This window comes from Pseudomonas sp. B21-023, assembly GCF_024749165.1.
In the GTDB taxonomy this organism is placed as follows: domain Bacteria; phylum Pseudomonadota; class Gammaproteobacteria; order Pseudomonadales; family Pseudomonadaceae; genus Aquipseudomonas.
Map to the genome: position 1 here is coordinate 1957501 of NZ_CP087190.1, position 112640 is coordinate 2070140.

At 63.1% G+C, this 112640-nt stretch carries 105 protein-coding genes, 4 tRNA genes, 2 rRNA genes and 2 pseudogenes (1 of these 113 running past the window's edge); 66 read left to right on the plus strand and 47 right to left on the minus strand.

All coding sequences use genetic code 11. The features are described 5' to 3' along the window. Together LOY42_RS08890 and rrf are read left to right on the plus strand one after the other, a co-directional pair. Positions 1-1286 (plus strand): 23S ribosomal RNA (locus LOY42_RS08890); it begins 1608 nt to the left of the window's first position. 137 nt (positions 1287-1423) lie between these two features. After that, positions 1424-1539: ribosomal RNA gene (gene rrf / locus LOY42_RS08895) — 5S ribosomal RNA — on the plus strand. 136 nt (positions 1540-1675) lie between these two features. Here rrf and LOY42_RS08900 read toward each other — a convergent pair. After that, positions 1676-2971: a leucine-rich repeat-containing protein kinase family protein gene (locus tag LOY42_RS08900; RefSeq protein WP_139669846.1), complete on the minus strand. Its 1296-nt coding sequence runs from the start codon at positions 2969-2971 to the stop codon at positions 1676-1678. Positions 2972-3124: 153 nt separating this feature from the next. Between LOY42_RS08900 and LOY42_RS08905 the strand changes: the two genes are divergently transcribed. Beyond that, entirely contained in the window at positions 3125-5014 is a 1890-nt protein-coding gene (locus tag LOY42_RS08905; RefSeq protein WP_258600306.1) for a propionyl-CoA synthetase, read from the plus strand. A 96-nt stretch (positions 5015-5110) separates the two neighbouring features. On the opposite strand, the gene LOY42_RS08910 is transcribed toward LOY42_RS08905, so the two are convergent. Next, positions 5111-7051, minus strand: a complete 1941-nt coding sequence (locus LOY42_RS08910; RefSeq protein ID WP_102685356.1) for a methyl-accepting chemotaxis protein — start codon at positions 7049-7051, stop codon at positions 5111-5113. A gap of 502 nt (positions 7052-7553) precedes the next feature. Beyond that, positions 7554-8003: a GNAT family N-acetyltransferase gene (locus LOY42_RS08915; RefSeq protein ID WP_139669849.1), complete on the minus strand. Its 450-nt coding sequence runs from the start codon at positions 8001-8003 to the stop codon at positions 7554-7556. Between the two features lie 239 nt (positions 8004-8242). Between LOY42_RS08915 and LOY42_RS08920 the strand changes: the two genes are divergently transcribed. Then, positions 8243-8614, plus strand: a complete 372-nt coding sequence (locus LOY42_RS08920) for a hypothetical protein (protein WP_198753898.1) — start codon at positions 8243-8245, stop codon at positions 8612-8614. Between the two features lie 6 nt (positions 8615-8620). Here LOY42_RS08920 and LOY42_RS08925 read toward each other — a convergent pair whose 3' ends face one another. Beyond that, the gene (locus tag LOY42_RS08925; protein WP_139669851.1) at positions 8621-9193 is read right to left on the minus strand and encodes a biliverdin-producing heme oxygenase; all 573 of its coding nucleotides are present in this window, start codon (positions 9191-9193) and stop codon (positions 8621-8623) included. Between the two features lie 150 nt (positions 9194-9343). On the opposite strand from LOY42_RS08925, the gene LOY42_RS08930 reads away from it, so the two are divergent. Both LOY42_RS08930 and LOY42_RS08935 read left to right on the plus strand, forming a co-directional pair. Next, entirely contained in the window at positions 9344-10384 is a 1041-nt protein-coding gene (locus LOY42_RS08930; protein ID WP_139669853.1) for a DUF1176 domain-containing protein, read from the plus strand. Positions 10385-10388: 4 nt separating this feature from the next. Beyond that, entirely contained in the window at positions 10389-11618 is a 1230-nt protein-coding gene (locus tag LOY42_RS08935; RefSeq protein ID WP_258600310.1) for a DUF1176 domain-containing protein, read from the plus strand. Between the two features lie 8 nt (positions 11619-11626). Here LOY42_RS08935 and LOY42_RS08940 read toward each other — a convergent pair whose 3' ends face one another. Further along, the gene (locus LOY42_RS08940) at positions 11627-12412 is read right to left on the minus strand and encodes a sulfite exporter TauE/SafE family protein (RefSeq protein ID WP_110704593.1); all 786 of its coding nucleotides are present in this window, start codon (positions 12410-12412) and stop codon (positions 11627-11629) included. Between the two features lie 209 nt (positions 12413-12621). On the opposite strand from LOY42_RS08940, the gene LOY42_RS08945 reads away from it, so the two are divergent. After that, complete coding sequence (locus LOY42_RS08945; RefSeq protein ID WP_139669857.1) at positions 12622-12996, plus strand: RidA family protein; 375 nt, start codon at positions 12622-12624, stop codon at positions 12994-12996. A 98-nt stretch (positions 12997-13094) separates the two neighbouring features. On the opposite strand, the gene mcpA is transcribed toward LOY42_RS08945, so the two are convergent. Both mcpA and LOY42_RS08955 read right to left on the minus strand, forming a co-directional pair. Then, positions 13095-14981: a methyl-accepting chemotaxis protein McpA gene (gene mcpA, locus LOY42_RS08950; RefSeq protein ID WP_102685362.1), complete on the minus strand. Its 1887-nt coding sequence runs from the start codon at positions 14979-14981 to the stop codon at positions 13095-13097. Between the two features lie 150 nt (positions 14982-15131). Further along, the gene (locus LOY42_RS08955; protein WP_139669859.1) at positions 15132-16010 is read right to left on the minus strand and encodes a LysR family transcriptional regulator; all 879 of its coding nucleotides are present in this window, start codon (positions 16008-16010) and stop codon (positions 15132-15134) included. A gap of 100 nt (positions 16011-16110) precedes the next feature. Between LOY42_RS08955 and LOY42_RS08960 the strand changes: the two genes are divergently transcribed. Next, positions 16111-16539, plus strand: a complete 429-nt coding sequence (locus LOY42_RS08960) for a PACE efflux transporter (RefSeq protein WP_102685364.1) — start codon at positions 16111-16113, stop codon at positions 16537-16539. Positions 16540-16558: 19 nt separating this feature from the next. Here LOY42_RS08960 and LOY42_RS08965 read toward each other — a convergent pair whose 3' ends face one another. Then, complete coding sequence (locus tag LOY42_RS08965; RefSeq protein WP_046854870.1) at positions 16559-17563, minus strand: hypothetical protein; 1005 nt, start codon at positions 17561-17563, stop codon at positions 16559-16561. A 117-nt stretch (positions 17564-17680) separates the two neighbouring features. After that, on the minus strand, positions 17681-18124 hold the full coding sequence (locus tag LOY42_RS08970; RefSeq protein ID WP_139669861.1) for a GNAT family N-acetyltransferase: 444 nt from the start codon (positions 18122-18124) through the stop codon (positions 17681-17683). Positions 18125-18211: 87 nt separating this feature from the next. Between LOY42_RS08970 and LOY42_RS08975 the strand changes: the two genes are divergently transcribed. Continuing rightward, positions 18212-18763: an isochorismatase family protein gene (locus LOY42_RS08975; RefSeq protein WP_258600312.1), complete on the plus strand. Its 552-nt coding sequence runs from the start codon at positions 18212-18214 to the stop codon at positions 18761-18763. A gap of 1 nt (position 18764) precedes the next feature. Here the strand turns inward: LOY42_RS08975 and LOY42_RS08980 are convergent, their stop codons facing one another. The 4 genes from LOY42_RS08980 to LOY42_RS08995 all read right to left on the minus strand — a co-directional run bounded on the left by LOY42_RS08980 (position 18765) and on the right by LOY42_RS08995 (position 22080). Next, positions 18765-19454, minus strand: coding sequence for a GntR family transcriptional regulator (locus LOY42_RS08980; protein WP_094011277.1), 690 nt, complete (start codon positions 19452-19454; stop codon positions 18765-18767). Positions 19455-19473: 19 nt separating this feature from the next. Continuing rightward, positions 19474-20175 (minus strand): FadR/GntR family transcriptional regulator, encoded by a 702-nt coding sequence (locus tag LOY42_RS08985; RefSeq protein WP_139669865.1) that lies wholly within the window; start codon positions 20173-20175, stop codon positions 19474-19476. A gap of 70 nt (positions 20176-20245) precedes the next feature. Next, positions 20246-21556 carry a C4-dicarboxylate transporter DctA gene (locus tag LOY42_RS08990; protein WP_139669867.1) on the minus strand — a complete coding sequence of 437 codons (1311 nt, stop codon included), beginning with the start codon at positions 21554-21556 and terminating at the stop codon, positions 20246-20248. A gap of 209 nt (positions 21557-21765) precedes the next feature. Then, on the minus strand, positions 21766-22080 hold the full coding sequence (locus tag LOY42_RS08995) for a helix-turn-helix domain-containing protein (protein ID WP_102683225.1): 315 nt from the start codon (positions 22078-22080) through the stop codon (positions 21766-21768). A 276-nt stretch (positions 22081-22356) separates the two neighbouring features. Between LOY42_RS08995 and LOY42_RS26575 the strand changes: the two are divergent. The 3 genes and pseudogenes from LOY42_RS26575 to LOY42_RS09005 form a co-directional block, all read left to right on the plus strand. Then, positions 22357-22638: pseudogene (locus LOY42_RS26575) on the plus strand (PAS domain-containing protein); the annotation flags it as partial. A 174-nt stretch (positions 22639-22812) separates the two neighbouring features. Continuing rightward, complete coding sequence (locus tag LOY42_RS09000) at positions 22813-23922, plus strand: methyl-accepting chemotaxis protein (RefSeq protein ID WP_371926904.1); 1110 nt, start codon at positions 22813-22815, stop codon at positions 23920-23922. A gap of 12 nt (positions 23923-23934) precedes the next feature. After that, positions 23935-25617, plus strand: coding sequence for a bifunctional diguanylate cyclase/phosphodiesterase (locus tag LOY42_RS09005; RefSeq protein ID WP_139669872.1), 1683 nt, complete (start codon positions 23935-23937; stop codon positions 25615-25617). A 132-nt stretch (positions 25618-25749) separates the two neighbouring features. Here LOY42_RS09005 and rdrB read toward each other — a convergent pair whose 3' ends face one another. From rdrB to folD, 10 genes are all read right to left on the minus strand, one after another. After that, a complete protein-coding gene (rdrB, locus tag LOY42_RS09010) occupies positions 25750-28434 on the minus strand; it encodes an antiviral RADAR system adenosine deaminase RdrB (RefSeq protein WP_258600315.1) in 2685 nt (894 codons plus the stop codon). 19 nt (positions 28435-28453) lie between these two features. After that, positions 28454-31036 (minus strand): antiviral RADAR system adenosine triphosphatase RdrA, encoded by a 2583-nt coding sequence (gene rdrA / locus LOY42_RS09015; protein ID WP_258600317.1) that lies wholly within the window; start codon positions 31034-31036, stop codon positions 28454-28456. A gap of 114 nt (positions 31037-31150) precedes the next feature. Beyond that, the gene (locus LOY42_RS09020; RefSeq protein ID WP_139669879.1) at positions 31151-31642 is read right to left on the minus strand and encodes an Lrp/AsnC family transcriptional regulator; all 492 of its coding nucleotides are present in this window, start codon (positions 31640-31642) and stop codon (positions 31151-31153) included. Positions 31643-31655: 13 nt separating this feature from the next. Continuing rightward, complete coding sequence (locus LOY42_RS09025; RefSeq protein WP_250888364.1) at positions 31656-32474, minus strand: ABC transporter ATP-binding protein; 819 nt, start codon at positions 32472-32474, stop codon at positions 31656-31658. 4 nt (positions 32475-32478) lie between these two features. After that, entirely contained in the window at positions 32479-33192 is a 714-nt protein-coding gene (locus LOY42_RS09030) for an ABC transporter permease (protein ID WP_102683230.1), read from the minus strand. Further along, positions 33189-33896, minus strand: coding sequence for an ABC transporter permease (locus tag LOY42_RS09035; protein ID WP_139669881.1), 708 nt, complete (start codon positions 33894-33896; stop codon positions 33189-33191). Before LOY42_RS09035 ends, LOY42_RS09030 begins: the two co-directional genes overlap by 4 nt. A gap of 97 nt (positions 33897-33993) precedes the next feature. Then, positions 33994-34776, minus strand: a complete 783-nt coding sequence (locus LOY42_RS09040) for an ABC transporter substrate-binding protein (RefSeq protein ID WP_258600320.1) — start codon at positions 34774-34776, stop codon at positions 33994-33996. A 249-nt stretch (positions 34777-35025) separates the two neighbouring features. Further along, entirely contained in the window at positions 35026-36072 is a 1047-nt protein-coding gene (locus tag LOY42_RS09045) for an ornithine cyclodeaminase (RefSeq protein ID WP_139669883.1), read from the minus strand. 19 nt (positions 36073-36091) lie between these two features. Continuing rightward, a complete protein-coding gene (gene ctlX / locus LOY42_RS09050; protein WP_102683234.1) occupies positions 36092-37009 on the minus strand; it encodes a citrulline utilization hydrolase CtlX in 918 nt (305 codons plus the stop codon). A gap of 224 nt (positions 37010-37233) precedes the next feature. Next, positions 37234-38088 (minus strand): bifunctional methylenetetrahydrofolate dehydrogenase/methenyltetrahydrofolate cyclohydrolase FolD, encoded by an 855-nt coding sequence (gene folD / locus LOY42_RS09055; RefSeq protein WP_258600323.1) that lies wholly within the window; start codon positions 38086-38088, stop codon positions 37234-37236. Positions 38089-38342: 254 nt separating this feature from the next. On the opposite strand from folD, the gene LOY42_RS09060 reads away from it, so the two are divergent. The 11 genes from LOY42_RS09060 to LOY42_RS09110 all read left to right on the plus strand — a co-directional run bounded on the left by LOY42_RS09060 (position 38343) and on the right by LOY42_RS09110 (position 47938). Next, a tRNA-Arg gene (locus LOY42_RS09060) sits at positions 38343-38419 on the plus strand. A 35-nt stretch (positions 38420-38454) separates the two neighbouring features. Further along, positions 38455-38530: transfer RNA gene (locus tag LOY42_RS09065), tRNA-His, on the plus strand. A gap of 57 nt (positions 38531-38587) precedes the next feature. Next, a tRNA-Leu gene (locus LOY42_RS09070) sits at positions 38588-38672 on the plus strand. A gap of 36 nt (positions 38673-38708) precedes the next feature. Continuing rightward, positions 38709-38784 (plus strand) — tRNA-His (locus LOY42_RS09075). A 151-nt stretch (positions 38785-38935) separates the two neighbouring features. Continuing rightward, entirely contained in the window at positions 38936-39235 is a 300-nt protein-coding gene (locus LOY42_RS09080) for a DUF6388 family protein (protein WP_258600325.1), read from the plus strand. Positions 39236-39483: 248 nt separating this feature from the next. Further along, positions 39484-40797 (plus strand): trigger factor, encoded by a 1314-nt coding sequence (gene tig, locus LOY42_RS09085; RefSeq protein ID WP_139669887.1) that lies wholly within the window; start codon positions 39484-39486, stop codon positions 40795-40797. Positions 40798-40888: 91 nt separating this feature from the next. After that, on the plus strand, positions 40889-41530 hold the full coding sequence (gene clpP, locus LOY42_RS09090; protein WP_023629742.1) for an ATP-dependent Clp endopeptidase proteolytic subunit ClpP: 642 nt from the start codon (positions 40889-40891) through the stop codon (positions 41528-41530). Positions 41531-41638: 108 nt separating this feature from the next. Then, on the plus strand, positions 41639-42922 hold the full coding sequence (gene clpX, locus LOY42_RS09095; protein WP_031314790.1) for an ATP-dependent Clp protease ATP-binding subunit ClpX: 1284 nt from the start codon (positions 41639-41641) through the stop codon (positions 42920-42922). Positions 42923-43075: 153 nt separating this feature from the next. Then, positions 43076-45472: an endopeptidase La gene (gene lon, locus LOY42_RS09100; RefSeq protein WP_102683237.1), complete on the plus strand. Its 2397-nt coding sequence runs from the start codon at positions 43076-43078 to the stop codon at positions 45470-45472. Positions 45473-45625: 153 nt separating this feature from the next. After that, positions 45626-45898: an HU family DNA-binding protein gene (locus tag LOY42_RS09105; RefSeq protein WP_023629739.1), complete on the plus strand. Its 273-nt coding sequence runs from the start codon at positions 45626-45628 to the stop codon at positions 45896-45898. Between the two features lie 180 nt (positions 45899-46078). Further along, entirely contained in the window at positions 46079-47938 is a 1860-nt protein-coding gene (locus LOY42_RS09110; RefSeq protein WP_258600328.1) for a SurA N-terminal domain-containing protein, read from the plus strand. 119 nt (positions 47939-48057) lie between these two features. On the opposite strand, the gene LOY42_RS09115 is transcribed toward LOY42_RS09110, so the two are convergent. Continuing rightward, positions 48058-49101, minus strand: coding sequence for a patatin-like phospholipase family protein (locus LOY42_RS09115; protein ID WP_102683239.1), 1044 nt, complete (start codon positions 49099-49101; stop codon positions 48058-48060). A 156-nt stretch (positions 49102-49257) separates the two neighbouring features. On the opposite strand from LOY42_RS09115, the gene LOY42_RS09120 reads away from it, so the two are divergent. The 3 genes from LOY42_RS09120 to LOY42_RS09130 all read left to right on the plus strand — a co-directional run bounded on the left by LOY42_RS09120 (position 49258) and on the right by LOY42_RS09130 (position 51199). Continuing rightward, a complete protein-coding gene (locus LOY42_RS09120) occupies positions 49258-49536 on the plus strand; it encodes a hypothetical protein (protein WP_102683240.1) in 279 nt (92 codons plus the stop codon). Between the two features lie 14 nt (positions 49537-49550). Next, positions 49551-50318 (plus strand): CHAD domain-containing protein, encoded by a 768-nt coding sequence (locus LOY42_RS09125; protein ID WP_139669889.1) that lies wholly within the window; start codon positions 49551-49553, stop codon positions 50316-50318. Between the two features lie 83 nt (positions 50319-50401). Further along, positions 50402-51199, plus strand: a complete 798-nt coding sequence (locus LOY42_RS09130; protein ID WP_258600331.1) for an acyl-CoA thioesterase II — start codon at positions 50402-50404, stop codon at positions 51197-51199. A gap of 154 nt (positions 51200-51353) precedes the next feature. On the opposite strand, the gene LOY42_RS09135 is transcribed toward LOY42_RS09130, so the two are convergent. From LOY42_RS09135 to LOY42_RS09145, 3 genes are all read right to left on the minus strand, one after another. Further along, complete coding sequence (locus LOY42_RS09135) at positions 51354-51722, minus strand: Mpo1-like protein (RefSeq protein ID WP_139669893.1); 369 nt, start codon at positions 51720-51722, stop codon at positions 51354-51356. 91 nt (positions 51723-51813) lie between these two features. After that, positions 51814-53292, minus strand: a complete 1479-nt coding sequence (locus tag LOY42_RS09140; RefSeq protein WP_139669895.1) for a methyl-accepting chemotaxis protein — start codon at positions 53290-53292, stop codon at positions 51814-51816. Between the two features lie 86 nt (positions 53293-53378). Further along, entirely contained in the window at positions 53379-54185 is an 807-nt protein-coding gene (locus tag LOY42_RS09145; RefSeq protein WP_139669897.1) for a TatD family hydrolase, read from the minus strand. A gap of 158 nt (positions 54186-54343) precedes the next feature. Between LOY42_RS09145 and LOY42_RS09150 the strand changes: the two genes are divergently transcribed. The 10 genes from LOY42_RS09150 to LOY42_RS09195 all read left to right on the plus strand — a co-directional run bounded on the left by LOY42_RS09150 (position 54344) and on the right by LOY42_RS09195 (position 62221). Further along, positions 54344-55750 (plus strand): transglycosylase SLT domain-containing protein, encoded by a 1407-nt coding sequence (locus LOY42_RS09150; protein ID WP_139669899.1) that lies wholly within the window; start codon positions 54344-54346, stop codon positions 55748-55750. 112 nt (positions 55751-55862) lie between these two features. Continuing rightward, complete coding sequence (locus LOY42_RS09155) at positions 55863-56297, plus strand: DoxX family protein (RefSeq protein ID WP_102683246.1); 435 nt, start codon at positions 55863-55865, stop codon at positions 56295-56297. 227 nt (positions 56298-56524) lie between these two features. Further along, positions 56525-56833 (plus strand): hypothetical protein, encoded by a 309-nt coding sequence (locus tag LOY42_RS09160; RefSeq protein WP_046854898.1) that lies wholly within the window; start codon positions 56525-56527, stop codon positions 56831-56833. Between the two features lie 705 nt (positions 56834-57538). Continuing rightward, complete coding sequence (locus tag LOY42_RS09165; RefSeq protein WP_258600335.1) at positions 57539-57886, plus strand: hypothetical protein; 348 nt, start codon at positions 57539-57541, stop codon at positions 57884-57886. Positions 57887-57898: 12 nt separating this feature from the next. Further along, on the plus strand, positions 57899-58471 hold the full coding sequence (locus LOY42_RS09170; RefSeq protein ID WP_258601135.1) for a ThiF family adenylyltransferase: 573 nt from the start codon (positions 57899-57901) through the stop codon (positions 58469-58471). A 192-nt stretch (positions 58472-58663) separates the two neighbouring features. Next, complete coding sequence (locus LOY42_RS09175) at positions 58664-58885, plus strand: hypothetical protein (RefSeq protein WP_139669903.1); 222 nt, start codon at positions 58664-58666, stop codon at positions 58883-58885. Positions 58886-58998: 113 nt separating this feature from the next. Continuing rightward, the gene (locus tag LOY42_RS09180; RefSeq protein WP_258600338.1) at positions 58999-59784 is read left to right on the plus strand and encodes a class I SAM-dependent methyltransferase; all 786 of its coding nucleotides are present in this window, start codon (positions 58999-59001) and stop codon (positions 59782-59784) included. A 17-nt stretch (positions 59785-59801) separates the two neighbouring features. After that, entirely contained in the window at positions 59802-61160 is a 1359-nt protein-coding gene (locus LOY42_RS09185) for a hypothetical protein (protein WP_258600340.1), read from the plus strand. Next, the gene (locus tag LOY42_RS09190; RefSeq protein ID WP_258600342.1) at positions 61121-61537 is read left to right on the plus strand and encodes a GNAT family N-acetyltransferase; all 417 of its coding nucleotides are present in this window, start codon (positions 61121-61123) and stop codon (positions 61535-61537) included. The genes LOY42_RS09185 and LOY42_RS09190 overlap by 40 nt, the downstream gene beginning before the upstream one ends. A 246-nt stretch (positions 61538-61783) precedes the next feature. Beyond that, entirely contained in the window at positions 61784-62221 is a 438-nt protein-coding gene (locus LOY42_RS09195) for an NAD(P)-dependent oxidoreductase (RefSeq protein WP_139669907.1), read from the plus strand. On the opposite strand, the gene greB is transcribed toward LOY42_RS09195, so the two are convergent. Further along, on the minus strand, positions 62117-62602 hold the full coding sequence (greB, locus tag LOY42_RS09200) for a transcription elongation factor GreB (protein ID WP_139669909.1): 486 nt from the start codon (positions 62600-62602) through the stop codon (positions 62117-62119). The genes LOY42_RS09195 and greB overlap by 105 nt on opposite strands. 461 nt (positions 62603-63063) lie before the next feature. Here greB and LOY42_RS09205 point away from each other — a divergent pair. Next, positions 63064-63342 (plus strand): annotated as a pseudogene (locus LOY42_RS09205) (GreA/GreB family elongation factor); the annotation flags it as partial. Here LOY42_RS09205 and LOY42_RS09210 read toward each other — a convergent pair. Beyond that, the gene (locus tag LOY42_RS09210) at positions 63318-64778 is read right to left on the minus strand and encodes a PLP-dependent aminotransferase family protein (protein WP_139669911.1); all 1461 of its coding nucleotides are present in this window, start codon (positions 64776-64778) and stop codon (positions 63318-63320) included. The pseudogene LOY42_RS09205 and the gene LOY42_RS09210 sit on opposite strands and share 25 nt — an antisense overlap. A 233-nt stretch (positions 64779-65011) precedes the next feature. Between LOY42_RS09210 and LOY42_RS09215 the strand changes: the two genes are divergently transcribed. Further along, positions 65012-66214, plus strand: a complete 1203-nt coding sequence (locus tag LOY42_RS09215) for an MFS transporter (protein ID WP_139669912.1) — start codon at positions 65012-65014, stop codon at positions 66212-66214. Between the two features lie 19 nt (positions 66215-66233). On the opposite strand, the gene LOY42_RS09220 is transcribed toward LOY42_RS09215, so the two are convergent. Both LOY42_RS09220 and LOY42_RS09225 read right to left on the minus strand, forming a co-directional pair. Next, on the minus strand, positions 66234-68741 hold the full coding sequence (locus tag LOY42_RS09220) for an ABC transporter permease (RefSeq protein ID WP_139669914.1): 2508 nt from the start codon (positions 68739-68741) through the stop codon (positions 66234-66236). Beyond that, complete coding sequence (locus LOY42_RS09225; RefSeq protein ID WP_139669916.1) at positions 68741-69424, minus strand: ABC transporter ATP-binding protein; 684 nt, start codon at positions 69422-69424, stop codon at positions 68741-68743. The genes LOY42_RS09220 and LOY42_RS09225 overlap by 1 nt, the downstream gene beginning before the upstream one ends. A gap of 10 nt (positions 69425-69434) precedes the next feature. Here LOY42_RS09225 and LOY42_RS09230 point away from each other — a divergent pair, with 10 nt between their 5' ends. The 3 genes from LOY42_RS09230 (at position 69435) to LOY42_RS09240 (ending at position 71450) form a co-directional block, all read left to right on the plus strand. Beyond that, a complete protein-coding gene (locus tag LOY42_RS09230) occupies positions 69435-70040 on the plus strand; it encodes an arylesterase (RefSeq protein WP_173862436.1) in 606 nt (201 codons plus the stop codon). Positions 70041-70098: 58 nt separating this feature from the next. Next, positions 70099-70380: a hypothetical protein gene (locus LOY42_RS09235; protein ID WP_102683256.1), complete on the plus strand. Its 282-nt coding sequence runs from the start codon at positions 70099-70101 to the stop codon at positions 70378-70380. A gap of 95 nt (positions 70381-70475) precedes the next feature. Beyond that, the gene (locus LOY42_RS09240) at positions 70476-71450 is read left to right on the plus strand and encodes a L,D-transpeptidase family protein (RefSeq protein ID WP_198753923.1); all 975 of its coding nucleotides are present in this window, start codon (positions 70476-70478) and stop codon (positions 71448-71450) included. Between the two features lie 229 nt (positions 71451-71679). On the opposite strand, the gene oprI is transcribed toward LOY42_RS09240, so the two are convergent. Further along, a complete protein-coding gene (gene oprI, locus LOY42_RS09245; RefSeq protein ID WP_003259780.1) occupies positions 71680-71931 on the minus strand; it encodes an outer membrane lipoprotei OprI in 252 nt (83 codons plus the stop codon). A gap of 490 nt (positions 71932-72421) precedes the next feature. On the opposite strand from oprI, the gene LOY42_RS09250 reads away from it, so the two are divergent. After that, positions 72422-72703, plus strand: coding sequence for a GNAT family N-acetyltransferase (locus tag LOY42_RS09250; RefSeq protein ID WP_031315036.1), 282 nt, complete (start codon positions 72422-72424; stop codon positions 72701-72703). Between the two features lie 62 nt (positions 72704-72765). Here LOY42_RS09250 and LOY42_RS09255 read toward each other — a convergent pair whose 3' ends face one another. Beyond that, entirely contained in the window at positions 72766-73842 is a 1077-nt protein-coding gene (locus LOY42_RS09255) for a 3-deoxy-7-phosphoheptulonate synthase (RefSeq protein ID WP_011533136.1), read from the minus strand. 259 nt (positions 73843-74101) lie between these two features. On the opposite strand from LOY42_RS09255, the gene LOY42_RS09260 reads away from it, so the two are divergent. The 3 genes from LOY42_RS09260 to cysB all read left to right on the plus strand — a co-directional run bounded on the left by LOY42_RS09260 (position 74102) and on the right by cysB (position 76764). After that, the gene (locus LOY42_RS09260; protein ID WP_139669920.1) at positions 74102-75070 is read left to right on the plus strand and encodes a putative 2-dehydropantoate 2-reductase; all 969 of its coding nucleotides are present in this window, start codon (positions 74102-74104) and stop codon (positions 75068-75070) included. 95 nt (positions 75071-75165) lie between these two features. Beyond that, complete coding sequence (locus LOY42_RS09265; RefSeq protein ID WP_139669922.1) at positions 75166-75663, plus strand: universal stress protein; 498 nt, start codon at positions 75166-75168, stop codon at positions 75661-75663. A gap of 126 nt (positions 75664-75789) precedes the next feature. Further along, entirely contained in the window at positions 75790-76764 is a 975-nt protein-coding gene (cysB, locus tag LOY42_RS09270) for an HTH-type transcriptional regulator CysB (RefSeq protein ID WP_011533140.1), read from the plus strand. A gap of 37 nt (positions 76765-76801) precedes the next feature. Here the strand turns inward: cysB and LOY42_RS09275 are convergent, their stop codons facing one another. The 5 genes from LOY42_RS09275 to LOY42_RS09295 all read right to left on the minus strand — a co-directional run bounded on the left by LOY42_RS09275 (position 76802) and on the right by LOY42_RS09295 (position 82231). Next, positions 76802-77536, minus strand: coding sequence for a phosphoadenylyl-sulfate reductase (locus tag LOY42_RS09275; protein ID WP_139669924.1), 735 nt, complete (start codon positions 77534-77536; stop codon positions 76802-76804). 113 nt (positions 77537-77649) lie between these two features. Further along, a complete protein-coding gene (gene pabB, locus LOY42_RS09280; protein WP_258600352.1) occupies positions 77650-78993 on the minus strand; it encodes an aminodeoxychorismate synthase component I in 1344 nt (447 codons plus the stop codon). Positions 78994-79173: 180 nt separating this feature from the next. Continuing rightward, complete coding sequence (locus LOY42_RS09285; protein ID WP_102683261.1) at positions 79174-80154, minus strand: alpha-L-glutamate ligase-like protein; 981 nt, start codon at positions 80152-80154, stop codon at positions 79174-79176. Then, entirely contained in the window at positions 80154-81689 is a 1536-nt protein-coding gene (locus LOY42_RS09290) for an inactive transglutaminase family protein (RefSeq protein ID WP_139669928.1), read from the minus strand. Before LOY42_RS09290 ends, LOY42_RS09285 begins: the two co-directional genes overlap by 1 nt. 5 nt (positions 81690-81694) lie before the next feature. Then, the gene (locus tag LOY42_RS09295; RefSeq protein WP_102683263.1) at positions 81695-82231 is read right to left on the minus strand and encodes an ATP-dependent zinc protease; all 537 of its coding nucleotides are present in this window, start codon (positions 82229-82231) and stop codon (positions 81695-81697) included. A gap of 285 nt (positions 82232-82516) precedes the next feature. Here LOY42_RS09295 and LOY42_RS09300 point away from each other — a divergent pair, with 285 nt between their 5' ends. From LOY42_RS09300 to prpD, 6 genes are all read left to right on the plus strand, one after another. Further along, entirely contained in the window at positions 82517-83233 is a 717-nt protein-coding gene (locus tag LOY42_RS09300; RefSeq protein WP_139669930.1) for a GntR family transcriptional regulator, read from the plus strand. Then, entirely contained in the window at positions 83230-84120 is an 891-nt protein-coding gene (gene prpB, locus LOY42_RS09305; protein ID WP_038706441.1) for a methylisocitrate lyase, read from the plus strand. Before LOY42_RS09300 ends, prpB begins: the two co-directional genes overlap by 4 nt. 151 nt (positions 84121-84271) lie before the next feature. Continuing rightward, positions 84272-85399, plus strand: coding sequence for a 2-methylcitrate synthase (prpC, locus tag LOY42_RS09310; protein WP_139669931.1), 1128 nt, complete (start codon positions 84272-84274; stop codon positions 85397-85399). 156 nt (positions 85400-85555) lie between these two features. Then, entirely contained in the window at positions 85556-88144 is a 2589-nt protein-coding gene (acnD, locus tag LOY42_RS09315; RefSeq protein ID WP_258600355.1) for a Fe/S-dependent 2-methylisocitrate dehydratase AcnD, read from the plus strand. A gap of 164 nt (positions 88145-88308) precedes the next feature. After that, the gene (prpF, locus tag LOY42_RS09320; protein ID WP_258600356.1) at positions 88309-89499 is read left to right on the plus strand and encodes a 2-methylaconitate cis-trans isomerase PrpF; all 1191 of its coding nucleotides are present in this window, start codon (positions 88309-88311) and stop codon (positions 89497-89499) included. Between the two features lie 68 nt (positions 89500-89567). Beyond that, positions 89568-91052, plus strand: a complete 1485-nt coding sequence (prpD, locus tag LOY42_RS09325; protein ID WP_258600358.1) for a 2-methylcitrate dehydratase — start codon at positions 89568-89570, stop codon at positions 91050-91052. Positions 91053-91235: 183 nt separating this feature from the next. On the opposite strand, the gene acnB is transcribed toward prpD, so the two are convergent. After that, entirely contained in the window at positions 91236-93845 is a 2610-nt protein-coding gene (gene acnB, locus LOY42_RS09330) for a bifunctional aconitate hydratase 2/2-methylisocitrate dehydratase (RefSeq protein WP_110700910.1), read from the minus strand. A gap of 407 nt (positions 93846-94252) precedes the next feature. Between acnB and LOY42_RS09335 the strand changes: the two genes are divergently transcribed. Then, positions 94253-94732: a DUF1289 domain-containing protein gene (locus LOY42_RS09335; RefSeq protein WP_046854916.1), complete on the plus strand. Its 480-nt coding sequence runs from the start codon at positions 94253-94255 to the stop codon at positions 94730-94732. A 114-nt stretch (positions 94733-94846) separates the two neighbouring features. Here LOY42_RS09335 and queD read toward each other — a convergent pair whose 3' ends face one another. Together queD and LOY42_RS09345 are read right to left on the minus strand one after the other, a co-directional pair. After that, positions 94847-95203, minus strand: coding sequence for a 6-carboxytetrahydropterin synthase QueD (gene queD, locus LOY42_RS09340; protein WP_023630589.1), 357 nt, complete (start codon positions 95201-95203; stop codon positions 94847-94849). Between the two features lie 53 nt (positions 95204-95256). Further along, the gene (locus LOY42_RS09345; RefSeq protein ID WP_139669939.1) at positions 95257-96336 is read right to left on the minus strand and encodes a patatin-like phospholipase family protein; all 1080 of its coding nucleotides are present in this window, start codon (positions 96334-96336) and stop codon (positions 95257-95259) included. Between the two features lie 194 nt (positions 96337-96530). Between LOY42_RS09345 and LOY42_RS09350 the strand changes: the two genes are divergently transcribed. From LOY42_RS09350 to LOY42_RS09370, 5 genes are all read left to right on the plus strand, one after another. After that, the gene (locus tag LOY42_RS09350) at positions 96531-96839 is read left to right on the plus strand and encodes a PepSY domain-containing protein (protein WP_139669941.1); all 309 of its coding nucleotides are present in this window, start codon (positions 96531-96533) and stop codon (positions 96837-96839) included. After that, the gene (locus LOY42_RS09355) at positions 96839-97153 is read left to right on the plus strand and encodes a PepSY domain-containing protein (protein WP_023632694.1); all 315 of its coding nucleotides are present in this window, start codon (positions 96839-96841) and stop codon (positions 97151-97153) included. The genes LOY42_RS09350 and LOY42_RS09355 overlap by 1 nt, the downstream gene beginning before the upstream one ends. Next, complete coding sequence (locus LOY42_RS09360; RefSeq protein WP_102683274.1) at positions 97154-97822, plus strand: response regulator transcription factor; 669 nt, start codon at positions 97154-97156, stop codon at positions 97820-97822. It begins immediately after the preceding gene. Continuing rightward, positions 97819-99138: a sensor histidine kinase gene (locus LOY42_RS09365; RefSeq protein WP_139669943.1), complete on the plus strand. Its 1320-nt coding sequence runs from the start codon at positions 97819-97821 to the stop codon at positions 99136-99138. The genes LOY42_RS09360 and LOY42_RS09365 overlap by 4 nt, the downstream gene beginning before the upstream one ends. Before the next feature lie 240 nt (positions 99139-99378). Next, a complete protein-coding gene (locus LOY42_RS09370; protein WP_139669944.1) occupies positions 99379-100536 on the plus strand; it encodes an HPP family protein in 1158 nt (385 codons plus the stop codon). On the opposite strand, the gene LOY42_RS09375 is transcribed toward LOY42_RS09370, so the two are convergent. Together LOY42_RS09375 and LOY42_RS09380 are read right to left on the minus strand one after the other, a co-directional pair. Continuing rightward, positions 100510-101376 carry a LysR family transcriptional regulator gene (locus LOY42_RS09375; RefSeq protein WP_258600363.1) on the minus strand — a complete coding sequence of 289 codons (867 nt, stop codon included), beginning with the start codon at positions 101374-101376 and terminating at the stop codon, positions 100510-100512. The two genes, LOY42_RS09370 and LOY42_RS09375, sit on opposite strands and share 27 nt — an antisense overlap. 227 nt (positions 101377-101603) lie before the next feature. After that, complete coding sequence (locus LOY42_RS09380) at positions 101604-102467, minus strand: universal stress protein (protein WP_139669948.1); 864 nt, start codon at positions 102465-102467, stop codon at positions 101604-101606. 157 nt (positions 102468-102624) lie between these two features. Between LOY42_RS09380 and LOY42_RS09385 the strand changes: the two genes are divergently transcribed. Then, entirely contained in the window at positions 102625-103242 is a 618-nt protein-coding gene (locus tag LOY42_RS09385) for a tRNA-(ms[2]io[6]A)-hydroxylase (RefSeq protein WP_046854995.1), read from the plus strand. Position 103243: 1 nt separating this feature from the next. Here LOY42_RS09385 and LOY42_RS09390 read toward each other — a convergent pair whose 3' ends face one another. Continuing rightward, a complete protein-coding gene (locus LOY42_RS09390; RefSeq protein ID WP_031315252.1) occupies positions 103244-103564 on the minus strand; it encodes a YqjD family protein in 321 nt (106 codons plus the stop codon). 131 nt (positions 103565-103695) lie between these two features. Between LOY42_RS09390 and LOY42_RS09395 the strand changes: the two genes are divergently transcribed. Then, a complete protein-coding gene (locus tag LOY42_RS09395) occupies positions 103696-103959 on the plus strand; it encodes a hypothetical protein (RefSeq protein ID WP_023630897.1) in 264 nt (87 codons plus the stop codon). A 67-nt stretch (positions 103960-104026) separates the two neighbouring features. Next, positions 104027-104968, plus strand: coding sequence for a carbon-nitrogen hydrolase family protein (locus LOY42_RS09400; protein ID WP_258600364.1), 942 nt, complete (start codon positions 104027-104029; stop codon positions 104966-104968). Positions 104969-104993: 25 nt separating this feature from the next. Here LOY42_RS09400 and LOY42_RS09405 read toward each other — a convergent pair whose 3' ends face one another. Continuing rightward, positions 104994-105464: an LEA type 2 family protein gene (locus LOY42_RS09405; RefSeq protein WP_139669952.1), complete on the minus strand. Its 471-nt coding sequence runs from the start codon at positions 105462-105464 to the stop codon at positions 104994-104996. Between the two features lie 87 nt (positions 105465-105551). Then, complete coding sequence (locus tag LOY42_RS09410; RefSeq protein ID WP_110700892.1) at positions 105552-106448, minus strand: LysR family transcriptional regulator; 897 nt, start codon at positions 106446-106448, stop codon at positions 105552-105554. Positions 106449-106550: 102 nt separating this feature from the next. Between LOY42_RS09410 and LOY42_RS09415 the strand changes: the two genes are divergently transcribed. From LOY42_RS09415 to LOY42_RS09440, 6 genes are all read left to right on the plus strand, one after another. Continuing rightward, positions 106551-107630 carry an extracellular solute-binding protein gene (locus tag LOY42_RS09415; protein ID WP_102683281.1) on the plus strand — a complete coding sequence of 360 codons (1080 nt, stop codon included), beginning with the start codon at positions 106551-106553 and terminating at the stop codon, positions 107628-107630. Positions 107631-107653: 23 nt separating this feature from the next. After that, complete coding sequence (gene speB / locus LOY42_RS09420) at positions 107654-108619, plus strand: agmatinase (protein WP_139669953.1); 966 nt, start codon at positions 107654-107656, stop codon at positions 108617-108619. 231 nt (positions 108620-108850) lie between these two features. Further along, on the plus strand, positions 108851-109171 hold the full coding sequence (locus LOY42_RS09425) for a hypothetical protein (protein WP_139669955.1): 321 nt from the start codon (positions 108851-108853) through the stop codon (positions 109169-109171). Between the two features lie 21 nt (positions 109172-109192). Continuing rightward, positions 109193-110341, plus strand: coding sequence for a PQQ-dependent sugar dehydrogenase (locus LOY42_RS09430; RefSeq protein ID WP_139669957.1), 1149 nt, complete (start codon positions 109193-109195; stop codon positions 110339-110341). A gap of 65 nt (positions 110342-110406) precedes the next feature. Next, positions 110407-111507, plus strand: a complete 1101-nt coding sequence (zapE, locus tag LOY42_RS09435; protein ID WP_102684905.1) for a cell division protein ZapE — start codon at positions 110407-110409, stop codon at positions 111505-111507. A gap of 11 nt (positions 111508-111518) precedes the next feature. Next, positions 111519-112103 (plus strand): DinB family protein, encoded by a 585-nt coding sequence (locus tag LOY42_RS09440; RefSeq protein WP_102684865.1) that lies wholly within the window; start codon positions 111519-111521, stop codon positions 112101-112103. 7 nt (positions 112104-112110) lie between these two features. Here the strand turns inward: LOY42_RS09440 and LOY42_RS09445 are convergent, their stop codons facing one another. Further along, positions 112111-112479: a CesT family type III secretion system chaperone gene (locus tag LOY42_RS09445; protein WP_139669959.1), complete on the minus strand. Its 369-nt coding sequence runs from the start codon at positions 112477-112479 to the stop codon at positions 112111-112113. Between the last annotated feature and the right edge of the window lie 161 nt (positions 112480-112640).

A 112640-nucleotide genomic window follows, 5' to 3' on the forward strand; every position in this document is an offset into this window, starting at 1 on the left:
ACAGGTGGTTAGGTAGAGAATACCAAGGCGCTTGAGAGAACTCGGGTGAAGGAACTAGGCAAAATGGCACCGTAACTTCGGGAGAAGGTGCGCCGGTGAGGGTGAAGCACTTGCTGCGTAAGCCCACGCCGGTCGAAGATACCAGGCCGCTGCGACTGTTTATTAAAAACACAGCACTCTGCAAACACGAAAGTGGACGTATAGGGTGTGACGCCTGCCCGGTGCCGGAAGGTTAATTGATGGGGTTAGCGCAAGCGAAGCTCTTGATCGAAGCCCCGGTAAACGGCGGCCGTAACTATAACGGTCCTAAGGTAGCGAAATTCCTTGTCGGGTAAGTTCCGACCTGCACGAATGGCGTAACGATGGCGGCGCTGTCTCCACCCGAGACTCAGTGAAATTGAAATCGCTGTGAAGATGCAGTGTATCCGCGGCTAGACGGAAAGACCCCGTGAACCTTTACTATAGCTTTGCACTGGACTTTGAGCTTGCTTGTGTAGGATAGGTGGGAGGCTTTGAAGTGGGGACGCCAGTTCTCATGGAGCCATCCTTGAAATACCACCCTGGCAACCTTGAGGTTCTAACTCAGGTCCGTTATCCGGATCGAGGACAGTGTATGGTGGGTAGTTTGACTGGGGCGGTCTCCTCCCAAAGAGTAACGGAGGAGTACGAAGGTGCGCTCAGACCGGTCGGAAATCGGTCGTAGAGTATAAAGGCAAAAGCGCGCTTGACTGCGAGACACACACGTCGAGCAGGTACGAAAGTAGGTCTTAGTGATCCGGTGGTTCTGTATGGAAGGGCCATCGCTCAACGGATAAAAGGTACTCCGGGGATAACAGGCTGATACCGCCCAAGAGTTCATATCGACGGCGGTGTTTGGCACCTCGATGTCGGCTCATCACATCCTGGGGCTGAAGCCGGTCCCAAGGGTATGGCTGTTCGCCATTTAAAGTGGTACGCGAGCTGGGTTTAGAACGTCGTGAGACAGTTCGGTCCCTATCTGCCGTGGACGTTTGAGATTTGAGAGGGGCTGCTCCTAGTACGAGAGGACCGGAGTGGACGAACCTCTGGTGTTCCGGTTGTCACGCCAGTGGCATTGCCGGGTAGCTATGTTCGGAAGAGATAACCGCTGAAAGCATCTAAGCGGGAAACTTGCCTCAAGATGAGATCTCACTGGAGCCTTGAGCTCCCTGAAGGGCCGTCGAAGACTACGACGTTGATAGGTTGGGTGTGTAAGCGCTGTGAGGCGTTGAGCTAACCAATACTAATTGCCCGTGAGGCTTGACCATATAACACCCAAGCAATTTGCGCTGAGGCCAAATTGTGGTGGTGAAGACGAAACGAACCGAAAGTTCGCGACGAACCACAAATATCGCATATCCGAATTGGCTGGCATGTCTGCAAGGACGTACTGGCAACCGAATTTCTTGACGACCATAGAGCATTGGAACCACCTGATCCCATCCCGAACTCAGCAGTGAAACGATGCATCGCCGATGGTAGTGTGGGGTTTCCCCATGTGAGAGTAGGTCATCGTCAAGATTCATTTCGCAAAACCCCTATCTGCGCGAGCAGGTAGGGGTTTTGTCTTTTCTTCCGTGGTAAAGAAATCTGGCGTGGGAGCGGGCGTATCGGAACGCCGCTCCCACGAATGTTCAGGCCAGGCTTCATCACTGCGTCAGTGGCGCTCGCCAAGCAGCGCTACCAACTCATTGAAGGCAGGACGGGCCAATACGTCGGCCTGCTGGCAGCGCTCAGCAAGTTGCTTCAGTGATGTGTCCTGCTCGTCGCAACACGCCAGCAACTCCTCGACAAGAATGCCAAACGCCCTCGTTTCCAGTCGTTCGAGTGCCGATGCCGCAAGACTTTGCCCCTGAGGGTGGAACGAGGCGGCACCGAAGTCGCCCAGCAGGCACTGGCCATTATCGTCGAACAGGATGTTGTGGGCATACAGATCACCATGGCTCAAGCCACGCCCATGCAGGTGGGCACAGACCGAGGCAATACCGCTGACAAGGCGACGCAGAGCCGGCTTGGTCAACTGGCGGTCGGCTGGATAGCGGTCGCGGGTGCAGCTGCCGAGGCTAGGCGGGCCGCCCAGGTTCGACCAGTGCGCGTCGATCAGTTGCATCACCAAGGCGGGCAGTTGATCTGGGTGATCGTCAATGCGCCCAGCCAGGCGCACCAGCTGTGGATGGTGGCCGGCGGCGATACAGGCGCTCATCTCCGCCAGTGGCGAACCGTCGCTGGTGATCGCGCCCTTGTACAGCTTGACCGCAACCGGTGCTTCCTGGCCGCGCCAGTGGGCGCGGTGAATCACTCCTGAGGCACCACGGCCGAGCTCTTCTTCCAGTTGGATGTCGTGCCAGTGCAGGGCGGGGCAATGGCCATCGGTGGCAGGTGCAACAAAGCCATAGGGCAATGGATTGTCCGCATAGGCCAGCCAGGCCAGGCGTGGCATGAGCAGCAACCAGTCGGGTAGGGCGCCCAGGCGGTTGCTGGCGATGCGCAGCAGTTCCAGGCGGTGGCAGTGCGCCAGGCTTGCCGGCAGATCGGTGAGGCGATTGCCGGCAAGCATGAGCTTTTGCAGGTGTGCGCAGTCCCCCAGTGCCTCGGGCAGCTGCTCCAATACGTTGTCGGTGAGCACCAGTGAGCGTAGCGAAGGTGGCAGGGCCTGGGCATCGACCCGGCTGATGCGGTTGCTTCTGAAGCCTACGGTTTCCAGGGCCTGGCAGCTGCCAATGGCGTGGGGCAGGTGGGTGAACTGATTGTTGGAGCAGAACAGCACCTTGAGCCGGTTCAGGCGGTGCAGGTCCTCGGGCAGTTCGCTCAGCCTGTTGCCGCTCAGGTCGAGCACTTCGAGGCTGTCGCCAAGTGCGAAGATCTCCCTGGGAAAATGGGTCAGGTTCTGGCAGAGATTCAGGCGTGTGATGCCGTGCAGGCGACCGGCACGCAGGTCTTCGAGGGTGTGCATGGGACTGTTCGCTAGACGTGGCTGGCCATTGTAGGCGCTCGGGTGCGGCAAATCTGCATATGGGTTGCGACTTAAGTCCGATGGCGGGCCGCCGCCCTCGGTCCATACTCAGGGTTCGCCCTTCAATAACAACAAGTACCGGGTTGCGAACCAATGACCTATCAGCACAGTTACGCCCATTCCATCTCCGACCCCGCCAGCTTCTGGCAGGCCCAGGCCGAGCAGCTCGCCTGGCAGCGCAAGCCGACCGTAACCTTGCAGCAGAACGCCGATGGTACCCACCGTTGGTTCGCCGATGGCCGCCTCAACAGTTGCTACCTGGCCCTTGACCATCAGATCGAGCAGGGGCGCGGTGAACAACTGGCGCTGATCTACGACTCGCCAGTGACTGGCGTGCAACAGGCATTCACCTATCACCAGCTGCGTGATGAAGTGGCTTGCTTGGCGGGTCTGTTGCGTTCGTTGGGGGTGCGCAAGGGCGATGGCGTGATCATCTACATGCCGATGGTGCCCCAGGCCGCCATGGCCATGCTCGCCTGCGCCCGCATTGGTGCGGTGCATTCCGTAGTATTCGGCGGCTTCGCCGCGAACGAGCTGGCCCTGCGCATCGACGATGCCCGGCCGGCCCTGCTGCTGACGGCTTCCTGCGGCCTGGAGTTCGACCGCGTGATCGAGTACAAGCCGCTGGTCGATCGCGCCCTGCAGCTGGCTCGCCACCAACCGCGGCATGTGCTGGTGTTGCAGCGCCCGCAGGCGAGCGCCGAACTGCAGCCCGGGCGTGATCTGGACTGGCAGCAGGCCTTGCTCGGGGCCGCGCCGGTCGCCCCCGTTGAGCTGGACACCGGCGATCCGCTGTACATCATGTACACCTCCGGCACCACCGGCAAACCCAAGGGTATCGTCCGCGAAAATGGCGGCAACGCAGTGGCGTTGTGTTATGCCATGCGTCATGTCTACGGCATGCGGGCTGGAGACGTATGGTGGGGGATCTCGGACGTCGGCTGGGTGGTGGGCCATTCGCTGATCGTGTACGGGCCACTGATGAGCGGGTGCACCACGGTGTTCTACGAGGGCAAGCCGATCCGCACGCCGGACGCCTCGGCCTACTGGCGGGTGGTGGAACAATATCAGGTCAATGGCTTGTTCTGCGCGCCCACCGCCATGCGCGCCATCCGCAAGGAAGATCCGGAAGGCGCGCTGATCCGCCGTCACAATCTCGATTCGTTGCGCCAGCTGTTCCTGGCCGGGGAGAAACTCGACTCCAGTACCCATGAATGGCTCGAGCGGGTCAGCGGCAAGCCGGTGCACGACCATTGGTGGCAGACCGAGACCGGCTGGCCGGTGACTGCGCCCTGTGTCGGGCTCGAAGGCAGCGCAGCGCGGCCGGGCTCGAGCAACCGGGCGGTGCCGGGGTACCACGTGCAGGTGCTGGATGACGAAGGCAAGCCGTTGGGGCCCAATCAACAGGGCGCTATCGTGATCGCCCTGCCATTGCCACCGGGTTGCAGCCAGACGCTCTGGGGCGATCACCAACGCTACCTGCAGGCCTACCTGCAGAGCTACCCCGGTTACTACCACACCGGCGACGGCGGCTACCTGGATGAAGACGGCTTCGTCTACATCATGGGGCGCACCGATGACGTGATCAATGTCTCGGGGCATCGCTTGTCGACCGGGGAAATGGAGGACCTGGTGGCGCGTCATCCGGCGGTGGCCGAGTGCGCGGTGATTGGTGTGCACGACGAGATCAAAGGCCAGGTGCCATTGGCGCTGGTGGTGCTCAAGGACGGGCAGGGCATTGGCGAGGCGCAACTGCAGGGTGAGTTGGTGGCGGATGTGCGCGAACAGATCGGCGCACTGGCCTGCTTCAACCGCGTGCGCCTGGTCAAGCGCCTGCCCAAGACCCGCTCTGGCAAGATCCTGCGGGCGGTGCTGCGCAAGATCGCCGATGGCCAGGCCTACACGGCGCCATCGACGCTGGATGATCCGGCGGTGCTAGGGGAGATTGAAGGGGTGTTGGCCGACTTGCCCAGGGCGGGGTGATGCCATCGCGGTGCAGCATCGCCTGTGGAGAGTCGGCTTGTCGTGGCGACGAACCGTGGCAAAAGGGCCGCCTGGCGGCCCCAACTGCTGGATGCCTTACGACTTGAAGCGCCCCACCAACCCGTTCAGCTCATCCGACAACTGTGCCAGCCTGCCAGAGTCGGCCTGCGCAGAGCTGGCCAGCCCCTCCACCAGTCGCGCCTCGTCGTAGATCTGCTGGATGTGCCGGTTGATCTCCTCGGCGACGCTGTGCTGCTCCTCGGCGGCCGCCGAGATCTGCAGGTTCTGGTCGCGGATCTCGTTCACCGACAGCTGGATACCCTCGAAACTGTCACGCGCGCTTTCGATTGACGTCACGCTGGCCCGCGACAGGTCCAGGCAGCTTTCCATCTTTTGCGAGACCTCATGGGTCTTGCCGCCGAGGGTGTTGAGCAATTGGTCGATCTCGCCGGTGGAATCGGCGGTGCGCTTGGCCAGTGCCCGTACCTCGTCGGCCACCACCGCGAAACCACGGCCCTGGTCGCCGGCCCGGGCGGCCTCGATCGCGGCGTTGAGCGCCAGCAGGTTGGTCTGCTCGGCGATGGCGCGGATGGTGCCGAGGATCTGGTTGATGCTGCGGCTGCCTTCTTCCAACTCGACCATGGCCTGGGACGACTCGCTCAGGCGCCGGCCCAGGCGATTGACGTTGTCGGTGGTCGCCTCGATCTGCTGCTTGCCCTCGGCCACCCGCCGGTGCCCATGTTCGGCGGCATCTGCGGCGCTGCTGCATGAGCGCGCCACTTCGTTGGCGGTGGCGACCATTTCGTTGAACGCAGTGGACACCAGCTCCACCGCCTCGCGCTGACGCCCGGCGGCCTCGTTCATGTTACCGGCCATCTCGCTGTTGCTGCGCGAGGCTTCGTGCAGGTTGGTCGAGGCCGCGCCGATGCGCTGGATCAGCTGGCGGATGGCGGCGAGGAACTTGTTGAACCAGCCGGCCAGCTCGGCGGTTTCATCTTTGCCCTGGACCTGCAGGTCGCGGCGCAGGTCGCCTTCACCCTCGGCGATCGACTGCAGGCCGGTGCTCACCTGGCCGATGGGCTTGACGATCACCCGCGAGAACGCTGCCGCCACCCCGGCGAAGATCAGCGCCAGCAGCACCACGATCACCGCCGTGACATAGGTCATGCGTGTGGCCGCGGCCATGACCTCGTCGTACTCGATCAGCCCGACGAAGCGCCAGCCCAGGCCTGGAGATGTCCATACATTTGCCATGTAGCGCACGCCATCGATCACCACCTCGGTGGCGCCTTGCTCGGTGGCGGCCAACGCCGCGTACGGCGCGCCGAGGTCCTTGAGCTGCTTGAAGCTGTGCCCGGCGTTGCGCGGGTCGACCAGCACGGTGCCGTCCTCGATCAGCATCACGTAGCCGCTGTCGCCCAGCTTGATGCTCTTGACCAGCTCGGTGAGGTTCTTCAGCGACACGCTGACCACGAACACGCCCTTGGCCTTGCCGGCCGCGTCGAGCAGCGCGCGGGCGGTGCCGACCAGGGCCACGTCGTCCTTGTCGTAGTAGTACGCGGCGGTGCGCACCGTCTTGTCCGGGCTGGCCATGGCGGCCTTGTACCAGGGGCGGGTGCGCGGGTCGTACTTGGCCAGCTGTGGGTCATCCGGCCATTTGGCGTAGCTGCCGTCTTCCAGGCCGATTGAAAGGATTGCCGCTGCCGGGTGAGTGGTGCCGTAGCGGGCGAAGGCGTCGATGACCCGTTGCGCAGCCTCGGGCATCGGTTGGCTGGCGGCATCGGCGCCGGTGTAGTCCTTGAGCGAGGTGACCGAGGTGTATACAGGATCCTTGGCCATCTGATCGACGTTCTGCAGCGTGCCATCAAAGAACTGGCGCATGTTGCCGTCGATCTGGCGAATTTCCCGGGTACTGCCGTCGAGGAACTGATCGACCGCCTCGCTGCGGATGTTCAGCACCGAAATCCCGCCAACCAAGGCGACCGGGATAAAGGCTACCAGTACGAAGGCCAGGATCAGTTTGTTTTTTATTTTCATCGTGACGCCCATCCGTGAGTGTGAAGGGTGTACATGGCCGCTTCGCTAGGGTGGTGGCCACTTGCTACCTTTTCTGTTTCGGCGGGCGGAATATAAACCTTTAGTAGATATTTCGTGTACAGAAAATTCAGAAATTGTCCTGACTTGGCGGGAAAGTAGCAAAGATGCGTAGGAGCGGGTTTGCCCCACAAAGAGGTCTGAGCTGTTGATTCAGGACGATTACTAAGACTTTCCCTATTTCATGTAGGACGTTTCCCAACCATGCTTTCACGGCCTTTCAGCTGTTGTTCTGGCCAGCCGCATTCCCTAATCTCGCCCTGTCGTTGCCAATTCAACGACCGGGTGTGCAAGCCCGAGGATGTGGTCCAAGTCGCTCAATGGCGGCTATACGTGGGAGGCCTTCGGGCCAGCCGGGTTCCTACTCCACGGTCTTGCACACCCGCGTATAGCTGCCTCCCTCGCGCTGAGCGAAAGCGGATATCGAAAGCTCCCATGGCTACCTTCAGTGATCGAGCACCTTGTGATAGGTCACGAATTCTTGCTCGGCCTCATACCCCAGCGATTCATACAGCGCCTGGGCGGCAAGGTTGCTCCTGGCGGTGTCCAGGCTCAACCGCTGCGCGCCCTCGGCCTGGAAGATCCCGATCAGTTGCTGCATCAGGTAACGGGCATGACCGCCCCTGCGGGCACGGGGGACGACGAACAGGTCATACAGCCAATAGAAGCGCTTCATCGCCAGCGAGCAAGTGGCCGGGTACAGCTGGGCAAAGGCGATGGCCTGACCCTCGTCGTCCAGCAGCAGGTAGATCCGTGAGTTGTCGGTTTCGAGGTTGGCCTTGAGGAATGCACGGGAAGCGGGGAGGTCATCCGCCTCCTGGTAGAACATCCGGTACTGGTTGAAGAGGTCCGCGGTGGCGTCCAGGTGGTGCAGATCACAGGCAATGACGTTCATGTCGGGGCTCGCTATCAGGTTGTCCAGCGCCTTTGCTGTGGGGGCGATCCTGCAGGATTCATGAAACACAGACGTAGGGATTCTGCTGCGCGCCGCAAAGCCGGAAAAGCAGGTCTTTGTCACGAGTGTTTGCCGACCAAGGGGGCTGCGGCTTGCTGGCGTCTATTCATGGCATTAGCATCCGCTTTCCTCACTCACGGCCATGCGCAACCTTTGGCCGACTCCAGGATCAAGGACGAATGTTGCCGCTGCTTTCCCGCTTCCTGCTGCACGCACTGGTGTGTGTGGCTTTTCCCTTTATCTTGAGCCTTGGCTTCGATCTCTACCGGCAGCATGTCGGCCCGCCGATGGCGCGAGGTGTCAGCGTCGGCTTGGCGACGATGCTGGTGTTCTACGCCTTCGTGCTCTTCAACCTGTTGATGGTGGCCATTCCAAGGGCGGCAGTTCGCTACTGGCTGGCGCTGTTGCTGGTGCTGCTGGTGCTGGCGTTCTTCAATACCTTGCACCCGTTGCGGGCACTGGGATTTGCGTTGTTGTGCGGTGGCTTGTGCGTGGTGGCCATCGGGATGACGCCACTGGTAACGTCGCTGTTGCACCAGTGCCGTCGGTGAGGGAGTTCAGCAGGCCAGCACCTGTCGTTCTTCGAGCCACTGTTCGAAGCAGATGAAGGTGTCTACAGCGGCTTCTACCGTCCGGGCCTGGGCGGTCGGCTCCGGGGTGGCGGCAGCCAGTCGCTCGAGGAAGCTGCGCCAGCGTGCGCCGGTCAGCGGGCCGTAGACGTCGAGGAACGCGCCGCCGTTGTCGGCGTCGATACCCAGGCGTTCGGCCATGGCCCGCTTGAGCACTTGGCCACCGAGCGTGGAGCCTTCCAGTACATACATCACCCCAAGCGCGCTGGCTTCGTCATTGATGCGAGGCAGGGCGTGGCACCAGGGCAGCGCTTCGATATCGATGGCCAGGGCGCCCAGGTCGCGTGACAGGGTGGGCGTCTTGTGGCGTTCGGCGCTCTGGTAGGCGCCCAGCAGTAAATCCAGCGGCGCATGAAAGCCATGGTAGGCCCCGAGCAGGTCGGCGTAGGCCGCGCGGTCGAAGCCCTCGCTGAAGAAAGGCAGCCGCGCTTCCAGCCTCTGGTGGCAGGCGCGGGTACCTTCGCGCAGGGCAAGCAGCAACGGGCTGACGGTAGCGGACATGACGGCGGCTCTGGTGTTAGGGCATTCGATACTGCCAGATCAGGTGGCGCAATCACCACTGCCGATTTTGCGCACCTGGCCCTTGAACTGTGGAATCATTGTGCCGCCTCTGGAACGAGGCTTTCACAGCCAAGACAGGAATGCAGCACGATGCGCGCAACAACATGGAACTGGCTGGCCCTGGGGCTGGCGTTGCTGCCGGGCCTGGCCGCCGCGGCGGAACCAGAGCCGGTGCCGGTATACCGGGAGATCAAGGACTGGATTGTTGGCTGCGACAACACGCGCTTCTGCACCGCGGTCCTGGCCGATCATCCGGAGCGGATGCGAGTGGGCATGCTGGTGCAGCGTGAGGCGGGCGCCTGGGGCAACCTGCACCTGACCCTGGTAGGGAGTACCGACTGGTCGGGCGAGCCCATGCTCGACGGCCAACTGCTGGTCGCCCCCTGGCGCATGACCCGCGGTGTCGAGACCACCCTGGAACTGGAGGGCGCCGATGCCTATGCCGTGTTGCGGCAATTGCGCAATGGCCAGCGCCTGGTGGACGACACCCGGCCAGGGGAGCGGGTGAGTTCGCTGCAGGGGCTGAGCGCCGCCTTGCTGCTGATGGATGCGGTGCAGGGCCGAATCGGCCACTACAGTGCGCTGATACGCCCCGGCGACAGCGTTGCCGATGTGCAGTTGCCAACTCCGGCCAAACCCCAGGTGCCGGCCTTTGTGGCAGCTACGGCCCTTGGCGCGCAGGAGCAAGCGGGCATCACCCAAGTGGTGATGGCCAAGGCGGCCGCCGAGGACCAGTTGAAGAACGAATACGATGTCGCTCCCAAGCTTGAGCTGCATGCCCTGGACGACCAGCATGCGCTGGCATTGCTCAGCTACAACTGCAACGACTTCCATTGCCTCTACGCGCTGTACAAGGTGTCGCGTGAAGCGCCTTACACCCTTGGGCCGCTGGAGTTCGAGGCGCCATCGAGCCCGGTGGTGATCAGCCGGATGCGCGACGCCATCGAGTTCTACCCTGGCAAAGGCGAGCTTCACAGCTATGCCAAGGACGACTACCCCGGCAGTTGCGGGGTGGAGGAAAGCTGGCGCTACGATGGCATGCGCATGCGCTTGCTCAGGCTGTCACGGATGGATCGCTGTGCGGAAGTGGGCACCGACAGTTGGCCGGTACTCTGGCGCAGTGAAGGTTGAACGCGTGAAGCGCACTTCAGGGATAACGCCATGGCAATGGATGAAACACCCGCGTGCGGCATTGCTGCTGACGCTCATGACGCCATCGGTCGGGCAGGCCGAGAGCGCCCAGGCACCGCTCGAAGCGGTGCCGATGTACCGGCAGATCAAGGACTGGGCGGTTGGCTGCGACAACACCCGTGCCTGCACCGCGGTAATGGCCATCGACGACGACCTGATGGCCGGGCTGCAGACCATCATAAGGCGCGAGGCGGGGCCACAGGGTGCGCTCGAACTGACCCTGCGCGTGGGTCCGGCGTTTGCGGAACAGGTGCTGCTCGATGGGCAGGCACTGTCGGCCAACTGGCAGCGCATCCAGCTTGAATATGACTTCGACCTGCTGCTGAAGGACGATGAGGCGCTGGCGCTCATACGCCGGTTGCGCAACGGTACACGCCTGAGTTCGTTGACCGAGGATGGCGAGCTGGTTGCGTCCTTGCATGGGCTCAATGGCGCGCTGCTGGCCATTGATGCCGTGCAGGGCCGGGTCGGGCATGCCGATGCCCTGGTGAAAGTGGGAGATGCGCCCGCTGCCGATGTGCCTGGCGCTCCCGATACCGTGGTGCTGCCACAGTTCGTTGCCGCGCCGCGCATGAGCGACGAGCAGGCCCATGAAATCGGCAGGGTGGTAAAAGGCCAGGCGAATGTCGAAGGCGATGTGCCAGGCATGAGCAACAGCCATTACGAGGTGCACCCGCTGGACGCAGCCAATGTCCTGGTCATTCTCAACGTGGGGTGCAGTGGCGAGTTCTGCGCCAATTACCTGTATCGGGTGTCCCGCACCGCACCCTACCAGATCAGCGAAATGGCCTTCGAGGCGCCGACGCCGTTGCTGGCGCCGCGTCTGAGTGGCTATGTAGCGTTCGATGCGCAGAGCGGTCAATTGTTTGCCGCTGACAAAAGCCAGGTAGAACGTGGTTGCGGGCTGATCCAGCAGTGGCGTTACGACGGTGAGCGCATGCGCCCCGAGCGCGTGGCCCGGCTCGATCGCTGCGGGTATGTGAAACCGCAGTTCTGGCCGGTGCTATGGCGTGCGCAGGAGCAGGTCGAGGCGAGCCGAGTGCCCATAGGCGCCGCTGACGCGCCGCATCGCCGGCAAGCCGGCTCCCACAGTTCAGCGTTGGCTGCAAATCATGCGCAGTACCTGTGGGAGCCGGCTTGCCGGCGATGGGCGCGTAGCGCCCTCTATCAGTGAGGTGTGGCTCAGAACGCCAGCTTGTAGCCGATCAATAGCAGCATGGTCGCCAGGCAAGGCCGCAGCACGCGGTCGGAAATACGCCCGGTCAGGTGGCTGCCCAGGTAGATCCCCGGCAACGAACCCAGCAGCAGGTAGCCCAGCAGTGACCAATCCATGTTGCCCATGCCGGCATGACCCAGGCCGGCCACCAGAGTCAGCGGCACGGCGTGGGCGATCTCGGTGCCGACCAGGCGGCGGGTGACCAGGAACGGGTAGAGCAGGAACAGCGCCACGGTGCCCAGCGCTCCGGCGCCGATGGAGGTGAGGGTGACCATCACGCCCAGTACCACGCCGGTGATCACGGTGAGGATGTTCAGGGTACGGTCACTGAGGTGGTAGTGGTCACCGGCATGCTTGCTGGCGAAGGCCTGCAGGCGCGATTTGAACAGGATCGCCAGGGCGGTGAGGATCAGCACCACCGCCAGGCCCTGCTTGATGATGGCGTTGAGCGCCGAGGTGTCGGTGTGCAGGGTGCTGAGGAACCACAGGGTCAGCGCGGCGGCCGGGACGCTGCCCAGGCTCAACCAGCCGGTGATCTTCCAGTCGATGTTCTTGTTGCGGCCATGCACCCAGACGCCGCTGGCTTTGGTGATGGCGGCATAGAGCAGGTCGGTGCCCACGGCGGTGGCCGGGTTGATGCCGAACCACAGCAGGATCGGGGTCATCAGCGAACCGCCGCCGACGCCGGTCATGCCGACGATGAAGCCTACGATCAGGCCCGCAAGGGTGAAACCGAAAGAACCTACATCCATACGCTACTCGACGCCCAGCTTGCCCGTGATCGGATGAGTGCCAGCATATAGATTTTTTTATAGCCAAATAGACTTGTTCGTTATTAGGTTATAACCACGCTGTGGCGGTACGCTCCTGAAAATCCACGGTTAACCAGAGTGGGTTTACCGGGAGCTGGCCCGCTCGACTGTCCCGGGTACGATTCAGCCAACCATGAAAGGAGCGTTCCATGAGCAATGACATCCAGCGTTTTCCCAGCAGCCTGCCGTTTCCTTTTTCCCGTGCAGTGAAGGCCGGGGGCTTCCTGTTCCTGTCCGGCCAGGTGCCGATGAGCGCCAGTGGCGAAGTGGTACGCGGTGATATCCAGACACAGACACGAGCGGCCTGCGAACGAATCGCCGAGAGCCTGGCAGTGAGTGGGGCGCGTTTCGACCAGGTAGTGAAATGCACGGTCTGGCTATCGGACATGAGCCATTTCGCCGGCTTCAACGAGGTCTACAAAGAGTTCTTTGGCGCAGCGCTACCGGTACGTTCGACGGTGGCATCGGCGCTGGCATTGGGGGTCGATGTGGAGATCGAGGTGCAGGCGTTCGTCGGCGAGTAAGGAGTAGCTGAAGAATACCTGCGCATTCGCCGATGTGATCGAAGATCGTGATCGTGGGGTGAGCCCGCTCCTGCACACGCACAGGAGCGGGCGGCAGGTCAGATGCGGAAGCTGCCCACCAGTTGCTTCAGGCGCCCGGCCTGCTGGCTCAGGGCGTCGCAGTGGCGCAGGGTGTCGTTGAGGTTCTCCACCCCTTGCTGGTTCAGCGCGTTGATCTGGGTGATGTCCAGGTTCAGGCTCTCGACCACGGCGGTCTGCTCTTCGGTGGCGGTGGCCACCGATTGGTTCATGCCGTCGATCTCGCCGATACGCTGGGTGACACTGGCCAGGCGCTCACCGGCCTCGTTGGCCACCTGAACAGTCTCTTCGCTGGAGACCTGGCTGGTGTTCATGGTGTGCACCGCCTCACGCGAGCCGACCTGCAGGCTGGTGATCATGCGGTGGATCTCTTCGGCCGATTCCTGGGTGCGGTGGGCCAGGTTGCGCACTTCGTCGGCAACCACGGCGAAACCACGCCCGGCTTCACCGGCACGGGCGGCCTCGATGGCGGCGTTGAGCGCCAGCAGGTTGGTCTGCTGGGAGATGCCCTTGATCACGTCGAGGATCTTGCCGATTTCGTCGGTGCTGGCGTTGAGGGTCTCAATCTGCTCGCAGGACTCGCTGATGCGCTCGGACAGGGCGGTCATGGCGCTGATCGCCTCTTCGACCACCTGGCGGCCACCGTTGGCCTGTTCGCTGGCGCCGCTGGCGTGCTGCGAGGCGTCGGCGGCGTTGCGGGCGATTTCCTGGGTGGCGGCGCCCAGTTCGTTGATCGCCGCGGCGACACTGTTGGTGCGCATGCTCTGCTCTTCGGAGCCGGTGAGCGAGGCATTGGAGGCGACCACGACCTTTTCCGACAGGTCATGCACCAGGCGGGTGGCCGAGGACACTTCGCTGATCGAGGCGTGGATACGCTCGACGAAACGGTTGAACGAGGTGGCCAGCTCGCCGAACTCGTCCTTCTGCTCGACGGTCAGGCGGCGGGTCAGGTCGCCTTCGCCTTCGGCGATGTCCTGCATGGCGCGGCCCATGGTGGTCAGCGGGCGCATCAGCACCGGGATCAGCAGGCCGAGCAGGCCGGCGATGACGGCCACGGCGATGAGCATGGCGATGATGGCCGAGGTACGGAACTGGCTCAGCGGGGCGTAGGCTTTTTCTTTATCGATCGACAGGCCGATGTACCACTGCGCCGATGGCAGGCCGTCCACCGGAGCGAAGGAGATGATGCGGTCCTTGCCATCGAGGCTGACTTCCTGGATGCCGGATTCGACACGCAGCGGCGAGCCTGGGTAGATGTCCTTGAGGTTCTTCATCACCCGGTCCTTGTCCGGGCTGACGATTACCTGGCCATTGCGGTCGACCAGGAAAGCGTGGCCAAGGCCGCCGAAGTCCACGGCGTTGATGATGTCGACCAGGGTGTTCAGGCTCAGGTCGCCGCCGACCACGCCGATCAGCTCGCCGCTGGACTTGGCCTTGACCGGCATGGCGATGGTCACCACCAGGCCACCCACTGCGGCCATGTAGGGCGGGGTCAGCATTGTCTGGTTGGCGGCCACGGCCTGGGTGTACCAGGGGCGCTGGCGCGGGTCGTAGCCGTCAGGCATCCTGGCGTCGGGGCGCTGGGTGAACAGGCCGGTGTTCTGGCCAAAATAGGTGAACTGGAAGTTGCTGGTGTACGACGGCTGGTCGACCAGGCCCGGCACGTTGCTGCCGGCGCCTTGCTGGGCGATGTCCTGGGCCAGGTTTTCCAGGACCAGGATGCGTCCGCTCATCCAGTTCTGCACGCTGCTGGCGGTCTGCGCGCCGGCTTGGCGCACCGACGACTCGATGTTCTGGCGGATGGTGTTGCGTTGCAGGTAGTCGTTGTAGAGGGTGAACAGGGCGAAGGCCAGTACCACGACGGCGCAGGCACTGAGCAGGATCTTGTGGCGGAATTTCAGGTTCATGTTTCGAGACCTTGAGCCAGTGAAAGGAGGGCGCCGCGTGCTTGTGGCACGAGTGGCGGAGCCTGTTGCAACGCTATCGGCCGAATCTGAAAAATGTTGAAAGACTAAATGTCGCAGTAGTTGGCCGAATCGACCTGCCAAGGTGACAAATCATTTCGAAGCCAACAGGCTCACCAACGTCCTGGCCGCCTGGCCGAGGGGTTGCTGTTTGAGCCAGAAGGCGTTCACCGGCAGTTGCAATTCGTTGCGGGTATTCTGAAATTGCAGGCGGACCAGGCGTCCGTCCGCAAGCAGCGGCGCTACCCGCGCCAGCGGCAGGTCGCCCCAGCCCAGGCCGGCCTCGACCATCTGCAGGGCCAGGTCCAGGCTGTCGGTGCGCCAGTGCGAGGTGCCGATCAGCGAGCGGGGATCGCTCAACGGCAGGTCGCGGCTGCACACCAGGATCTGGCGCAGGTTGACCAGGTCTTCGAGGTTGCGGATGCGCCCCTCGCGCAGCGCGGGGTGGCGTGGCGACAGGGTGGCCACCAGCGATTCCAGGGCGATGTGCTGGAAGCTGCGTCGCGGGTCCACCTGCAGCCCGGCGAAGGCCAGGCACAGGCGCACCCGGCCACTGTCGAGCAGTTGCAGGGCCTCTTCCTGCGGGGCGGCGAGCAGTTCGATATCCAGCAGCGGGTAGCGCTCGCCCAGGCGGGTGATGGCCCCGAGCAACGGGCGCTGGTCGATATCCGGCACCACGGCGATGGCCAGGCTGCTTTCCAGCCCACGCGACAGCTCCAGCGCATGCACTTCCAACAGCCCCAGTTGTTCGGCGATCAGCCGGGCATGGGGCTCCAGGGCCTGGGCCTGGGCGGTCGGGCGTGCCTCCCGCGACCCACGCTCGAACAGCGGGTAGCCAAGCTCGGCCTCGAGGTTGCCGATGGCCATGCTCACCGCCGAGGGTACGCGCCCTAGCGCTCGCGCGGCAGCCGAGAACGAGCCGCGGTCGAGTACGGCGAGGAACAGCAGGATGGTATCGCTGGAAAAGTTCATGGCAGTCTCCTTTCAGCAAATCTGAAAGCTGCCGACTTTTTCTGTCAAGCCTGTTGATGCATTCTGCGCGCCTTCGTCATATCCGCAACAAGGTAATCCCGTGCAAGGACTCAAACGCAAACTGGTCTACGTGACCTTCTATGAACTGATTGGCCTGTGCATGTCGACCCTGGGCCTGGCCTACCTATCCGACACCCAGGCTTCGCACACCGGCCCCCTGGCAGTGATGATCACCACCATCGCCATGGCCTGGAACCTCATCTACAACAGCCTGTTCGAGTGGTGGGAGAGCCACCAGGCCACCCGCGGGCGCAGCCTCGGGCGGCGGGTGGCGCATGCCATCGGCTTCCAGTTGACCCTGGTGGTGTACCTGATCCCGCTGATCGCCTGGTGGCTTAACATGACCCTTCTGGAGGCGTTGATGGTGGATCTGGCATTCATCATCCTGGTGCCGTGCTACACCTTCGTCTACAACTGGGCGTTCGACCGCATCTTCGGGCTGCCGACTTCGGCGCTGGCGACTGCCTGAACGTGCCACCTGCGCGGGGTCATGGCGGCAGGCGAATCAGCAACGGTTCCTGTGACCGGCTCCCGAGCAAGCTGTCCTCCACCTGCCCCGACAGGTAATACACCCCGGCCATGGCGCCGCTCTGGCGATTCTCCATCAGCTCCTGCCATTCCTGGTTCAGCGCCACATTGAGGATCACCCGCAGTTGCTCGACCATCTGCGGCTGTTCACGGTCGTGGGTGATGATGCCGTAGCCGGTTGCCGCCACCGAGATCAACGCCCCTGCCGCCTTGCCCACGGCCGCCGCGATGGCACTGGCGGCACCGCGTGGCGCCAGTGTGGCGCCAAGTTTCTCGCTGGCCTGGGTGGCCACCGACGACAATCCTGCCTCGGTCTGCCCGGGGGCCTTGGCGGCCTGTTGGTGCAGGTGCTGGCGCAGGGACTGCCAGGCCAGCTGTTGGTCCAGCGACTTGGCCCGCAGCAGTTGGTAAAGCGAGGCATTGCGTGCATCCGGCGGGCCCAGGGCGATGATCGGGATGCGGTTGAGGCGCTGGCTGAACTGCTCGGGCGGGGCGTTGTAGCGCTGGATGATGGTCGGCAGTTGCTGGCCGAGCAGTTGCAGGTACAGTTCGCTGGCGCGGTCGCGAATGCCCTCGGGGTTGATCTGTTCGGCCACCGGGTCGATGACCCGTTCGCGGTACTGTTCCTGCAGATAAAGGCCCAGGCGCTTTTCAGCTGGCTCCTGGCCATTGCCACTGTTCATCTTGTACCAGGCGACCTTGAGCGTGAGCCACTGCTGGGTCCAGTAACCGGTGAACCAGGGGATGAAGTCGTTCTCGGTGCGTTGCTGCACTTGCTCCTTCCACACGCGCATGGAACGCCGGGCGTAGTCGTTGGCCGAGCCCGCAGCGGCGACCGAGGCCTCGATGATGTCCTGGTCGATGCGCTGCCAGACGGCCGGTGGCAGGTTCTGCGGCGGGGGCGGGGCGGGTGGGCGTTTGCCGGCGCAGCCGGCGAGGGCCAGCAAGAGGCAGAGTGGAACCATCGCGAGGATCGATTTCACGCGGATTGCCCCCTTGGCGAGAGGCTGGGTGATTAACCGAAGTATAGGTTTGTCTTGAGGGTCTCATCGCGGGGCAAGCCCGCTTCCACGGCGAGCGCGTCAGCCCACCCGTTTCAGGTGCAGCAACGGGAACGGATCGCCTTGTCCATCCACCTCGCTGCGTCCGACCTGGACGAAACCCTGCTTGAGGTAGAACCCCACGGCCTGTGGGTTCTGTTCGTTGACATCGACTTCTCGTACGCCCAGCTCATCGACCACGTGGGCCAGCAAGGCTTTGCCGACGCCTTGGCCACGGCAGGCCGGGTCGACGAAGAGCATTTCCAGCTTGCCATCATGCACCCCGGCAAACCCCTGTATATGGCCGGCGCCGTCCGCCCAGGCACGCAGCTGGACAAAACCCAGGTACTGCTCGCGCACCAGCGGGCGCAGGCGCTCGATGTAGCCCGCGGGCAGGAAGTTGTGGGTCGCCCGCACCGAGGCTTCCCACAGATCGGCCAGCCGATCGTAGTGTTGCGCGCCGACTGGCGCGATAGTGAAGTTCATAGGCCCTCCCAGGCATTTTGGTAATCGGTTTTAGGGTACGGCATTGCGCTATGCTCGGCATTGCGTCCGCGAACGGGAGAGCCGCTGATGAATGTTGCCAAGGCCGACGCCTTGCTGCTGGTGGATGTGCAGTGCGCTTTCATGGAGGGCGCCGATGCGGTGCCTGGCCACCTGGCCTTGCAGCAGAGCATCGCCCGTTTGCTTGGCCGCGCCCGCCAGGCCGGGGTGCCGGTGATCTTCCTGCAGAACGACGGTGCGCCGGGCAGCCCGGATGCCCCGCACAGTGCCGGCTGGCAGCTGTATTTTCCGCCTGCACGGGGCGAGCACGTGCTGTTCAAGACCGAGGACGATGGCTTTCTCGAAACCGCTTTGCAAACCCTGCTCAACGACCTCGGGGCCCGGCGCCTGGCCCTGTGTGGCGTGCTCTCGGAAATGTGCCTGGCTGCCACTGCCCGTGCCGCGCTGCAAAGGGGCTTCGATGTGTTGCTGCCCCACGATGCCCACGCCACCTACGACGTGCCCCCCGGCCCTGGCGGCTCGCCGGGTGTGCCCGCCGCCCTGGCAGCCCGGGCGGCGGAGTGGTCGCTGGGGGACGAAGTGCAGATCCTGCCCGGCGTCGAGGCCGTGGCGTTCGCTTGATTCAGCCGGCCTGATCCAGATCGAGTTTGGCCTCGAGGCGGTCCAGATGTTCATGCATCAGGCCCAGCGCTGCCTGGCCGTCGCCGTTTTCAACCGCGTCGATGATCGCCGCATGTTCCTGCCAGGCGCAGTGCTCGCAGCAGGGCGCTTCGTAGCGGGCGATGATCAGCGAAGTCATGGGTACCAGGCCATTGAGAAAACGCGCCAGCGGCGCGTTGGCGGCCATCTGCGCCAGCTTCATGTGGAACTCGCCGCCCAGGCGAATGGCCGTGCAGCGTTCGCCGCGTTCATGGTGCTGGCGTTCGCGTTCGACCAGTTGGCGTAGTTGGCGGATCTGTGCCGGGCGCGCGCGCTGGGTGGCCAGGCCGATCAGCGTGGTCTCGGCCAGGCGCCGGGCGCTGAGCACCTGGCGCGCCTGTTCAGGGTCGGGGGCGGCCAGGTGCGCGGTGTGGCTGGGGCGCTGCACTACCACCTGCTGGTCGGACAGGCGCCCGAGCACCCGGCGGATCACTGTGCGGCTGACGCCGAAAGCATTGCCCAGCGCCTGCTCGGGCAGGGCGCTGCCGGGTGGCAGGCGTTGTTCGAGGATGGCATCGAACAGCCGGGGATAGATTTGTTCCGCCGACAGGCGGGTCTCGCCGGCACCGAGCAGGGCAGGCAGGCGGGGGGCGGCTTGGGCACAGGCGGTCATTGTCGCTCTCCTTCTTTGTTCAGTTGCCTGGTTGGTCGTCCGGGATGTTCAGGGCGATGCCCATACGCCGGCCTTCGGCGAGGATGTGCTGGCGCATCTGCTGGCTGGCCTTGGCGCTGTTGCGCTCGCGGATGGCGCGCACCACCGCCTCGTTCTCGCTCAGGCGCGCGGCCAGGTGCTCCGGCGAGTTGCGCAGCATGTCGGCGCTCTGCTTGAGGGCGTTGCCGGTCTGCTGCACGACGCTCTGGAAGATCGGGTTGGTGGTCAGCGCGAACAGCGCCTCGTGGAAGGCGATGTAGGCATTGATGCCAGCCTCGCTGTCGCCGACGTCGAGGGCTTCGCGCATGTCCATCAGGGTCAGGCGCAACTGGCCGATGTCCTGGCTGCCGGCCGATTGCGCCACCAGGCCGGCAATGAAAGGCTCAAGGGTGTAGCGCAGCTCGAGCACGTCGGCCAGGCTGGCCTCGGCGATGGTGTCCGGCTCTTGCGCCTGGCTGGCGTCGGCATCGAGCACCAGCACGCCCTTGCCCGGCATCGAGCGCACCAGGCCCAGGGTTTCCAGCACGATCACCGCCTCGCGCAGGCTGGGCCGGCTGATGCCCAGCTGTTCGGCCAGCTCGCGCTGGCCGGGCAGCATGTCACCGCTGCGCCACTGGCCACGGGCCAGGGCCTGGCGGAGTTTCTCCACCACTGAATTGACTACGGTCGAAGAGCTGATCACGGTTCGCTCCTTGGTTGACGCTGCATCTTTGCCCTTGGCGGGCCGGCGCGGGGCGCCGGCGGCCTTGGGCTTAGAATTCCTGTTGATGGGGTTGGCCCTGCTTGCGGGTGACCGGGGCGAAGCCGGGTTTGTTGGCCAGCACATTGTTGGCGCGTTCCAGGTCGATGTCCTTCTCCCAGCGGGCGATGGCCACGGTGGCGACGCAGTTGCCGATCAGGTTGGTCAGCGCCCGGCCGATACCCATGAACCAGTCGACTGCCAGCACCAGCACCAGGCCGACCACCGGGATCGCCGGGACCGCGGTCAGGGTGGCGGCGAGGATCACCAGGGCCGACCCTGGGATGCCGTGGGCGCCCTTGGAAGTCACCAGCGACACCAGAAGAATGGTCAGCAGGTCGGTCATGGCCAGCGGCGTGCCGGTGGCGTTGGCGATGAACACGATGGCCAGGGTCAGGTAGATCGAGAAACCATCGAGGTTGAACGAGTAGCCCGTGGGGATCACCAGGCCGACGGTGGAGCTGCCGATACCGAGGTGCTCGAGCTTGCGCATCACCTGGGGCAGCACGGCGTCAGAGGAGGCAGTGCCGAGGACGATGGACAGTTCTTCGCGCAGGTATTTGATGAACGGCAGCAGCTTGAGCCCGGACAGACGCATCACCGTGCCGAGGATGATCAGCACGAAGCCGGCGCAGGTCAGGTAGAACAGTGCCACCAGGCCGCCCAGGTGCTGCAGCGAGCTCAGGCCGTATTTGCTGGTGGTGAAGGCGATGGCGCCGAACACGCCGATGGGGGCCAGGCGCACGATCATGCCCATGATGCGGAAGATTACATGGCTGAGCTCGTTGATCAGCCGCGAAATGCCCGAGGCCGACTCACCGACCAGGTTCAGCGCGCTGCCGAACAATACCGAGAACAGCAGCACCTGGAGGATGTTGTTGTCGGCGAAGGCGCCCACCACCGAAGTGGGGATCAGGTCCATGAGGAAGGTGGTGGTGCTGTGGATATGCGCGCCACGGTCGGCCAGGGCGCCGGCATCCGCGCTGGACAGCTGGTCGAGGTGGATGTTGGCGCCGCTGCCGATGCCGGTGGAGAAGGCGAACACCAGGCCGATGACCAAGGCCAGAGTGGTCAGCACCTCGAAGTAGATCACCGACTTCAGGCCGATGCGCCCGACCTTCTTCAGGTCGCCGGCGCCGGAAATGCCGCTGACCACCACGCAGAACACGATCAGGCCGATGAGCATCTTGATCAGCTTGATGAAGCCGTCACCCAGGGGTTTGAGTTGCAGGGACAGGTCGGGGAAGCTCAGGCCGCAGATCACGCCGAGGGCGAGGCCGAGCACAACCTGGAGGAAAATCGAACGCGAACACCATTTGAGCATGGGAGGAGTCTCTGGTCGGTGTCCTTGCCCCCCAAGCCACACGGAGCGAAAGAGTGCAGGACTTAATTATTGTGGTCTTACCGGTTTGTTCACTGCGAGGGCTATAAAACGCCGATTGTTCCGACAATGCAAGGTTTTTTGGCCTTACCGGTCTGACCAGTTGCGGTGCACTGACGGGCAGTCTGCTCTAGCATGGTGCGCGGGGGATTTCACAGTTTGGCGAGCACCTGATCGACGGCGGCGATCAGCTTGCCGAGGTCCTTGGGGGGGGCGTTGTGGATGACGCCGAATAGGTAGGCGCGTTGTTCTTCGACGTCATCGGGGTCGGTGAAAAACGCTTTTGGCTTGACCCCCAGCGCCTCGGCAAAGCTCACCAACGACTCGATGCTGGGGGTGTAGGTGCCGGTTTCGAAGCGGCTGATGGTCTTGGGGTCAAAGCCGGTTCGCTCGCCCAGTTGTGCCTGAGTGAAGCCTGCCAGTTTGCGGTAGCGGCGCAGGGCAGGACCTAGACCTGTTCTCGTCATCGCTTAATTCCCATTTAGAATCAAGCACTTAACGATATATGTCGATATAGCGCAACGCCATGATCCATCACCTTTATTTGCAAAATGTGATGGAATTCGTAGAATTCGTTGCTTTGATTGATCAGTCATTCAAGTAGTCGTCCAGGGCGATCCGGTCATCCACCGGCCCGTGTGCAAGCGTTGTCGGACATTGGAACTGATCCAGGATGAACGGTTCCGGCACCCCTGGCCTCCTGTCAGGCCGCGTGTCGGGCCGTGTATGAATGGAGTCTCATCGTGCGTCAGAACCTGCCGGTCAATCCGGTCGAGCAAAGCTTTCCCGAGCACCAGCGGCTCATTTCGGCCACCGATACGGCCAGCCTGATCACCTACTGCAACGCCGAGTTCGCGGCCATCAGCGGCTTCAGTCAGGACGAGCTGATCGGCAGCCCGCACAACCTGGTACGCCATCCAGACATGCCCGAGGCGGTGTTCGAGCTGATGTGGCAGTACCTCAAGGCCGGCCGCAGCTGGATGGGTATCGTCAAGAACCGCTGCCGTAACGGCAACTTCTATTGGGTCAACGCCTACGTCACACCGATGCTCGAGAATGGCCAGGTGATCGGCTACGAGTCGGTGCGCGTGCGCCCGACCCGTGAGCAGGTGGCCCGTGCCGAAGCTGTGTATGCCCGGTTGCGCGAGAGCAAGGCGGCGCTGTCGCCGGCCCGGCGCCTGGCCTTGCTGGGCCGGGCCATGGCGCTGCCACTGCTGGCCGGAGCCGCGGCCATCGCCGGCAACCAGCTGCTGCCCGACCTGCCTGCCCAAGGCTTGACCCTGGCGCTGTTCGCTGGCGTCGGCCTGTGGGCGCAAAGCCGCATGAGGCGCCACTTGCGGCGTATCGTCCAGGTGGCGGACAGCACCTTCAGCGACCCGGTCGCGGCCTTGACCTACAGTGATCTGCCGGGCGCTGCCGGGCAGCTGGAGCTGATCCTGATCAGCGAGGAGGCGCGCCTGAAGACCGCGCTGACTCGCCTGAGCGACCTCGCCGCGCAGATGGCCGGCGCCGCCCAGGATGCCGGGCGGCTATCGCGCAGCACCGAATCGGCGTTACTCGAACAGCGCGCCGAGACCGACCTGACCGCCACCGCCATGACTCAGATGGCCGCCTCGATCGGCGAAGTCGCGGGCCACGTGCAACTCACCGCCGAGCAGGCGCAGACCGCGCACCTGCTGGCCGGGCAGGGCAGCCAGGTGGCCGACGCCACGGGGGCGGCGATCCAGAGCCTGGCCGGCACGGTCGGGCAGATCAACCAGGCGGTCAACGACCTCGCCGGTCAGACCGGTGCCATCGCCGAGGCGGCCGGGATGATCCGTGCCATCGCCGAGCAGACCAACCTGCTGGCGCTCAACGCCGCCATCGAAGCCGCCCGTGCCGGCGAGCAGGGCCGCGGCTTTGCGGTGGTCGCCGATGAAGTACGTGCCCTGGCCGACAAGACCCGCCAATCCACGCTGCATATCCAGTCGATCATCGACAGTTTGCGCGGTGGCGCCGAGCAGGCGGTGAGCATCGCCAGCGAGGGTATCGAGGGTGCGCAACAGGGTGTGACCCAGGTCGCCCTGACCCAGGAAGCTTTGCAAGGCATCCGCCACGCCGTGCAGCGCATCAGCGATATGAGCCAGCAGATGGCCGCAGCCTCGCACGAGCAATCCAGTGTCGCCGAGGATGTCTCGCGGCAGATCAACGGGGTGGCTGGCACGGTCCAGCAGAGCGCGCGCCGCGCCAATGCCGCTGCCGTGCGTGGCGCGGAGCTCGAGCAGGTGTGCGCTGGGTTGCGTGCCTTGGTGGAGCGCTTCAACCGCTAGGTTGCGATGCTTATGGACGACAATTACCGCGCGGCCGTCGATGCGGCCGCGATCTTTTCCGAAACCGACCTGCGCGGTTGCATCACCTACGTCAACCAGCAGTTCTGTAGCATTTCCGGCTACAGCCGCGAGGAACTGCTGGGGGCCAACCACCGCATCCTCAATTCCGGGCTGCACGAACCGACCTTCTTCCTCGAGATGTGGCGCGCCCTGGCCGCTGGCCGGGTGTGGAAGGGCGAGATCTGCAACCGTGCCAAGGACGGCTCGCTGTACTGGGTGGACAGCACCATGGTGCCGCTGATCGACCCGCACACCGGCAAGGTGCGCAAGTACGTGTCGATCCGCTTCGACGTCACCGAGAAGCGCCAGTTGCTGCACACCCTGCAGTGGCGTGTGGGGCACGACGTGCTGACCGGCCTGCCCAACCGTGCCTATCTGTCCGACCTGCTCAACCAGGCCCTGGCGTTCTCCCGGCGCGAAAGCATCCCCCTGGCTGTCTGCATGCTCGACCTCGATGGCTTCAAGGCGGTCAACGATGGCTATGGCCATGCCACTGGCGACCTGCTGCTGGTGGAGGTCGCCCAGCGCCTGCAGAACATCCTGCGTGGCGGTGATGCGGTGGCGCGGCTGTCGGGGGACGAGTTCGTGCTGATCCTGCGGCATATCGAAGGCCCGCAGCAGCTCGACGCCGCGTTACGACGCATCCTCCAGGCGCTGGCTGCGCCTTACACGGTTCGCGAGCACCCGTTGAGCCTGAGCGCGAGCATTGGCGTCACCCTGTTCCCGCAGGACGACGAGGATGCCGACACCCTGGTGCGCCACGCCGACCAGGCGATGTACGTGGCCAAGCAGCGCGGGCGCAACCGCTACCACCTGTTCGACGTGTCCCAGGAGCTCGAGCTCAAGGCCACCCACCAGACCGTGGCACGGGTGCGCCAGGCCCTGCGCCAGGGTGAGCTGTGCCTGTACTACCAGCCGAAGGTGAACATGCGCAGCGGTCAGGTGATCGGTTTCGAGGCGTTGCTGCGCTGGATGCACCCCTCCAAGGGGCCGGTGCCGCCGGGGGAGTTCCTGCCCTTCGTGGAGCAGACCGACCTGATCGTCGAGCTGGGCGAATGGGTCATCGACCAGGCGTTGACCCAGCTGCAGCAGTGGCAGCTGTCCGGGCGCGATTGGTCACTGAGCGTCAACATCGCCGCCCGCCAGTTGCAGCGCGGCGACTTCGCCCAACGGCTGGAGCGGTTGCTGGCGCGCCATCCCGGAGTGTCGCCAGGGCGCCTGGACCTGGAGATCGTCGAGTCGGTGGCAATCGACAACCTGCCGCGAGTCGGCCGCTGCCTGGATGCCTGCCGAGCACTGGGCGTGCGTTTCTCCCTGGATGACTTCGGTACCGGCTATTCCTCGCTGAGCTACCTCAAGCGCTTACCGGCGCAGACCATCAAGATCGACAAGTCCTTCGTGCGCGACATCCTGCATGACCATGACGACCTGGCCCTGACCGGTGCGGTGATCGGGCTTGCGCGGGCGTTTGGCCGGGAGGTGGTGGCCGAGGGCGTTGAGAGTGTCGAGCACGGGCGGCTGCTGATGGAGCTGGGCTGCGAGCTGGCCCAGGGCTACGGCATCGCCCGGCCGATGTCGGTGGAGGCGGTGGAGCAGTGGGTGCTTGACTATCGGCAGCCACAGGCGTGGCGCTGAGGGCCTGCTGGTGGGAAAACCTGTTGGAGCGGGCCTGCACCGCGATCACAGGAGAGGCCTGTGCCGGGCCTCATCGCGGGGCAAGCCCGTTCCCACGCTGGTGATGCTTGCGTCTTTGTTCCCTGCGCGATGTCACCGGTCCCTGAACACCGGCCGATGGTTGCGCTGGAACTGGTCATTGGCATAGATCCGCAGTCGCTCCAACCATTCCTCGGTTCGGGTCCTGGATATGCCCATCGACTTGGCCGCTTCCTGGAGCAGCGCATACTCGGTGCGCAAGGTCGTCGGAATCACGCCAGGATCATCGGTGTTGATCGTGACCCGGATCGGGCCGCGTCGCAGCCCGAAACGATTGTGTATCGCGCCGCGCTCCAGCGTGCTCTCGTCCGGAGGGTTCCAGCGGAAGATCGGGTGATCGGCGTGCTTGCCGATCCGGGCGATGTATACATTCGAACTGGGATTGGTCTCGAAGATGATTCCGCGCTGGTCGCACGATTCGATCAGGTGGTCCTGCAGCGCCTCCATGAATTCCAGCTCCTCCGGGGTCTCGTAGTCCAGCAGCAGGCCTTGCTCGCCTGGCATCGGCGGGGTTTCGACCAGGGCGTGGCGCTGGATGCGCACATGCACCATGCGCGGTGTGTAATCGGCGTGGGTCTGCAGGGTGGCGCGGCGCCAGAACAACAGCGCGGCGCCTGGGTCGTTATGCTGACCGTTGAGCCTAAGGAAGTTGACCGTGCCCAGAATATCCCGGTCGGGCAAGGCGGCGCGCATCTTGTCGTCGAGGGGTTCGTTAGGGCGATACTGCTCCAGCATGTGGAAACAGTTACGGCGCAGACGCCAGGCTTCATGCAGGGTGTGCGGGTTGATGTAGCGCCGCGACTCCTCGGGCTGGGATTGCGCCTGGCCTTTGCCGAGCTCCTGCCGAGGATAGAACGCATTGAGGTAATGAGGGCTGGTCCAGGCGACATGGGGCACGAACTGGGCGATACGGCGTTCCAGCCGCGGCAGGATCTGATTCGCCAGGGGGACGCAGGCTGCCAGTTGCGTGGCGTGGTGCCAGAGCCACACCAGGTTGTCCAGGTGCTCGTCCACCGGCAGCAGCATGTCGCCCTGGTTCTGGCACCACTGCAGCGGCGACACGCCGACCGCCAGCGCATGGCCGATGCGATCACCGTGGCGCATCTCGCAAAAGTGCACGGTCTCGTCGATATGGCGCATGCCCGACAGGGGGTGGGCATAGTCCTCGCCGGTGTGAATGCTCAGGTGCAGGCCGCCCTGGAAGCCATCGCCATGGCCGGCCGGCTGCAGGCCGGCACGCAGCCAGCGCAGCATCGGCGCATAGAGCTCGTTACGGGTCTTGTTCTCGTCGCCTGCGACATCCAGGCCGCGTACCCAGGCGCTCGGGTCGAAACGAAAGTGCTCGCTGACCTTGCCGTGCAGAAACGCCGGCGCCGACCAGCCAGAGTGCTCGCGCAGCTTGCGGTAGAGCTTCTCGCCATCGGACCAGATCTTGCCGCGCTTGTGCAGGTGCTCTTCACGGCGCAGGAAGTGTACGCACAGGTGCCAGCGCTCCATGCGTGAGCGGAAGTGCTTGGCCTGATGGGCGCTGACGGGCTTGAGAGGGGCAATCGGCGGCTGGCCGTTGTGCTGTTCGAGGGCGCTGACCCAGCCGGCCATGAAGTCGCTGGTGAAGACGCTTTCGGTAATTTTCAGTTCCGCGCAATCCTCGGGGTTCTGGAACAACTGGCGCGCGCAGGCGCGTCCGTAGGTCAGCAGGTGTTCTTGCGGATTGTGCCTGGAGGCTTTGCTGAACCCGCCATAAACCGCCGTGAAGCGCGTCAAACCCTGGCCGTCCATCAAAAGCTTGCGCCGTTCGGCCATCAGCGCCAGAACCAGGTAGAAGATGCCCATGCGCAGCACGGGAGGCGCTTCGGCATCCTGGTATTGCGTCCACAGCCAGATCAGCAGCCACAGCCAGGCTTTGCTCAGGTCGCCCGCGTTTATGGCCTGGGCCAGCTGCAGTTTCATCCAGCTCGGGTGGCGGCGGTCATCGGTGTGCGGCTGCAGGGTGCTGAAGCCCGGCCAGCTGAGGATCAGCGGCCCGTCGGTCAGGTGCGCCTTGCCCAGGGTGCGCTGGTACAGCTTGAGGATCTTGTCCGGCGTGCCGTTACCCAGACGCCCCGGCCATTCACCGAGCAGGCCGTGGCACAGGCGGTGCAGCGGTGCGAAGGCTTCCAGGCCCGGCTGGTGGGTGATCTGGTTCATCAGGATGATGCCTTCGAAATGCGCACCGCCCAGGTGCACATGGCCTTCAGCGAAGGCTTTGTTGGCGATCGAAGGCGGACTGAACAGTGGTTGCTGGGCCAGCACGATACGCTGGGCGTCGGCTGCCGACAGGTGCGGGTTCTGCCTGAAACGTTGCGCCAGGTGCCAGGCGACGATGACGGTCGGATCGACCATGGCGCACAGGTGGGCGTAGTCCGTCAGGCACTCGGGGCGGTAGTGGATATGGTCGCCGTTGCACAGGAAGAACGTCTGGAACAAGGTGTCCAGGGCTTTCTGCTGCGGGGTGCGGAAGAGGTCAAGCGGGCAGAGCTCTTCCGCTGCCCGGGCAAGGTCGTTGAGCCTGAAGCGCCCAGGGTAACGCTGATCCACGGCGTTGCGGATACAGCTTCGGTACTCTTCTATGACCGCCTTGGATTCACGGATGCGCAGGCCGAGGTCCTTGGTCAGGAGGTCGCTTTTCAGGCGTGCGGCGAAGACCGGGCATGAGAAGAATGCGCCGGTGGTGAGTTCGAGTAGGGATGGCGTGAGCATGACGAGCTTCCTTGCCTGCTCAACTGTTCAAATAATAGTAGTGGGTGTTGTTACGGATTACATTCTCGGGAATACCTTCTCTGAGGCACATGGCATGGATTGCAGCGACATCGTCAGCAGAGTATTCCAGCAAGTAGAGATCATTGATTGAGTCAAGATTGAAGTGGGCTTTTATAAGGGCGGTCACAGAGCGGCTTGTCGGCGGGTACTCGGAGGAATCACCTGTTTCCAGTGATTCGGCGGTTTGGTTTGTACCTTGCTGAAGGTTTTCGATCATCTTGAAGACCGGATGGTTCGCCAGCGCACTGGTGAAGGCACGGGTCTCTCCTCCGAATGACTGCTCGCCGTGGCGACGGAGAAACGGCAGAATGTTCTGCCGATATGCCAGCCCCTGCTCGACTCTATCCTTGTCACCCATGCTGAAGCTTGTGACGATCGAGGGCATGCCAAAAATTTCACCTTTCTCCAGGCTGGCAAAGGCATTCCACAGCGCCCGGTAAGCCCGGCGTGCGGTCATGATCAGCGCATTCAAGCTGGGGTCGGCGGGGTTCTGATTGGGTTTCAGTGGTTTGTTGAACTCCCATGATTTTGCAAAGTAGCTGTTCATGACGTTGAAAATCAGCCAGCCAGAGATTGCCTGCTCATGGATATGATGTTCTTTGCGCCAGTCGTTAATGTCTTTTGCTAGCGAAATAATCAGTATATCGATGTCCGTTGCAGGGGCGCTGTCTTCGGGGGCGAGGTCCTGAGGGTCGAGGTCGTCGTCGCTCAAGGCGGGCACAGAATAGAACGGCGCCCGGTTGATCATTTCGCTCAGATCATGCGGCTCCAGGTTCCTGACCAGGCTGGCAATCACAAGCTCGAAGAGTCGGCCAGTGAAAATCTTGTTGGTTTTTCGACTTTCGCTGAAGAAGCTTCGGTGCAGCATGAGTTCAGCTAGAAATTGAGCTTCAAGCGGCAGGTCCGACGTGTTAAAGCGCTTCATTGCATGCCCTACTTCGGCCAGCGCATAGGGATGACGCTCATCCAGGCTAGCGGTGTTTAGGAGCTCATCAGGCACATGCTTCACCCACTCGCTTACATTGGAGCGGACGAGCGGAGCTGGGAACGAACGGGTGCTTTCCTCTGGCAATGTATCTGGTTGGAAAAGTGGGCTCTTGAACAGTAGCGAGAGCCGGCTAGTGGGTATTGTCTGAATGTTCAAAATATGAGCGTCCGCCTCAAGCGCGAGGCTGGCAGCCGAAGACGCATGCTCATGATGCAGATAGTTGAGCAGGACCTTTTTTGCCTCGGTGATGCAGTGTCGCCACTCATCCATCGAGAGTGGATCTGCCTCATGCTTGGCATTGAAGAAATTCTGGTAGGCATGATTGCTGGCGGTTTCGCGCTGCGTCTTTTCCTCAAGACGTTGCGCACGATGGTATTCCCGGGAAAACTCGTTCAGTGCCGGGATGATGCCAATGGGCATGATCATCGCGCGGTGCAGCGTCCACTCATTGGTAATGGATGGGCCCCAGCGCTTGAGCAGGCCACTGAGATCGGGAATGTTCTGCCTGAACGCGAAAATCAGCTGCGTGAGCTCGCGGACGGTCTCCAGCTTGATCGAAAGGCGTCGTTCAGTGGGAGTGTTCAGCCGTTCATTGAGCAGGGCGTCGATCCAGCGCCAGAACACGGGCAGGGAGAAATACTCCTCGGTGTCCTTGCAGAGCAGGATTTCCTCGTTCGCCAGGTAGTTTGCCGCCGTGGGCATGTCCCTGCGAAGCTGCAGGGGCATGATCTTGCGTTGATACTCGGTCGCCAGGCTCCTGGCGGTTTCCAGTGCATCTCGGGTCTTGATCTTGCTGTTCTGCGTCAGCTTGCTATAGAAGTCGCGCCAGGTCACTTCATGGTAGAGCGCCAGGTCACCACTGATGATGGGCTGGACGTAAGGTGAGGTCAGGTAGCGCCTTACCACCTCAAGGTTTTCGAAGGCTCGATTGAGGGAAGTGTCGACATCGTCGATCGGCAGGACCAGGAGCTTCTTGCCGATCAACTCAAGCGATTTCTTGAAAAGCTCATGAACCTGCTTGTTCAGATCATGGCTGCCCATGAAGGCCCTGACCTTGTCCAGGCCGTACTTGTTGCGCTGGGACTGCAGCTGCTCCAGGGTATTGCCGAGTACCTGCAACTGGTGGTGGAACTCCTCGGCCTTGTGGTCTGCACGGCTGAGCGCTTCGGCGACCGACTTGTCCCGGATGATCGCGGCGACGATCACGTTCAGGAACAGATCGTCGGTGTCCTCCAACAGCGTCGGGTCCACAGGCTTGAGCACATGAATGGCTTTGGCGAGGTCAGTTCTTTCGTTCTCGAGATACAGGTTGAGGTTGACCAGTACCGAGCTTTTGCCTGTGCCGCGCTTGCCATCGATCAGAATCGCATTGTGCGAACGGTGTTGGTCCAGATCGTCCCGGTCAGGTTGGCTCCTGAGGCCATCCTCGAGCAGGTCCGCCAGGTCCTTGTAAATATCCCGCGCCAGCAACGTACTGTGCTCCCGCTGCGCCGCCTGCTCCTTCTGCTCGATGGGAAAACGAATACGCGAATCGTTGGATTGATTGCTGGCCACGGCTGTACATCCCTGGAAATGTGGAAACGCCCCGCGGATTCATCCGCGAGGCGTGGTCATTGGATCCAGTAATGTTACTAAGCCACTATCTTGCGCCACAAGCGCTACCTTGGCTCAAGCCTGCGGCGCCGTGCTCTTGACCGCCGCCAGTTCCGGATGCGCCACCAGTTTGTCGATATGCAGCTCGTCGTCGTTCATCCAGGTCTCGGTCAGCACCCGGTAATGCTCCATGTCGCGGCAGCGCATGCGCAGGCTGTAGTCGAAGTGCCCGCTGATCAGCTGGCACTCGTAGACCTGCGGGCAGGCGCGCACGGTGGCTTCGAAGGCCCGCTGCGCCGAGCGCCCGCTCTGGTTGGACAAGGCCACCAGCACCAGCAGCGACAACCCCGGGGAGACCTGCTGCAGGTCGATGATTGCTCCATATCCGCGGATCACTCCGCGCCGCTCCAGCTTGCGCACACGCTCCAGGCAGGGCCTGGGGGTCAGGTGCACGAGGGTGGAGAGCTTTTCGTAGGTGATCCTTCCGTGGTGGCGCAGCACGTCGATGATCGCTTCGTCGATGCGATCCAGCGGTGCCGAGGTGGAGCTGATGGCCTTGCTATCCATATACGGCTTGACTTCACTTGAGGCGGTTGGAGAGGAACTGGCGCAGACGCTCGCTCTGTGGCCGGTCGAGGATCTCGGCGCTGCCGCTTTCCTCGACCAGGCCCTGGTGCAGGAACAGCACCTGGCTCGACACCTGGCGGGCAAACCCCATTTCATGGGTGACCATGAGCATGGTACGTCCTTCCTCGGCGAGCGTCTGTATCACCTTGAGCACTTCGCCGACCAATTCCGGGTCGAGTGCCGAGGTGGGCTCGTCGAACAGGATGATTTCCGGCTCCATGGCCAGCGCCCGGGCGATGGCCACGCGCTGTTGCTGGCCGCCGGAGAGAAACGCCGGATACTGCTCGGCGGCGCGGGCCGGCAGGCCGACCTTGTCCAGGTACTTGCGCGCCCGTGCCTCGGCTTCGCTGGCGCTGATCCCCAGCACCTTGCGCGGCGCCAGGCAGATGTTCTCAAGCACGGTCAGGTGGCTCCACAGGTTGAAGTGCTGGAACACCATGGCCAGGCGTGTGCGCAGGTTCTGCAGTTGGGCCGGCGGCGGGGTGCGGGTGCCGGGGTGGATCTCCAGGGTCTGGCCGTCGAGGGTGATGCTGCCGGCGTTGGGCTGCTCGAGAAAGTTGATGCAGCGCAGGAAGGTGCTCTTGCCCGAGCCGCTGGCGCCGATCAGGCTGATCACATCGCCCTTGCGCGCCTGCAGCGAGACGCCCTTGAGCACCTGGTGCTCGCCGTAGTGCTTGTGCAGCCCCTCGACGCTGAGCTTGATCGCGCCGGCATGGGCGTGTGCCTTCGGGGCCTGGGCGAAGGTGGAAAGTGGCAGTGCGGTAGCAGTCATGTTTTCAGCCTCGGGCAGGGTCAAGGAAGCGCATCCAGCGCCGTTCGGCCACGCGGAACAGGCCGACCAGGGCGAAGGACAGCAGCATGTACAGCAAGGCGGCCACGCCGAAGGCCTGGAAGGTCAGGAAGGTTGCGGCGTTGGCGTCGCGGGCCACCTTGAGGATGTCGGCGACGGTGGCGGTGAAGGCCAGCGAGGTGGCATGCAACATCAGGATCAGTTCGTTGCTGTAAGCCGGCAGCGAGCGGCGCAGGGCGGCGGGCAGCACCAGGAACAGGTTGAGCTTCCAGCCACGCAGGCCATAGGCCTGGGCCGCCTCCAGCTCGCCAGCGGGCAGATTGCGGATGGCGCCGGCAAAGATTTCCACGGTGTAGGCGCAGGTGTTGAGCACGAACGCCAGCAAGGTACAGTTGAGCGCGTTGCGGAAAAACTGGTCGAGCAGGGCGTGGTCGCGCACCACCTGCAGGCTGTAGAGCCCGGTGTAGCAGATCAGCAGCTGGATATAGAGCGGCGTGCCGCGGAACACGAAGGTGTACAGCTGCACCGGCAGGCGCAGCCAGGCATGATGCGAGGTGCGCGCCAAGGCCAGTGGCAGCGACAAGGCGAAGCCCAGCACCATGCTGGCCAGGAACAGCCAGAGAGTCATGGCCAGGCCCGAGAGGCCGGTGCCATCGTTGTAGAGATAGGCCAGGCCGTATTCCTGAAGGAGTTCGATCATCGCGCCAGCTCCTTGATGCCGGTGTTGTAGCGCCGCTCGAGGTGCTTGAGCAGGCGGTTGGACAAGGTGGTGATGACCAGGTAGAGCAGGCCCGCCAGGCACAGGAAGAACAGCATGTCATTGGTGGTCTTGCCGGCGTTCTGCGCGGCCTTGACCAGGTCGGCCAGGCCGATGATCGACACCAGTGCGGTGGACTTGAGCAACACCAGCCAGTTGTTGCCCAGCCCTGGCAGGGCGAAGCGCATCAGCTGCGGGAACAGCACCAGCCGAAACCGCTGCGTCCTGCTCAGGCCATAGGCGGTGGCGGCCTCCAGCTGTCCGGCGGGTACGCTGAGGATGGCGCCGCGGAAGTTCTCGGTGAAGTAGGCGCCGTAGATGAAGCCCAAGGTGACTACCCCGGCGCTGAACGGGTCGATTTCGACATAGTCCCAGCCCAGCATCTCGGTCAGGTCGTTGAGCCAGATTTGCATGCTGTAGAAGATCAGCAGGATCAGCACGAGGTCGGGAACGCTGCGGATCAGCGTGGTGTAGAGGGTGGCCGGGAGGCGCAGCAGCCTTGATCGCGACAGCTTGGCGCTGGCGCCGATCAGGCCCAGTGCGAGGCTGAGCGCCAGTGACAGCAGGGCCAGCTTGAGGGTCATCCAGGTGCCCTGGGCCAGCAGCGGGCCGAAGCCTTGCAGGCCGTGGGAGAGGAAGTCGTTCATGGCAGGGATCTCGCGGGTAGGCCGTCGCGGGGCAAGCCTGCTCCCAAGCAGAGGTAAGCCCGTGGGAGCGGGTTTGCCCCGCGATCGGCGCTGTAGGTCACTCGTTGTAGATGTCCACGTCGCCGACGTATTTCTTCTGGATCTCGGCGTAGGTGCCGTCGGCATGGATCATGGCGATGCCCTTGTCGAGCAGGGCCTTGAGTTCGGGATCGCTCTTGCGCAGGCCCATGGCGATGTCCAGCGGCAAGGTCGGGTCCTTGATCGCCGGGCCGCTCCTGAAGTCGGCGCCTTCGGGCTTGGAGAGTAAGTTGAGCTGGGCTTCGAGCTTGTCGGTGACGGTGGCGTCGAGGCGGCCATTGATCAGGTCGGCGTAGTTCTGGTCCTGGCTCTGGTAGGCCTTGACCTGCGCGCCCTGAGGCGCCAGCACGGTGCGGGCGTAGGCTTCCTGCAGCGAACCCTGGAGCACGCCGACCTGCTTGCCCTTGAGCGATTCGGTGGTGTCGCCGAAGTCGGCTGACTTGCGCACGATCACCGAGGTGGGGCTGAGGAACAGGCGGCTGGTGAAGTCGATCTGCTTCAGGCGTGCCGGAGTGACGGCCATCGAGGACATGATGGCGTCGAACTTGCGGGCGCGCAGAGCCGGGATCATGCCGTCGAACTCGTTGTGCACCCAGGTGCACTTGACCTGCAGCTTGGCGCAGATGGCGTTGCCCAGGTCGATGTCGAAGCCTTGCAGGCTGCCATCGGCGGCAACGGATTCGAAAGGTGGGTATTCGGGGAAGACGCCGAAGCGGATCTCGGTCCACTCCTTGGCCTGGGCAACGCTGGTGGCACATAACGAGAACAGCAGCACGCCGAGGCGTTTTCGCATGGAGAACATGGTCTTGGGTCCCTGGGTGTTGTTATTGGTAGTAGGGCGGTTGATGCGCGTAGGTCCGTCAGTGACTCATGGGTCGCGCTCAGGATGCGCGAGATAGACAGGTTTTTTGTGTCGTTTGCCAGCGCGTGGGAGGCCGGATTCGGCTGTTAGTGGGCTACTTGCAGCCGAAACGGCTGTTTCGACAAAGATTTATGGATGTGCGACAGCCGTTTCGGTCAATGGGACCGCCAAGCGGCCCCGCGTGTTCGGTCAGGCAGCACTGGCCTTGCGCTCACGCCCTTTTGGCTGCAGCAAGGCAAACAGGTCCTTCGGGTTCTCGAGTTCAGGCACCAGCGCAATGTCATGCCCGATGTCCAGGGTGCGGGCCACGTCGAGCACATAGCGCAGCGCCGAGTAGTCCTCCAGGGCGAAGCCGACCGAGTCGAACAACGTGACCTGCCCGGCGTTCTCGCGGCCTGCGGCGCTGCCCTCGACCACCTGCCAGAACTCGGTGGTCGGCGAGTCGGCCGGCATCTGCTGGATCTCGCCCTCGATCCGGCTCTGCGGTTCGTACTCGACGATCACTCGGGCACGCTCGACGATGTCGCGGTGCAGTTCGGTCTTGCCCGGGCAGTCGCCGCCCACGGCATTGAGGTGCATGCCCGGCTCGATCAGCTCCGGGGTGAGAATGGTGGCGTAGGCCTTGTCGGCGGTGACCGTGGTGACGATATCGGCGCCGCGTACCGCCTCGGCCACGCTGCCGGCGATGGCCAGCTTCAGTTGCGGGTAGCCGGCCAGGTTGGCTGCCAGTTTCTCCGAAGCCTTGCGGTCAATGTCGAACAGGCGGATCTCCTCGATGCCCAGCAGGGTGTGGAAGGCGATGGCCTGGAACTCGCTTTGCGAGCCGTTGCCGATCAGCGCCATGCGCTTGCTGCCAGGACGCGCCAGGTAGCGGGCGGCCAGGGCCGAGGTGGCGGCGGTACGGATGGCGGTGGTCAGGGTCATCTCGCTGAGCAGCACTGGCGCGCCGGTATCGACATCGCCCAGGGCGCCGAAGGCCATCACGGTGAGCAGGCCGTTGTGGGTGTTCTTCGGGTGGCCGTTGACGTACTTGAAGGCGTACAGGTTCGCGTCGGACACCGGCATCAGCTCGATCACCCCGTCCGGCGAGTGGTTGGCCAGGCGCGCGCATTTCTCGAAGTCGTGCCAGCGCAGGTAGTCCTGGCGGATGTACTCGGCCACCTCGGCCAGGCAGGTGGGCAGGCCCTTGCGGTTGACCAGGCGGGCGAGGTCATTTACGTCGATGTAGCGGGTCATGATGGTTCTCCTTGACGGGTCAGTGGCGCGAGGGCAGGTGGATTTCGGCGAGCATGCAGCGGGCGCTGCCGCCGCCTATACGTTCGATATGGTCGATGTTCACCACCAGCGGATGGCTGTGGCGTTCGACCTGGCGGCGCTGCTGCGCATCGAGCGAGCGCCAGGCGCTGCGCGACATCACCAGCAGCGAGCGGCCGTCGCGGTCGTGGACCTCGAGCATGTTGCCGGCGAAGTTCTCCAGCTGATCGAAGTTCAGCGCCAGCACCTGCTTGTCGGTGTCGCGCAGCGAATGTTCCAGTGCGCGGCGTTCGTCTGGGTGGGGCAGGGCATCGAGGCAGGCCACGGCGAGCTGGCGGCCGACATTCATCATCACGTTGCTGTGGTAGATCGGCGCCTGCTGGCGGTCCACCGCGTGGAACAGGCACAGGCGGTAGTCCAGGTGCTCGGCGAACTGGCGCAGGGCGCGTTCGTGGGTGCGCCCGGAGTGACAGGCGTAGCTGATACGGTGCTCGCGGTCCAGGACCATGCTGCCGGTGCCTTCGAGGAACAGATTCTGCTGTTCCAGCGGGCTCAGGTCGACGGTGCGCTGGATGGCGAAGCGCTCGCTCAGCACGCCCAGTACGCCCTTGCTGCGTTCCAGGCGGCGGTTCTTGCCCTCCATCGGGTAGAGCACCAGGCTACCGTCGGCATGGCTGCTCCAGCAGTTGTTGGGGAAGATCGAGTCAGGGGTATGGGGCTCCGGGGTGTCCTGCACCACCAGTACGTCGACGCCGTGCTGGCGCAGGCTGTCGACGTAGCCGTCGAACTCTTCCAGGGCCTTTGCGCTGGCGGTCTCAGGGTCCAGCGGCGCTTGCTGGAAGCGGTTGTTGGCGGCGGTGTCGGGGTTGAAGGCGAACCGCGCCGGGCGAATCATGAGGACGGTATTTGTTGTTTGCATTGGGCACGCATCCACAGGTGGGCTGTGTGACCATTGTGTGATGGTTTGCGGTGAGATCCCGGCTGAAGCGGGCGGGGCGGGCAGCGGGTCCAGCTGAAATGGCTTGTTTGGCAGCGGAATCGGCTGGTGTCACAGAAAAAGGTCGCCGCTCCCACAAGGATGAGCTGTACAACTGAAAACGGCGCCTCGAAGGGCGCCGTTTTCTTTATTGCCGGAACACCGTATTACTTGTGCAGCTCTTCAGCCGCATACAGGGTGTTCTCCAGCAGGCATGCCCGGGTCATCGGACCCACGCCGCCCGGCACCGGGGTGATCCAGCCGGCGCGGGGCAGGGCGGTCTCGTAGACCACGTCGCCGACCAGCTTGCCGTCTTCCTGGCGGTTGATGCCGACGTCGATGACGATGGCGCCTTCCTTGACCCACTCACCCTTGACCAGCCCCGGCTTGCCGGCAGCAACCACCACCAGGTCGGCCCGGCCGACATGGCCGGGCAGGTCCTTGGTGAAACGGTGGCAGACGGTGACGGTGCAGCCGGCCAGCAGCAGCTCCATGGCCATCGGTCGGCCGACGATGTTGGATGCGCCGACGATCACCGCGTTCATGCCGTACAGATCCTGGCCGGTGCTGTGCAGCAGGGTCATGATGCCTTTCGGAGTGCACGGACGCAGCAGCGGGATGCGCTGGGCCAGGCGGCCGATGTTGTAGGGGTGGAAACCGTCCACGTCCTTGTCCGGGCGGATGCGCTCGAGCAGCAGCGAGGCGTCCAGATGCTCCGGCAGCGGCAGTTGCAGGAGAATGCCGTCGACTGCCGGGTCGTCGTTGAGCCGGTCGATCAGATCGGCCAGGGTTTGCTGCGTGGTATCGCTGGGCAGGTCGAACGCCTGGGAAATGAAGCCGACCTCTTCACAGTCCTTGCGCTTGTGCGAGACATAGACTTGGGAGGCCGGGTCGCTGCCGACCAGGATCACCGCCAGGCCTGGCGTGCGCAGGCCCTGCTGGCGGCGCTCGGCGACACGTTGGGCGATCTGCTGGCGCAGGTTGGCGGCGATCGCCTTGCCATCGATAAGGTGTGCAGTCATAGACGCGTGATTAACCATCGAGAAGGGAACATATATAAGAAGGGCACATTCTCGCACGACATGGCCCAAGGGCAAAGGCGGGTGGTCGGGCAAATCCCCTAACCCCTTCAATAATTTAAATTTTTTGCGAAAGGTGTTGACGCCCCTCAGGGTCGCCTATAAGATTCGCCGCACTTGTCGGGCACTGCCTGGCACGGGTTGGCAAAGTCGAGCAGGGCAAGTGGTTCGCTTGTTCGGTTTGGCTGGAAGCTTAAGCGCCCGTAGCTCAGCTGGATAGAGCATCCGCCTTCTAAGCGGATGGTCGCAGGTTCGAGTCCTGCCGGGTGCGCCATTTAGGCTCGGGCAAGTAAGCAGTAACGCGTTATGGTGGGCGTAGCTCAGTTGGTAGAGCGCCGGATTGTGATTCCGGTTGTCGTGGGTTCGATTCCCATCGTCCACCCCAGATTTTTCAGGGGCGCCTCGATTGAATGATCCGGCGCCCTTGTTCTAAGCGTTTCATGCGGACGTGGTGAAATTGGTAGACACACTGGATTTAGGTTCCAGCGGCGCAAGCTGTAAGAGTTCGAGTCTCTTCGTCCGCACCATGTTTCTGTAAGGCTGTACCGCAACACTGCATTATGGTGGGCGTAGCTCAGTTGGTAGAGCGCCGGATTGTGATTCCGGTTGTCGTGGGTTCGATTCCCATCGTCCACCCCATATTTTCAGAAGGCGCCCGGATCGAATGATCGGGCGCCTTTTTTGTTTCTGCCATCCGGTGCCTGTGGCTACTGGTGGTCAGGCGATAAAAGCTGTTAGATTTCAGCCGGTTGAATGCCTGGCTGAACAGACTGGCAGAGGAGTAGCGCAAATGATTGCAAAAGAGGCGCGTCAGGCCCTGGCGCTGCAGCGTTTTGCCGAGGCAAATCCGCAGTTGCTCGAAGAAATCCGTGAGCTGGATGCCCGTGAGCAGGCCCAGCAGATCGAATGGGCGTTCGAGGATGCAGCCCAGGAGCAGGGCGTCCAGCCTTGGGAGTACGCGTTGCAGTTGGTCGCCGAGTCGCCGGAGCAGTTGCAGGCCATGCGCCTGGAAGTGCACCGCGAGGTGGCCGAGGCGTTGGGCCTGGCTTGGGAAGAATACTGCCAGTTCAACGAGATCGAGCCGCAATAAAACTGGCGATCGCCCAGGCTGTTGTTTGTTTGACAAGGTTTTACAACTGCGCGGCATTCGAGGTGGCGCGCGGTCGTTATATGAATAGGCTCGACGCCCCGTCGTGCGGGCCTTCCAGGGAAATCGACCGGCGTGTTTCGCCGACAATCCGGGTGGGGTGACTTCTGGTGCGCGAGTCACTAGAATGTTTGCCCTTGATTCTGGAGTCGGGTTATCGCCGGCTAACGTCTGTGCAACGAGGAATATCCATGCAAGTTTCTGTTGAAAACACTTCCGCTCTCGAGCGCCGCATGACCATCGCCGTTCCGGCCGAGCGCGTCGAGAACGAAGTCAACAAGCGTCTGCAGCAGACTGCCAAGCGCGCCAAGATCGCGGGCTTCCGCCCGGGCAAGGTGCCAATGAGCGTGATCCGCCAGCGTTTCGAGGCCGATGCCCGTCAGGAAGCCTTCGGTGATCTGGTCCAGGCTTCCTTCTACGAAGCCATCGTCGAGCAGAAGCTGAACCCGGCCGGCGCTCCTGCCGTCGAGCCAAAATCGTTCGAAAAAGGCAAGGACCTCGAGTTCGTCGCCATCTTCGAAGTCTTCCCTGAGTTCACCGTTGCCGGTTTCGACTCGATCGCCGTCGAGCGCCTGAGCGCCGAAGTGGCTGACGCCGACCTGGACAACATGCTGGAAGTCCTGCGCAAGCAGAACACCCGCTTCGAGGCCGTCGAGCGCGCCGCGCAGAACGACGACCAGGTCAACATCGACTTCGTCGGCAAGATCGACGGTGAAGCCTTCGCCGGTGGTTCGGCCAAGGGCACCCAACTGGTGCTGGGCTCCGGCCGCATGATCCCGGGCTTCGAAGAAGGTCTGGTTGGCGCCAAGGCTGGCGAAGAGCGCGTGGTCAACGTGACCTTCCCAGAGGACTACCAGAACCTGGACCTGGCAGGCAAGGCCGCCGAGTTCACCATTACCGTCAACAGCGTTTCGGCTCCTGTGCTGCCAGAACTGAACGAAGCCTTCTTCGCCCAGTTCGGTATCAAGGAATCGACCCTGGAAGGCTTCCGCGCCGAAGTTCGCAAGAACATGGAGCGTGAACTGCGCCAGGCCATCAAGACCAAGGTCAAGAACCAGGTCATGGACGGTCTGCTGGCCGCCAACCCGGTCGACGTGCCGAAAGCCCTGCTGGAAAACGAAGTCAACCGTCTGCGCGTGCAGGCCGTTCAGCAGTTCGGTGGCAACATCAAGCCTGAGCAGCTGCCAGCCGAGATGTTCGAAGAGCAGGCCAAGCGCCGCGTGGTCCTGGGCCTGATCGTTGCCGAAGTGGTCAAGCAGTTCGACCTGAAGCCGGACGAAGCCAAGGTTCGCGAAGTCATCGAAGAGATGGCCTCGGCCTACCAGGAGCCTGAGCAGGTCATCGCCTGGTACTACAAGAACGACCAGCAACTGAACGAAGTGCGTTCGGTTGTACTGGAAGAACAAGTTGTAGATACTGTCCTGCAGAAAGCGACTGTGACCGACAAATCGGTCTCGTACGAAGAAGCGGTGAAACCAGCCCAGGCATCTGCCGACGCTGAGTAACAGGCTACTCTCGTAGGAAACCCCCACAAGCCAGCCTTCGCGCTGGCTTGTGCGTATTCAAGCCATGACTATTTGGGAGTGAGTGCAGGACATGTCCCGCAATTCTTATATTCAGCAGAGCTCTGACATCCAGGCCGCGGGCGGCCTGGTCCCGATGGTTATCGAGCAGTCCGCCCGTGGCGAACGCGCCTACGACATCTATTCGCGCCTCCTGAAGGAGCGCGTGATCTTCCTGGTCGGCCCTGTAGAGGACTACATGGCCAACCTGGTAGTGGCGCAACTGCTGTTCCTTGAGGCGGAAAACCCGGACAAGGATATCCATCTTTACATCAACTCCCCAGGCGGCTCCGTGACAGCTGGCATGTCGATCTACGACACCATGCAGTTCATCAAGCCGGACGTCTCGACCATCTGTATCGGCCAGGCCTGCAGCATGGGCGCCTTCCTGCTCGCGGCTGGTGCCGCCGGCAAGCGCCACTGCCTGCCCAACTCGCGGGTGATGATTCACCAGCCGCTGGGCGGCTTCCAGGGCCAGGCGACCGATATCGAGATCCACGCCCAGGAAATCCTCAACATCAAGGCGCGTCTGAACGAGCTGCTGGCCCATCACACCGGCCAGCCGCTGGAAACCATCAAGCGCGACACCGAGCGTGACAACTTCATGAGCGCTGCGCGCGCGGCCGAGTACGGCCTGATCGACTCGGTCTACGACAAGCGGCAACTGGCATCCTGAAGCAATGCGCCAGAGCGGGTGGGTGCAGATTGCGCCTACCCGCGGACTTGAAAAAGCCAGCGATTGCCTTCATCTTGTGTTTCAAGCCTACCGGATTGGATCGATCGAATGACTGACACCCGTAACGGCGAGGACAACGGCAAATTGCTCTATTGCTCCTTCTGCGGCAAAAGCCAGCACGAAGTGCGCAAGTTGATTGCCGGCCCCTCGGTATTTATCTGCGACGAGTGCGTCGACCTGTGCAACGACATCATCCGTGAGGAGGTGCAGGAAGCCCAGGCCGAGAGCAACGCGCACAAGCTACCCTCGCCGAAAGAAATCAGCGGTATCCTGGACCAGTACGTCATTGGTCAGGAACGCGCGAAAAAGGTGCTGGCGGTAGCGGTGTACAACCACTACAAGCGCCTGAACCAGCGTGACAAGAAGGGCGACGAAGTCGAACTGGGCAAGAGCAACATCCTGCTGATCGGGCCGACCGGCTCGGGCAAGACGCTGCTGGCCGAGACACTCGCGCGCCTGCTGAACGTACCGTTCACCATTGCCGACGCCACCACCCTGACCGAAGCCGGTTATGTCGGTGAGGACGTCGAGAACATCATTCAGAAACTGCTGCAGAAGTGCGACTACGACGTGGAAAAGGCCCAGATGGGCATTGTCTACATCGACGAGATCGACAAGATCTCGCGCAAGTCGGACAACCCGTCCATCACCCGTGACGTCTCGGGCGAGGGCGTGCAGCAGGCGCTGTTGAAGCTGATCGAGGGCACCGTTGCCTCGGTGCCGCCGCAAGGCGGTCGCAAGCATCCGCAACAGGAGTTCCTGCAGGTTGATACCCGCAACATCCTGTTCATCTGCGGTGGCGCGTTCTCTGGCCTGGAAAAGGTCATCCAGAACCGCTCCACCAAGGGCGGCATCGGCTTCAGTGCCGAAGTGCGCAGCAAGGAAGAGGGCAAGAAGGTCGGCGAGTCGCTGCGTGAGGTCGAGCCGGACGATCTGGTCAAGTTCGGCCTGATTCCGGAGTTCGTCGGCCGTCTGCCGGTTCTGGCGACGCTGGACGAGCTGGATGAGGCTGCTCTGATGCAGATCCTCACCGAGCCGAAGAACGCGCTGACCAAGCAATACGCCAAGCTGTTCGAGATGGAAAGCGTCGACCTCGAGTTCCGCAGCGATGCGCTCAAGGCCGTTGCGCGCAAGGCGCTGGAGCGCAAGACCGGCGCCCGTGGCCTGCGTTCGATCCTCGAGGGCGTGCTGCTCGACACCATGTACGAGATTCCTTCGCAGAAGGATGTCAGCAAGGTGGTGATCGACGAAAGCGTTATCGAAGGCTCTTCGCAGCCGCTGCTGATCTACGAGAACAGCGAGCCGCAAGCCAAGGCCGCTCCCGACGCCTGATCGGGAACGGGGTAGCAACAGGAAGGGGCCTTTTTGGCCCCTTTTTGCATTTCATGGCCTGGGCGCTTGTAATTTCCCAGGGCTGCCCCCACATTAGCCCCAAGCACCATTTCCAACGGTTTCCGGCCACATGGCCGCTGTAGAGGCGAAATCATGAAGACCACCCTCGACTTGCCTCTTTTGCCATTGCGCGACGTAGTCGTCTATCCGCACATGGTCATCCCACTGTTCGTGGGGCGTGAGAAGTCCATCGAGGCCCTCGAGGCCGCGATGACGGGCGAGAAGCAGATCCTCCTGCTGGCCCAGAAGAATCCTGCCGACGACGATCCGGGTGAAGACGCCCTGTATCGCGTGGGCACTGTCGCCACCGTGCTGCAACTGCTCAAGCTGCCCGATGGCACCGTCAAGGTGCTGGTCGAGGGTGAGCAGCGTGGTGCTGTCGAGCGCTTCAATGAAGTCGATGGCCATATCCGTGCCGAAGTCAGCCTGATCGACGAAGTCGAGACCGCCGAGCGCGAGTCCGAGGTCTTCGTGCGCACCCTGCTGTCTCAGTTCGAGCAATACGTGCAACTGGGCAAGAAAGTCCCGGCCGAAGTGTTGTCCTCGCTCAACAGCATCGAGGAGCCTGGGCGCCTGGTCGATACCATGGCCGCGCACATGGCGTTGAAGATCGAGCAGAAGCAGGAAATCCTCGAGATCGTCGACCTGCAGGCGCGTGTCGAACACGTGCTGGCGCTGCTCGATGCCGAGATCGACCTGCTGCAGGTCGAGAAACGCATTCGCGGTCGCGTGAAGAAGCAGATGGAGCGCAGCCAGCGCGAGTACTACCTGAATGAGCAGATGAAGGCCATTCAGAAGGAGCTTGGCGATGGCGACGAAGGCCACAACGAAGTCGAGGAGCTGAAGAAGCGCATCGACGCCGCAGGCTTGCCCAAGGACGCCCTGGCCAAGGCCCAGGCCGAGCTGAACAAGCTCAAGCAGATGTCGCCGATGTCGGCTGAAGCTACCGTGGTGCGCTCGTACCTCGACTGGCTGGTGCAGGTGCCATGGAAAGCCCAGAGCAAGGTGCGCCTGGACCTGACCAAGGCCGAGGAGATCCTCGACGCGGACCACTACGGTCTGGAAGAGGTCAAGGAACGCATCCTCGAGTACCTCGCCGTGCAGAAGCGGGTGAAGAAGATCCGTGGCCCGGTGCTGTGCCTGGTCGGGCCACCTGGCGTGGGCAAGACCTCGCTGGCCGAGTCGATCGCCGCCGCCACCAATCGCAAGTTCGTGCGCATGGCGTTGGGCGGCGTGCGTGACGAGGCCGAGATCCGTGGCCACCGTCGTACCTACATCGGCTCGATGCCCGGTCGTCTGATTCAGAAAATGACCAAGGTCGGTGTACGCAACCCGCTGTTCCTGCTCGACGAGATCGACAAGATGGGCAGCGACATGCGCGGTGACCCGGCCTCGGCGTTGCTGGAGGTGCTCGACCCCGAGCAGAACCACAACTTCAACGATCACTACCTGGAGGTCGACTACGACCTCTCGGACGTGATGTTCCTGTGCACCTCGAACTCGATGAACATCCCGCCGGCGCTGCTTGATCGCATGGAAGTCATCCGCCTGCCGGGCTACACCGAGGACGAAAAGATCAACATTGCGGTCAAGTACCTGGTGCCCAAGCAGGTCAAGGCCAATGGGTTGAAGAAGGATGAGCTGGAGGTCGACGTTTCGGCCATTCGCGACATCATTCGCTACTACACCCGCGAGGCCGGCGTGCGTGGCCTGGAGCGCCAGATCGCCAAGGTCTGCCGCAAAGTGGTCAAGGAGCACACCGGTGCCAAGCAGGTGAAGGTCAAGGTAACCGGCGAGCAGCTCGAGCAGTTGCTGGGCGTGCGCAAGTTCCGCTACGGCCTGGCCGAGCAGCAGGATCAAATCGGCCAGGTCACGGGCCTGGCCTGGACTCAGGTGGGTGGTGAGCTGCTGACCATCGAGGCGGTGGTTATTCCCGGCAAGGGGCAATTGATCAAGACCGGTTCGCTCGGCGACGTCATGGTCGAGTCGATCACCGCCGCGCAGACGGTGGTGCGCAGCCGCGCTCAAAGCCTGGGGATCGCTGCAGACTTCCACGAGAAGCGCGACGTTCACATCCACATGCCCGAAGGTGCCACGCCCAAGGATGGCCCTAGCGCCGGTATCGGCATGTGCACCGCACTGGTGTCGGCCCTGACCCAGATCCCGGTTCGCGCCGATGTGGCGATGACCGGTGAGATCACCTTGCGTGGCCAGGTCCTGGCCATTGGCGGGCTCAAGGAAAAACTCCTGGCGGCACACCGTGGCGGGATCAAGACGGTGATCATTCCGGAAGAGAATGTTCGCGACTTGAAGGAGATTCCGGAAAACATCAAACAGGATCTTCAGATCAAACCGGTCAAATGGATTGACGAAGTCCTCCAAATTGCGCTGCAATACGCCCCGGAGCCCTTGCCAGATGTGGCTCCGGAGATTGTCGCGAAAGATGAGAAGCGCGACGGCGATGCTAAGGAAAGAATCAGCACGCACTAGTACGTATTTCGCTGGGGGGCTTTGGTTGACAGCATTTTCGGCCCCTTGCTATAAAGCGGCACGCCAGTGTCAACAGGCCACCCAGCGCTCGTTTCATAAGCTTTTCATTACATACTTAGAAACAAACTCAATAGAGAAATAAGGGGACTTAGAGTGAACAAGTCGGAACTGATTGACGCTATCGCCGCATCCGCTGACATCCCGAAAGCTGTAGCCGGCCGTGCGCTGGACGCAGTGATCGAATCCGTTCAAGGCGCCCTGAAAGCCGGTGACGATGTTGTCCTGGTTGGCTTCGGCACCTTCTCGGTCAAGGAGCGCGCTGAGCGCACCGGCCGTAACCCGCAAACCGGCAAGGCGATCAAGATCGCTGCCGCCAAGGTTCCTGGCTTCAAAGCTGGCAAGGGCCTGAAAGACGCCGTCAACTAAGTCGTCTTTCAGCCGGCCCGGGCGTCGCCAGGGCCGACCGCGTGACGGCGGGTCGCAAACGTTCCCGCTGGCACGCTCGCTTCGAAAAGGCGCATCCACTGGATGCGCCTTTCTTCTATCAGGATTCTACCCACGCTCCGCGGTTGTCGACGCAGTGGTACAGCCGTTTCTGGGGGACGCATGCTGCAGAATATCAGGGACAATTCACAAGGTTGGATTGCCAAGACCATCATCGGCCTCATCGTCGTACTGATGGCGTTGACCGGTTTCGAGGCCATTTTCCAGGCCGCCAGCCATAGCCAGGACGCCGCCAAGGTGAACGGCCAGACCATCAGCCAGAACGAGCTGAGCCAGGCCGTGGACATGCAGCGCCGCCAGCTGATGCAACAGTTGGGCAAGGATTTCGACCCTGCGCTGCTGGACGAGAAGATGCTGCGCGAAGCCGCGCTCAAGGGGCTGATCGATCGCAAGCTGCTGTTGCAGGGTGCCGAAGATGCCAAGTTCGCTTTTTCCGAGGCCGCGCTGGATCAGCTGATCCTGCAGACGCCTGAATTCCAGGTCGATGGCAAGTTCAGCGCCGAGCGCTTCGATTCGGTCATCCGCCAGATGGGCTACGGGCGCATGCAGTTCCGCGAGATGCTCGCCCAGGAAATGCTCATCGGCCAACTGCGCACCGGCCTTGCCGGCAGCAGCTTCGTCACCGACAAGCAGGTTGAAGCCTTCGCCCGCCTCGAGAAGCAGACCCGTGATTTCGCTTCGCAGACCTTCAAGGCCGATCCGGCCGCGGTCAAGGTGAGCGATGACGAGGTCAAGGCGCACTACGACCAGCACGCCAAGGAATTCATGACCCCGGATCAAGTGGTCATCGATTACCTCGAGCTGAAGAAGTCGGCCTTCTTCGATCAGGTCAAGGTCGACGACGGCGAGCTCAAGGCCCTGTACGAGAAGGAAATCGCCAATCTGGGCGAGCAGCGCCATGCCGCGCACATTCTGATCGAGGTCAACGACAAGACCGACGATGCCAAGGCCAAGGCCCGCATCGATGAGATCCAGCAGCGCCTGGGCAAAGGCGAGGACTTCGCCAAACTGGCCAAGGAGTTCTCCCAGGATCCAGGCTCGGCCAGCACCGGTGGTGACCTCGGCTTCGCCGGCCCTGGTGTGTACGACCCGGCCTTCGAGGACGCGCTGTACAAGCTGAACAATGACCAGGTATCGGCACCCGTGCGCACTGAGTTCGGTTACCACCTGATCAAGCTGCTGGGCGTGCAGGCGCCGGACGTACCGAGCTTCGCCAGCCTGAAGGACAAACTGACCCACGAGCTGAAGACCCAGCAGGTGGAGCAGCGCTTCGTCGAGGCCACCAAGCAGCTCGAAGACACCGCCTTCGAAGCTTCCGACCTGGCCCAGCCGGCCCAGGACCTGGGCCTGAAGGTACACACCTCTGCCGCCTTCGGTCGCGAGGGTGGTGAAGGCATCACTGCCAACCGTGCGGTGATCCAGGCCGCGTTCAGCGAGCAGGTGCTCGAAGAGGGCGCCAACAGCAACGCCATCGAACTCGACCCGGAAACCGTGGTGGTCGTGCGCGTCAAGGAGCACCGCAAGCCCGAGCAGCTGCCGTTGGAGGCCGTGGCCAAGAACATCAGCGAGCACCTGGCCAAGGAGAAGGCGATTGCCGAACTCAAGGCCAAGGCCGACAAACTGATCGCCGGCCTGCGGGATGGCTCGGTCAAGGCCGAAGGTCAGGGCTGGAAGCTCCATGAAGCGGTCACCCGTGGCCAGGATGGCATCGACCCGGCCGAGCTGCAGGCGGTGTTCCGCCTCGGCAAGCCAGCGGCCAAGGACAAGCCAGTCTACGGCAGCGTGGTGCTGGGCGATGGCAGCCTGGTGGTCCTGCAGCTGAAGGGCGTCAACGAAGGTGCTGCCGCCACCGATGAAGAGAAGGCGCAGATCCGTCGCTATCTCGCATCGCGTGCCGGTTCGCAAGACTTCGCGGCTTATCGCAAGCTGCTTGAAGGCAGTGCCGACATCACCCGCTACTGAGTCGTGTGCTGATCGCGAAACAGGCCGCTTATGCGGCCTGTTTCGTTTCTGGCTTTGGTTCATCGCGGGGCAAGCCCGCTCCTGCATGACGACCTGCGGCAGGTGTGCACGGACTTGTTTCAGGGACGCCGGATTCCCTCATGGTTGTCCAGCGTGTCCCGGGCGATCTCCCGCCCCAGGGCGATCAACTCCGGCGCCTTGTAGAACTCGAAGAACCGGCACACCCGCTTGGGTACGTTGATCAGCACATCCGGCGGATACCCGGCGATCTTGTACTGCGCCAACGACGTCTGCATCACTTCGAAACTCTGGTTGATCAGGTCCAGCAAGGACGCGGGGCCGACGTTGTCGACGATGAACGAGCCAGTGGCCGACTTGGGCGCGCCTTCGCTCTGTGGCGCCGCCGCCGGCTGCTGGCCCTGCGGTTCGGCGCTCTCGCCCAGCCAGGGGTTGGATGAGGCCAGCCCTTCGGCGACGATCTCCTGCTCCAGGCGGATCAGCTGTTCGGCCGGCTTGCGCCGGAACGGCAGGCGCGACCCCAGCGAGCTGATCAAGGCGTCGAAACGCATCTTGAACGCCGCCGGGCGCTCGATCACCGGCAACTGATACTGCTTCTGGTTGGTGGCGTTGAGGTTGACGGCGATGATCAGGTCGCAGTGGCTGGACACCACCGGGACGATCGGCAACGGATTGAGAATACCGCCATCGACCAGCATGCGATTACCTTGCACCACCGGGGTGAACAGGCTGGGAATGGCCGCCGAGGCGCGCATGGCCTGGTGCAGGCAGCCCTCCTGGAACCATATTTCCTGCTGGTTGGTCAGGTCGGTGGCGACTGCCGTGTAGGGAATGCGCAACTGTTCGATGTTGATCTCGCCGACGATCTTGCGGATCTGCCCGAACACCTTGTCGCCACGAATGGCGCCCAGGCGAAAGCTGACATCGACCAGGCGCAGCACGTCGAGGTAGTCCAGGCTCTCGATCCAGCTGCGGTACTCGTCGAGTTTGCCGGCGGCGTAGATGCCGCCGATCACCGCGCCCATGGAGCAACCGGCGATGCATGCGATCTCGTAGCCGCGGCGTTCGATCTCCTCGATCACACCGATGTGCGCGTACCCTCGGGCCCCGCCGGAGCCCAGCACCAACGCCACGCGTTTGCCCATGATTTTTCCCCCTGTGCCTGTGCAACCATGGTCCAACAATGCACCCATGCCGCCTGTGCTTCAATGTAGTCCGTGCTGGACTACGCTGAGCAGGGCACTTTTTGTTTGCTTTGCCGTCGAACGGCCACTTCAGTTTCCACCCTCGAGGTATTACCGATGAAAGCCTGGATCACCCTTCCTCTGATTGCCCTGGCCTTGGCCGGCTGCGCGGGCAAGACGGCCTACCGTGACAGTTGCGCGACCCAGCTCGATGCCGCCTGGAAGGAACTTGACCTGGCCAAGGCCGAAGGCTTTGCCGGCACCGTGAGCTATTCCAAGGCGTTGTCGCTGCTGACCGGTGCCAAGACCCAGCAGCAGTTCGAAGGCTTTGAAGGTTGTACCCACAAGGCCGAGAAAGCGCGTTTCTACATTCGTGAGTCCCGCGCCGGGCGTTGAGTGAGGAGCGTCACATGCCGAGCATGATCGACCATGTGGTTTCCAGGGTCCTGGCCCTGCAGGTGGGAATGCTGGCCTGTCGCGAGCGCCTCGCCGCCGATACCGACAGCGAGGCGCTGCACGACCTGCGCACCACCCTACGGCGGCTGCGCAGTTTGTTGCGGCCTTTGCGTGGCTTGCCGGGTGTCGAGCAGTTGGAGGAAGCGGCGGGGGCACTGGGCGCGCTCACCACACCGTTGCGTGACCGTGAAGTGCTGGCCGCGCAACTGGTCGGGCGCGGTCATGTGCAGGCCGGCGAGCGCCGCCAGGAGGGGAGGACACGGACCTTTGCCGGCGTCGCGTCCAGTGCCCTGCTTACTCGGGTGCTGGCGATCCTCGACGCCTTCCCGCTGTTCTTGCGTGCTGCCGACCGCGAAGGCTTGATGCAAGGCATGCGCAGGCGCATCGACAAGCGCCTGGAGAAGCAATGGCGCAAGCTGGCCAGGGCGCTGGACGACCCGACCCATGATCGGCATCGTCTGCGCCTGCTGATCAAGCGCGTTCGCTACGGGGACGAGGCGTACCCCCAACTCGAGCATGCCGGCAAGAGGCTGCAGCGTCTGTTGAAAAAGGCGCAAGGTGATCTTGGCGACTGGCATGACCGCGTGCAGTGGCTGCTGCAAGTGCACGAGCACAGTGACCTGGCAGGCTGCAAGGTGGCCTGGGAGCATGAGCTGCATGCTGCCGAGGGGCGCTCGGATCTGACTCTCGAGGCATTGCAAAAAGCCCTGGCGCGCCGTTAGTCCCGGCAAATGACCGAAATGCGGGCTGTGGCTGGCTTGATCGCTGGTTACTATCGGTTCTTTTCGCGCAGGAGCCCTGGCACATGAACTTCACAGAATTGCTGACAGCCGCGCGCGCTCACCCCGAGGCGGTTAGCGTGCCGGCTGGCTGGGCCCAGGGGCGCGCGGTGTTCGGCGGCCTGATGGCGGCGATGGTGCACGAAGCGATGCGCCAGAAGCTCGGCGACAACCGCCCGGTGCGTTCGCTTGCCATCACCTTCGTCGGCCCGGCGGCGCCGGATGTGCCGATCAGCCTGGAGGTGGAGGTGCTGCGCGAGGGCAAGGCAGTCAGCACCTTGCTGGGGCGCGCCGTGCAGGATGGCCAGGTGGTGACCCTGGTGCAGGGCAGTTTCGGTGCCGGTCGTCCTTCCGTGGTGGCGGTCGACGCGCCGCCGGCCATGCCGATGAAACCCTTGCACGAGGCCGCGCCCGAGCTGCCTTTCATCAAGGGCGTCACACCTGATTTCATGCAGCACGTGGCGTTCCGCTGGGCAGTCGGTGGCCTGCCGTTCAGTGGCAATGACTCACGACATATGGGTGGGTGGGTGCGCTTGCGCGATATCGCCGAGGGGCCTGTCGAGGTGGCGCACCTGCTGGCGCTGGTCGATGCCTGGCCGCCCAGCCTGCTGCCATATCTCAAGCAGCCCGCCGCCGGCAGCACGCTGACCTGGACCATCGAATTCGTGCAGCCCACGCCGCAACTATCGACCCTCGACTGGTGTCGCTATGTGGTCGAGACCGAGTATGCCCGTGATGGCTATGGGCATGCAGCCGCGGCGTTGTGGACGGCTGAAGGGGAACTGTTGGCATTGAGTCGGCAGACGGTGACCGTGTTCGCCTGAGTCTGGCAGGCCACTGGACAGGGGCCGCTTTGCGCCCCATCGCCGGCAAGCCGGCTCCCACTCCGATCGTGTTAACGCTGGGTCATACACCATTCCTGTGGGAGCCGGCTTGCCGGCGATGCGCCGCGTCAGCGGCGCTGTGTGCTCGATCTTGTCATTTACCGTGCTTGTGCCGCTCGCGCCACGCTCGCCACCAGGCGCCGCTGAGCACGAAGCGCGGGAAGGTGATGAATTGCTCGGTGAGCAGCCGCTGCAGGGCATCCTGGCGATTGGCGAAAGGCTCGGGCTGCTCGGCTTCCAGGCGGTGCCCATGGCGTTGCAGGCCCAACCCGGCGGCCAACGCAATGACGCCCACGGCGATCTGCGACAGGTCCAGCGCGAACAGCCCCGACAGCACCAGCAGCGCGCCCAGAATGAACAGCGGCACTGCGATCAGATGCAGCACCAGGTTGGTGGGGTGGCGGTGATTGTGGTGGTAGCCGCGCCATTGCCAGGCGGGCAGGTTGGGCAGTCGTTTGCTCATGGACGGATCCTCAGGGGTCTGTCCAAAGCTTAGTGCGGCCCCCGCAGGGGGGCCAATCGAGGCTGGCTATGGTGACCATAGCCAGTGCTGGTCAAAGCTTGAGCTGGCCGATGGCCTTGTTCAGTTCGCCGGCGAGGGTCGCCAGTTCGCTGCTGGTGGTGGCCGAGCCCACGGTCTGCTGCACGGTCTCTTCGGTCACGTCGCGGATGCTGACGACGGCGCGGTTCATTTCCTCGGCCACTTGGCTCTGCTGCTCGGCGGCCACGGCGATCTGGGTGTTGCTTTCGCGCATCTGTGCCACCGCGCTGGTGATCTCGGCCAGGGCCTCGCCGGCTTCGCGCGCCTGCTTGACGCAATCGTCGGCCTTATACGAGCTTTCCTGCATGAAATCCACCGCGTCGCGGGTGCCGGCCTGCAGGTCGGCGACCATGCTGGTGATCTCGTCGGTGGAGGTCTGCACGCGCTTGGCCAGGTTGCGCACCTCGTCGGCGACCACGGCGAAGCCCCGGCCCAGGTCGCCGGCCCGGGCGGCCTCGATGGCGGCGTTGAGGGCAAGCAGGTTGGTCTGTTCGGCGATGCTGTGGATGACCCCCACCACGCCATTGATCTTCTGGCTGTCGTCGGCCAGCTGGCGGATCATTTCGGCGGTCTGCTGCACACCACTGGACAGCCCGGCAATCGAATCCTGCACGCGGCTGACCACGGCCTGGCCGCTGCCGGCCAGGGTGTCGGCGGTCTGCGACAGGTCGCGGGTGGCGCCGGCGTGCTGGGCGATATGGTGCACCGTGGCGGTCATCTCGTTGATTGCGGTGGCCGCCTGGTCGGTCTCGCTCTGCTGGCCGATCATGCCGTGGCGCACCTCGTCCATGCTGCCGGCCAGGCGCGCGGCCCCCGAATCCAGCTGCGCGGCGGTGCGCGCGACGGTGCTGACCACGCGGTGGTAAGTGGTCTGCATGGCGTTGAAGGCACCGGCCATCTGCCCGACCTCGTCGCCGCAGGCCAGCGGCACCCGGGCCGAGAGGTCGCCAGTCTTCTCCACATGCAGCATCACATCCTTGAGGGTGTTGAGCTGGCTGAGCAGGAAGCGGATCAGCAACTGCGAGGCGCACAGCATCGCCAGCATCAGGATCAGCACGCACACGGCATAGTTGCTGAAGCGGTCGAAATAGACCTGACGCAGGCTGGGGGACTGGGCAAGCACGGCGATGTGCTGCTCGCCCCGGCGCAATACCTGGGCGCCGCGCAGCGGGTTGTCGCCGAGGATCCAGGCCCCGGGCAGATCGACCCAGCCTTGGGCATCGCGCAGGGCCTCGAGTGGTTCGCCGGCAAATTGCGGCGTCTGGCCGTTGCGCCAGGTGATCAGGTTGGCCTGCGTGGGCAGTGCCTGTCCGGCGGGCCAGGCTGCCAGCAGTTCGGCCTGGGCCTGCGCTTGCGCCCGGGCGCCGCTGGCGCGGGCTTGTTGCTCCAGGTGCACCGCGTAGAGCACCAGCATCAGCGTGGTGACGAAGGCCACTGCGTTGACGGCCCAGAACTTGTATTTGAGGGAAACGTTGCTAAGCCAGGCACCCATGGTAGGTCTTCTCTGAGTTGGCGGAAACATTATTGGCAAGGTGCCATCATTGTGCCCGCCAAGGCCAGAAGCCTCGTTGATATGCGTCAAGAAACCTCAGGCAGGCCGAAGAACGCGCGGGCGCAGGTGCTGGTATGGGCGGCGGTGTGCTCCATCGCTTCGCCGCGGTGCTGTGCCACCTCGCGCAGCACTTCGGGAAGGAACGCAGGCTCGTTGCGACCGTTCTTCGGCTTGGGCCTGAGGCTTCGGGGCAGCAGGTAGGGCGCGTCGCTTTCCAGCATCAGGCGGCCTTGCGGGATGCTGCCGACCAGTGGGTGCAGGTGGGTGCCACGACGCTCGTCGCAGATCCAGCCGGTGATGCCGATATGCAGGTCCATGTCGAGGTAGGCGAACAGTGCCTGGCGTTCACCGGTGAAGCAGTGCACAACCGCCGCGCTCAGGTGGTCGCGGTAGCCTTTGAGGATCGCCAGCAGGCGTTCGCTTGCCTCGCGCTCGTGGAGGAACACCGGCAGGCGCAGCTCGACCGCCAGCGCCAGCTGCGCCTCCAGGGCCTTTTCCTGGGCGGGGCGTGGGGAGAAGTCGCGGTTGAAGTCCAGGCCGCATTCGCCCACGGCCACGACCCGTGGCTGAGCGAGCAGTTCGCGCAGCTGGCGTTCGCTGTCGGCGCTCCAGTGGCTGGCATCGTGGGGGTGCACGCCGGCAGTACCGAACAGACGCTGGCCGGGCTCGTCCAGGCGCTGGCACAGTTCAAGCGCCTCGGCGCTGACATCCAGGCTGGTGCCGGTGAGGACCATCTGTGCCACGCCGGCTTCCACGGCACGCTCGACGATAGCGGCCTGCTGGTCGCGGAAACTGCTGTTGGTCAGGTTGACGCCGATATCGATCAGTTGCATGGTGCTACCTCTTGCCGCGGGGCGGCCAGCATAGCAAAAACCCAGATATCGCGAAAAAGCCAAGAACTTCAAACGTTTGCCGTGGTCTGTTGCGGTCATTTATCACGGATCGATCACAGCGCATGGTGCCTGCCAACCGCCCTCGGACCCTTACCGCCATGGTGCGAACCTTTTTCACCAGCCTGTTGCTGTCCGGGTTGCTGGCCGCCGGGCCGGTCGCTGCCGGCGAGGCGGGGCCGCAGCAGCATGTGCCTGCCAGCCAGGCCCGTGACCTGACGCAGATCCGCTCGAGCAAGGTGCTGCGGGTGTTGGTCAACCAGAGCCGCAACAGCTCTGGCGAGGTAAAGGGTGAACCGGTCGGGATCGAGTACTACCGCCTGCGTGCCCTGGAGCACGCCCTCAATGCCCGGGTCGCCGACGGCCAGGAAATCACCCTGAAGATCATCCCCCGCGCCAAGGAACAGTTGCTTGGTGCGCTGCAGCGCGGCGAGGGCGATCTTGCCGCGCCCGGTGAACTGCTCGACCCTGGCGTGGTGCGCGGCGTCGATGCCAGCGCGCCAGTGCTCGACCAGGTTCCCTTGCAACTGGTCGGGCGCAAGGGCGAGCGCGGCTACAACCGTGCCGAACAGCTGTCCGGCCGCACCATCGCCCTGACCACCGCCAGTGCCGCAGGGCCGGCGATCGAGGCGATCAACCAGCAGTTGGGGCTGCGCAAGCGGGCACCGATCAAGGTGGAGTGGGTCGACCCGACGTTGGCGGTGGAGGATGTGCTGGAGATGGTCCAGGCGGGCATCTACCCGCTGACCGTGGTGGAGCGTCCCATCGCCCAGCGCTGGGCGCGGGTGATGCCGCGCCTGCGGGTCGACAGCAAGCTGCAGCTGGCTCCGCCCCAGGCCATGCGCTGGTATCTGCGCAAGGATGCGCCGATGTTGCGTGCGGCGGTGGACCGCTTCCTGGCCACCTACCGTGCGCCCGGCAACCAGGACGCGGCGTTCGAGCGCATCTACCGGCGCCAGTACCGGGTGCATAACCCCTTGGCTCGCCAGGACCGCCAACGCTTGGCCGCGTTGCGCCCGGTGCTGCAGAAACATGGCGGCGACCAGCAGTTCGACTGGCTCAACCTGGCCGCCCTGGCGTTCAAGGAGTCCACCCTCGATCCCAAGGCGCGTGGCACCGGCGGTGCCCACGGGCTGATGCAGATCACGCCGTCGGCGGCCCAGCGGGTAGGCGTGAGCAACACCGCCACGGTGGATGGCAATGTCCAGGCCAGTGCCCGCTACCTGGCGCTGATCCGCCGCAAGTTCTTCGCCAGCCCCCAGCTCAACGAGCGCGAGCGCATGGCGTTCATCCTGGCCGCCTACAACCTCGGGCCGGAGCGGGTCCAGGCCATGCGCGCCGAAGCCCGGCGACGGGGACTCAATGGCAACCAGTGGTTCTTCCAGACCGAGCGTATCGCCATGGAGCAGGTGGGCATGGGGCCGGTGAGTTTCGTCAACAGCGTCAACAAGTACTACCTCGCGTTCAACCGCGAGCGTGCCTCCCTGGAGCGGGTGGCCAAGCGCTGATCAAATCAAATTATTCGATATTAATTGCGCGTTTTTTGCGATTTTATTATTCGATGATTTGATTATGATGGCGCCCATCCAACACACACCCGCTCAAACAAGGAAGCGCCTCATGAACAACTCCCTGAAAGCCCTTTTCAACACCCGCGCCGGCTACGGCCTGAGCGTCGTGCGCATCCTGGTCGGTGTCATCTTCATGGCCCACGGCGCGCAGAAACTCTTCGGCCTGTTCGGTGGCTACGGCCTGGAAGGCACCGGCCAGTGGATGGAAAGCATCGGCCTGGCTCCGGGCTACCTCATGGCCCTGCTGTCCGGTAGCGCCGAGTTCTTTGGCGGCCTGGCGCTGGTGGTCGGCCTTTTGGCCCGCCCGGCTGCGCTGGCGCTAAGCGTGACCCTGGTAGTGGCGATCTTCTCGGTGCATATCGGCAACGGGTTGTTCATGTCCAACAACGGTTATGAGTTCGCCCTGGCGCTGCTGGCCGGCACCGTGGCGGTGCTGATCGAAGGCGCGGGCCGCCTGTCGCTGGACCATGTGATCGCACGCTGAAATAAAGCTGCAAGCTTCAAGCCTCAAGCTGCAAGTGGTCAAAGCGATCAACTTGCAGCTTGTAACTTGCGGCGTGTCCCTCTAGCATACCGATTGCGCCGATTTAAACAGCTACTTGCGGGGCGCAGGAGAGGCCCCGGTGGGTCATCCGAAATACCGCTAAAGCGCTGGTTCGGTGACGCCTCCCACCGCTGCCCAGCGGGATCAGCGAGGCGGAGAGAGACTCCATGAGTTGCCCACGTACCAGTGTCTGTTTGACCCCTCTGGCCAAGAACCAGGCTTCCCGTACCCCGCGCATCCTGCTCGGCGGCCAGCATCAACCCACGCTTTTGCGCAATCTCGATGGCTTCTCCCGGCGCAAGGGCCAGGCTTGTGCCTTCCTCATCCAGTTCTCCGACAGCTGTGACCAGCTCGATCAGTATGGCAACGACCGCTTCGACCTGGCCGTGATCCAGGCCCCCGCGGCGCAGGATGCCGACGAGGTCATCGGCCAGCTCACCCGCATCGCCCGCCAGGGCCTGATCACCCGCCGTTGAGCGGCGTGTCGCGGCCAGGCGTTTTTCGTTAAGCTCGGTCTCTCGGTGGGCGCCTTGCGCCTGCTGCGAATGCGCTGGCCTCCTCATAGGGCGTGAACAAGTCCATCAGACGCGCCCAGGCATCCGACAGGCCTTTGCCATACAGGCAGGTGAGATAATCGATCATCAGCCGGCCTGCAGGCTCTTTTGGCAAGTCCTGCAGCTCGCTGTCATTCCTTGAAGTAATGCCCCGCCTGACAAGCTCCGCCATCAGGGCCGAGCCATAGTCGTCTAACTGACGAGGCATCAATACTGCGATTTACCGCGGTGGAACTCCCACTTCGATCCACTGGCGAATGTTGTCAGCCAGCACCATCGCTTCTTGTGAAGTGTGCTGGAAATGAACCGCTAAGACCACAAACCCCTTTCTAGCCAGGCAGTTCTTGAGCCTATAACAACTGACAGTCGCTTCCGGTAAATCAAGCGCTCGACTCACCTCTGTTTTCGACATGCCGCTGGCCTTCAGCTCCAGCACGGCGCGAACTAGATCAGAGCTGCTGGGTTTGTCCCGCGTGCGCTTGATTAGCCCTTCACCCAGCTTCCCAGTGATTTCTCAGGCCTTGAAAGCCTCCACTACCGGAAAAAGATGAAAGCTGAACCAGCCTTAAAATTTTCCCATTCCTAATCGTTTATTTCAAAAGCGTCATGCGGAGATAAGAGGTAGTCATGGACGATTTAGTTTACTACAAACACGGCAAGCCGGTTGCCATTATTGCGCCCTCCGTACTGTTTTCCCGGGAATCCGATGAGACCATTATAAATGGCCCTAAAGGAATTTCGAGTTTCAGAAGTGGAGACGAACAATCGCTGGAGCAGGCCCTGAAGGAATGTGGAGCTTTAATCCAGGGTGCGCACGATGAAATTGAACAAGTGAAGCAGCTTCTTCAAGATCCTGTAACCAGCAGAACGACGAGCTACTTCTTGAGTGTTGCACGCCAGTGTGCAGATGTAATAGCCGACATGGAAATACTGAAAAACTCCAAAATTATAATTGCTGGTTGTGGAGGAATCTGAAGTTCAGTGGCGATGCTGTTAGCAGGTGCGGGTATACGAAATCTAATACTAACCGATCATGGCGTGGTAGAAAAGAGTAACTTGAATCGCCAGCTCTTTTGGATGCTTGCAGATGTAGGAAACTATAAAGTGGACGTGCTCAAGAAGGCGCTGACTGCAAGGTTTGAAAATCTGAGCGTAGTAACTCACGTGAAACCATGCTCACTTGAGTTGCTGAGGGAACTTATTTCAGATGTTCAAGGCGCTGTTATAACTGCTGACGATCCTCCTGCTCTCGCGAGAGATGGTGTTTTTATCGCAGAGGAGTTCGATATACCCGTTGTATCTGGTGGATATCTTCATTGCTTCAGTACATCGCTCCTATTTAATCCAGGCGATGCGAAAAACCGTGCGCCCAGCGTCAGGCGTGACGTATCGGCACCACTCACAAGGTTGCCAAGCGGCATAATGCCGAGCTACGGCCCAGTAAATTTCAGTCTTGCGTCGATGCTAAGCAGCAATTTGATTTCTGCACTGGCAACACACACATTCAAAGGATTTGAATCCAGAATAGAGCGCTGGGATAGCTCTAGAATGATCCTGTAAGCTTGTAAGGTTGACTATCCATCCGGTGTTTAGGGAGTGGCAAGTAAGCGAAGTGAGTTAACATTTTAAGCTGTCTGCATGGAAGAGGTAGAATTATTACGCGACTTTAAAAAGATGCTTGACAAAAGAGCTATAAGTCGCAACCACAACCAGGAACGATAATCGTTCTCACGGAAAACAAAGGAATGTAACATGGATAAGAAATTGCTCGGTATCGCTTCAGTTATCTTGGCAAGTTCGCCTGCCGTACAGGCTACTGCTTTGCCACCGGCACCGGTTGAGACTGAGGCGCAGCTTCAAGTCAATGCAGCGGGCCAACCAGTCGCACCCTTTACTAAACATGAACAACTCAAGGAGTCTCTTGCCAGCGTCTGCACACTTCCGAGTGCTCGCCAGCATTCGATGTGCAATTAGAGCTCGTCTAAAGCTGTAGGTCTTTAAGCGGATCTGCACCAGCTTGACTCTAAATAGATGCGAAGCTTGTCTTCGCATCTATCTCTAATCATGCTTTCTCGGAAGATTATCTCGTGAACACCAAACGCGTAGACTTCAGTTCTATGACCTATCCTGATCTTGTAGCATTCATGCAGCAAGAGAATACACCTCCTGGTGCAAGTCATGCGCTCGACTATTTGATCGAAGCGTCGACTGTTACCTCTGGCTCTTATCTTCTAGATTTAGCTTGCTCTACAGGATTTAGTTCAAGGTATTGTTATGAGCAGGTAGGAAGCCGGGCCGTAGGTATTGATACAAGTAGTGCTGCAGTCAGCGTTGCTAATGAAAAAACAAACGAACTAAATGCGACCGATAAATTACAATACTTAGTGGCCGATGCTTGCGCATTGCCATTCGAAAATGAGTCATTCACTCATGTGCTAGGTGGTTGTAACTTTGGTTTCATCCAGGATCGCCAGCGCGCATTGTCAGAATGCCATCGAGTTCTAAAGCATACTGGAATCTTGTGCATCTCAAACTTTTTTTTCAGGTTGACGCCCCCGGAATTTATACTAAATGCGGTCGAGAAAGCACTAGGCTGGCGTCCAGAACCCTCTTGGACATACGATTATTGGAAGGAATTTTTTACGGGGCATGGATTTACCCTCGGCTCCGAATTTACGTACGAACTGTTTGCTGAAAGTGAGGATGCACTGGCAATGCGTGTAAGGCGTTATTTATGTCAAGAAAATCCTGGAACTAGAGCTATGGCGACGGATCAACAAGAAGCTTTATATAGTCACTTTTTTGAAATTCGAAAAAGCTTGAACGCTCAGAAAGATTTTCAAGGAGTGGCTTTCCAGGCATGGCACAAATAGCTCCCCCGGAAAGATTCATGGAGACTGTCCGGAATCATATCTTAGAGGAGGCCAGCCCTGATCGGCCTTTTTTCATTTTTGATCTTGAAAGTGCCCGAGCGAAAGCGGAAAGCTTTATGCGTTCTGCAAAAAAGCACTTTGATGGGGTCGTGCTCGCGGCTTCGTTGAAATCGTGTAATTTAGGGGCATTTTGTCAAATGCTCAAAGATAACCATTACTGGGTGGAGGCCTGTTCAATAGAGGAAATCAATTTAGCGTTACAAGCAGGCTTTGAAAGCAACCAAATAATTTTTGATGGCCCGCTTAAGCTCGATGACGAACTGTTGTTCGCTGTTAAGCACGAGGTGCTGGTGCAGGTTGATAGCATTAGTGAAGTCGAGAGGCTAGGGTCTATATGTTCGAGCATCAGAAAGAAATGCCAGATCATAATTCGCTTATCGCATCTTTATCGAGACACTGGATATTCCCGCTTCGGCTGTAAATCAAATGAGTTTGAAGAAATTCTCTTGCCCTGCCTTCGCAGGTACGAGTGCATAGAGCATGTCGGATTTCATCTTAATGCTGGGTCAAATCTGCCGGCGACGACAGCCATAACTGACACGCTGGCGCTATGGGCTTCTTTCCTAGTCAAACATATGCCGGAGCGAGGAATACTAGACTTGGGAAGCGGTTTTCCAGCAGACTCATTCTCAAAAGATATCAACATCAAAACACCCTCTGCTGATATTTTTTTTAAAGAAATCGCTCAAAAAGCTCAAGCATTGTTTGGGCAAGTAAATCAGCATTGGCGTTACATCTTTGAGCCGGGTAGATGCCTCAGTGAGGATTATGGCTATCTCTGCGGTAGGGTTTTTAGTACTAAGTGGCGTAATGGCATAGAGCTTCTCCAAACAAACGTGGCTTCAAACTGGGTTCCCTCAATCCATCAGTGGGCTCATTCGATCGTACCTGTATCAAATTTTCCAGAAGCACCGACGCGTCACGCTCAGTACTTAGTGGGTTTTAATTGCTTCGAAGCGGATTATATTACAGCTCTCGGGGAAACGTTTTCTCTCAAGGAAAATGATCATTTCCTTATAAAAGGGTGTGGAGCGTATGACCTTCAAACTATGACTCAGTGGGTCAGGTGTAAGCCTGTGGTTTATAAATACGACGACAGACGTCTTGGTTTATGTCGGTCGCCATCCAAGCCCAATTGTCTGGTGCTTGACGACATTTATTGCGTATCCGAAGACATTAAAATTACAGAAGCTCTATCTTCGGTCAACGCTAAGCCTTCATACGCTAAGGACTTGTTCGAACTCATAACAAAAAATAAAAAAACTTTGAAAGTTATATGCGCTGGCCTAGAAACACAAGATGTCCGAAAGACGTAGAGGAATTTTTAATTTCATGCTCAAAGGAACATCAAGAAGATATCTCCAAAACTTATATACTTTGTGAGTCAGGTAAGTCCTGCGGTGTTCTGTCTTTTAATTCGATGGATCTCGTGAATAAAACCGCTTATTTAGGTTACTGGTTGGATGTTGATATGCAAGGGAAGGGCGTTCTATCAGCTGCGGTAAAAAAACTGATTGAAACTTATGTGGAAAAAAGCCAGATATGCCGCTTCGTTATCAAGGCTGCCGTAAAAAATGGAAAAAGCAATGCGCTGGCATTGCGCTGTGGTTTCAGTTATGAGGGCACACTTAAAAAAGCAGAGCGTATAGGGGATGAGTTTCTTGATCAAAATATATATGCGTTGGTTCTATAACCGCTTGACGCAGAGTTGTTAGTAACACTGCTGAAAGACGGCCTGTCGAGCAAAGAGGCTTTGATGCCCTGATAGATCTTAAGCGATCAAGCGGTGGTCGGGCCAACAGCGTGTGACCAGAGCCTTGGGGCGCAAAGCTGGGGGCGGCTCAGTCTGGTCGATTAGCCATCGTCTCTCTCTGCTTCATCTGTTGGAACGAAGATTTCTCAGGCGCCATAACCATTTTCCAGGCGCCTGATCTGCTCGATGGCGTCCTGGACGGGCAGATCATTGGGGGCGCGGGTCAGCAAGGACACCCTCTTTGAGCAGGCGGATATCGCTACCCTCCATAGGGTGCTCAGCGAGCGCTCCAGAAACATCGTGGGGCGTGCTGAGCTGCAGCGAATGAAGCCCCATGCGTGGTTGATCAATACCGCCCGCAGTGGTTTGGTTGATCAGCAAGCGTTGTTGAGCGCGCTTCAGGCGGGCCAAATTGCCTTCGAGGATCGATCTTTGCTGACAACCGATCCTGTCCGGCCTGTTTGTAGGCGCTGGCTCCCCCGTGGTGCAAGCAAGGCTGCCGAATCCTGGTGGAAGGGGCTACCCGTGGGCAGGCTGTTCGTAGGAAATGCTAGCGATGAACCAAGTCGCTTCGCCCGTCGGAGTCTGCACCACGACCTCGTCCCCTTCCTCTTTCTTCAGTAGGGCGCGGGCCATGGGGGAATCAATCGAGATGTAGTCCTTCCGACCGTAGATCTCATCGTACCCGACGATTCGGAATCGCTTGCTCTCACCATCTTCATTGTCGATCTCAACCCAGGCGCCAAAGAAGACTTTGCCCTCTTGCTCGGGGGCATAGTTGACAACCCGGATGTCCTCCAACCGCTTCCGGAGGTATCTGATCCGACGATCAATCTCTCGAAGAAGCTTTTTGTTGTATTGGTAATCCGCGTTCTCACTCCGATCCCCTAGAGAGGCGGCCCAGGTAACCTTCTGAGTGATTTCGGGACGGTAGGTGTGCCAGAGGTGGTCTAGTTCAGCCTTCAGAGCAGCGTGCCCTTCTCTGGTGATGATGTTGGTCGGCAACCTCTACTCCTGATACAGATACGGTGGCACCTGGATCAATGGGGACGGCCGCCAGGAGATGTCCTTAGGCAATCGCCGCCGAGATGATGATCCAAGTCAAATCCAAGCGAGACTACCACGCCTTGGATTGCTGTTTGAACAGCTTCCGATAGGGCAGTACTTAGGGCCTATGCCTAGGACTTTCCGGGTGGCTTCTGAGGCGCCGCTTCTTGAGTGACGCAGCGGCTTTGCCATGAGACCGGTTGTTTGGGGCGAACGGAGCTGCTGAATGGGTGTTCGTCTGTTGCTGCAAAGGTGGGCTTAACAGTTCTCCCTCCTTGATCTCTCTGGTGCACCAGAATATGCGGGCAGGGTGAAGCCGCCTCAGGCTGCTTGGATGGATTCGGCAGGTGCGGGGTACGTCCAGTGTGGAAGTGCTGCTTGGTTGGATCGCTAATGCTGTTCTGGGGTTGGGGTGATAATACCAGTACAACAAGAAGCTGCTGCGCGAGATCGACCGCCGCGTGCGTTACCTGCGCAAGCGCCTGGAAGACGTCAAGGTGGTCGAGTACTCGTTGCGCTTTCGCATCGTCGGCTATGACGAGATCCACGGGCGCAACGACTATATCTCCATCGACTCGCCCATGGCCCGGGCGTTGCTCAAGAAGGAGGAGGGCGACGAGGTGGTGGTGCACACCACCCCGGGTGAGGCAACCTGGTACGTCAACCGCATCAGCTACCCGGGTAGCGATGCCCGATAGACCTCTACCAGCACTTGTGCCGCTGCTGCGATCTGCTCATCGGTGAGCGCTGCATAACCGATCAGCACGCCGGCGGGCCAGGTGTGTTTGCGGCAGAACAGACCGATCGGCTGCAACACCAGCCCGCATTGCCGGGCCCGCTCGCAGAACGCCTGCTCACCGACGCCGTTGGGCAACCAGAGGACGAAGTGCAGGCCGGATTGCTCGCCGCTGACGGTCATGCCTGGCTCTGCCGCGAGACGCTCGAGCAGCAGGTCCCGGCGGCGTTGGTAGGTCTGCCTTGCGATGCGCAGGTGCCGTTCATAGTGACCGCGCAGCAGATACTGGCACACCGTCCGCTGGGCGATGATCCCCGGCGTCTGCCCCGTTGCCGCCAGCCAGTCGATGAGCCGTGCGCGCAAGGTTCGCGGTACAACCGCGAAGCCCACCCTCAGCCCGCTGAACAATGTCTTGTTGAAGCTGCCGCAGAACAGCACCCGGTCATGCTGGTCGAGCGCCTTGATCGCCGGCAGTGGCGCGCAGGCATAGTTGTATTCGCTGTCGTAATCATCCTCGACGATGTAGGCATCTCGGGTCTGTGCCCAGTCCAGCAGCGCCTGGCGTCGCTGGACGCTCATGCAGATGCCCAGCGGAGCCTGGTGCGCGGGGGTGGTGTGCACTGCGCGGACGTTGTCGTGCCTGGCCAGTTGTTCTACGTCCAGGCCAGCCTGGTCCACGGCGACGCAGATCACCCGCCTGCCGGTCTGTTCGAACATGCGTGCGGCCCAGGAGTAGCCCGGATCCTCCAGGGCGATGGCGTTGTCCTTATCCAGCCACTGGCTGATGAAGTGCAGTGTGTGGCGAATGCCCTGGGTCACGACGATATCCTCGACGTCGCACTCTATGCCCCGATAAAGGCGGATGTGAGTTGCGATAGCCTTGCGCAGCAACCTGTCACCCGCGTGCGGAACGCTCTCGGTGATCGCCGCAAGGGCATCGGCGGCCAGTTGCAGATGACGCTGTTCAAGCAGCGTCGGGTCTGCCAGCCGGGCGACGAAGGGCACGCCCGTCTGCAGCCAGGCTTCTGGCAGGGCGGCAGGGCTGGCGCAAGGCGCGGGCTCGCGGGGGCAAGCGAGCGTGGCCAGGGGCTGGTCGTTGGCCGCGATCAGCGCATCGGGACGCAGCGGTGCGACCACTGAGCCCGCGCCTTGTCGGCGCAGGATGCAACCTTCCAGGGCGAGTTGTTCGAAAACCAGCTCGACGGTGCCCCGCGCCACTCCCCACCGCTGGGCGAGGGTGCGGGTGGAGGGCAAGCGTGTGCCGGGCGCCAGATGGCCACCGGCGAGCAGATCTTGCAGGAAGGCATAGAGCAGCTGGTGCTTGCGGGCCGAAGGTTTGGCGGACAGCTCGAACGGCAGGGCAAGGTCAAGGGCAAGCGGTTGTTTGCCTCTGGCCATAAGTGGTCCACATGCAGGAAGGCTTAATGGACCTTCATGGTAGCCAGCGCAATCCCTAAGCTCAATCCACGTAACAGTTTGTTGCGGTGCGCAAAGAAGCGCGCCCGATTCCATTGTGCGTTCAGGCACAGACGGAACCGGTATTCATTCTTTGTCAGGAGTCAACGAGTCATGACGGTTCTGCAGTTGTTGCCCATGTTGCTGGCCCCGCACCACGAACAGGTGATGCTGGCATGAGTGCGTCGAGCGCGAGTCCCTGGTTGACCCTGGCGCTTTTGAGCGCCGTGATGGTGCCCCAGGTGGGGCTGGGCGTGATGGTGCCGGCATCGGCGCGGTTGGCTCAGGACCTTCATGTGGGGGTGGCGAGCGTGCAGAACACGCTTGTGGTGTATATGGTCGGCTACGCCGTATCGGTGATCATGGCCGGACTGCTTTCCGATCGGTTCGGCCCCAGGGCCGTGCAGTTGGGCGGGCTGGCGCTGGCGTTGGTCGGCGCCTTGCTGGCGGCCAGCGCCGAGGGCTTCACTCTGTTCATCCTCGGCCGATTGCTGCAATCGCTGGGCGGCTGCGTCAGTACCGTGACCACACGCCTGGTCGTCAGGGAGGTGTACCCCGAAGCGCAATGTCTGCCGGTTCTGAGCACCCTGGCCTCGGCCACTGCCGTCACGCCTTGCGTGGTGCCATTGCTGGCCGGTGCTGTGCTGCCTGAGCTGGGGTGGCGCGGGGTGCTGGTGTGTGCCGGCGCATTCAACCTGCTGGTGTTGCTGGTGTTCGTCGGACTTACCCGGCCCACGGCAGGCGGCGGGCAGCCGATCGGCTCGGTTGGCGCCATCTGGCGCGTGTACCGGCGCAATATGGGCAACCCTGGCTATCGGCGCAATGCGGCCTGCATCAGCCTGGTGTGGATGAGCTACTTCGCGCTGCTGTCGTCGTCGTCCCATGCCTTCCAGCAGGTGCTGGGTTTCAGTGAGCTGGAGTATGGCGCGCTGATCGGCGCCTGTGCCTGTGGCTATGTGGCGGGCAGCACCATCGCGCGGCGCCTGAGCCAGACCCACGACCTGGACGCGCTGCTGGCGCTCGCCGCGATGATCGGCTTGGGAGGTTGCATCAGCCTGTCACTGGGGCTGCTGCTGGTGGGGCCGGGGACGCTGGTGTTCCTGCTGCCGATAATCGCGCTGCTGGTCTGTACCGGTATGGTCATTCCGATCACGCAGGCAGGGTTGTTGCGTTGCGTCAGCCAGGACGTCGGCATGTCGTCGGGGCAGTTCTTCTTTCTGCAGATGATGGCCGGCGCCCTGTACTCACTGTTCCTCAGTTGCATCCCGCCGCTGGACCTGAACCATCTGGCGATCGCCGTCGCTGCCCCGATAGTACTCATGGCGGGGGTGGTGGGCCGGCTGCGCCTGCGCGGCCGCCTACAGGCCAGCCAGCCCTGAACCCTGGCCTGCACAGGGCTCAACCTTCGCGCAGCACGGTCAGCGGGCTGCTGTTCAGTGCCCGCCGAGTGCCATAGCCACCGGCGGCGCCGATTAGCAGCGCGCCCAGCAGCGGCAACAGGAGCAGCGCCGGGTGCGGCGCCCAGGCCAGGTCGAAGGCATGGCGGTACAGGCCGAAGGTGATCAGCTCGCAGCCGAGTGCCGCGAGCAGGCCACTGGCGGCGCCGAGCAGGCCGAACTCGATGCGTCGTGCCTTTACCAGCAGCGGGCGTGCCGCTCCCAGGGCCCGCAGCAGGGCACCTTGGCGGATGCGTTCGTCGAGGGTCGCCTGCAGGCCGGCAAACAGTACCGCCAGCCCCGCAGCCAGCACGAACAACAGCACGTACTCCACCGCCAGGGTGACTTGGGCGAGGATGCTGCGCAGCTGGGCGAGCAGCGCATCGACCTGCAGCACGGTCACCGCCGGGAACGCCCGGGACAGCGCGACGATTTCCTGGTCGTGGCCCGGCGCCAGGTAGAAGCTGGTGAGGTAGGTGGTGGGCAGGCCTTGCAAGGTGCCCGGCTGGAAGATCATGTAGAAGTTTGGCTGGAAGCTGTCCCAATGCACGCTGCGCAGGCTGCTGACCCGGGCCTGGCGTTGCTGGCCGCCGATATCGAAGGTCAGCAGGTCGCCCAGTTGCAGGTGCAGGCTCTGCGCCAGCTCCGCCTCCACGGAAACCCCAGGGGCTTCATCGTTGGCGGGTGCCTGCTGCCACCATTGGCCGGCGCTCAGGGCATTGCCCTGGGGCAGCTCGGCGGCCCAGGTCAGGCTGAGGTCACGCTGGATGGCGCGCTCGCCAGTGGACTCCTTGCTGACCAGCTGGCGCACTGGCTGCTCGTTGATATGGGTCAGGCGGCCGGGAATCACCGGGTACAGCGGCGCGGCGGTGGCGTTGATCTGGGCCAGGCGCTCGGCGAACGGCTGGCGCTCATCGGGCAGGATGTTCAGGGCGAAATGATTCGGCGCGTCCTTGGGCAACTGCGCCTGCCAGGTGTCGAGCAGTTCCGCCCGCAGCAGGGCGACCAGGCCCATTGCCAGGAGGATCAGGCCGAAGGCCAGGGCCTGGCCGGCGGCGGCCAGCGGGTGACGCAGCAACTGCCCGAGCCCCAGCCGCCAGGCCAGCGGCGCGCCGGCCAGCAACCGGCGCAGGCTGCGCAGGCCGAGCAACAGTAAACCCCCCAGCAGCAAGGCGGCGATCAGCCCGCCGCCGAGCAGGGCGAAGGTCAGCAGCAAGTCCAGGCTCAGGCGCCACATGATCAGGCCCAGGGCGAGCAGTGCGGCGCCGTACACCAACCAGCTGCTCGGTGGCAGTGGCAATAGGTCGCGGCGCAGGACCCGTAGCGGCGGCACGCGACCCAGGGCTGCCAGGGGCGGCAAGGCGAAGCCGGCCAGGGCTACCAATCCGGTGCCGATGCCGGCCAGCGCCGGGGTGAGGCCACCGGGCGGCACCTGGCTGGGTAGCAGCCCTTCGAGCAGGCGGAACAACCCCAGCTGGGCGAGCCAGCCGAGCAGTGCGCCGATGACTGCGGCGGCGACACCGAGCATTGCCAGTTGCAGGCTGTAAAGGCCAAGGGCCTGATGCCGGGACAGGCCCAGGCAGCGCAGCAGGGCACTGGCATCCAGGCGCCGCGCGGCGTAGCGGCTGGCCGACAAGGCCACGGCGACGCCGGCCAGCAGCACCGCCACCAGGCTCGCCATGTTCAGGTAACGCTCGGCCTTGCCCAGTGCGCCGCCGATCTGCCGGTTACCGTCGCGAGTGTCGAGCAGGCGCTGGTTGGCGGCCAGGCTTTTTTCCGCCGCCTGCCGGTACGTTTGCAAGGCGTCGATATCACCGCGCCACAGGTCGCGGTAGCTGACCCGGCTGCCCGGCTGGATGACGCCGGTGGCGTCCAGGTCGGCGAGGTTCATCAGCACCCGAGGGGTCAGGCTGTAGAAGTTGCCGGCGCGGTCGGGCTCGTAGGTCAGCACGCGGCTCATGCGCAGGGTCTTCATGCCGACGTCGATGCTGTCGCCGATGGCCAGGCCGAGCGCCGCGAGCAGGCGCGGTTCGACCCAGGCCTCTCCCGGCGCCGGGCCGCCACCGGGCGTCTCTGCGGTATAGGGCGCCGGGGCGCTGCGTAATTGGCCGCGCAGCGGGTAGGCGGAGTCGGCCGCCTTGATGCTGGAAAGCTGGATGCCGCTGTCGCCGCCAACCACGCTGGTGAACTCCACCACCCGCGCATGACGCAGGCCCAGCGCGGTGCCGCTGGCGATCTGCTGCGCGGCGGGTGGGGCACTGCCCTGCAGGACCAGGTCGGCGCCGAGGAACTCGCTGGCGCGCAACTGCATGGCGCCGTTCAGGCGAGCGCCGAAGTAGCCGATGGCGGTGCTGGCCGCCACCGCAACCAGCAGGGCGAAGAACAGCACGCGGACTTCGCTGGCACGCGCGTCACGCAGCAACTGGCGCAGAGCAAGGGTGCACAGGCGTGGGAACGATAGGCGGGTCATCAGGGCTCCAGGGGCGTCACCAGGCGTCCGGCATCCAGGCGGATCAGGCGGCGGCAGCGCTTGGCCAGGCGTTCGTCGTGGGTTACCAGCACCAGTGTCGTGCCGCGCTCCTGGTTCAGTTCGAACAAAAGGTCGCTGATGCGCTCGCCGGTGTGGCTGTCGAGGTTGCCGGTGGGCTCGTCGGCGAACAGCACGGCCGGTTGCGCGGCGAAGGCGCGGGCGATCGCCACCCGCTGCTGCTCGCCGCCGGAGAGCTGGCGCGGCGTGTGGCTCAGGCGTTTGCCCAGGCCGACCCGCTCGAGCAGATCGCGAGCGTGCTCGCGGGCATCGCGGCGACCGTCGAGCTCCAGCGGCAGCATGACGTTCTCCAGGGCGTTGAGGCTGTCGAGCAGTTGGAACGACTGGAACACGAAGCCGACGTGCTCGGCGCGCACCCGGGCGCGCTGGTCCTCGTCGAGGGGGCCGAGGTCGTGTCCGGCCAGTATCACCTTGCCGGCACTCGGCCGGTCGAGCCCGGCGAGCAGGCCCAACAGCGTGGACTTGCCGGAACCGGAGGCACCGACGATGGCCAGGCTGTCGCCTTGGGCGAGGTCGAGGGAGAGGGCGTGGAGGATGGTCAGGTCGCCTTCCGTGCTGGGGACCACTTTGCTAAGGTTCTGCGCAACGAGAATGCTGGGGCTCATGGAGAATCCGATGCGAATGTGGTGGTTGAGTGCCGGTCTGGCCCTGTGTTGCCTGGCCCAGGGCGCGGCAGCGGGAACATTGCTGGTCGTGGGCGATAGTATCAGCGCCGGTTTTGGCCTGGATACCCGTCAGGGTTGGGTCAACCTGCTGCAACAGCAACTGCGCAAGGAGGGTTTTGACGACCAGGTGGTCAATGCCTCCATCAGCGGCGACACCAGCGCGGGCGGCCAGGCGCGGCTGTCGGCGCTGCTTGCAGCGCACAAGCCGGACCTGGTGGTGCTGGAGTTAGGTGGCAACGATGGCCTGCGCGGGCAGCCACCGCAGCAATTGCAACAGAATCTTGCGGCAATGATCGACCAGTCCCGCGATGCGGGGGCCAAGGTCGTGCTGCTGGGCATGCGCCTGCCCCCCAACTACGGTGTGCGCTACACCACGGCGTTCGCCCAGGTCTACGAGCAACTGGCCACGGAGAAAAAGGTGCCGCTGGTGCCGTTTTTCCTGGAAGGCGTGGGCGGGGTGCCGGAGCTGATGCAGGCCGATGGCATCCACCCTGCAGCCGCCGCCCAGCAGCGCTTGCTGGAAAATGCCTGGCCGGCGATAAAACCCTTGCTGTGATGCTTTTATCGGGGGCCGCTTTCGGCTAATGTTGCGCCCCCCGTTTCGAGTGCCCCCGATGCCGCGCCCTGCCTGGTCCCTGTACGCCTACCAACTGATCGAGCCCGACGAGCAGCTCGACCTGTTTGCCTGCCAGGAAGTGCGCATCCACCTCGCCGCCCGCCAGCTCGAGCTCGGCGTGCCTGTCGACCGCACCTTGTGCGGTGGCCTGCTGCCCGCGCAGCCGCGCTGGTCGAGTGTCGAGCGGGCCATCTACCGTGACGAGCGCCTGTGTGAGTTGTGCAAGGCAATCCTCGATGCTCAGCGGCGTGGCATGCGCCCGGTGTGGCCGGAACTCTGAGCGCCTTTCATCATCTGAAATGCTTGCGCCTCCCGCTTGTTTCGGCGCGGGTGTACAATCGATTCCCTTGACTGACCTTTCGAAGGATTTCCCGGATGTTGCCGCGCTTTCCCGCCGTCACCCGTAGCCTGACCCTGGCCGCCTTGCTGGCGACAGGCCCCGCTGTTGCGCTGGAACTGCCGTTGCCACCCCCCGGTGAGGACGTCGTCGGTCAGGTCCACACCATCCAGGCCAAGTACGAAGACACTTTCGCCGATATCGGCACCGCCAACGACCTTGGCTACCTGGAGATGATCGCCGCCAACCCCGGCGTCGACCCGTGGCTGCCGGGCGCCGGTACCGAGATCATCCTGCCGACCCGCTACATCCTGCCGCCGGGGCCGCGCGAAGGCATTGTCATCAACCTGGCCGAGTACCGCCTCTACTACTACCCGAAAGGGCAGAACGTGGTGCATACCTTCCCGCTGGGTATTGGTCGCGAGGGTTGGGGGTCGCCGATCGCGAACACCAAGATCACCGCCAAGACACCTAATCCGACCTGGACCCCGCCGGCCTCGATCCGTGCCGAGCACGCCGCCGATGGCGACATCCTGCCGTCCGTGGTGCCGGCCGGGCCGGACAACCCGTTGGGGCCGTTCAAGTTCACCCTTGGGGTGCCGGGCTACCTGATCCATGGCTCGAACAAGAAGTTCGGTATCGGCATGCGCACCAGTCACGGTTGCTTCCGCATGCTCAACAACAATGTGCTGACGCTGTCGAAGATGGTCCCGGTGGGCACCCCGGTACGTATCATCAACGAGCCGTACAAGTTCGGTATCAGTGCTGGCAAAGTCTATCTGGAAGCCCACACGCCGCTGGACGATCAAGGCAATCCGTCGGTGGTCGACAAGCACACCGCCGTCATCAACGCGCTGCTCAAGCGTGAAGACCTGGCCAACAACTTGCGCATGAATTGGGACATGGTTCGCGATGTGGTCGCCGCCGAAGATGGCATGCCGGTCGAGATCGCCGTGCCTGCCAATGGTGCAAGCGCGCCGATGGTGTCGAGCATTCCACCGGAATTGCAGTAAGCGATTACCCGCCGTTAACTAGCGGGGCACTTAGGGGTCGCCTTGCGGCCCATCGCGGGGCAAGCCCGCTCCTACAGGTAGGCGTGCGCTGCGCTGTAGGAGTGGGCCTGCCCCGCGATGGGACGCAAGGCGGCCCCTGTTGTTTGGCCTTGCAGCAACAGGCTTTCTTCGAGGCAATAAAAAAGCCGACCCACAAGTGGGTCGGCTCCATAACAATCCGTGAGGATTATTACTTGCGGCTGGCTTTGTCCAGCATACGCAGAGCGCGCTCGTTGGCTTCGTCAGCGGTCTGCTGAGCCTTCTGAGCAGCTGCCAGAGCGTCGTCAGCTTTGCGGTAGGCTTCGTCTGCACGAGCCTGGGCGCGAGCTGCTGCGTCTTCGGTAGCAGTCAGGCGAGCTTCGGTTTCTTTGGATACGCTGCTGCAACCGGTAGCCAGAACTGCGGCCAGAGCCAGAGCAGAGAATTTCAGAACGTTGTTCATCGTGTTCCCCTTCAAGGACTTTCTATTAAATAGCCATCTCTCGGAAAAGAGAAACTGGCCGGCGTACATAGTACCCATTACTTGTAGTAAGTAAACTGACTGAGCGCAAGAACTGCAAAAAAAATGCTGCCGAGGGCTCTGGCGACAGGGTTTGTAAACAAAGTGTGAAAACCATGGGCAGCGTTCGCAAGCGATTGTAGTACAGGAACTTTTTTGTTGAACTAAGGGTGACTTTAACTGTCTGTCAGCGTCTTAGCCCTACAACATCCGGATGCTGTTGCCAGGCGGTGCAGGCGTTGCTGTCAGCATTTTCATTCAGGGCAGCTTGAGCATTCTTGCTGGCGCCGCCTACTATTTGAGGGTGCCATCGACGCAGAACGATCCAAATCGTGCTGCTGTCCAAGGGGCACAGGTGGCGTGGAGGTTCCTCCGCCGGATAAACCACATCGGTAAGGTATGGGTCTGCCGACAAGACCTGCGAGGAGTAGTGATGAGCGAAACGCTGACCATCCACCATGACCAGGCCGGTCATCAGTTCGAGACCACCGTGGACGGTCACCGGGCGTACCTGACGTACATGGACCTGGGCAAGCAGACGCTGGACATCTATCGCACCTTCGTTCCCAACGCCCTGCGCGGGCGCGGGATTGCCGCCGCGCTGACCGAAAAGGCCCTGGAGTACGCCGAGCAGATGGGCTATACGGTCATCCCGTCGTGCTCTTATGTGGAGCGCTACATGGAGCGCCAGCAACGTCATTCGAGCAAGGCCTGACCTGGCAGCACGCACACATGAAAACGCCGGGCATTGCCCGGCGTTTTCGTTTGCGCGATTTCTCAGCCGCGCTGACGCTTGGGCAGCACATCCTTGAGCTTGGCGTGCATGCTGCGCAGGGTCTTCTCGGTGGCGGCCCAGTCGATGCAGGCGTCGGTGACCGACACGCCATACTGCAGCTCGTCGAGGTTCTTCGGAATGGCCTGGCAGCCCCAGTTCAGGTGGCTCTCGACCATCAGGCCGATGATCGACTGGTTGCCTTCGAGGATCTGGTTGGCCACGTTCTCCATGACCAGCGGCTGCAGGGCCGGATCCTTGTTGGAGTTGGCGTGGCTGCAGTCGACCATGATGTTCGGCTTGATCTTCGCCTTGGCCAGGTCCTGTTCGCACAGGGCGACACTCACCGAGTCATAGTTGGGCTTGCCGTTGCCGCCGCGCAGCACCACGTGGCCGTAGGCGTTGCCCTTGGTGGTGACGATGGACACGCCACCTTCCTGGTTGATGCCCAGGAAGCGGTGCGGCTTGGACACCGACTGCAGGGCGTTGATCGCCACGGTCAGGCCGCCATCGGTACCGTTCTTGAAGCCGACCGCCGAGGACAGGCCGGAGGCCATCTCGCGGTGGGTCTGGGATTCGGTGGTGCGTGCGCCGATGGCCGACCAGCTGATCAAGTCCTGCAGGTACTGCGGGGAGATCGGGTCGAGCGCTTCGGTGGCGGTGGGCAGGCCCTTCTCGGCCAGGTCCAGCAGCAGCTGGCGGCCGATGTGCAGGCCATCCTGGATCTTGAACGAGTCATCGAGGTACGGGTCGTTGATCAGGCCTTTCCAGCCGACGGTGGTGCGTGGCTTCTCGAAGTACACGCGCATGACCAGGTACAGGGTATCGGAAACTTCCTCGGCCAATACCTTCAGGCGCTCGGCGTACTCGTGGGCGGCCTTGATGTCGTGGATCGAGCACGGGCCGACCACGACGAACAGGCGATGGTCCTTGCCGTCGAGGATATTGCGCACCACTTCACGGCCGGCAGTCACGGTCTGCAGGGCCTTGGCGCTGAGGGGGATTTCCTTCTTGAGCTGATCAGGGGTGATCAAGGTCTCGTTGGAGGCAACGTTAAGGTCATCGATCGGTAAATCAGCCATCGTGTTACTCGTCAGGTCACGGGTGCCGGCCGCCAGCAATCCCCGTGCGGCCCAGCAGCAGATTGTTCGCAGCGGGGAGGCCGAACCTTAGCGCGTTAGCGGGGGCGCGACAATGGGCTGGGCCCCGTCGATACGGGGTTTTTGCCCGCCAAGCGGCATTTGGGCGCGAGCTTGCGGCCTGGCGGGACGATTTCACCGTGGCAGCAACACCTGCGTATAGTGCTGACCCATAACAATGACTCTTGACCAGGAGCACGGCATGGCGTCCCTCGACCCTCAGGTTGGCAATCCCCGTATCGGCATCATTGGCAGCGGCGCAATCGGTGGCTTCTATGGCCTGATGCTCGCCCGCGCCGGCTTCGACGTGCACTTTCTGTTGCGCAGTGAGTACCAGGCCGTGCATAAGCAGGGGCTGCAGCTCGACAGCGCCGTGCATGGTCAGGTGCGCATGCCCGTGCAGGCCTACGCCTCTGCCGCCGACATGCCGCCTTGCGACTGGCTGCTGGTGGGGGCCAAGGCCACCAACAATGCCGAGCTGGCGCCCTTGATCGTGCAAGCCGCAGCGCCGCAGGCCAGAGTGGTCTTGCTGCAGAATGGCCTTGGGGTCGAGGAGCAACTGCGCCCGGCCTTGCGTCCGGACATGCACCTGCTGGGTGGGCTGTGCTTCATCTGTGTCAACCGCGAGCGCCCCGGGGTGATTCGTCACCAGTCGTTGGGCGCGGTGAACCTGGGCTATCACAGTGGCCCCGCACAGGGTGAGGGTGACGCAGCGGTAGTGGTGGAGGAGGGCGCGGCCCTGTTCCGGGCCGCGGGCATCGACTCCCAGGCCATGGCCGACCTCGACCAGGCGCGTTGGCAGAAGCTGGTGTGGAATGTGCCCTACAACGGCCTTTCGGTGCTGCTGCAGGCCAGCACCACACCCCTGATGGGCGATGCCGACAGCCGTGCGCTGATCCAGGCTCTGATGGCGGAAGTGGTGGCCGGCGCCAGGGCCTGTGGCCTTGAGTTGCCGCAAGGCTATGCCGAACACCTGTTCCGGGTTACCGAAAAGATGCCGGACTATTGGCCAAGCATGTATCACGACCATGCCTTGCAGCGGCCGCTGGAGCTGCAGGCGATCTACGCCGAGCCCTTGGCCCGCGCACGCGCGGCGGGGTGCGAGTTGCCGCGCATGGAGGCGTTGTACCAGGCACTGGCGTTTCTCGACCGGCGTAACCGGCAGGCCTGAAAGCCGCAGCGGCTGTGCGCCGGACGGCCAGGCGACGGCCCATGGCGCTGCTAAGCTCAAGCTTGCTCTGCCGAAGCGGCAGTCGAGGAGGTCGAATGATCCGTTCCATGCTGTTCGCTACAGACCTCGGTGTTTACGCGCCCTTCGTCATGCAGCACGCCTTGGTCCTGGCGCGGACCTTCAACGCGGAGCTGTATGTGATCCATGCCGTGGAGCCCATGGGCCAGTTCGCCGAATCCTTGCTGCAGAGCTACCTCGATGAGCAGACTCTCGATGCATTGCACAGTGAGGGCGTGACTACGGTCATGGCCAATATCGAGCAGCGGGTGCTGGAAAACTTTCGCGAGGAACTGGGCGAGGTCGCCGATCTGGCGCTGATCCGTGCGGTACGGGTGCGTCAAGGCGACCCGGCGCAGGTGATCCTTGAACAGGCCCAGCGCCTGGCGGTCGACTTGCTGATCTTTGGCAGCCACAGCGCAGGGGCCGGGGTGGACGTGCCGATCGGTCGCACGGCGGTGCGGCTGCTGCAGCTGTCGCCGGTGCCGGTGTACATGGTGCCGTTGGCCCAGCATCTTGGGCGTAGGAAGGTGTGAGTGTGGCGGTAGGTTTTTTCCTGCGAACGTAACAAAATAGTTCTAGATTTATTTCTCTAGCCACTAATATAGTTATAACTCGTTGCTGCCGGCGCGCCGGTGACCTACCGCCTTTGAGGGATATCTATGAAGCTTCAGCAACTGCGCTACATCTGGGAAGTGGCGCACCATGACCTCAACGTTTCCGCGACGGCGCAGAGCCTCTATACCTCCCAGCCCGGGATCAGCAAGCAGATCCGCCTGCTCGAGGATGAGCTGGGCGTCGAAGTCTTCGCCCGCAGCGGCAAGCACCTGACCCGTGTCACCCCGGCGGGCGAGCGCATCATCAATACTGCCGGCGAGATCCTGCGCAAGGTCGAGAGCATCAAGCAGATCGCCCAGGAATTCTCCAACGAGAAAAAGGGCACCCTGTCGATCGCCACCACCCACACCCAGGCGCGCTATGCGCTGCCGCCGGTGATCAGCAATTTCATCAAGCAATACCCGGAAGTCGCCCTGCACATGCACCAGGGCTCGCCCATGCAGATCGCCGAGATGGCGGCTGACGGCACCGTCGATTTTGCCATCGCCACCGAGGCGCTGGAGCTGTTCGGCGACCTGATCATGATGCCGTGCTACAAGTGGAACCGTTGCGTGGTAGTGCCTCAGGGGCACCCGCTGACCAAGCTGCCTAAGCTGACCCTGGAGGCGGTGGCTGAGTACCCGATCGTCACCTATGTATTCGGCTTCACTGGTCGCTCCAAGCTCGACGAGGCGTTCAACCACCGTGGCCTGACACCGAAGGTGGTGTTCACCGCGGCCGACGCCGACGTGATCAAGACGTATGTGCGCCTGGGCCTGGGCGTGGGTATCGTGGCCAAGATGGCGGTGGACCCGAAGCTCGACAGCGACCTGGTGTGCCTGGATGCCAGCGAACTGTTCGAAGCCAGCATCACCAAGATCGGTTTCCGTCGCGGCACCTTCCTGCGTGGTTTCATGTGCGACTTCATCGAGAAGTTCGCCCCGCACCTGACCCGTGAGGTGATGGCCAAGGCGATCCAGTGTCATAACAAGCAGGAGCTCGAAGAGCTGTTCGAGGGCGTCGAGTTGCCGGTGCACTGACCTGAAATAACTGGGGCCGCTTTGCGGCCCCAGTCGTTTATGCCTTGCTGATCAGGTTGCCGGCGTGCAGCCCGCATTCCTTCTGGGTCGACTCCTCCCACCACCAACGTCCTTCGCGCTCATGCTGGTTCGGCAGCACCGGGCGGGTGCACGGCTCGCAACCAATGCTGATGAAGCCGCGCTCATGCAGGCTGTTGTAGGGCAGCTCGAGCATGCGGATGTAGCCCCAGACTTCCTCGCTGGTCATCTGCGCCAGGGGGTTGAACTTGTACAGGGGGTGTTCGGGGGTGGAGAAAGCGCTGTCGATCTCCAACGCAGCCACTTGGCTGCGGGTGCCCGGGCTCTGGTCGCGGCGCTGGCCGGTGGCCCAGGCGCTGACGGTGGCCAGCTTGCGGCGCAGCGGCTCGATCTTGCGGATGCCGCAGCACTCGCCGTGGCCGTCCTTGTAGAAGCTGAACAGGCCCTTTTCCTTGACGAACGGGTCGAGCTTGGTGCGGTCCGGGCTGAGGATTTCGATCGGCAGGTTGTACTGCTCGCGCACCTGGTCGATGAAGCGGTAGGTTTCCGGGTGCAGGCGACCGGTATCGAGGCTGAACACCTTGACCTGCTTGTTCAGTTTCCAGGCCATGTCCACCAGCACCACATCCTCGGCACCGCTGAAGGAGATCCACAGGTCGTCGCCGAAGTGTTCGAAGGCGAGCTTGAGGATCTCCTGCGGGGACTTGCTGGCGTAGGTCGCGGCCAGGGCGGCGACGTCGAAGGGTTGGCTCATCAGGCGGTTTCCATCGGGTGAGTGGCGCTGTGCGCTCGTAGTGGTCAGATGGTAACAAAAAATGGCGGGGCAGACGCCTTGCGATCGCGGGGCAAGCCCGCTCCAACGGAGTTCTACAAGGCTTGCAGCGTTTCCATCAGCACGCGCACCTTGGCGATCGACTCTTCGTATTCGGCCTGCCAATCCGAATCGGCCACCACCGCGCCACCGCCCCAGCAACTGACCTGGCCGTCCTTGACCAACAGGCTGCGGATGGCGATCGAGCTGTCCATCTCGCCGCGCACGTCGAGGTACAGCAGCGAGCCGCAGTACAGCGCCCGGCGCGTCGGCTCCAGCTCGTCGATGATCTGCATGGCGCGGATCTTCGGGGCGCCGGTGATCGAGCCGCCGGGGAAGCTGCCAGCGATCAGGTCCAGGGCGTCCTTGTCGGCGGCCAGCTGGCCGACCACGCTGCTGACCAGGTGATGGACGTTGGGGTAGCTCTCCAGGCTGAACAGTTCCGGGACCTTCACCGAGCCGGTCTGGCAGGTGCGACCGATATCGTTGCGCAGCAGGTCGACGATCATCAGGTTTTCCGAGCGGTCCTTGGCGCTGGCCAGCAATTCGGCGGCGTTGCGGGCGTCCTCGCGCGGGTCGGCGGAGCGCGGCCGAGTGCCCTTGATCGGGCGGGTCTCGACCTCGCCCTGGCTGACACGGATGAAGCGCTCGGGTGAGAAGCTCAGCAGCGCCGTGCCTTCATCCAGCTGCTGGTAGCCGGAGAAAGGCGTTGGGCAGGCGGCGCGCAGGGCCTGGTAGGCGTGCCACGGGTCGCCCTGGCATGGGGCGCGGAAGCGTTGGGTAAGGTTGATCTGATAGCAGTCGCCGGCCTGGATGTAGCGCTGGACCTGGTCGAACGCTGCCCGGTACTGCGCGGCGTGAAGATCGCCGGTCATCGGCGCGAGCAACTGAAAGTCAGTCGATTCGGCCGAGGGGCTGGCTTCGAAGATCGCGATCAGGCGCTGCCGTTCGGCTTGGGGCAGGCTGGGGTGGAACACCAGTTGGCTGCTGCCCAGTCGATGGTCGGTCACCAATGCCCACGCATACAGCCCGAGCTGCGCATCAGGCAGCTTGAGGTCGTCGGCCGCCAAGGCGGGCAGATGCTCCAGGCGCCGGCCGAAATCGTAGCTCAGGTAGCCGATCAAGCCGCCGGCGAAGGGCAGTTCGATGCCGTCGGGCAGTTGGGCTTCCCCCAGGTCCACCAATGACTGGCGCAGGCGTTGCAGATAAGCCTGGCCGTTTTCATCGGTGCGTGCCTGCAGCTGTTGCAGGGGCCAGGCGCTGAGCAGGTCGTAGCGACCCCGTTCGGCGCTTGGGCGGGCGCTGTCGAGCAGGATCGCGCCGGGCGCGCGGCGCAGGCGTTCGAAGTAGAAGGCGGGGTCGGGCTGGTAGGGCAGGGGGTGCAGCGTACAGGTCGGCATCAGAGTGGACGGCGATGAAAAAGCGAGGAGGGCGATTGTAGACCTGTGGGGGGGATGCGCCTAGCGCTGGCAGCGACATTTAGATGTTGCGCAAAGACGGGGTCGTGGGAGCGGGCTTGCCCCGCGATAGCGCAGGCTGCCTTTATGCCAATCGCGGGGCAAGCCCGCTCCTACGAGGTTTCAGCCTGGATGAACGTGTCCGAACAGGCCTTGCGAGACCTTCACGCGCTGCTCGGCATCCTCGCTGCGACCTTCCTTGGCCAGCATCTCCAGGTGCGCCTCGATGGCGTGGGTGCGTTGCGTGAGTCCGCAGTCGTTGGCGATCTGGATGTTCAGGCCGGGGCGGGCGTTGAGTTCGAGGATCAGCGGGCCCTTGTCCTGGTCCAGCACCATGTCCACGCCGATATAGCCCAGGCCGCACAGCTCGTAGCAGCTGGCCGCAAGCTTCATGAAACCGTCCCAGTTCGGCAGTTGCACGCCGTCCACTGCGTTGGTGGTGTCGGGGTGCTTGCTGATGATCTTGTTCAGCCAGGTGCCGCGCAGTGTCAGGCCGGTGGCCAGGTCCACACCGACGCCGATGGCGCCCTGGTGCAGGTTGGCCTTGCCGCCGGACTGGCGGGTCGGCAGACGCAGCATGGCCATCACCGGATAGCCCATCAGCACGATGATGCGGATGTCGGGCACCCCCTCGTAGCTGATGCTCTTGAAGATCTGGTCCGGAGTGACCCGGTACTCGATCAGCGCCCGGTCGCGGTGCCCGCCCAGCGAATACAGGCCGGTAAGGATGCTGGAGATCTGGTGCTCGATCTCCTCATGGCTGATGATCTTGCCCGAGACCGTGCGGTAGCGGTCCTCGAAGCGGTCGGCGATCACCAGGATGCCGTCACCACCGGCGCCCTGGGCCGGCTTGATGACGAAGTCGCTGCGCCCGCCGATGATCTCGTCGAGCTTCTCGATCTGCTTCTCGGTCTCGATGATGCCGTACATCTCCGGCACATGGATCCCGGCCGCCAAGGCGCGCTCCTTGGTGATGATCTTGTCGTCGACGATCGGGTACAGGTGGCGCTTGTTGTACTTCAACACGTAGTCCGCGTTGCGCCGATTGATACCCATGATGCCCCGGGCCTCCAGGGCTTTCCACGTCTTGATCAGGCCGAACATCAGGCGTCAGCCTTCTTCAGGAATGCCTTGAAGCGCACGAGCTCGGTCAGGCGGTAGCCGCGATAGCGACCCATCGCCAGCATGAAGCCCACCAGGATCAGCAGCACCGCCGGGAAGGTGAAGACGAAGTACACGGCTTCCGGCACGGTCATCAGCAGGTGCGCGATGGAGGCGGCGAACAGTGTGCCGACGGCCACTTTCATGGCATGGCCGCCGCCACGCTCTTCCCAGGTGATCGACAGGCGTTCGATGGTCATGGTCAGGATTACCATCGGGAACAACGCCACCGACAGCCCGCGCTCCAGGCCCAGCTTGTGGCTGAACAGGCTGATGGCGGCGATCAGCACCACGACGAAGGTCAGTACCACCGACAGACGCGGCAGCATCTGCAACTTGAGGTGTTCCAGGTACGAGCGCAGCGACAGGCCCAGGGCGGTGATTACCGTGAACAGGATGATGCCGAAGCCCAGTTGCGTCTCGCGGAAGGCCAGGGCGATCAGTACCGGGGTGAAGGTGCCCAGGGTCTGGATGCCGATCAGGTTGCGCAGCACCAGGATCACCAGCACGCCGATCGGGATCATCACCATGATCATGAAGGTCTGCTGGGTCTGTAGCGGCAGGCCGTACAGTGAGTACTCGAGGAAGTCGGCGTCGGTGTTCTCGTCGGTCAGCTTGGCCAGGCGGATGGCGTTCATCTCGCTGTTGTTCATGCTGAAGGTGACGGTGGCCTTCTTGCCGCCATCGACGGTGATCAGGTTGTCGTCGCCGGTCCACCACAGCAGGCGGTCGCTGGGCAGGCCCTGTTCGCCGGTCTCCGGGTTGAAGTACAGCCAGTCGTTGCCGTTGAAGCTGCGCAGCCACAGCTCAGGGCTCTGCGGGGTGTCGGCCACCAGGCGGATGGTGTGGACCTTCTCCAGCGGAACGTGGGCGATAGACAGCAGCAGGTCGATGACCTGGGCTTTCTTCAGCGGCGAGTTGTCGCCGGCCAGCAGCAGCTTGGCGTTGTCGTCGTTGGCGTTGTTGACCCGCTTGATGGTCTCGCTGACGAAGGTCTCGACGTCAGCCGAATGCTGGCGAATCGGTGCCATCAGCGCCTCGGCGGCAATCTTCTCCGGACCTTCGACGGCCAGGCTGTCGCGGAAGGTCGGGCCCTTGATCTTGGCCTTCTCGGTGCTGTAGCGCTTGGTCAGCACCAGGCGGTAGTAGAGGGTCTGGTTGCCGCTGGCGCGACGGGCCGACCAGGTCACCTTGCGGTTGCCGTCGGCGCGGTTGACGCTGACCCCGTAGTTGTTGGAGATGAAGCTCTCGTTGAGGCTCACGTAGTCACGGTTCAGCGGGGGCACGAACATCTGCACCTTGACCGGGTCCTTGGCGCTGGCAACGAACTCGACCTTGGCGTCGATGTTCCACAGGTCATCGGTCTCGTCCTCGGTCACCGGGATGCCGAGGGCGAAGATCTGGTAGGCCGTGATCGCGATGCCCAGCACCACCAGGATGGTGATCAGGACTTTCAGGTGGAGGGTAAGAGAGCGCATCGGAATTACTCTGCTTTGGTAGCTTCGGTGGCACAGGCAGGTTTGCCGGCCGCGTATTTAAGGCTTGGGTCGACCAGCGCACCGAAGTGCTTGAGGGCCTCGGAGCCGATCAGCAGCGGGAACTGGAAGGCGCTGCGGTCGGTGAGGTTGACCTCGATGGTGCGTCGCGTCTGGCCCATGCAGATGTCGAGTTCGATGACCGGGCGGGCAGTGTAGGCCTTGCCCGAATCGGCGTCATAGTCCCCGGCGCGGCGCTTGATCTTGCTGACGCGGGCCAGAGGGCGTTCGATGGGGTGCTTGTGCGCGGCGTCGATGGCCAGGTAGAAGCGCACCCAGCTCTCGCCGTTGCGCTTGAAGCGCTTGATGTCGCGGGCGCTGAGCGAGGCGGTCTTGGCGCCGGTGTCGAGCTTGGCTGCCACTTCCAGGTCAAGGTCGCCCAGGCGGGCGTATTCATTGAGACCGTACACGGTCTTTTCGGCCGCGGGCGCGAGTGCCGGCAGCAGGGTCAGGCAGAGCAGCAATGAAGCGGGTTTGAGTCTCATAATCCTGGCGCGGTGCTGTGCAAAGTTCAGGGCAAGGCGACTGGCCAAGCGTCCTCATTGATCTGTCATGGGCATGAAAGGATGACAGACACACTATCCATGCTCCCGAAGGAGCGCGGCATTCTATCACGCCGGTGCCTTGACGCCAGCGCGCCCGCGATCTGACCGCGGGTGGGCTTGGTTAGTTCGTTATTAGACGATTGTCGACAATGTTCTTTTTGTCTTTGACTGTGGCTCTCTGTTTAGCTAGTTTTGCCGTCATTGATTTTAAAGGTGTCGACAATCATGCTGGATGCATCCCAGGCCGTGGCACTGCCGCAGGACGAGACCGAGACCCTCTCGGAGCATGTCTTCCGGCGTATCCAGGCCGCCATCGTCAAGGGCGAGATCGCCCCCGGCAGCAAGATTTCCGAGCCTGAGCTTGCGCGTACCTACGGCATCAGCCGTGGCCCGCTGCGCGAAGCCATTCACCGCCTCGAAGGCCAACGCCTGCTGGTGCGCGTGCCCCATGTCGGCGCTCGAGTGGTGTCGCTAAGCCACGCCGAGCTGATCGAGCTGTACGAAATCCGCGAATCGCTCGAAGGCATGGCCTGCCGCCTGGCCGCCGAGCGCATGAGCCAGGCCGCCATCGACGAGCTGCGCCATGTGCTCGATACCCATGAGCGCGATGCCGCGTTCCAGGCCGGGCAGGGCTATTACCAGCAGGAAGGCGACTACGACTTCCACTACCGGATCATCCAGGGCAGCGGCAACCAGACCTTGTACAAGATGCTCTGCGGCGAGCTGTACCAGCTGGTGCGCATGTACCGCATCCAGTTCTCCTCCATGCCCAACCGCCCGCGCCAGGCCTTCGCCGAGCACCACCGTATCCTCGATGCGATCGAAGCCCGCGACGGTGAACTTGCAGAACTCCTGATGCGCCGCCACATCGGCGCGTCCAAACGCAATATCGAGCGCCACTACCAGGGTGCCGACAACAATAGCCCACGAGGTGAGTCATGACAGTGAAGAGCACGCCCGGCCAGCGTTTCCGTGACGCGGTCGCCGCCGAACATCCGCTGCAGGTGGTCGGGACCATCAACGCCAACCACGCCCTGCTGGCCAAGCGCGCCGGCTTCAAGGCCATCTACCTCTCCGGTGGTGGTGTCGCCGCCGGCTCCCTGGGGCTGCCGGACCTGGGCATCAGTGGCCTGGACGACGTGCTTACCGACGTGCGGCGCATCACCGATGTGTGCGACCTGCCGCTGCTGGTGGATGTCGACACCGGCTTTGGCGCTTCGGCCTTCAACGTCGCCCGCACTGTCAAGTCGATGAGCAAGTTCGGCGCCGCCGCCATCCATATCGAGGACCAGGTCGGCGCCAAGCGCTGCGGTCACCGCCCGAACAAGGAGATCGTCTCGCAGCAGGAGATGGTCGACCGCATCAAGGCGGCCGTGGATGCACGCAGCGACGACAGCTTCGTGATCATGGCCCGTACCGACGCCCTGGCGGTGGAAGGCCTGAACGCCGCGCTGGATCGCGCCGCCGCCTGCATCGAGGCCGGCGCCGACATGATCTTCCCCGAGGCGATCACCGAGTTGCACATGTACAAGACCTTCGCCGACCGGGTGAAGGCGCCGATCCTGGCCAATATCACCGAGTTCGGCGCCACGCCGCTGTACACCACCGAGGAATTGGCGTCGGTCGACGTGTCGCTGGTGCTCTACCCGCTGTCGGCCTTCCGCGCCATGAACAAGGCGGCAGAGAACGTCTACACCGCGCTGCGCCGCGACGGCACGCAGAAGAACGTGATCGACACCATGCAGACCCGCATGGAGCTCTACGATGCCATCGGCTATCACGCCTTCGAGCAGAGCCTCGATGCGTTGTTCGCCCAGAAAAAAGGTTGAGGCCGTGAGGGCCTCATCGCTGGCAAGCCAGCTCCCACAGGATTGCGCAAGCCTGCTTTTTGTGGGAGCCGGCTTGCCGGCGATAGGCCGGTACAGCCACCCGGATTAGCCAGAAAGACTTCGATAACAAATTCAAGAAAGGAGAAACACCATGGCCGAAGCAAAAGTACTCAGTGGCGCGGGCCTGCGTGGCCAGGTGGCCGGCCAGACCGCGCTGTCGACCGTCGGCCAGGCCGGTGCCGGCCTGACCTACCGCGGCTATGACGTGCGCGACCTGGCCGCAGGCGCCGAGTTCGAGGAAGTGGCCTACCTGCTGCTCTACGGCGAGCTGCCGAGCAAGGCCGAGCTGGCCGATTACAAGCACAAGCTCAAGGGCCTGCGCGACCTGCCGCAAGCCTTGAAGGAAGTGCTCGAGCGCATTCCGCGCGATGCCCACCCGATGGACGTGATGCGCACCGGCTGCTCGGTGCTCGGCACTCTGGAGCCGGAGCTGACCTTCGACGCCCAGCGCGACAAGACCGACCGCCTGCTGGCGTTGTTCCCGGCGGTGATGTGCTACTGGTACCGCTACACCCACCACGGCGTGCGTATCGACTGCAGCAGCGACGAAGATACCCTCGGCGGCCACTTCCTGCACCTGCTGCACGGCAAGAAACCGAGCGAGCTGCACGTCAAGGTGATGAACGTCTCGCTGATCCTCTACGCCGAGCACGAATTCAACGCCTCGACCTTCACCGCCCGGGTCTGTGCCTCGACCCTGTCCGACCTGTACTCCTGCGTCACCGCCGCCATCGGCTCGCTGCGCGGCCCGCTGCACGGTGGCGCCAACGAAGCCGCCATGGAGCTGATCGAGCGCTTCCAGAGCCCGCAGGAAGCCACTGTCGAGCTGCTGCGCATGCTTGAGCGCAAGGACAAGATCATGGGCTTCGGTCATGCCATCTACAAAGAGTCCGACCCGCGCAACGAAGTGATCAAGGGCTGGGCGAAGCAGTTGGCCGACGAGGTGGGCGACAAGGTCCTGTACCCGGTCTCCGAAGCCATCGACAAGACCATGTGGGAGCAGAAGCGCCTGTTCCCCAATGCCGACTTCTACCATGCTTCGGCGTACCACTTCATGGGCATCCCGACCAAGCTGTTCACCCCGATCTTCGTCTGCTCGCGCCTGACCGGCTGGGCCGCGCACGTGTTCGAGCAGCGCGCCAACAACCGCATCATCCGCCCGAGTGCCGAGTACGTCGGCGTCGAGCAGCGCCAGTTCGTGCCGATCGAGCAGCGCTGAGGCAACGACCGCTGGGGCTGCCATGCAGCCCTTTCGCCGGCAAGCCGGCTCCCACAATGTCCATGCGTTGCTGTGGGAGCCGGCTTGCCGGCGATGGGGTGCGCAGCGCCCCCAAGGCCTGACCTGCAAACCGAATACCGTGAGCCTGATAACGATATGAACACCGCATTCCGCAAGAACCTGCCAGGCACCGCCCTGGACTACTTCGACGCCCGTGCCGCGGTCGAGGCGATCAAGCCCGGCGCTTACGACGGCTTGCCTTATACCTCCCGCGTACTGGCCGAAAACCTGGTGCGCCGCTGCGATCCGGCCACCCTCGATGCATCGCTCGAGCAACTGATCGAGCGCAAGCGCGACCTCGACTTCCCCTGGTTCCCGGCACGCGTGGTGTGCCACGACATCCTTGGCCAGACCGCCCTGGTCGACCTCGCCGGGCTGCGCGACGCCATCGCTGAAAAAGGCGGCGATCCGGCCGCGGTCAATCCGGTGGTGCCGGTGCAACTGATCGTCGACCATTCGCTTGCCGTGGAATGCGGGGGCTTCGACCCGCAGGCGTTCGACAAGAACCGCGCCATCGAAGACCGCCGCAATGAGGACCGTTTCCACTTCATCAACTGGACCAAGCAGGCGTTCAAGAACGTCGATGTGATCCAGCCGGGCAACGGCATCATGCACCAGATCAACCTGGAGAAGATGTCGCCGGTGATCCACAACGACCGCGGCGTGGCCTACCCCGACACCTGCGTCGGCACCGACAGCCACACCCCGCATGTCGACGCCCTGGGCGTGATCGCCATCGGTGTCGGTGGCCTGGAGGCCGAAAACGTCATGCTCGGCCGCGCCTCGTGGATGCGCCTGCCGGAGATCGTCGGCGTCGAGCTGACCGGGCGCCTGGCGCCGAACATCACCGCTACCGACCTGGTACTGGCCTTGACCGAGTTCCTGCGCAAGCAGAAGGTGGTCGGCGCCTACCTCGAATTCCACGGTGCTGGCGCCAGCGCGCTGACCCTGGGCGACCGTGCCACCATCTCCAACATGGCCCCGGAGTACGGCGCCACCGCGGCGATGTTCGCCATCGACCAGCAGACCATCGACTACCTCAAGCTGACCGGCCGCGATGACCAGCAGGTGCAGTTGGTGGAAACCTACGCCAAGGTCACCGGCCTGTGGGCCGACAGCCTGGCCAAGGCCGAGTATGAGCGCACCCTGAGCTTCGACCTGTCGAGCGTGGTGCGTAACATGGCAGGCCCGTCCAACCCGCATGCCCGCGTGGCCACCAGCGACCTGGCAGCCAAGGGCATTGCTGGACAATGGCAAGAGGTGCCGGGGCAGATGCCGGATGGCGCGGTGATCATTGCCGCCATCACCAGCTGCACCAACACCAGCAACCCGCGCAACGTGATCGCCGCTGGCCTTATCGCACGCAACGCCAACAAGCTTGGCCTGGTGCGCAAACCGTGGGTCAAGTCGTCGCTCGCGCCGGGCTCCAAGGCGGTGCAGCTGTACCTGAAGGAAGCCGGCCTGGAGCAGGAGCTGGAGCAACTGGGCTTCGGCATCGTCGCCTTCGCCTGCACCACCTGCAACGGCATGTCCGGCGCGCTCGACCCGGTGATCCAGCAGGAGATCATCGATCGCGACCTGTACGCCACCGCCGTGCTGTCGGGCAACCGCAACTTCGACGGGCGTATCCACCCCTACGCCAAGCAGGCGTTCCTCGCGTCGCCGCCGCTGGTGGTGGCCTACGCCATCGCCGGTACCATCCGTTTCGACATCGAGAAGGACGTGCTGGGCCTGGTCGACGGCAAGGAAATCCGCCTCAAGGACATCTGGCCGAGCGACGAGGAAATCGACGCCGTGGTGCGCGCCTCGGTCAAGCCCGAGCAGTTCCGCCAGGTGTACATCCCGATGTTCGCCATCGAGGAAGACAAGGGGCCGAAGGTCGCGCCGCTGTACGACTGGCGTCCGATGAGCACCTACATCCGCCGCCCGCCATACTGGGAAGGCGCCCTGGCCGGTGAGCGTACCCTGCGCGGCATGCGCCCGCTGGCGGTGCTGCCGGACAACATCACCACCGACCACCTGTCGCCGTCCAACGCCATCCTGCTGGATAGCGCCGCCGGTGAATACCTGGCGAAGATGGGCCTGCCGGAGGAAGACTTCAACTCCTACGCCACCCACCGTGGCGACCACCTGACCGCGCAGCGCGCCACCTTCGCCAACCCCAAGCTGTACAACGAGATGGTGCGCAACGACGACGGTAGCGTGAAGCAGGGTTCGCTGGCGCGCATCGAGCCGGAAGGCAAGGTGACCCGCATGTGGGAGGCCATCGAGACCTATATGCAGCGCAAGCAGCCGCTGATTATTGTTGCTGGTGCCGACTACGGCCAGGGTTCGTCCCGTGACTGGGCGGCCAAGGGCGTGCGTCTGGCGGGAGTCGAGGCGATTGTCGCCGAGGGCTTCGAGCGCATCCACCGTACCAACCTGGTGGGCATGGGCGTGCTGCCGCTGGAGTTCAAGGCGGGTACCGACCGCAAGACCTTGGGCCTGGACGGCAGCGAAACCTACGACGTGCTGGGCGAGCGCAAGCCGCGCGCGACGCTGACCCTGGTGGTCACGCGGCGCAACGGCGAGCGCGTCGAGGTGCCGGTGACCTGCCGCCTGGATACCGCCGAAGAGGTATCGATCTATGAGGCGGGTGGGGTGTTGCAGCGCTTTGCCCAGGACTTCCTGGAAGGCACGGCCTGAATAAGCGGGGCCGCTGAGCGGCCCTTTCGCTGGCAAGCCGGCTCCCACAGTAGGTGCGGCATGCTCATGTGGGAGCCGGCTTGTCGTGACGACGAACCGCGGCGAATGGGCTGCGCAGCAGCCCCAGTCTTTGCGTCGCAATGAAAAGATCAGGAAACACTGCAATGGCACATGCACCACAGGTAAAAATCCCCGCCACCTACATCCGTGGTGGTACCAGCAAAGGCGTGTTCTTCCGGCTGCAAGACTTGCCCGAGCGCGCGCAGGTCCCGGGCCCAGCTCGCGACGCCCTGCTGCTGCGGGTGATCGGCAGCCCCGACCCGTACGGCAAGCAGATCGACGGCATGGGTGGCGCCACCTCCAGCACCAGCAAGACGGTGATCCTGTCTAAAAGCATCAAGCCCGACCACGACGTCGACTACCTGTTCGGCCAGGTCTCGATCGACAAGGCCTTCGTCGACTGGAGCGGCAACTGCGGCAACCTGTCCGCCGCGGTCGGCTCGTTCGCCATCAGCGGCGGGCTGGTCGATGCGAGCCGCATTCCGCGCAATGGCATCGCTACCGTGCGGATCTGGCAGGCCAACATTGGCAAGACCATCATCGCCCATGTGCCGGTCACCGAGGGTGAGGTGCAGGAAACCGGCGATTTCGAGCTCGACGGCGTGACCTTCCCGGCCGCCGAGGTGCAGCTGGAGTTCCTTGACCCGGCCGCCGACGAGGAGGGCGGGGGCGGGGCGATGTTCCCCACCGGCAACCTGGTCGACGACCTTGAGGTGCCGGGCGTCGGTACCTTCAAGGCGACCTTGATCAATGCCGGTATCCCGACCATCTTCGTCGATGCCGCTGATATCGGCTATACCGGCAGCGAGTTGCAGGACGCCATCAACGGCGATGCCGCCGCGTTGCAGCGTTTCGAGACCATCCGTGCCCATGGTGCCGTGCGCATGGGGCTGATCGAACATATCGACCAGGCCGCCGGGCGCCAGCACACGCCGAAAGTGGCGTTCGTCGCGGCGCCGAGCACCTACACTGCCTCCAGTGGCAAAGCCGTGCCTGCCGAAGAGATCGACTTGCTGGTGCGTGCGCTGTCGATGGGCAAGCTGCACCACGCGATGATGGGCACCGCAGCGGTGGCCATCGGTACCGCCGCGGCGATTCCCGGGACGCTGGTCAACCTGGCTGCCGGTGGCGGAGAACGAAGTGCCGTGCGTTTCGGCCATCCGTCCGGGACACTGCGGGTCGGGGCCGAGGCGCGTCAGGTGGACGGGCAATGGACCGTGACCAAGGCAATCATGAGCCGAAGCGCTCGGGTGCTGATGGAGGGCTGGGTGCGCGTGCCCGGTGATAGTTTCTAAGGCATCAGTAGTGCTCGGCATTCGTTGAGCGGGGCCGCTTTGCGGCCCCTGTTATCAAGGAGCCACGAATGAGCGCAAACGTAGACCTCAACACCCGTCCCGACTACGACCAGGTCCTGCAGACCCTCGCCGACTATGTGCTCGGCTACCGCGTCGAGTCCTCCGAGGCGCTGAACACCGCCCGCCACTGCCTGATGGACACCCTGGGCTGCGGCCTTTTGGCCCTGCGCTTTCCCGAATGCACCAAGCACCTGGGGCCGTTGGTCGAAGGCACGATTGTCCCCCACGGCGCCCGCGTGCCAGGCACCAGCTACCGCCTCGATCCGGTCAAGGCGGCCTGGGACATCGGCTGCATCGTCCGCTGGCTGGACTACAACGACACCTGGCTGGCGGCGGAGTGGGGCCATCCTTCGGACAACCTTGGCGGCATCCTGGCGGTCACCGATCACCTGTCGCAAAAACGCGTGGCCAATGGCGAGGCGCCCCTGGCCATGCGCGAGGTGCTCGATGCCATGGTCATGGCCCACGAGATCCAGGGCGTGCTGGCGCTGGAGAACTCCTTCAACCGGGTTGGCCTGGACCATGTGCTGTTGGTCAAGGTCGCCTCGACAGCAGTGTGTGCCAAGCTCATGGGCGCCAGCCGCGAACAATTGCTTTCGGCACTCTCTCACGCCTTCGTCGATGGCCAGGCCCTGCGCACCTACCGTCATGCGCCCAACGCCGGCTCGCGCAAGTCGTGGGCGGCGGGGGATGCCTCCAGTCGTGGCGTGCGCCTGGCCGATATCGCGCTGCGCGGCGAGATGGGTGTGCCCGGTGCGCTGACCGCCAGGCAGTGGGGGTTCTACGACGTGTCGTTCAGCCACACCAACAAGGACCTGGCGCTCAAGCCCGAGGCGCGGCGTGAACTGCGCCTGCCGCAGCCGCTGGGCAGCTATGTGATGGAAAACGTGCTGTTCAAGATCAGCTTCCCCGCCGAATTTCATGCCCAGACGGCCTGCGAAGCTGCGGTGATCCTGCACCCGCAGGTGCGCAACCGCCTGCACGAGATAGACCGCATCGTCATCACCACCCACGAATCGGCGATCCGCATCATTTCCAAGGAAGGGCCGCTGGCCAATGCCGCGGACCGCGACCACTGCCTGCAATACATGACGGCGGTGCCGTTGATATTCGGTGACCTGGTGGCCGAGCACTACGAAGATGCCTTCCATGCCGCGCACCCGAGCATCGACCGCCTGCGCGAGAAGATGGTGATCGTCGAGGAACCGCGCTTCAGCCGCGAGTACCTGGAGGCCGACAAGCGTTCCATTGCCAATGGCGTGCAGGTGTTCTTCAAGGATGGCAGTCACACGCCGCAGGTGGTGGTGGAGTACCCGATCGGGCATCGACGCCGGCGGAAGGAGGGGATGCCGTTGCTGGAGGCGAAGTTCAAGGAGAACCTGGCGACGCGCTACGTGCGCCAGCGCTGTGAGGAAATCGTGGCGTTGTGCAAGGACCAGGCGAGGCTGGAGGCCATGCCCGTGCACAGGTTTGTCGATCTGTTCGTGATTTGATGTTGTCTGTTGCGGCCTCATCGCTGACAAGCCAGCTCCCACAGGTTTGGCGCAGACCTTGAGCACTGCGCGATCCTGTGTGAGCTGGCTTGCCAGCGATGAGGCCGGCGGCTCTAACAAAAAAGCCCCAGTATCGCTACCGGGGCTTCTTCTTACCGCTTGTAACTTACCACTTGCAGCTGCTTACGCCTGAACCACCGGGATCTTGGCGTTGGCCGCGGCTTCGCGGAACTCGGCGATCTGGTCGAAGCTCAGGTAGCGGTAGACGTCGGCAGCCATGCTGTCGATGTCCTTGGCGTACTGCATGTACTCTTCAACGGTCGGCAGCTTGCCGATGATCGAAGCGACAGCAGCCAGCTCGGCCGAGGCCAGGTACACGTTGGTGGCGTCGCCCAGACGGTTCGGGAAGTTACGGGTCGAGGTGGAGACCACGGTCGAACCGGTCTGTACACGTGCCTGGTTACCCATGCACAGCGAGCAGCCTGGCATTTCCATGCGCGCGCCGGCCTTGCCGTAGATGCCGTAGTAGCCTTCTTCGGTCAGCTGGTGGGCGTCCATCTTCGTTGGCGGGGCCAGCCACAGACGGGTCGGGATACCGCCCTTGACCTTGTCCAGCAGCTTGCCGGCGGCGCGGAAGTGACCAATGTTGGTCATGCACGAACCGATGAACACTTCGTCGATCTTCTCGCCCTGTACCGAGGACAGCAGGCGGGCGTCGTCCGGGTCGTTCGGCGCGCAGAGCACAGGCTCCTTGACGTCGGCCAGGTCGATTTCGATGATTTCGGCGTATTCGGCATCGGCGTCGGCCGACAGCAGCTCAGGCTTGGCCAGCCAGGCTTCCATGGCCTGGGCGCGGCGCTCCAGGGTACGGGCATCGCCGTAGCCTTCGCCGATCATCCAGCGCAGCAGGGTGATGTTGGACTGCAGGTACTCGGCGATGGCCTTCTCCGGCAGCTTGATGGTGCAACCGGCGGCGGAGCGTTCGGCCGAGGCGTCGGACAGCTCGAAGGCTTGCTCGACGGTCAGGTCGTTGAGGCCTTCGATCTCCAGGATGCGGCCGGAGAAGGCGTTCTTCTTGCCTTTCTTCTCGACGGTCAGCAGGCCTTTCTGGATGGCGTAGTAAGGGATGGCATGGACCAGGTCACGCAGGGTGATGCCAGGCTGCAGCTTGCCCTTGAAGCGCACCAGGATCGACTCCGGCATGTCCAGCGGCATGACGCCGGTGGCGGCGGCGAAGGCCACCAGGCCCGAGCCTGCCGGGAACGAGATACCGATCGGGAAGCGGGTGTGCGAGTCGCCACCGGTGCCGACGGTGTCAGGCATCAGCATGCGGTTCAGCCAGCTGTGGATGATGCCGTCGCCCGGGCGCAGCGACACGCCGCCACGGGTGCGGATGAAGTCTGGCAGGGTGTGGTGGGTGGTGACGTCGATCGGCTTCGGATAGGCCGCGGTGTGGCAGAACGACTGCATCACCAGGTCGGCGGAGAAGCCCAGGCACGCCAGGTCTTTCAGCTCGTCGCGAGTCATCGGGCCAGTGGTGTCCTGGGAGCCGACGGTGGTCATCTTCGGCTCGCAGTAGGCACCTGGGCGCACGCCCTGGCCTTCCGGCAGACCGCAGGCGCGGCCGACCATCTTCTGCGCCAGGGTGAAGCCTTTGGTCGAAGCAGCAGGTTGCTCAGGCTTCTTGAACAGGTCGGAAGGGGCCAGGCCCAGCTCGGCACGCGCTTTCTCGGTCAGGCCACGGCCGACGATCAACGGGATACGACCGCCAGCGCGGACTTCGTCCAGCAGCACTTCGGTTTTCAGCTCGAAGTTGGTGACCAGTTCGTCGCTGCCGTGACGGCGTACTTCACCTTTGTAAGGGTAAACGTCGATGACGTCGCCCATGCCCAGGTTGGTGCAGTCGAATTCGATCGGCAGGGCGCCGGCGTCTTCCATGGTGTTGTAGAAGATCGGAGCGATCTTGGTGCCGAAGCAGAAGCCACCCGCGCGCTTGTTCGGCACGTACGGGATGTCGTCGCCGAAGAACCACAGCACCGAGTTGGTGGCCGATTTACGCGAGGAACCGGTACCGACCACGTCACCGACGTAGGCGACCGGGAAGCCCTTGGCCTTGACCGCTTCGATCTGCGCCAGCGGGCCGACCGAACCAGGCTGCGAAGGCTCGATGCCGTCGCGGGCCATTTTCAGCATGGCCAGGGCATGCAGCGGGATGTCTGGGCGCGACCAGGCGTCCGGGGCAGGGGACAGGTCGTCGGTGTTGGTTTCGCCAGGCACCTTGAACACGGTCAGGGTGTACTTGTCGGCGATCGCCGGGCGCGAGGTGAACCACTCGCCGGCAGCCCAGGATTCCAGCACGGCCTTGGCGTGGGCATTGCCCGCCTTGGCTTTTTCGGCCACGTCGTGGAAGGCATCGAACATCAGCAGGGTGTGCTTGAGCTGTTCGGCCGCGACGGCGCCCAGTTCGGCGTCGTCCAGCAGCGCGACCAGCGTTTCGATGTTGTAGCCGCCCTGCATGGTACCCAGCAGCTCGGTGGCGTGCTTGCGGTCGATCAGTGGCGACTTGGCTTCACCCTTGGCGACAGCGGAGAGGAAAGCGGCCTTGACGTAGGCGGCTTCGTCGACTCCTGGCGGAACGCGGTTGGTGATCAGGTCTACGAGGAAGGCTTCTTCGCCGGCCGGCGGGTTTTTCAGCAGCTCGACCAGGCCTGCAGTTTGTTCGGCGTTCAGCGGCTGGGGCACGATACCCAGAGCGGCACGCTCTTCGATATGTTTGCGGTAGGCTTCAAGCACAGTTATTACCCTCATCAGTGGTCCCTAAAGGGAGTCCGGGACGCTCATCCAGCATTCTCCTGCACCCATGCGCTGAAGACGGCTTTTTGAGCCGGCAAGCCAGGGTCGCAGAGAATCCTTACAGAAGCTGTTTTCAAAGTTTTACGCCTGTAGAACGGAAGGCTGATGAGGGGTTGGCCGTGGCCATGCGCTCGCATGGACAGGGCCAACGCCGTTCTACCGGATGAACTGTGCTCGTGACGCTTTGAAAACAGCTTCCAACGGACATGGTTGCCTTGAAAAGGCGGAGTGATTCTACGGCAAAAATTAGCCGAAAGTAAGGCGGCGAAGAAGACTTTAACGGGTGACCCTGGTTAGACAAAGGGCTAACATGGGGCCGTGTTCCACCGCCAAGTCGTTGTTTTTACATGTCCAACCAATCCATCAAGACGCCTTGCGTCGGCCTCTGCTCCACCGTGTATGGAGACCTGGTGTGCCGCGGCTGCAAGCGCTTCCACCACGAAGTGATCCACTGGAACGGCTACGACGACGAGCAGAAGCGCGCCGTGTGGCTGCGCCTGGAGCAATTGCTGGTGCAGGTGATGATGGCCAAGCTGGAAGTGTTCGACAAAGCGCGCTTGCGCGAGCAGCTTGAACAGCGTTCGATCCGCTATGTGGCACAGCAGTCGGAATATTGCTGGGCCTACCAGCTGATCGCCCGCGGGGCGCGGATGATTCGCGACCTGGAGGCCTACGGGATGGCCTTGCTGCCGGAGTTCCGCGACTGGGAGCTGCCACAGCTGCGCGACGCCATCGACCGGGAATTCTTTTTGCTTTCCGAGGCGCATTACCAGCGCTATATCGCCCCGAGCTTCTTGCGTGATGCTTTGGCGGCAGATCAGAAATAAGCGTTGCCCTCATCGCTGGCAAGCCAGCTCCCACAGGTTCCGCGCTGTCTTAAGAACGTGCGCAAGACCTGTGGGAGCTGGCTTGCCAGCGATAGGGCCCATGCAGATGCTCGATCAGTCGCCGGTGTACTCGCACCCGCTGGTGCAGGTCTCGTGAATGCGCACCTTCGACAGTTCCGGCAGCAGCGGCTTGACCTGATCCCAGATCCACTTGGCGATCACTTCGCTGGTGGGGTTTTCCAGCCCGGGAATATCGTTCAGGTAGTTATGGTCCAGTTGCTCGTAGATCGGCTTGAAGATCGCCTTGATCTCGGAGAAGTCGCGGATCCAGCCGGTGTGCGGATCGAGCGGGCCGGTCAGGTGCAGGGCGACCTTGAACGAATGGCCATGCAGGCGGCCGCACTTGTGCCCGGCCGGGACGTTGGGCAGGCGGTGAGCCGATTCGAAGGTAAATTCCTTAAAGATTTCCACGCTGGCATAACTCTGTGTGAATCAACGATGCGCGCAGTCTACCAGCATGCCCGCTACAAGGCTTGCAACTGATCCTGCAACCGCCCGGTGGCGATCAGCTCCAGCAGTTCGTCGCCCAGGCGCCGGCTTTCGGCGATGGCCTTGTACCAGTAGCGCTTGCGGCTCGGCGCATCGCCCATGAAACGCTTGAAGTCGTTGCGATCCGGCAGCTTGCCGTAGGGCAGGGCGGCGAGGTACTGCGGCGACGGGGTCATCAGCAACACATTCTGCAGGCGTGTGGCATTGCCCTTGCGCCAGGGCAGGGCCTTGTCGAACCAGCCGGGCACCACCTTGTCGGTGAAGTGCGGGTAGAGCACCAGGTCGTCGCCCCGGTAGGGCAGGTCCAGATGGTAGTCGAGCAAGCCGCCGTCGCGGTAGGTGCCGGCACCCGCGCCGGGGATGTCGCGCACACCCTCCATGACCATCGGGATCGAGCCCGAGGCGAGCAGGGCGTGGCGCAGGTTGGCCAGGTCCAGCGGCAGGCTGCGCGAGGGGAAGTCGGTGAGCGCCTCCAGCGGCGGCGCGGCACGTTCATCGTGCAGGATCACCCGCTCGAAGTGCCGCGCCAGGCGCGAGCGGCCCAGCAGGTTGCTGGCGATCACCGAGCCCAGCCCCACCCCCAGGCGTGCGCGGTGGTCGTGGGCGAGTTGGCCGTGGCTCTTCACCACCAGGATGTTCAGGCGATAGTGCGGGTTGGCGAGGATCTGCCCATCGCGGCCCTGCAGCAGGTCGTCGAGCATGCGTTGGCAGCTCTGGCTGATTTCCCTGGGGGTCACGCCCTTGGCGAAATCCTGCTCGGTATACAGCTCGCCCAGGCGGCGGATGCCGGCCACCGGGTCGTCGAGGCAGGCACTGGCGAAACGCCAGGAGCCGATCGAGGCGCCGATCAATGCCCGTTGCCGTGGTGCCGTCGGCAGCCATTCACCGAACAGCGCCAGGTCCAGGCCCTGGATTCCCAAGGGCTTGGGGCCACCGGCGGCGCCCGGCAGCACGCCGACATCGGCGGCCAGCAGGCCGCGCTCGCGAATCTGCCGCAAGGCGCGCTGGCCGGCCTTGAAGGTCAGGGCGGGGTACTTGATGTGGATGGCGCTCATGGCGGGGTCTCGGGCAGGGCAGGCGGGCAGTATAGGGCTTTATCGCGAGGCGGCGATGCCATCACCGCCCCACGTGGCCGCGACAAGGCCGCAAGCTGCGCTATCATGCGGCCAGCTGTTTTCAGGTTGAGTTAAGGACCGGTGGTTAATCTTAACCCCGTAGACAAATTGCACATCTCGCAGGAGAGAACCTCATGAAAACTTTGACTGCCCTGTTCACCGCCGCCGCCCTCGCTTTCGGTGCCAATGCCGCCTTCGCCAAGGATGTGCAGCCCGATGAAGTGGTCAAGCTGGTGAACGCCAAGACCATCAAGTCGCTGGACGATCTGAAGGCCGCCGCCGTGGCCAAGCACCCCGGCGCCACCGTGACCGACTCGGAGCTCGAGGATGAGTACGGCCGCTACATCTACAAGGTCGACCTGCGTGATGCCCAGAACGTCGAATGGGACGTGGCCCTGGACGCCAAGACCGGTGAAGTCCTGAAGGACGAGCGAGACAACTGATGCCTGCACTACCGCGAACGGCACGCTACCTGGCCTTGGCCCTGTTGACCGTCTGTTCGCTGGCCGCCGCGCGCGACCTGGACCAGGATGAAGCCCTGGAGCTTCGGCAAAAGGGCATCATCCTGCCACTGGAGCAATTGCTCGAAGCCGCCCTGGGGCGTTACCCCGGGGCACGGCTGCTGGAGGCGGAACTGGAAGAGAAGCACGAGCGCTACGAGTACGAGGTCGAACTGCTGACCCCGGCAGGCGTGGTGCGCGAGATCAAGCTCGACGCCCGCACCGGCGCGCTGCTCAAAGACGAGGAAGACGACTGAATGCGCCTGCTGCTTGTCGAGGACAATGTCCCCCTGGCCGATGAACTGACCGCCACCCTGCAGCGCCAGGGTTATGCCGTGGACTGGCTGGCCGATGGCCGCGATGCGGTGTACCAGGGCCAGAGCGAACCCTACGACCTGATCATCCTCGATCTGGGCCTGCCTGGGCTGCCGGGGCTCGAAGTACTGGGGCAATGGCGCGCGAGCGGTCTGGCCACCCCGGTGCTGATCCTCACCGCCCGTGGCTCCTGGGCCGAGCGTATCGAGGGACTCAAGGCCGGGGCCGACGACTACCTGAGCAAGCCTTTCCACCCCGAGGAGCTGCAACTGCGCATCCAGGCCCTGTTGCGCCGGGCCAAGGGGCTGGCCAACCAGCCGAAACTGGAAGCGGCCGGCCTGCATCTGGACGAGTCGCGCCAGTGCGTGAGCCGTGAGGGTGTCGATGTCCAGCTCACCGCCGCCGAGTTCCGCCTGTTGCGCTATTTCATGCTGCATCCGGGGCAGGTGCTGTCCAAGAGCCACCTGGCCGAGCACCTTTACGACGGGGAAACCGAGCGTGATTCCAATGTGCTGGAAGTGCACGTCAACCACCTGCGGCGCAAACTGGGGCGCAGCGTGATCGAGACCCGCCGCGGCCAGGGCTACGTGTATGCCGGGAGCGCCGCGTGAAGTCGATCCAGGCGCGACTGAGCCTGGGCCTGGTGGCGGTACTGGTAGTGGTTGGGCTGGCCCTGGCGCAGTTGACCCTGTGGCTGTTCGAGGCGGGCCTGCAGCGTTACCTGGAAGCTGGCCTGCGCAAGGAAAGCGAAAACCTGCTGGTGGCGCTGGTGCGTGGTCCGTCCGGCCTGCAGTTGGACGAGCGACGGCTGTCGGCAGCCTACCAGCAGCCGTTCTCGGGCTACTACTTCCGCATTGATTTCGACCAGGGTACCTGGCGCTCCCGATCGTTATGGGACATGGACATGCCCAAGCCTGGCAAGCCCGGCCTGGACGATGGCCACGAACTCGGTCCCGACGGCCAGCAACTGCTGGCCTATCGCGGGGACTACCGGCGGCTCGGCCAGGACATCTCAATCAGCGTGGCCCAGGACTACTCACCGGTGCGTGAGGGCTTTCGACGCATGCAACAGATCGGCCTGGGCCTGGGGCTGGTAGCGTTGATATTGGTACTGGTGCTGCAACGCCTCACCGTGACCCGCTCGTTGCGCCCGCTGGAGCGGGCGCGCCAGCAGATCGCCCAGTTGCAGCAGGGCCAGCGCTCGCAACTGGACGCCGAAGTGCCCAGCGAACTGCAACCGCTGGTGGACCAGATCAACCACCTGCTGACTCATACCGAAGACAGCCTGCGTCGTTCGCGCAATGCCTTGGGCAACCTCGGTCATGCCTTGAAAACGCCGCTGGCGGTGCTGATCAGCCTGGCTGCCAGCGAACGCCTGCAGGCGCTGCCCGAGGTGCGCGCGCAGATGCGCGAGCAACTGGAGCAGATCCAGCAACGCCTCGCCCGCGAACTCAACCGCGCGCGCTTGGCCGGCGATGCCTTGCCTGGCGCGCAGTTCGATTGCGACGCTGAACTGCCCGGGCTGCTGGCGACGCTGGGGATGATCCATGGTGAAGGCTTGCTGCTCGAACGCGACGCGCCGCCCGGCCTGTTGCTGCCCTGGGACCGCGAGGATTTACTGGAGCTGCTCGGCAACCTGCTGGACAACGCCTGCAAATGGGCCGACAGCGAGGTGCGACTGGGCATCGCGCCCACCACCGAGGGCTACCAGTTGATGGTCGATGACGATGGCCCGGGCATCCCTGAGGCGCAACGCCTGCAAGTGCTCGAGCGCGGCTCGCGGTTGGACGAGCAGGTCGATGGCCATGGCCTGGGGCTAGGCATCGTGCGCGACATCGTCGAGGCCTGGGGTGGGCGCATTGCGCTGCTGGAAAGCCCACTGGGCGGGTTGCGAGTGAGTATCGAGCTGCCCCGCAAGGTCCGCTGAATCAATCCGTTCCTGCCGAGGAACCGGATCAAGCCTGCAAAAAAATTGCAGTACAGCCGCAGTTTTTTGAATTGGCCCAGCGCCACCCGCGCCCGGCACAATGCCGGCCACGAAACCTTGCGGTTTCCATCTCTCCAAGGACGGAGCCCCTTGCGCCACTGCATTGCGCAACACAGGGCCCAGGCCGGTCGCGCTGGGCTTTCTTTTTACAATCAGAAGAACACGATCAAAATCACCTCGATGTCTGCCTCGCGTCCCGAATCCCGCCTGCAGCGCCTGCTGCCGGCGCCCCTGAACATCCCTCCCCGAGAATGGTTGCGAGCAGGCCTAGGCGCGCTGCTTGGACTGTTTCTTGCGGGTTACCTGTGCAGCCTGGCCTATGGGCCATCGATCGCCCTGCATTTGCTGGGGCCGCTGGCAGCCTCGGCGGTGCTGGTGTTCGCCGTGCACTCGGGCCCGTTGGCCCAGCCCTGGCCCGTACTGGGCAGTTATGCGTTGGCGGCTGCCGTGGGCCTGGCCATGCGTCACGCATACGGCGATGGGTTGTGGGTCGCGGCCGCGGCGTTGGGCATCGCCATCCTGGCGATGTGCCTGCTGCGCTGCCTGCACCCGCCCGGTGGCGGCGTGGCGGCCAGCGCCGTGCTGGCCGACCCAGGGTTGGTGGCCATGGGTGACCACCTGCTCGAGCCGGTATTGCTCAATGCGCTGATCCTGGTCGGCGTGGCCGTGCTCTACAACCGCCTGACCGGCGTGCGCTACCCCAAGGGCGCGACCCCGCGCCGCGACCTGCACCACACCCACGACGCGCTGCCGGGCGATCGGGTCGGCATCTGCGCCGCAGACCTGGACCAGGCCCTGGAGGAGATCGGCGAGTTCGTCGATGTCACCCGTGACGAGCTGGAGCGGATCATCCTGGCCACCGAGCAACACGCCCTGCACCGTAGCCTGGGCGGTATCACCGCCAGCTCGGTGATGTCCCGCGACGTGCAGTGGGCAACGCCGCGCACCACCCTCGAACAGGCCTGGAAGCTGCTGTCCGGCCATCACCTCAAGACCCTGCCGGTACTGGAAGAGGGGCGCTTGGTGGGGATCGTCAGCCTCAGCGACCTGGTCGGCCCGGCCATGGCGCGTGGGCGTTTCAGCTGGCGTGGCCTGTTCCGGCGCAAGGTGGTGCGCTTGGAACAGGTGATGAGCCGTCGGGTGGTCAGCGTCGGCAGCCAGCATCCGCTGGAGCGCCTGTTGCCGTTACTCAGTGAGCAGGGGCTGCACTGCCTGCCGGTGCTCGACGATGAAAAGCTGGTGGGGGTGATCACCCAGACCGACCTGATCGCCGGCCTCAAGCGGCACCTGCTCACTGCCGCGGCGCAGGGCTCAGATCACCGGGTCCCAGCGCTGTGACCAGTCGCTTTCGCCAGCGGCCACCAGCCGGCGCAACACGCTGAAGGCCTGCTGCAACGCCTCGCTGTCGCGCTCGCGGGCATGCACCAGGAAGGTCGGGTAGGTGAACTCCGGCGCCTGGGGCACGCGCTCGAACACCCCGCTTTGCAGGTAGGCCTGGACCACCCGGGTGCGGAAATAGCCGCTGCCGCCGTGCTCGAGAATGAACTGCAGGGCCAGGGGCCCGAGGTTGAAGCTCAGGGCCGGGCGCGACAGCTCGGGCAGGGCGGCGTCGTGCTTGCGGCGGAAAGCTTCGCCCCAGTCGATGTAGATGTACGGATCGGGCGCATCGACCCGGCGCACACGGATCAGCTTCTCTTCCATCAATTGCTCGACTTGCAGGCCAGGACCATAGGTCGGCTGGTAGACCAGCGCGGCGTCGAGCAAGCCCATCTCCACCTTGCGCAGCAGTGCTTCGCCATCGCTGACCTCGCTGCGGATGGCATGGCTGGGCAGGCCCTTGTGCAAGGCGCTGACCCAGTCGAGCAGCATCGGATTGCCCAGGCTCACTTCGGCGCCCACATGCAGCACCAGCTGGCAGCCCTGGGGCAGCGGCAGGTCACGGCGCGCCGCCTCCCAGGTCTGCACCAGCTGGTTGGCATAGCTGACGAAGGCCTCGCCGTCAGCGGTCAGGCTGGCGCCGTTGCGGCTGCGTACCAACAGCTGGCAGCCCAGTTGCTGCTCCAGGCGCTGCACACGGGCGCTGATTGCCGTCTGCGAGACGAACAGCCGTTCAGCCGCGGCGACCAGGCTGCCGCAGCGGACGATTTCCAGGAAGGTGCGGGCCTGATCGATGTCCATGGTGCTGCTTCTGTGGCTGGAGAGGCGGCCTATTCTAGTGTGGTGTTTTGCAAATACGACCAATAAATCGCGAGCGACTTTTGCGCTCAGGCAAGGCGTCGCGACGAGTCGTAGCCCAGCTACGGCGAGGAGCGACAACGCTGCATGAGCGCAAAAAGCGCCGCGAGTTATGGTCGTTATTTGTGAAACACCACACTAGATCTATTGCACCTGTTTGGGGCGCTGGTTCAGCCACGTGCCAGCTCAGCCAGGTGTGCCGTGGCCTCTTCGCTCTTGAGTACCAGCACATCGCCTTCCAGCGCATCCAGGACCACTTCCGCCGTGTTGCCGATCAGCGCCCCGGAGATGCCGGTGCGGGCCACGGTGCCGAGGATGGTCACCACAGCGTCAAGTTTCTTCTCGGTATAGGGAATCAGTACGTCGGCCGGTCCTTCGGCGATATGCAGCCTGTCATCGGTAATATCGAATTCCGCCTGGAACGCCGTGCACGCCTCGCGATAGCGTTTCTCGATGGTCTCCGTGAGCTGATAGACCGGGTCGGAAGCCGACAGCATCGGCGATGGATGGGCGCTGATCACGTGCAGTTGGCCTTTGGCCAGGCTGGCGATGTCATAGCCGTGATCGATGATGCTGGCGTGCAACAGACGATGGGCCTCGTCCTGGTTGCCCACATCCACCGCCGCCAGGATCACGCCGCCGGTCCAGGGGCGTTCGCTCTTGACCATCAGCACCGCGCAGGGGCACGCGCGCAGCAGCTTCCAGTCACTGGGGGTCAGCAATGCCTTGCGCAAGGGGTTTTCCGGGCGGTGCTCCTTGATCACCAGTTCACAGCCTTCCGCTTGCTGCACATGGATGATCGACTGGTGCAGGTTGTCCTTCCACTTCTGTTCATGGGTGACATTGTCGTAGCCATCATCATGCAACTGGCTACTTAGCAGGCTCAACAGCGCGCTGTGGTCCTGCTTCTTGTCGCACATCAGCAGGTGCAGGCGCGCACCGGTCACCCCGGCAATCAGTTTGGCCCGGGTCAGGGCCCGGCTATGGGCGTGCTCGGGGTCGAGGACGACGAGGATGCTGCGCACGGCTTGCATGGACGTGAACTCCTTTCGCGGATGGCGACCAATGCCTGACTATAGACGGCGCGGCGGCTGTTGCCGGTTGATCTGCATCAAGCATAGTCACTGGCGCTCGCCACCGCCGCCGGTATAATCGCCGGTCCCGCCGATGTCCCGTGTGATTGTGAGTACCATGTCCCTGATTCCTGAAATCGATGCCTTCCTGGGTTGCCGCACCCCTGACGCCTGGATCGAGGCGGCACTGGCCGACCAGGAAACCCTGCTGATCGATCACAAGAATTGCGAGTTCAAGGCCGCCAGCACGGCGCTGAGCCTGATCGCCAAGTACAACACCCATCTCGACCTGATCAACATGATGTCGCGCCTGGCCCGCGAGGAACTGGTGCACCACGAGCAAGTGCTGCGTCTGATGAAGCGCCGCGGCGTGCCGCTACGGCCGGTGTCGGCAGGGCGCTATGCCTCTGGGCTGCGGCGGCTGGTGCGGGCGCACGAGCCGGTGAAGCTGGTGGACACCCTGGTAGTGGGGGCTTTCATCGAGGCGCGCAGCTGCGAACGCTTCGCCGCCCTGGTGCCGCACCTGGACGAGGAGCTGGGCACCTTCTATCACGGCCTGCTCAAAAGCGAGGCGCGACACTATCAAGGTTATCTGAAGCTGGCTCACCAGTATGGCGACGAAGCGGACATTGCCAGGGTTGTGGAGCAGGTGCGCGAAGCGGAGGTCGGGCTGATCACCTCGCCCGACCAGGAACTGCGCTTCCACAGCGGCATTCCCCAGGCGCAAGCCGCCTGAGTTATTGCCGGCGACCGAGCAGCAACCCGACCACCAGGCCGAAGCCTGCGGAAATCGCCACGGTCTGCCAGGGGTGGCCTCCGATATACTCCTGTGTCGCCTCGACCACCGGCTGCGCCTTCTGGCCCAGGCGGCTGGTGGCATCGCGCGCCTGGCGCAACTTGAGCCCCAACTGCGCGCGCATGCCTTCGGCTTCCTCGCCGACCAGCGACGCGCTGTCGCTGAGCAGCTTCTCGGATTCCTCGATCAATGCCTGCAGTTCGCTGAACACCTGATCCTTGATCTGGTCGTTGTTGCCTTGCGCAGCGGTTTTCCTGGCCATGTACACATCCTCGTGAAGGGTTGGGCGTTGAACAGTGGATGCCACGGTGACGGGAAAGTTGCAGTGGCGTACCGGTGGCGCGTCGACGCAGTGTAAGATAGCGCCCATTTTCCAGCGGCAGGTAATACCCGATGAGTTTCAATCTGGCCAACATGAGCTTCCAGGAACGGGCGCAGATCGAGGCAGAAAAGGCCCGCTTGTTCGACTACTGGCAGAACAACCTGGGCAAGGCCAAGGGCGAGGCGGCGCGACTGATCGCAGAGAAGCCGCGGCGCAAGGGCAAGTGGGCGGAATGGGTACGTGCCGAACTCGACGGCATGTCGCCGCCGGAGTTCAACCAGCTGGTGCGCAGCGAAGTGAACAAGATGATGGCCGCCGCCAGCGCCAACCGCTGAGCCAGGCGAACACCCCGAACGCCTGCGCTGGAGAATCCAACAGACCTTCCAGACTGGAGTTCCCTCGATGCCCAAGTCCATCGTCGCCGCCCTGCAGATCGGTTCCCTGCCTGGCGGCAAGGCCGCCACCCTGGCGCAGATCCTCGACTACGAGCAGGCCATCCATGATTTCGGCGCCAGCCTGGTGGTGATGCCCGAGGCTTTGCTCGGTGGCTATCCGAAAGGCGAAGGGTTCGGCACCCAGCTCGGCTATCGCCTGCCCGAGGGGCGTGAAGCCTTCGCCCGCTATTTCGCCAATGCCATTGATGTACCGGGGCCCGAGACCGACACCTTGGCCGGCTTGTCGGCGCGTACCGGAGCGAGCCTGGTGATCGGCGTGATCGAGCGCAGCGGCAATACCCTGTATTGCACGGTGCTGTTCTTCGAGCCGCACACCGGCCTGGTGGCCAAGCACCGCAAGCTGATGCCCACCGGTACCGAGCGGCTGATCTGGGGCAAGGGCGACGGCTCCACACTGCCGGTAATCGAAAGCCGTGCCGGGCGCATCGGCGCGGCAGTGTGCTGGGAGAACTACATGCCGCTGCTTCGCACTGCGATGTACGCCAAGGGTGTGCAACTGTGGTGCGCGCCGACAGTGGACGAGCGCGAGCTTTGGCAGGTGAGCATGCGCCATATCGCCGCCGAGGGGCGCTGCTTTGTCATCAGCGCCTGCCAGGTGCAGGATTCGCCCGCCGCACTGGGCCTGGAGGTGGCCAACTGGCCGGCCGAACGGCCATTGATCAACGGCGGCAGCGTGATCGTCGGCCCACTTGGGGAGGTACTGGCCGGGCCGCTGGTGGGCGAGCGTGGCCTGCTTTGCGCCGAGGTCGATACCGATGAACTGGTGCGTGCGCGCTACGACTTCGACGTGGTCGGCCACTATGCGCGGCCGGATGTGTTCGAGCTCAGCGTGGACGAGCGTCCGCGGCCCGGAGTACGTTTCGTCGGTTCATCCGGCGCAGGTGAGTGATCTGCCAGCCTGCCGGTAAAGCTGATTACCAGGCAGTGCCTGCGGCCGTTGGCAGGTCGAGCTTGCCTTTGTCGGTAAAGCGCACGGTACCGAGCGGCCCTCCCGCCAGCTTGCCGCGCAATACATAGGGCAGGCCCTGCAGCGAGTCCACCCGGCTCAGGCCGTAGGCCTGGCGCAGGAAGGCGAAGGCGGTGACGCTCACCGGCACCACCAGCACCGCTTCGTCGTAGCGGCCGATATGCCCGCGCTGGTCGCTCACCCCGGCCGCCAGGGGCTGGTCGTTGACCTCCAGGTTGAGGGCGATGCCGTTGAAATCCACCGGGGTTTCGTTGGGGTTCTGCACGCGGATCTTCACGGCCATGCGCAGCTCCAGGTCCTGGCCGGGCAGGGTATCGATGCCGATCACGCTGATGTTCAGCGGGTCGCGACCCTGGAACAGGGCGCAGGCATTCAGGCCAAGGGTCAGCAGCAGGATCAGGCAGACGCGGGCATACATGGTGATCAAGGCCTCGTGGCGCGGGCGAGTCGGCAGTGTCGCAAATGCGCGGTGGTGATGAAAGCGGGGCCTGCCGACGTTCCGGGCCTAGCGCGAGCCGAATGTCATGCGCAGGTCTTCCATGAAGGCTTGCTGCGCCTCGCCGGGTGTTTGCCCGCGATGCCTGGCCAGGGTGAACGGCACCACGAAATCCAGCGCGGTATCCAACGCCCGCAACAGGCCTTGGGCTTCCCAGGGCGCGGCGCAGTGGCACGGTAGAAAGCCGATGTGTCGTCCTGAAAGGATGAACGTCAAGGCGCTGTCGATCTGCTCTGCCACCGCCATGCTGTGGCGGCTCTGGAAGAGTTCGCCCTGTTTGAGAAAACGATAGGGGTGGCTCACTTGGTCGGCCTCGAGCAACTGCTCGCGGGTTACCTGGGCCTGGGTGAACAAGACGTGCCCCTTGCCGCAGTAAAGCCTCTGGCGCTCCTCGAACAGCGGCAGGTAGTCGAACGCCGCCTGGTTGCCGGAGAAGTAGCTGATGGCGCAGTCCAGGCGTTGCTCCAGCAGCAAGCGTTCGAGTTCGGCCGGTGGCGCGCTGGTCAGTTCCAGGCGCACGCTCTCGTCACGCTGGCGAAACCGCGCGATGGCCTGGGCCAGGCGCAGGCTGACGTCACGGTCCTGGTTCTCGGCCAGGCCGATGCGCACGCTGCCCAGCAAGCGCCCGGCAACACCGTTGGCCTGCTGGCGGAACTGCTCGATCTGCAGCAGCAGGCCGCGGGTGGCCTGCAACAGCAACTCGCCTTTCTCGGTCAGCCGGAAGCCGCCCTTGCCCCGGCTGCATAGGCGATAACCCAGGCGGGTCTCCAGTTTCGCCATCTGCTGGCTGATGCTGGGCTGGCTGAGCCCCAGCACACCTTGGGCGGCGCTGAAACCGCCGGCCTCGACTACAGTGACGAACAGCCGCAGCAGGTGTAGGTCCGGGTCGTGCAATTGTCCGAGCATCACATTGCTCCTGGTGAATGTCAGCTTCGCAAAGTTGCCATTTTTGCAATGTAACCCGACAGGCATGCTGGCGGCATCCACCCCTATGCCGAGGTGTCCGCCATGCGTTCGACGTTGTGCCTGCTTTCATTGCTGATCGCCCTGCCGCTGCAGGCCGAAGAGAAGGTCGTCAACCTGTACAGCTGGGCCGACTATGTCGCCCCGCAGACCCTGGAGCGTTTCGAGAAGGAGACCGGCTACAAGGTCCGCTACGACACCTTCGACACCACCGAGGTGCTGGAGACCAAGCTGCTCACCGGTGGCAGCGGCTACGACGTGGTGGTGCCGTCGGCCACGGTGTTGGCCCGAGCCCTCAAGGCCGGCGCCCTGCAGCCGCTGGAGGCGCAGGCGATGCCCGGCTATGCCAACCTCGACCCGGACCTGCTGGCCAAGCTGGCCGAGGCCGACCCCGGCAACCGCCATGCCGTGCCTTACACCTGGGGCACGCTGGGGCTGGGGGTGAATGTCGAGGCCGTGCGCCAGCGCCTGGGCGATGTGCCCCTGGACAGCCTCGACCTGCTGTTCAAGCCTGAGTACGCCAGCCGCCTGAAGGACTGCGGCATCGCCATGCCGGACTCGCCACAGGAAGTGATCGGCGTGACCCTCAACTACCTGGGCAAGGACCCTTACAGCCAGGACAAGGCCGACCTGGACGCAGCCCAGGCGCTGTTGCAGCAACTGCAGCCGTCGATCAGCTACGTGGCCAACGGCCGCCAGATCAATGACCTGGCCAATGGCAGTGTGTGCCTGGCGCTCACCTACAACGGCGACGCCGCCATGGCCGCCGACCAGGCGCGCCGCGCCGGCAAGCCATTCGAGCTGATCTACCGCATCCCCCGTGAGGGCACACTGGTGTGGCAGGACAACCTGGTAATCCCCAAGGACGCACCGCATCCCGAGGCTGCACGCGCCTTCATCACCTTCATGCTGCGCCCCGACTCAGTGGCGGCGCTGACCAACACGCTGTTCTTCGCCAACGCCAACCAGGCCGCCACGCCGCTGGTGGACGAGGCGATCCGCGACGACCCGGACATCTATCCCCCGGCCGCGGTGCGCCAGCGCCTGTTCGCCGACCGCAGCATGGCGCTGGCCGACCTGCGCCAGCGCAACCGCCTGTGGACCGCCTTCCGCAGCCGGCAGTGAATGACAACGACAGGAGATATACCGTGGACCTCGCCCAGGACAACGACCAGGCCATCACCCGTGACAGCCTCTACGGCACTGCCGCCGAGAGCACCTACGCCGGCATCACCAGCTTCTCCCGGCGTCGCTACAGCCGCGATTTGCGGGGTGTCGACGTGGTGGTCAGCGGCGTGCCGTTCGACACCGCGACCAGCAATCGGCCCGGCGCGCGCTTCGGTCCGCGTGCGATCCGCGCCGCCTCGGTGCAACAGGCCTGGGCCAGGCACTGGCCCTGGGCGTTCGATCCGTTCGACCACCTGGCGGTGATCGACTACGGCGACTGTGCGTTCGATAGCGGTACGCCGCGCTCGGTGCCGCAGAGCATCGAGGCGCATGCCGAGCACATTCTCGAGGCCGGCTGCGCCATGCTCACCTTGGGCGGAGACCATTTCATCAGCTATCCGCTGCTCAAGGCCCATGCCCGTCGGCATGGCCCGCTGGCGCTGGTGCACTTCGACGCGCACAGCGACACCTGGCCGGACGAGGAGGGCCAGCGCATCGACCATGGCACGATGTTCTGGCACGCGGCGCGGGAAGGGCTGGTGGACCCGTCGCGCTCGGTGCAGATCGGCCTGCGCACCACCAACGACGATAGCCAGGGCTTTGCCATTCTCGACGCTCGCCAGGTGCATCGCCAGGGCACCGAGGCGATCATCGCTGCCATCCGCCAGCGGGTAGGCGACCGGCCCGTGTACCTGACCTTCGATATCGACTGCCTGGACCCGGCCTTCGCACCCGGCACCGGCACGCCGGTATGTGGCGGCCTGAGCACGGTACAGGCGCTGGAGATACTCGGCGGGTTGCGTGGGATCAACCTGGTGGGCATGGACCTGGTGGAGGTGGCGCCGGCCTATGACCATGCCGATATCACTGCGCTGGCAGGCGCGACCCTGGCGATGGAGATGCTGTGCCTGTATGCGGCGCGGCACAAGGTTGATAGGGCCGGGTAACGCCAGGGCCGCGCTGCGGCAATTGCCGGCACGCCAACTACCACAGGAAGGCGTAGGGCTCAAGGCTGGTGCGCACGGTGTGGGAGCTGGCTTGCCGGCGATTGGGCTGCATGGCAGCCCCAGGGGGCGCATACTGAAACATCAGGACCCAAATTCATCCTTTTGCGTCGAACCCTGCGCGCCGTAGGCTATCCAACCTTCGAGCGCGCCTTTTCGTACCGGAGGTGAAGCATGAATCCCACACTGCCAATCCTGGGCCTCGGCCTGTTGCTGGCCTTGCCACTCCAGGCCGCTCCCTTGGCGCCGCCGCTGATTGCCGCCAACGACAGCAACAACCCGTACAACAGCCCGATCATGCGCGCCAATCCCAACAGCCGTCAGGGCAGCGTGCCGGCAATGCCGCCTGTGCGCGGCCCGTCCACGCAACCCAACCCGCGACCTCCCACACTCGATAATCGCGGCATCGGCAACGGCGAAAACCTGCGCCGCGAACAGCAGACCCCGAACCTGGAACCCACCCGCCCACCACGCGATTCACCGCGCGTGCCGTGAGCCCTTGCGAAGGAAGCGAGCATGACGCCACGCATCTGGTTGACCACCCTGGCCGCCGCCAGCCTGTTCCCCCTGCTGGCGCAGGCCGCCGCAGAACAGCAGTACCCCAGCGAGGAGGGCCGACTGACCGTCAGTACTGTCGCTGACGGCTTGCGCAATCCCTGGGCGCTGGCATTCCTGCCCGGCGGCAAGGACATGCTGGTCACCGAACGCCCCGGCAACCTGCGCATCGTCAACGCTGAAGGCAAGGTCGGGCCGCCGCTGTCCGGCGTGCCCAAGGTCTGGGCCGAGGGCCAGGGTGGCCTGCTCGATGTGGTGCTCTCGCCTGAGTTCGCCAAGGATCGAACCGTTTACCTGTCCTATGCCGAGGAGGGCAACGATGGCAAGGCTGGTACCGCCGTCGGCCGTGGCCAGCTGACCCAGGACCGGTCGCGCCTGGAGAACTTCACGGTGATCTTCCGCCAGCAGCCCAAGCTGTCCGAAGGCAACCATTTCGGCTCGCGGCTGGTGTTCGACCGTGACGGCTACCTGTTCATCGCCCTGGGCGAGAACAACCAGCGCGCCACGTCGCAGGACCTGGACAAGCTACAGGGCAAGGTCGTGCGCATCCTGCCCGACGGCGAGGTGCCCAAGGACAACCCTTTCGTCGGGCGCGACAACGTACGCCCGGAGATCTGGTCGTTCGGCCACCGCAACCAGCAGGGCGCGGCGCTGAATCCCTGGACCGGCAAGCTCTGGACCCACGAGCATGGCCCGCGTGGCGGCGACGAGATCAACATCCCCAAGGCGGGCAAGAACTATGGCTGGCCGATCGCTACCCACGGCATCAACTATTCGTTGCTGCCGATTCCCGAAGCCAAGGGCAAGCATGTCGCTGGCATGGCCGACCCGCATCATGTGTGGGAAAAGTCGCCGGGCATCAGCGGCATGGCGTTCTACGACAGCCCCACGTTCAAGGCCTGGGACCACAGCCTGTTCATCGGCGCGCTGGCGACACAGGAGTTGATCCGGCTGAAGCTCGATGGCGACAAGGTCGTGCATGAAGAAAGACTGTTGGGTGACCTGAAGGCGAGGATTCGCGATGTTCGGGTAGGGCCGGATGGCTATCTGTACGTGCTGACCGATGCCAAGGATGGTGCCTTGCTGAGGGTGGGGCTGACAGGGGGCTGATCGTCCCTCGCCTGGAGCAAGGTTGTGGCAGCGGGCTTGCCCCGCGATGGCGTACCATGCGCGGCATGACCCCTGAATCCCTTTATCACAAGGCGCTGGCCGAGCGTGGCTACGTCGCCGATCCCGCCCAGGCAGCGGCTGTGGCTGCGTTGCAGGACTGCTTCGACGCCCTGCGTCAGGGCCAGCCGACGCAAGGCCTGTACCTCTGGGGCCCGGTCGGCCGTGGCAAGACCTGGTTGATGGACCTGTTCCATCGCAGCCTGCAATTGCCGGCCCGGCGCCAGCATTTCCACCATTTCATGGCATGGGTTCATCAGCGCCTGTTCCAGCTCAATGGCACCGCTGACCCGCTCGCGGCCCTGGCCCGGGCGTTGGCCGAGGAGATACGGGTGTTGTGTTTCGACGAACTGTTCGTCAGCGATATCGGCGATGCGATTATCCTTGGCCGTCTGTTCCAGGTGTTGTTCGATCACGGTGTGGTGATCGTCGCCACCTCCAACCAGCCGCCCGGCCAGTTGTACCGCGATGGCTTCAACCGCGAGCGGTTCCTGCCGGCCATCGCCGCCATCGAGCGGCACATGCGCGTGCTGGCGGTGGCGGGGGAGCAGGATCACCGCTTGCACCCCGGCCTGCAACAGCAGCGCTACTGGGTCGGCCAGCCGGGGCGGTCGAGCGCGCTCGAGGCGGTGTTCGGCCAGTTGAGCCCGGACGACCCAGGCAACGACAAGCCGCTGCAGCTTGGCTCCCGACGGATCGGCGTGCTGCGCCGAAGCACGCAGGCCCTCTGGTGCCACTTCAGCGCATTGTGCGAGCAGCCCCTGGCAGCCATGGACTTCATGGCCTTGTGCGACCGCTTTCCGGCGATCCTGGTCAGCGGCATTCCGGCCCTGGGCGGTGTCCAGCAGGCCGGGCGAATTGCCCGCGGTACCGAGGATGGGGCCACCCGCGTCGAGGCCGGGGACCGCCAGTTGCCGACACTGGCGCCGAAGGATGACAGCGTTCGGCGCTTCATCGCCCTGGTGGACGAATGCTACGACCGTCGGGTGTTGTTGTACCTGGAGGCCGAGGTCCCGCTGGAAGCGCTCTACACTCAAGGGTATCTGGCGTTCCCGTACCAACGGACCCTGAGCCGGCTACGGGAGATGCAACTGCAACGCTTCGCCTGAAGGAGCCGACCATGGAGCCGCTGTCGCATCATCTGCTGACCCAGGCCTACAACAATGGCTGGGCCAACCACCGCCTGTACAAGGCTTGTCTGCAATTGACCCAGGACGAGTTCGTCGCCCCGCGCTGCAGTTTCTTCCCGTCGATCAAGGCCACCCTCAACCACCTGTTGACGGTGGACTGGTTCTATCTGGATGCACTGGAGTGCGAGCAACGCGGCCAAATGCCGGATCCGGACGGCGAGCGCTTCTTCCAACCCGAGCAGCCCTTCGCCACCTGCACCGACCTGCAGGCCCAGCAGGCCCAGGCCGACCAGCGCCTGATCACCTATTGCCGGCAATTGCGCGACGACCAGTTGCGGCGCTATGTGAGCATCGTGCGACCGGACCGGGTGCAACAGGAGCAACGTTTGCGCTTGCTGTCACACCTGTTCGAGCACCAGATCCACCATCGCGGCCAGGTGCACGCAATGCTCAGCGATACGGCGATCAGGCCACCGCAGTTGGACGAATTCTTCTGTGAAGAGGAGGCCTCACTGCGATCCGAGGATTTTGCCGCGCTGGGTTGGAGCGAGGCGCAGGTCTGGGGGCAGCACTGAGCGGCGTTCAGGCTGTTTCGTCACCCACCAGATCGTGGGCGGCCTGCACCAGTTGCTCCAGCTGGTGATGCACCATGGCGCGGTCCAGCTGCGCCAGGGGCTGGCGATTCCACAGTATTTGCATGTCGGTGAGCGGGTCGACACCGATCACAGGCTTGCAGGTGTCCTGGCAGAACAGGTTTTGTTCGCCCCAGCGTATGTCGTCGATTGCGGGAAGTTCGATGAACATCAGCAAGTGGTCCGCCGGGTGCTCGGTGACGTTGCACACATAAGGCCCTGCCCGCAGGCTGATCACCGGCTCGAAGGTCGTTGGGGGCTCCAGCTTCAGGGCAGCGTACAGCTGGGTCAATGCATAGTCATAGTTCGTGCCTGACATGGCGAGCTCTCGATCAAAGGGCTTGCCACGGTAGTCAGTGCATACCCTGCAAGATACTGGGTGTAGTCGCCATTTTTTAACTGCTGGGCTTCCTGCGGTTCGGCGAAGGCTTGCTTCGCATTGCCTTACAGAGTCGATAAATTTCCTACAAGTGATGGCGA

Excerpts from the sequence above, each read along its gene's own strand:
- LOY42_RS09040 (WP_258600320.1), bottom strand. The coding sequence starts at position 34,776 with ATGTTCTCCATGCGAAAACGCCTCGGCGTGCTGCTGTTCTCGTTATGT.
- LOY42_RS09370 (WP_139669944.1), top strand. The coding sequence starts at position 99,379 with ATGTCTGCCTCGCGTCCCGAATCCCGCCTGCAGCGCCTGCTGCCGGCG.
- LOY42_RS09295 (WP_102683263.1), bottom strand. The coding sequence starts at position 82,231 with ATGAGACTCAAACCCGCTTCATTGCTGCTCTGCCTGACCCTGCTGCCG.
- LOY42_RS09390 (WP_031315252.1), bottom strand. The coding sequence starts at position 103,564 with ATGGCCAGGAAAACCGCTGCGCAAGGCAACAACGACCAGATCAAGGAT.
- LOY42_RS09150 (WP_139669899.1), top strand. The coding sequence starts at position 54,344 with ATGGTGCGAACCTTTTTCACCAGCCTGTTGCTGTCCGGGTTGCTGGCC.
- LOY42_RS09230 (WP_173862436.1), top strand. The coding sequence starts at position 69,435 with ATGCGAATGTGGTGGTTGAGTGCCGGTCTGGCCCTGTGTTGCCTGGCC.
- LOY42_RS09265 (WP_139669922.1), top strand. The coding sequence starts at position 75,166 with ATGATCCGTTCCATGCTGTTCGCTACAGACCTCGGTGTTTACGCGCCC.
- clpX (WP_031314790.1), top strand. The coding sequence starts at position 41,639 with ATGACTGACACCCGTAACGGCGAGGACAACGGCAAATTGCTCTATTGC.
- LOY42_RS09410 (WP_110700892.1), bottom strand. The coding sequence starts at position 106,448 with ATGCTCGGACAATTGCACGACCCGGACCTACACCTGCTGCGGCTGTTC.
- LOY42_RS08975 (WP_258600312.1), top strand. The coding sequence starts at position 18,212 with ATGAATGTTGCCAAGGCCGACGCCTTGCTGCTGGTGGATGTGCAGTGC.
- LOY42_RS09110 (WP_258600328.1), top strand. The coding sequence starts at position 46,079 with ATGCTGCAGAATATCAGGGACAATTCACAAGGTTGGATTGCCAAGACC.
- LOY42_RS08970 (WP_139669861.1), bottom strand. The coding sequence starts at position 18,124 with ATGAACTTCACTATCGCGCCAGTCGGCGCGCAACACTACGATCGGCTG.
- LOY42_RS09375 (WP_258600363.1), bottom strand. The coding sequence starts at position 101,376 with ATGGACATCGATCAGGCCCGCACCTTCCTGGAAATCGTCCGCTGCGGC.
- LOY42_RS09385 (WP_046854995.1), top strand. The coding sequence starts at position 102,625 with ATGTCCCTGATTCCTGAAATCGATGCCTTCCTGGGTTGCCGCACCCCT.
- LOY42_RS09165 (WP_258600335.1), top strand. The coding sequence starts at position 57,539 with ATGGACGATTTAGTTTACTACAAACACGGCAAGCCGGTTGCCATTATT.
- ctlX (WP_102683234.1), bottom strand. The coding sequence starts at position 37,009 with ATGCAAACAACAAATACCGTCCTCATGATTCGCCCGGCGCGGTTCGCC.
- lon (WP_102683237.1), top strand. The coding sequence starts at position 43,076 with ATGAAGACCACCCTCGACTTGCCTCTTTTGCCATTGCGCGACGTAGTC.
- LOY42_RS09155 (WP_102683246.1), top strand. The coding sequence starts at position 55,863 with ATGAACAACTCCCTGAAAGCCCTTTTCAACACCCGCGCCGGCTACGGC.
- LOY42_RS09115 (WP_102683239.1), bottom strand. The coding sequence starts at position 49,101 with ATGGGCAAACGCGTGGCGTTGGTGCTGGGCTCCGGCGGGGCCCGAGGG.
- LOY42_RS09400 (WP_258600364.1), top strand. The coding sequence starts at position 104,027 with ATGCCCAAGTCCATCGTCGCCGCCCTGCAGATCGGTTCCCTGCCTGGC.
- LOY42_RS09120 (WP_102683240.1), top strand. The coding sequence starts at position 49,258 with ATGAAAGCCTGGATCACCCTTCCTCTGATTGCCCTGGCCTTGGCCGGC.
- clpP (WP_023629742.1), top strand. The coding sequence starts at position 40,889 with ATGTCCCGCAATTCTTATATTCAGCAGAGCTCTGACATCCAGGCCGCG.
- mcpA (WP_102685362.1), bottom strand. The coding sequence starts at position 14,981 with ATGAACCTGAAATTCCGCCACAAGATCCTGCTCAGTGCCTGCGCCGTC.
- LOY42_RS09080 (WP_258600325.1), top strand. The coding sequence starts at position 38,936 with ATGATTGCAAAAGAGGCGCGTCAGGCCCTGGCGCTGCAGCGTTTTGCC.
- LOY42_RS08965 (WP_046854870.1), bottom strand. The coding sequence starts at position 17,563 with ATGGTTCCACTCTGCCTCTTGCTGGCCCTCGCCGGCTGCGCCGGCAAA.
- rdrB (WP_258600315.1), bottom strand. The coding sequence starts at position 28,434 with ATGCTCACGCCATCCCTACTCGAACTCACCACCGGCGCATTCTTCTCA.
- LOY42_RS09025 (WP_250888364.1), bottom strand. The coding sequence starts at position 32,474 with ATGACTGCTACCGCACTGCCACTTTCCACCTTCGCCCAGGCCCCGAAG.
- LOY42_RS08920 (WP_198753898.1), top strand. The coding sequence starts at position 8,243 with ATGTTGCCGCTGCTTTCCCGCTTCCTGCTGCACGCACTGGTGTGTGTG.
- LOY42_RS09260 (WP_139669920.1), top strand. The coding sequence starts at position 74,102 with ATGGCGTCCCTCGACCCTCAGGTTGGCAATCCCCGTATCGGCATCATT.
- LOY42_RS09290 (WP_139669928.1), bottom strand. The coding sequence starts at position 81,689 with ATGCGCTCTCTTACCCTCCACCTGAAAGTCCTGATCACCATCCTGGTG.
- LOY42_RS09275 (WP_139669924.1), bottom strand. The coding sequence starts at position 77,536 with ATGAGCCAACCCTTCGACGTCGCCGCCCTGGCCGCGACCTACGCCAGC.
- LOY42_RS08930 (WP_139669853.1), top strand. The coding sequence starts at position 9,344 with ATGCGCGCAACAACATGGAACTGGCTGGCCCTGGGGCTGGCGTTGCTG.
- LOY42_RS08995 (WP_102683225.1), bottom strand. The coding sequence starts at position 22,080 with ATGACGAGAACAGGTCTAGGTCCTGCCCTGCGCCGCTACCGCAAACTG.
- LOY42_RS09255 (WP_011533136.1), bottom strand. The coding sequence starts at position 73,842 with ATGGCTGATTTACCGATCGATGACCTTAACGTTGCCTCCAACGAGACC.
- LOY42_RS08955 (WP_139669859.1), bottom strand. The coding sequence starts at position 16,010 with ATGAACTTTTCCAGCGATACCATCCTGCTGTTCCTCGCCGTACTCGAC.
- LOY42_RS08925 (WP_139669851.1), bottom strand. The coding sequence starts at position 9,193 with ATGTCCGCTACCGTCAGCCCGTTGCTGCTTGCCCTGCGCGAAGGTACC.
- LOY42_RS08905 (WP_258600306.1), top strand. The coding sequence starts at position 3,125 with ATGACCTATCAGCACAGTTACGCCCATTCCATCTCCGACCCCGCCAGC.
- LOY42_RS09350 (WP_139669941.1), top strand. The coding sequence starts at position 96,531 with ATGAAAACTTTGACTGCCCTGTTCACCGCCGCCGCCCTCGCTTTCGGT.
- LOY42_RS09005 (WP_139669872.1), top strand. The coding sequence starts at position 23,935 with ATGGACGACAATTACCGCGCGGCCGTCGATGCGGCCGCGATCTTTTCC.
- LOY42_RS09195 (WP_139669907.1), top strand. The coding sequence starts at position 61,784 with ATGGCGTCCTGGACGGGCAGATCATTGGGGGCGCGGGTCAGCAAGGAC.
- LOY42_RS09185 (WP_258600340.1), top strand. The coding sequence starts at position 59,802 with ATGGAGACTGTCCGGAATCATATCTTAGAGGAGGCCAGCCCTGATCGG.
- LOY42_RS09145 (WP_139669897.1), bottom strand. The coding sequence starts at position 54,185 with ATGCAACTGATCGATATCGGCGTCAACCTGACCAACAGCAGTTTCCGC.
- LOY42_RS09030 (WP_102683230.1), bottom strand. The coding sequence starts at position 33,192 with ATGATCGAACTCCTTCAGGAATACGGCCTGGCCTATCTCTACAACGAT.
- LOY42_RS09225 (WP_139669916.1), bottom strand. The coding sequence starts at position 69,424 with ATGAGCCCCAGCATTCTCGTTGCGCAGAACCTTAGCAAAGTGGTCCCC.
- cysB (WP_011533140.1), top strand. The coding sequence starts at position 75,790 with ATGAAGCTTCAGCAACTGCGCTACATCTGGGAAGTGGCGCACCATGAC.
- LOY42_RS09285 (WP_102683261.1), bottom strand. The coding sequence starts at position 80,154 with ATGTTCGGCCTGATCAAGACGTGGAAAGCCCTGGAGGCCCGGGGCATC.
- acnD (WP_258600355.1), top strand. The coding sequence starts at position 85,556 with ATGAACACCGCATTCCGCAAGAACCTGCCAGGCACCGCCCTGGACTAC.
- pabB (WP_258600352.1), bottom strand. The coding sequence starts at position 78,993 with ATGCCGACCTGTACGCTGCACCCCCTGCCCTACCAGCCCGACCCCGCC.
- LOY42_RS08915 (WP_139669849.1), bottom strand. The coding sequence starts at position 8,003 with ATGAACGTCATTGCCTGTGATCTGCACCACCTGGACGCCACCGCGGAC.
- LOY42_RS08990 (WP_139669867.1), bottom strand. The coding sequence starts at position 21,556 with ATGCTCAAATGGTGTTCGCGTTCGATTTTCCTCCAGGTTGTGCTCGGC.
- LOY42_RS09045 (WP_139669883.1), bottom strand. The coding sequence starts at position 36,072 with ATGACCCGCTACATCGACGTAAATGACCTCGCCCGCCTGGTCAACCGC.
- LOY42_RS08945 (WP_139669857.1), top strand. The coding sequence starts at position 12,622 with ATGAGCAATGACATCCAGCGTTTTCCCAGCAGCCTGCCGTTTCCTTTT.
- LOY42_RS09250 (WP_031315036.1), top strand. The coding sequence starts at position 72,422 with ATGAGCGAAACGCTGACCATCCACCATGACCAGGCCGGTCATCAGTTC.
- LOY42_RS09215 (WP_139669912.1), top strand. The coding sequence starts at position 65,012 with ATGAGTGCGTCGAGCGCGAGTCCCTGGTTGACCCTGGCGCTTTTGAGC.
- LOY42_RS09430 (WP_139669957.1), top strand. The coding sequence starts at position 109,193 with ATGACGCCACGCATCTGGTTGACCACCCTGGCCGCCGCCAGCCTGTTC.
- LOY42_RS09000 (WP_371926904.1), top strand. The coding sequence starts at position 22,813 with ATGGCGCTGCCACTGCTGGCCGGAGCCGCGGCCATCGCCGGCAACCAG.
- LOY42_RS09135 (WP_139669893.1), bottom strand. The coding sequence starts at position 51,722 with ATGAGCAAACGACTGCCCAACCTGCCCGCCTGGCAATGGCGCGGCTAC.
- LOY42_RS09300 (WP_139669930.1), top strand. The coding sequence starts at position 82,517 with ATGCTGGATGCATCCCAGGCCGTGGCACTGCCGCAGGACGAGACCGAG.
- LOY42_RS09130 (WP_258600331.1), top strand. The coding sequence starts at position 50,402 with ATGAACTTCACAGAATTGCTGACAGCCGCGCGCGCTCACCCCGAGGCG.
- LOY42_RS09380 (WP_139669948.1), bottom strand. The coding sequence starts at position 102,467 with ATGCAAGCCGTGCGCAGCATCCTCGTCGTCCTCGACCCCGAGCACGCC.
- LOY42_RS09445 (WP_139669959.1), bottom strand. The coding sequence starts at position 112,479 with ATGTCAGGCACGAACTATGACTATGCATTGACCCAGCTGTACGCTGCC.
- zapE (WP_102684905.1), top strand. The coding sequence starts at position 110,407 with ATGACCCCTGAATCCCTTTATCACAAGGCGCTGGCCGAGCGTGGCTAC.
- LOY42_RS09140 (WP_139669895.1), bottom strand. The coding sequence starts at position 53,292 with ATGGGTGCCTGGCTTAGCAACGTTTCCCTCAAATACAAGTTCTGGGCC.
- prpB (WP_038706441.1), top strand. The coding sequence starts at position 83,230 with ATGACAGTGAAGAGCACGCCCGGCCAGCGTTTCCGTGACGCGGTCGCC.
- LOY42_RS09415 (WP_102683281.1), top strand. The coding sequence starts at position 106,551 with ATGCGTTCGACGTTGTGCCTGCTTTCATTGCTGATCGCCCTGCCGCTG.
- LOY42_RS09190 (WP_258600342.1), top strand. The coding sequence starts at position 61,121 with ATGCGCTGGCCTAGAAACACAAGATGTCCGAAAGACGTAGAGGAATTT.
- LOY42_RS09175 (WP_139669903.1), top strand. The coding sequence starts at position 58,664 with ATGGATAAGAAATTGCTCGGTATCGCTTCAGTTATCTTGGCAAGTTCG.
- LOY42_RS09160 (WP_046854898.1), top strand. The coding sequence starts at position 56,525 with ATGAGTTGCCCACGTACCAGTGTCTGTTTGACCCCTCTGGCCAAGAAC.
- LOY42_RS09210 (WP_139669911.1), bottom strand. The coding sequence starts at position 64,778 with ATGGCCAGAGGCAAACAACCGCTTGCCCTTGACCTTGCCCTGCCGTTC.
- LOY42_RS08980 (WP_094011277.1), bottom strand. The coding sequence starts at position 19,454 with ATGACCGCCTGTGCCCAAGCCGCCCCCCGCCTGCCTGCCCTGCTCGGT.
- tig (WP_139669887.1), top strand. The coding sequence starts at position 39,484 with ATGCAAGTTTCTGTTGAAAACACTTCCGCTCTCGAGCGCCGCATGACC.
- LOY42_RS09035 (WP_139669881.1), bottom strand. The coding sequence starts at position 33,896 with ATGAACGACTTCCTCTCCCACGGCCTGCAAGGCTTCGGCCCGCTGCTG.
- LOY42_RS09020 (WP_139669879.1), bottom strand. The coding sequence starts at position 31,642 with ATGGATAGCAAGGCCATCAGCTCCACCTCGGCACCGCTGGATCGCATC.
- folD (WP_258600323.1), bottom strand. The coding sequence starts at position 38,088 with ATGACTGCACACCTTATCGATGGCAAGGCGATCGCCGCCAACCTGCGC.
- prpD (WP_258600358.1), top strand. The coding sequence starts at position 89,568 with ATGAGCGCAAACGTAGACCTCAACACCCGTCCCGACTACGACCAGGTC.
- LOY42_RS09440 (WP_102684865.1), top strand. The coding sequence starts at position 111,519 with ATGGAGCCGCTGTCGCATCATCTGCTGACCCAGGCCTACAACAATGGC.
- oprI (WP_003259780.1), bottom strand. The coding sequence starts at position 71,931 with ATGAACAACGTTCTGAAATTCTCTGCTCTGGCTCTGGCCGCAGTTCTG.
- LOY42_RS08900 (WP_139669846.1), bottom strand. The coding sequence starts at position 2,971 with ATGCACACCCTCGAAGACCTGCGTGCCGGTCGCCTGCACGGCATCACA.
- LOY42_RS09405 (WP_139669952.1), bottom strand. The coding sequence starts at position 105,464 with ATGTATGCCCGCGTCTGCCTGATCCTGCTGCTGACCCTTGGCCTGAAT.
- LOY42_RS09355 (WP_023632694.1), top strand. The coding sequence starts at position 96,839 with ATGCCTGCACTACCGCGAACGGCACGCTACCTGGCCTTGGCCCTGTTG.
- prpC (WP_139669931.1), top strand. The coding sequence starts at position 84,272 with ATGGCCGAAGCAAAAGTACTCAGTGGCGCGGGCCTGCGTGGCCAGGTG.
- prpF (WP_258600356.1), top strand. The coding sequence starts at position 88,309 with ATGGCACATGCACCACAGGTAAAAATCCCCGCCACCTACATCCGTGGT.
- LOY42_RS09170 (WP_258601135.1), top strand. The coding sequence starts at position 57,899 with ATGCTGTTAGCAGGTGCGGGTATACGAAATCTAATACTAACCGATCAT.
- LOY42_RS08940 (WP_110704593.1), bottom strand. The coding sequence starts at position 12,412 with ATGGATGTAGGTTCTTTCGGTTTCACCCTTGCGGGCCTGATCGTAGGC.
- LOY42_RS09235 (WP_102683256.1), top strand. The coding sequence starts at position 70,099 with ATGCCGCGCCCTGCCTGGTCCCTGTACGCCTACCAACTGATCGAGCCC.
- LOY42_RS09240 (WP_198753923.1), top strand. The coding sequence starts at position 70,476 with ATGTTGCCGCGCTTTCCCGCCGTCACCCGTAGCCTGACCCTGGCCGCC.
- LOY42_RS09425 (WP_139669955.1), top strand. The coding sequence starts at position 108,851 with ATGAATCCCACACTGCCAATCCTGGGCCTCGGCCTGTTGCTGGCCTTG.
- LOY42_RS08910 (WP_102685356.1), bottom strand. The coding sequence starts at position 7,051 with ATGAAAATAAAAAACAAACTGATCCTGGCCTTCGTACTGGTAGCCTTT.
- LOY42_RS09125 (WP_139669889.1), top strand. The coding sequence starts at position 49,551 with ATGCCGAGCATGATCGACCATGTGGTTTCCAGGGTCCTGGCCCTGCAG.
- LOY42_RS09220 (WP_139669914.1), bottom strand. The coding sequence starts at position 68,741 with ATGACCCGCCTATCGTTCCCACGCCTGTGCACCCTTGCTCTGCGCCAG.
- LOY42_RS09345 (WP_139669939.1), bottom strand. The coding sequence starts at position 96,336 with ATGAGCGCCATCCACATCAAGTACCCCGCCCTGACCTTCAAGGCCGGC.
- LOY42_RS09335 (WP_046854916.1), top strand. The coding sequence starts at position 94,253 with ATGTCCAACCAATCCATCAAGACGCCTTGCGTCGGCCTCTGCTCCACC.
- LOY42_RS09360 (WP_102683274.1), top strand. The coding sequence starts at position 97,154 with ATGCGCCTGCTGCTTGTCGAGGACAATGTCCCCCTGGCCGATGAACTG.
- LOY42_RS09395 (WP_023630897.1), top strand. The coding sequence starts at position 103,696 with ATGAGTTTCAATCTGGCCAACATGAGCTTCCAGGAACGGGCGCAGATC.